This is a genomic window from Microbacterium sp. cx-59 (assembly GCF_020805625.1).
In the GTDB taxonomy this organism is placed as follows: domain Bacteria; phylum Actinomycetota; class Actinomycetes; order Actinomycetales; family Microbacteriaceae; genus Microbacterium.
This window is the reverse complement of sequence record NZ_JAJHGO010000007.1, coordinates 221,077-335,077: the sequence shown is the minus strand read 5'-3', so window position 1 is coordinate 335,077 and position 114,001 is coordinate 221,077. Positions and strand designations below refer to the sequence as shown.

103 protein-coding genes and 4 tRNA genes (2 of these 107 running past the window's edge) are annotated in these 114,001 nt (G+C 69.2%); 56 read left to right on the top strand and 51 right to left on the bottom strand.

The annotated features are described in order from the left end of the window. A protein-coding gene (locus tag LMI96_RS09080; RefSeq protein WP_228361254.1) for a site-specific integrase crosses the window boundary here: on the top strand, positions 1 to 507 show its 3' portion. It extends 459 nt beyond the left edge of the window; only the last 507 of its 966 coding nucleotides appear in the window; the start codon falls outside the window, past its left edge; the stop codon is at positions 505 to 507. 94 nt (positions 508 to 601) lie between these two features. Here LMI96_RS09080 and LMI96_RS09075 read toward each other — a convergent pair whose 3' ends face one another. Beyond that, complete coding sequence (locus LMI96_RS09075) at positions 602 to 1,099, bottom strand: hypothetical protein (RefSeq protein ID WP_228361253.1); 498 nt, start codon at positions 1,097 to 1,099, stop codon at positions 602 to 604. Positions 1,100 to 1,334: 235 nt separating this feature from the next. Between LMI96_RS09075 and LMI96_RS09070 the strand changes: the two genes are divergently transcribed. Next, positions 1,335 to 1,946 carry a hypothetical protein gene (locus LMI96_RS09070; RefSeq protein ID WP_228361252.1) on the top strand — a complete coding sequence of 204 codons (612 nt, stop codon included), beginning with the start codon at positions 1,335 to 1,337 and terminating at the stop codon, positions 1,944 to 1,946. A 453-nt stretch (positions 1,947 to 2,399) separates the two neighbouring features. On the opposite strand, the gene LMI96_RS09065 is transcribed toward LMI96_RS09070, so the two are convergent. From LMI96_RS09065 to LMI96_RS09030, 8 genes are all read right to left on the bottom strand, one after another. Next, positions 2,400 to 3,254: a DUF4062 domain-containing protein gene (locus LMI96_RS09065; RefSeq protein ID WP_228361251.1), complete on the bottom strand. Its 855-nt coding sequence runs from the start codon at positions 3,252 to 3,254 to the stop codon at positions 2,400 to 2,402. A gap of 141 nt (positions 3,255 to 3,395) precedes the next feature. Continuing rightward, positions 3,396 to 3,623 carry a hypothetical protein gene (locus tag LMI96_RS09060; RefSeq protein WP_228361250.1) on the bottom strand — a complete coding sequence of 76 codons (228 nt, stop codon included), beginning with the start codon at positions 3,621 to 3,623 and terminating at the stop codon, positions 3,396 to 3,398. Further along, the gene (locus tag LMI96_RS09055; RefSeq protein WP_228361249.1) at positions 3,620 to 4,144 is read right to left on the bottom strand and encodes a helix-turn-helix domain-containing protein; all 525 of its coding nucleotides are present in this window, start codon (positions 4,142 to 4,144) and stop codon (positions 3,620 to 3,622) included. The genes LMI96_RS09060 and LMI96_RS09055 overlap by 4 nt, the downstream gene beginning before the upstream one ends. A 188-nt stretch (positions 4,145 to 4,332) precedes the next feature. Beyond that, positions 4,333 to 4,941, bottom strand: a complete 609-nt coding sequence (locus tag LMI96_RS09050; protein ID WP_228361248.1) for a class I SAM-dependent methyltransferase — start codon at positions 4,939 to 4,941, stop codon at positions 4,333 to 4,335. 13 nt (positions 4,942 to 4,954) lie between these two features. Beyond that, the gene (locus LMI96_RS09045; RefSeq protein WP_228361247.1) at positions 4,955 to 5,515 is read right to left on the bottom strand and encodes a hypothetical protein; all 561 of its coding nucleotides are present in this window, start codon (positions 5,513 to 5,515) and stop codon (positions 4,955 to 4,957) included. Positions 5,516 to 5,840: 325 nt separating this feature from the next. Further along, positions 5,841 to 5,913 (bottom strand) — tRNA-Phe (locus LMI96_RS09040). A gap of 79 nt (positions 5,914 to 5,992) precedes the next feature. Continuing rightward, positions 5,993 to 6,066: transfer RNA gene (locus tag LMI96_RS09035), tRNA-Asp, on the bottom strand. A gap of 27 nt (positions 6,067 to 6,093) precedes the next feature. Continuing rightward, positions 6,094 to 6,166: transfer RNA gene (locus LMI96_RS09030), tRNA-Glu, on the bottom strand. Positions 6,167 to 6,467: 301 nt separating this feature from the next. On the opposite strand from LMI96_RS09030, the gene LMI96_RS09025 reads away from it, so the two are divergent. Further along, the gene (locus LMI96_RS09025; RefSeq protein WP_228361246.1) at positions 6,468 to 7,814 is read left to right on the top strand and encodes a peptidoglycan DD-metalloendopeptidase family protein; all 1,347 of its coding nucleotides are present in this window, start codon (positions 6,468 to 6,470) and stop codon (positions 7,812 to 7,814) included. A gap of 68 nt (positions 7,815 to 7,882) precedes the next feature. Here LMI96_RS09025 and LMI96_RS09020 read toward each other — a convergent pair whose 3' ends face one another. Continuing rightward, the gene (locus LMI96_RS09020) at positions 7,883 to 8,416 is read right to left on the bottom strand and encodes an inorganic diphosphatase (RefSeq protein WP_223722242.1); all 534 of its coding nucleotides are present in this window, start codon (positions 8,414 to 8,416) and stop codon (positions 7,883 to 7,885) included. A gap of 491 nt (positions 8,417 to 8,907) precedes the next feature. On the opposite strand from LMI96_RS09020, the gene tilS reads away from it, so the two are divergent. The 13 genes from tilS (at position 8,908) to lysS (ending at position 21,459) form a co-directional block, all read left to right on the top strand. Then, positions 8,908 to 9,894: a tRNA lysidine(34) synthetase TilS gene (gene tilS, locus LMI96_RS09015; RefSeq protein ID WP_228361245.1), complete on the top strand. Its 987-nt coding sequence runs from the start codon at positions 8,908 to 8,910 to the stop codon at positions 9,892 to 9,894. A 575-nt stretch (positions 9,895 to 10,469) separates the two neighbouring features. Continuing rightward, a complete protein-coding gene (gene hpt / locus LMI96_RS09010; protein WP_223722244.1) occupies positions 10,470 to 11,021 on the top strand; it encodes a hypoxanthine phosphoribosyltransferase in 552 nt (183 codons plus the stop codon). A 120-nt stretch (positions 11,022 to 11,141) separates the two neighbouring features. Beyond that, positions 11,142 to 13,151 (top strand): ATP-dependent zinc metalloprotease FtsH, encoded by a 2,010-nt coding sequence (ftsH, locus tag LMI96_RS09005; RefSeq protein WP_223722245.1) that lies wholly within the window; start codon positions 11,142 to 11,144, stop codon positions 13,149 to 13,151. A gap of 9 nt (positions 13,152 to 13,160) precedes the next feature. Next, positions 13,161 to 13,751, top strand: a complete 591-nt coding sequence (folE, locus tag LMI96_RS09000) for a GTP cyclohydrolase I (protein WP_228361244.1) — start codon at positions 13,161 to 13,163, stop codon at positions 13,749 to 13,751. Continuing rightward, complete coding sequence (gene folP / locus LMI96_RS08995; protein ID WP_228361243.1) at positions 13,748 to 14,548, top strand: dihydropteroate synthase; 801 nt, start codon at positions 13,748 to 13,750, stop codon at positions 14,546 to 14,548. The genes folE and folP overlap by 4 nt, the downstream gene beginning before the upstream one ends. Next, the gene (folB, locus tag LMI96_RS08990; protein WP_228361242.1) at positions 14,545 to 14,916 is read left to right on the top strand and encodes a dihydroneopterin aldolase; all 372 of its coding nucleotides are present in this window, start codon (positions 14,545 to 14,547) and stop codon (positions 14,914 to 14,916) included. Before folP ends, folB begins: the two co-directional genes overlap by 4 nt. Further along, on the top strand, positions 14,913 to 15,443 hold the full coding sequence (folK, locus tag LMI96_RS08985; RefSeq protein ID WP_228361241.1) for a 2-amino-4-hydroxy-6-hydroxymethyldihydropteridine diphosphokinase: 531 nt from the start codon (positions 14,913 to 14,915) through the stop codon (positions 15,441 to 15,443). Before folB ends, folK begins: the two co-directional genes overlap by 4 nt. Beyond that, the gene (locus LMI96_RS08980; protein ID WP_228361240.1) at positions 15,440 to 15,925 is read left to right on the top strand and encodes a DUF3180 family protein; all 486 of its coding nucleotides are present in this window, start codon (positions 15,440 to 15,442) and stop codon (positions 15,923 to 15,925) included. Before folK ends, LMI96_RS08980 begins: the two co-directional genes overlap by 4 nt. Continuing rightward, a complete protein-coding gene (locus LMI96_RS08975) occupies positions 15,879 to 16,457 on the top strand; it encodes a PH domain-containing protein (protein WP_228361239.1) in 579 nt (192 codons plus the stop codon). Before LMI96_RS08980 ends, LMI96_RS08975 begins: the two co-directional genes overlap by 47 nt. Next, on the top strand, positions 16,454 to 18,130 hold the full coding sequence (locus LMI96_RS08970; RefSeq protein WP_228361238.1) for a PH domain-containing protein: 1,677 nt from the start codon (positions 16,454 to 16,456) through the stop codon (positions 18,128 to 18,130). The genes LMI96_RS08975 and LMI96_RS08970 overlap by 4 nt, the downstream gene beginning before the upstream one ends. Beyond that, a complete protein-coding gene (locus tag LMI96_RS08965) occupies positions 18,127 to 18,855 on the top strand; it encodes a DUF2520 domain-containing protein (protein WP_228361237.1) in 729 nt (242 codons plus the stop codon). The genes LMI96_RS08970 and LMI96_RS08965 overlap by 4 nt, the downstream gene beginning before the upstream one ends. Beyond that, positions 18,852 to 19,697 (top strand): pantoate--beta-alanine ligase, encoded by an 846-nt coding sequence (gene panC, locus LMI96_RS08960; protein WP_223722254.1) that lies wholly within the window; start codon positions 18,852 to 18,854, stop codon positions 19,695 to 19,697. The genes LMI96_RS08965 and panC overlap by 4 nt, the downstream gene beginning before the upstream one ends. Positions 19,698 to 19,911: 214 nt before the next feature. Continuing rightward, positions 19,912 to 21,459, top strand: a complete 1,548-nt coding sequence (gene lysS, locus LMI96_RS08955; RefSeq protein WP_228361236.1) for a lysine--tRNA ligase — start codon at positions 19,912 to 19,914, stop codon at positions 21,457 to 21,459. A gap of 13 nt (positions 21,460 to 21,472) precedes the next feature. Here the strand turns inward: lysS and LMI96_RS08950 are convergent, their stop codons facing one another. Beyond that, positions 21,473 to 22,594: a DUF4192 family protein gene (locus LMI96_RS08950; RefSeq protein WP_228361235.1), complete on the bottom strand. Its 1,122-nt coding sequence runs from the start codon at positions 22,592 to 22,594 to the stop codon at positions 21,473 to 21,475. Positions 22,595 to 22,698: 104 nt separating this feature from the next. Between LMI96_RS08950 and LMI96_RS08945 the strand changes: the two genes are divergently transcribed. The 7 genes from LMI96_RS08945 to LMI96_RS08915 all read left to right on the top strand — a co-directional run bounded on the left by LMI96_RS08945 (position 22,699) and on the right by LMI96_RS08915 (position 31,380). Next, positions 22,699 to 22,887, top strand: a complete 189-nt coding sequence (locus tag LMI96_RS08945; RefSeq protein ID WP_223722257.1) for a hypothetical protein — start codon at positions 22,699 to 22,701, stop codon at positions 22,885 to 22,887. Positions 22,888 to 22,967: 80 nt separating this feature from the next. Continuing rightward, complete coding sequence (gene cls, locus LMI96_RS08940) at positions 22,968 to 24,431, top strand: cardiolipin synthase (RefSeq protein WP_263317615.1); 1,464 nt, start codon at positions 22,968 to 22,970, stop codon at positions 24,429 to 24,431. A gap of 149 nt (positions 24,432 to 24,580) precedes the next feature. Further along, positions 24,581 to 25,300 (top strand): hypothetical protein, encoded by a 720-nt coding sequence (locus tag LMI96_RS08935; protein WP_228361234.1) that lies wholly within the window; start codon positions 24,581 to 24,583, stop codon positions 25,298 to 25,300. A gap of 667 nt (positions 25,301 to 25,967) precedes the next feature. Beyond that, positions 25,968 to 26,915: an endonuclease domain-containing protein gene (locus LMI96_RS08930; protein WP_228361233.1), complete on the top strand. Its 948-nt coding sequence runs from the start codon at positions 25,968 to 25,970 to the stop codon at positions 26,913 to 26,915. Between the two features lie 614 nt (positions 26,916 to 27,529). Next, positions 27,530 to 30,052 carry an ATP-dependent Clp protease ATP-binding subunit gene (locus LMI96_RS08925; protein ID WP_223722261.1) on the top strand — a complete coding sequence of 841 codons (2,523 nt, stop codon included), beginning with the start codon at positions 27,530 to 27,532 and terminating at the stop codon, positions 30,050 to 30,052. Between the two features lie 88 nt (positions 30,053 to 30,140). Then, on the top strand, positions 30,141 to 30,644 hold the full coding sequence (locus LMI96_RS08920; RefSeq protein WP_228361232.1) for an amino-acid N-acetyltransferase: 504 nt from the start codon (positions 30,141 to 30,143) through the stop codon (positions 30,642 to 30,644). Between the two features lie 61 nt (positions 30,645 to 30,705). Continuing rightward, positions 30,706 to 31,380, top strand: a complete 675-nt coding sequence (locus LMI96_RS08915) for a hypothetical protein (protein WP_228361231.1) — start codon at positions 30,706 to 30,708, stop codon at positions 31,378 to 31,380. A gap of 40 nt (positions 31,381 to 31,420) precedes the next feature. Here the strand turns inward: LMI96_RS08915 and LMI96_RS08910 are convergent, their stop codons facing one another. Together LMI96_RS08910 and LMI96_RS08905 are read right to left on the bottom strand one after the other, a co-directional pair. Further along, positions 31,421 to 31,612 (bottom strand): hypothetical protein, encoded by a 192-nt coding sequence (locus LMI96_RS08910; protein WP_228361230.1) that lies wholly within the window; start codon positions 31,610 to 31,612, stop codon positions 31,421 to 31,423. A gap of 123 nt (positions 31,613 to 31,735) precedes the next feature. Continuing rightward, positions 31,736 to 33,268 (bottom strand): amino acid permease, encoded by a 1,533-nt coding sequence (locus LMI96_RS08905; RefSeq protein ID WP_228361229.1) that lies wholly within the window; start codon positions 33,266 to 33,268, stop codon positions 31,736 to 31,738. 200 nt (positions 33,269 to 33,468) lie between these two features. Here LMI96_RS08905 and LMI96_RS08900 point away from each other — a divergent pair, with 200 nt between their 5' ends. The 6 genes from LMI96_RS08900 (at position 33,469) to LMI96_RS08875 (ending at position 39,559) form a co-directional block, all read left to right on the top strand. Then, the gene (locus LMI96_RS08900; RefSeq protein WP_228361228.1) at positions 33,469 to 34,824 is read left to right on the top strand and encodes a glutamine synthetase family protein; all 1,356 of its coding nucleotides are present in this window, start codon (positions 33,469 to 33,471) and stop codon (positions 34,822 to 34,824) included. After that, a complete protein-coding gene (locus LMI96_RS08895) occupies positions 34,805 to 35,602 on the top strand; it encodes a gamma-glutamyl-gamma-aminobutyrate hydrolase family protein (RefSeq protein ID WP_228361227.1) in 798 nt (265 codons plus the stop codon). The genes LMI96_RS08900 and LMI96_RS08895 overlap by 20 nt, the downstream gene beginning before the upstream one ends. After that, positions 35,599 to 36,957: an aldehyde dehydrogenase gene (locus LMI96_RS08890; protein ID WP_228361226.1), complete on the top strand. Its 1,359-nt coding sequence runs from the start codon at positions 35,599 to 35,601 to the stop codon at positions 36,955 to 36,957. The genes LMI96_RS08895 and LMI96_RS08890 overlap by 4 nt, the downstream gene beginning before the upstream one ends. Before the next feature lie 82 nt (positions 36,958 to 37,039). Then, entirely contained in the window at positions 37,040 to 37,813 is a 774-nt protein-coding gene (locus LMI96_RS08885) for a 3-oxoacyl-ACP reductase (protein ID WP_228361225.1), read from the top strand. Between the two features lie 211 nt (positions 37,814 to 38,024). Next, positions 38,025 to 38,744, top strand: coding sequence for a FadR/GntR family transcriptional regulator (locus LMI96_RS08880; RefSeq protein ID WP_228361224.1), 720 nt, complete (start codon positions 38,025 to 38,027; stop codon positions 38,742 to 38,744). A 407-nt stretch (positions 38,745 to 39,151) separates the two neighbouring features. Next, on the top strand, positions 39,152 to 39,559 hold the full coding sequence (locus LMI96_RS08875) for a dehydrogenase (RefSeq protein WP_223722271.1): 408 nt from the start codon (positions 39,152 to 39,154) through the stop codon (positions 39,557 to 39,559). Between the two features lie 234 nt (positions 39,560 to 39,793). Here the strand turns inward: LMI96_RS08875 and radA are convergent, their stop codons facing one another. The 9 genes from radA to add all read right to left on the bottom strand — a co-directional run bounded on the left by radA (position 39,794) and on the right by add (position 51,213). After that, a complete protein-coding gene (gene radA / locus LMI96_RS08870; RefSeq protein WP_228361223.1) occupies positions 39,794 to 41,314 on the bottom strand; it encodes a DNA repair protein RadA in 1,521 nt (506 codons plus the stop codon). 311 nt (positions 41,315 to 41,625) lie between these two features. Further along, on the bottom strand, positions 41,626 to 42,738 hold the full coding sequence (locus LMI96_RS08865) for an acyl-CoA dehydrogenase family protein (protein WP_228361222.1): 1,113 nt from the start codon (positions 42,736 to 42,738) through the stop codon (positions 41,626 to 41,628). Between the two features lie 34 nt (positions 42,739 to 42,772). Continuing rightward, positions 42,773 to 43,687, bottom strand: coding sequence for an ABC transporter permease (locus LMI96_RS08860; RefSeq protein ID WP_228361221.1), 915 nt, complete (start codon positions 43,685 to 43,687; stop codon positions 42,773 to 42,775). Further along, a complete protein-coding gene (locus tag LMI96_RS08855) occupies positions 43,684 to 44,892 on the bottom strand; it encodes an ABC transporter permease (protein ID WP_223722275.1) in 1,209 nt (402 codons plus the stop codon). The genes LMI96_RS08860 and LMI96_RS08855 overlap by 4 nt, the downstream gene beginning before the upstream one ends. 83 nt (positions 44,893 to 44,975) lie before the next feature. Beyond that, complete coding sequence (locus LMI96_RS08850; protein WP_228361220.1) at positions 44,976 to 46,790, bottom strand: adenine deaminase C-terminal domain-containing protein; 1,815 nt, start codon at positions 46,788 to 46,790, stop codon at positions 44,976 to 44,978. Next, the gene (locus LMI96_RS08845; protein ID WP_228361219.1) at positions 46,787 to 48,379 is read right to left on the bottom strand and encodes an ATP-binding cassette domain-containing protein; all 1,593 of its coding nucleotides are present in this window, start codon (positions 48,377 to 48,379) and stop codon (positions 46,787 to 46,789) included. The genes LMI96_RS08850 and LMI96_RS08845 overlap by 4 nt, the downstream gene beginning before the upstream one ends. After that, entirely contained in the window at positions 48,379 to 49,392 is a 1,014-nt protein-coding gene (locus tag LMI96_RS08840) for a BMP family protein (RefSeq protein ID WP_228361218.1), read from the bottom strand. The genes LMI96_RS08845 and LMI96_RS08840 overlap by 1 nt, the downstream gene beginning before the upstream one ends. 97 nt (positions 49,393 to 49,489) lie before the next feature. After that, the gene (locus LMI96_RS08835) at positions 49,490 to 50,119 is read right to left on the bottom strand and encodes a hypothetical protein (RefSeq protein WP_228361217.1); all 630 of its coding nucleotides are present in this window, start codon (positions 50,117 to 50,119) and stop codon (positions 49,490 to 49,492) included. After that, positions 50,116 to 51,213: an adenosine deaminase gene (add, locus tag LMI96_RS08830; protein ID WP_228361216.1), complete on the bottom strand. Its 1,098-nt coding sequence runs from the start codon at positions 51,211 to 51,213 to the stop codon at positions 50,116 to 50,118. The genes LMI96_RS08835 and add overlap by 4 nt, the downstream gene beginning before the upstream one ends. Before the next feature lie 183 nt (positions 51,214 to 51,396). Here add and LMI96_RS08825 point away from each other — a divergent pair, with 183 nt between their 5' ends. Then, entirely contained in the window at positions 51,397 to 51,885 is a 489-nt protein-coding gene (locus LMI96_RS08825) for a nucleoside deaminase (RefSeq protein ID WP_228361215.1), read from the top strand. Positions 51,886 to 51,939: 54 nt separating this feature from the next. On the opposite strand, the gene LMI96_RS08820 is transcribed toward LMI96_RS08825, so the two are convergent. Beyond that, positions 51,940 to 52,692 carry a GntR family transcriptional regulator gene (locus tag LMI96_RS08820; protein WP_223722282.1) on the bottom strand — a complete coding sequence of 251 codons (753 nt, stop codon included), beginning with the start codon at positions 52,690 to 52,692 and terminating at the stop codon, positions 51,940 to 51,942. Between the two features lie 44 nt (positions 52,693 to 52,736). After that, complete coding sequence (locus LMI96_RS08815; protein WP_228361214.1) at positions 52,737 to 53,237, bottom strand: PPC domain-containing DNA-binding protein; 501 nt, start codon at positions 53,235 to 53,237, stop codon at positions 52,737 to 52,739. Between the two features lie 250 nt (positions 53,238 to 53,487). On the opposite strand from LMI96_RS08815, the gene LMI96_RS08810 reads away from it, so the two are divergent. From LMI96_RS08810 to LMI96_RS08790, 5 genes are all read left to right on the top strand, one after another. Beyond that, the gene (locus LMI96_RS08810) at positions 53,488 to 54,690 is read left to right on the top strand and encodes an amidohydrolase family protein (protein ID WP_223722284.1); all 1,203 of its coding nucleotides are present in this window, start codon (positions 53,488 to 53,490) and stop codon (positions 54,688 to 54,690) included. A 64-nt stretch (positions 54,691 to 54,754) separates the two neighbouring features. Beyond that, positions 54,755 to 56,365 (top strand): ABC transporter substrate-binding protein, encoded by a 1,611-nt coding sequence (locus tag LMI96_RS08805; protein ID WP_223722285.1) that lies wholly within the window; start codon positions 54,755 to 54,757, stop codon positions 56,363 to 56,365. Beyond that, complete coding sequence (locus tag LMI96_RS08800) at positions 56,365 to 57,387, top strand: ABC transporter permease (protein WP_223722286.1); 1,023 nt, start codon at positions 56,365 to 56,367, stop codon at positions 57,385 to 57,387. Before LMI96_RS08805 ends, LMI96_RS08800 begins: the two co-directional genes overlap by 1 nt. Continuing rightward, entirely contained in the window at positions 57,384 to 58,181 is a 798-nt protein-coding gene (locus LMI96_RS08795; protein ID WP_228361213.1) for an ABC transporter permease, read from the top strand. Before LMI96_RS08800 ends, LMI96_RS08795 begins: the two co-directional genes overlap by 4 nt. Further along, entirely contained in the window at positions 58,178 to 59,800 is a 1,623-nt protein-coding gene (locus tag LMI96_RS08790) for an ABC transporter ATP-binding protein (RefSeq protein ID WP_228361212.1), read from the top strand. The genes LMI96_RS08795 and LMI96_RS08790 overlap by 4 nt, the downstream gene beginning before the upstream one ends. Positions 59,801 to 59,890: 90 nt before the next feature. On the opposite strand, the gene LMI96_RS08785 is transcribed toward LMI96_RS08790, so the two are convergent. Together LMI96_RS08785 and LMI96_RS08780 are read right to left on the bottom strand one after the other, a co-directional pair. Then, entirely contained in the window at positions 59,891 to 60,631 is a 741-nt protein-coding gene (locus LMI96_RS08785; protein ID WP_223722289.1) for a creatininase family protein, read from the bottom strand. 5 nt (positions 60,632 to 60,636) lie between these two features. Beyond that, on the bottom strand, positions 60,637 to 61,587 hold the full coding sequence (locus LMI96_RS08780; protein WP_228361211.1) for an L-lactate dehydrogenase: 951 nt from the start codon (positions 61,585 to 61,587) through the stop codon (positions 60,637 to 60,639). Positions 61,588 to 61,825: 238 nt separating this feature from the next. Here LMI96_RS08780 and LMI96_RS08775 point away from each other — a divergent pair, with 238 nt between their 5' ends. Further along, positions 61,826 to 62,680 (top strand): LLM class F420-dependent oxidoreductase, encoded by an 855-nt coding sequence (locus LMI96_RS08775; protein WP_228361210.1) that lies wholly within the window; start codon positions 61,826 to 61,828, stop codon positions 62,678 to 62,680. 51 nt (positions 62,681 to 62,731) lie between these two features. Beyond that, positions 62,732 to 62,821: transfer RNA gene (locus tag LMI96_RS08770), tRNA-Ser, on the top strand. A 117-nt stretch (positions 62,822 to 62,938) separates the two neighbouring features. On the opposite strand, the gene LMI96_RS08765 is transcribed toward LMI96_RS08770, so the two are convergent. Together LMI96_RS08765 and LMI96_RS08760 are read right to left on the bottom strand one after the other, a co-directional pair. Next, positions 62,939 to 63,223: a hypothetical protein gene (locus LMI96_RS08765; protein ID WP_228361209.1), complete on the bottom strand. Its 285-nt coding sequence runs from the start codon at positions 63,221 to 63,223 to the stop codon at positions 62,939 to 62,941. Then, complete coding sequence (locus LMI96_RS08760; protein ID WP_228361208.1) at positions 63,220 to 63,357, bottom strand: hypothetical protein; 138 nt, start codon at positions 63,355 to 63,357, stop codon at positions 63,220 to 63,222. Before LMI96_RS08760 ends, LMI96_RS08765 begins: the two co-directional genes overlap by 4 nt. 1,518 nt (positions 63,358 to 64,875) lie before the next feature. On the opposite strand from LMI96_RS08760, the gene LMI96_RS08755 reads away from it, so the two are divergent. Further along, positions 64,876 to 65,454 carry a hypothetical protein gene (locus LMI96_RS08755; protein ID WP_228361207.1) on the top strand — a complete coding sequence of 193 codons (579 nt, stop codon included), beginning with the start codon at positions 64,876 to 64,878 and terminating at the stop codon, positions 65,452 to 65,454. Between the two features lie 232 nt (positions 65,455 to 65,686). Continuing rightward, on the top strand, positions 65,687 to 66,079 hold the full coding sequence (locus tag LMI96_RS08750; protein WP_228361206.1) for a hypothetical protein: 393 nt from the start codon (positions 65,687 to 65,689) through the stop codon (positions 66,077 to 66,079). Between the two features lie 133 nt (positions 66,080 to 66,212). Here LMI96_RS08750 and LMI96_RS08745 read toward each other — a convergent pair whose 3' ends face one another. Both LMI96_RS08745 and LMI96_RS08740 read right to left on the bottom strand, forming a co-directional pair. Further along, positions 66,213 to 67,508: a HipA domain-containing protein gene (locus LMI96_RS08745; RefSeq protein ID WP_228361205.1), complete on the bottom strand. Its 1,296-nt coding sequence runs from the start codon at positions 67,506 to 67,508 to the stop codon at positions 66,213 to 66,215. After that, positions 67,505 to 68,173 (bottom strand): helix-turn-helix transcriptional regulator, encoded by a 669-nt coding sequence (locus tag LMI96_RS08740; protein ID WP_228361204.1) that lies wholly within the window; start codon positions 68,171 to 68,173, stop codon positions 67,505 to 67,507. The genes LMI96_RS08745 and LMI96_RS08740 overlap by 4 nt, the downstream gene beginning before the upstream one ends. Positions 68,174 to 68,425: 252 nt before the next feature. On the opposite strand from LMI96_RS08740, the gene LMI96_RS08735 reads away from it, so the two are divergent. From LMI96_RS08735 to LMI96_RS08715, 5 genes are all read left to right on the top strand, one after another. Continuing rightward, positions 68,426 to 68,824, top strand: coding sequence for a hypothetical protein (locus LMI96_RS08735; RefSeq protein WP_228361203.1), 399 nt, complete (start codon positions 68,426 to 68,428; stop codon positions 68,822 to 68,824). After that, positions 68,821 to 69,066: a helix-turn-helix transcriptional regulator gene (locus LMI96_RS08730; protein WP_308015755.1), complete on the top strand. Its 246-nt coding sequence runs from the start codon at positions 68,821 to 68,823 to the stop codon at positions 69,064 to 69,066. Before LMI96_RS08735 ends, LMI96_RS08730 begins: the two co-directional genes overlap by 4 nt. Before the next feature lie 51 nt (positions 69,067 to 69,117). After that, positions 69,118 to 69,678, top strand: a complete 561-nt coding sequence (locus tag LMI96_RS08725) for a dihydrofolate reductase family protein (protein ID WP_228361202.1) — start codon at positions 69,118 to 69,120, stop codon at positions 69,676 to 69,678. Positions 69,679 to 69,771: 93 nt separating this feature from the next. Further along, the gene (locus LMI96_RS08720; protein ID WP_228361201.1) at positions 69,772 to 70,950 is read left to right on the top strand and encodes a sensor histidine kinase; all 1,179 of its coding nucleotides are present in this window, start codon (positions 69,772 to 69,774) and stop codon (positions 70,948 to 70,950) included. Beyond that, positions 70,947 to 71,612, top strand: coding sequence for a response regulator transcription factor (locus tag LMI96_RS08715; protein ID WP_228361200.1), 666 nt, complete (start codon positions 70,947 to 70,949; stop codon positions 71,610 to 71,612). The genes LMI96_RS08720 and LMI96_RS08715 overlap by 4 nt, the downstream gene beginning before the upstream one ends. Positions 71,613 to 71,693: 81 nt before the next feature. On the opposite strand, the gene LMI96_RS08710 is transcribed toward LMI96_RS08715, so the two are convergent. Next, positions 71,694 to 73,892, bottom strand: coding sequence for an MMPL family transporter (locus LMI96_RS08710; protein ID WP_228361199.1), 2,199 nt, complete (start codon positions 73,890 to 73,892; stop codon positions 71,694 to 71,696). A gap of 238 nt (positions 73,893 to 74,130) precedes the next feature. On the opposite strand from LMI96_RS08710, the gene LMI96_RS16335 reads away from it, so the two are divergent. Beyond that, entirely contained in the window at positions 74,131 to 75,735 is a 1,605-nt protein-coding gene (locus LMI96_RS16335) for a diacylglycerol kinase family protein (protein WP_228361198.1), read from the top strand. Here LMI96_RS16335 and LMI96_RS08700 read toward each other — a convergent pair. From LMI96_RS08700 to LMI96_RS08665, 8 genes are all read right to left on the bottom strand, one after another. Beyond that, positions 75,719 to 75,898 (bottom strand): hypothetical protein, encoded by a 180-nt coding sequence (locus tag LMI96_RS08700; RefSeq protein WP_228361197.1) that lies wholly within the window; start codon positions 75,896 to 75,898, stop codon positions 75,719 to 75,721. The two genes, LMI96_RS16335 and LMI96_RS08700, sit on opposite strands and share 17 nt — an antisense overlap. Beyond that, complete coding sequence (locus tag LMI96_RS08695) at positions 75,895 to 76,074, bottom strand: hypothetical protein (RefSeq protein ID WP_228361196.1); 180 nt, start codon at positions 76,072 to 76,074, stop codon at positions 75,895 to 75,897. The genes LMI96_RS08700 and LMI96_RS08695 overlap by 4 nt, the downstream gene beginning before the upstream one ends. Before the next feature lie 274 nt (positions 76,075 to 76,348). Next, positions 76,349 to 79,222, bottom strand: a complete 2,874-nt coding sequence (locus LMI96_RS08690) for a polysaccharide lyase family 8 super-sandwich domain-containing protein (protein ID WP_228361195.1) — start codon at positions 79,220 to 79,222, stop codon at positions 76,349 to 76,351. Positions 79,223 to 79,244: 22 nt separating this feature from the next. Continuing rightward, on the bottom strand, positions 79,245 to 82,262 hold the full coding sequence (locus LMI96_RS08685; RefSeq protein ID WP_228361194.1) for a glycoside hydrolase family 38 C-terminal domain-containing protein: 3,018 nt from the start codon (positions 82,260 to 82,262) through the stop codon (positions 79,245 to 79,247). Next, on the bottom strand, positions 82,259 to 84,037 hold the full coding sequence (locus tag LMI96_RS08680; RefSeq protein ID WP_228361193.1) for a glycoside hydrolase family 3 protein: 1,779 nt from the start codon (positions 84,035 to 84,037) through the stop codon (positions 82,259 to 82,261). The genes LMI96_RS08685 and LMI96_RS08680 overlap by 4 nt, the downstream gene beginning before the upstream one ends. A 3-nt stretch (positions 84,038 to 84,040) precedes the next feature. Continuing rightward, the gene (locus LMI96_RS08675) at positions 84,041 to 84,964 is read right to left on the bottom strand and encodes a carbohydrate ABC transporter permease (RefSeq protein WP_223722309.1); all 924 of its coding nucleotides are present in this window, start codon (positions 84,962 to 84,964) and stop codon (positions 84,041 to 84,043) included. Next, complete coding sequence (locus LMI96_RS08670) at positions 84,961 to 85,920, bottom strand: carbohydrate ABC transporter permease (RefSeq protein ID WP_228361192.1); 960 nt, start codon at positions 85,918 to 85,920, stop codon at positions 84,961 to 84,963. The genes LMI96_RS08675 and LMI96_RS08670 overlap by 4 nt, the downstream gene beginning before the upstream one ends. After that, positions 85,917 to 87,302, bottom strand: a complete 1,386-nt coding sequence (locus LMI96_RS08665; protein ID WP_228361191.1) for an ABC transporter substrate-binding protein — start codon at positions 87,300 to 87,302, stop codon at positions 85,917 to 85,919. The genes LMI96_RS08670 and LMI96_RS08665 overlap by 4 nt, the downstream gene beginning before the upstream one ends. Positions 87,303 to 87,503: 201 nt before the next feature. Here LMI96_RS08665 and LMI96_RS08660 point away from each other — a divergent pair, with 201 nt between their 5' ends. Next, positions 87,504 to 88,544, top strand: a complete 1,041-nt coding sequence (locus LMI96_RS08660; protein WP_228361190.1) for a hydroxyacid dehydrogenase — start codon at positions 87,504 to 87,506, stop codon at positions 88,542 to 88,544. A gap of 53 nt (positions 88,545 to 88,597) precedes the next feature. On the opposite strand, the gene LMI96_RS08655 is transcribed toward LMI96_RS08660, so the two are convergent. Then, a complete protein-coding gene (locus tag LMI96_RS08655) occupies positions 88,598 to 91,453 on the bottom strand; it encodes a glycoside hydrolase family 9 protein (protein ID WP_228361189.1) in 2,856 nt (951 codons plus the stop codon). A gap of 185 nt (positions 91,454 to 91,638) precedes the next feature. On the opposite strand from LMI96_RS08655, the gene LMI96_RS08650 reads away from it, so the two are divergent. The 8 genes from LMI96_RS08650 (at position 91,639) to LMI96_RS08615 (ending at position 99,995) form a co-directional block, all read left to right on the top strand. After that, positions 91,639 to 92,709, top strand: coding sequence for a substrate-binding domain-containing protein (locus LMI96_RS08650; RefSeq protein ID WP_228361188.1), 1,071 nt, complete (start codon positions 91,639 to 91,641; stop codon positions 92,707 to 92,709). Further along, positions 92,706 to 93,344, top strand: a complete 639-nt coding sequence (locus LMI96_RS08645; RefSeq protein ID WP_228361187.1) for a ThuA domain-containing protein — start codon at positions 92,706 to 92,708, stop codon at positions 93,342 to 93,344. The genes LMI96_RS08650 and LMI96_RS08645 overlap by 4 nt, the downstream gene beginning before the upstream one ends. A 267-nt stretch (positions 93,345 to 93,611) precedes the next feature. Continuing rightward, positions 93,612 to 94,826, top strand: a complete 1,215-nt coding sequence (locus LMI96_RS08640) for a Gfo/Idh/MocA family protein (RefSeq protein ID WP_228361186.1) — start codon at positions 93,612 to 93,614, stop codon at positions 94,824 to 94,826. Beyond that, complete coding sequence (locus tag LMI96_RS08635) at positions 94,823 to 96,022, top strand: DUF993 family protein (protein ID WP_228361185.1); 1,200 nt, start codon at positions 94,823 to 94,825, stop codon at positions 96,020 to 96,022. The genes LMI96_RS08640 and LMI96_RS08635 overlap by 4 nt, the downstream gene beginning before the upstream one ends. Next, a complete protein-coding gene (locus LMI96_RS08630; protein WP_228361184.1) occupies positions 96,019 to 96,903 on the top strand; it encodes a sugar phosphate isomerase/epimerase in 885 nt (294 codons plus the stop codon). The genes LMI96_RS08635 and LMI96_RS08630 overlap by 4 nt, the downstream gene beginning before the upstream one ends. After that, the gene (locus LMI96_RS08625; RefSeq protein WP_228361183.1) at positions 96,900 to 97,925 is read left to right on the top strand and encodes a LacI family DNA-binding transcriptional regulator; all 1,026 of its coding nucleotides are present in this window, start codon (positions 96,900 to 96,902) and stop codon (positions 97,923 to 97,925) included. The genes LMI96_RS08630 and LMI96_RS08625 overlap by 4 nt, the downstream gene beginning before the upstream one ends. Then, complete coding sequence (locus LMI96_RS08620) at positions 97,922 to 99,043, top strand: glycerate kinase (protein WP_228361182.1); 1,122 nt, start codon at positions 97,922 to 97,924, stop codon at positions 99,041 to 99,043. The genes LMI96_RS08625 and LMI96_RS08620 overlap by 4 nt, the downstream gene beginning before the upstream one ends. Positions 99,044 to 99,101: 58 nt before the next feature. Then, positions 99,102 to 99,995, top strand: a complete 894-nt coding sequence (locus tag LMI96_RS08615) for a DUF808 domain-containing protein (protein WP_228361181.1) — start codon at positions 99,102 to 99,104, stop codon at positions 99,993 to 99,995. Positions 99,996 to 100,011: 16 nt separating this feature from the next. On the opposite strand, the gene LMI96_RS08610 is transcribed toward LMI96_RS08615, so the two are convergent. Beyond that, positions 100,012 to 100,284 carry a hypothetical protein gene (locus LMI96_RS08610; protein ID WP_223722322.1) on the bottom strand — a complete coding sequence of 91 codons (273 nt, stop codon included), beginning with the start codon at positions 100,282 to 100,284 and terminating at the stop codon, positions 100,012 to 100,014. Positions 100,285 to 100,468: 184 nt separating this feature from the next. On the opposite strand from LMI96_RS08610, the gene LMI96_RS08605 reads away from it, so the two are divergent. Next, a complete protein-coding gene (locus LMI96_RS08605; RefSeq protein WP_228361180.1) occupies positions 100,469 to 101,842 on the top strand; it encodes a pyridoxal-dependent decarboxylase in 1,374 nt (457 codons plus the stop codon). Positions 101,843 to 101,891: 49 nt separating this feature from the next. Here LMI96_RS08605 and LMI96_RS08600 read toward each other — a convergent pair whose 3' ends face one another. Beyond that, positions 101,892 to 102,575: a response regulator gene (locus LMI96_RS08600; RefSeq protein WP_228361179.1), complete on the bottom strand. Its 684-nt coding sequence runs from the start codon at positions 102,573 to 102,575 to the stop codon at positions 101,892 to 101,894. Then, positions 102,572 to 103,846 (bottom strand): ATP-binding protein, encoded by a 1,275-nt coding sequence (locus tag LMI96_RS08595; protein WP_228361178.1) that lies wholly within the window; start codon positions 103,844 to 103,846, stop codon positions 102,572 to 102,574. The genes LMI96_RS08600 and LMI96_RS08595 overlap by 4 nt, the downstream gene beginning before the upstream one ends. Positions 103,847 to 103,982: 136 nt before the next feature. Between LMI96_RS08595 and LMI96_RS08590 the strand changes: the two genes are divergently transcribed. Then, complete coding sequence (locus LMI96_RS08590) at positions 103,983 to 105,428, top strand: cation:dicarboxylate symporter family transporter (RefSeq protein ID WP_228361177.1); 1,446 nt, start codon at positions 103,983 to 103,985, stop codon at positions 105,426 to 105,428. Positions 105,429 to 105,495: 67 nt separating this feature from the next. Here the strand turns inward: LMI96_RS08590 and LMI96_RS08585 are convergent, their stop codons facing one another. The 8 genes from LMI96_RS08585 to LMI96_RS16330 all read right to left on the bottom strand — a co-directional run. Continuing rightward, positions 105,496 to 106,509 (bottom strand): LacI family DNA-binding transcriptional regulator, encoded by a 1,014-nt coding sequence (locus LMI96_RS08585; RefSeq protein WP_228361176.1) that lies wholly within the window; start codon positions 106,507 to 106,509, stop codon positions 105,496 to 105,498. Further along, positions 106,502 to 108,031 carry a sugar ABC transporter ATP-binding protein gene (locus LMI96_RS08580; protein ID WP_228361175.1) on the bottom strand — a complete coding sequence of 510 codons (1,530 nt, stop codon included), beginning with the start codon at positions 108,029 to 108,031 and terminating at the stop codon, positions 106,502 to 106,504. The genes LMI96_RS08585 and LMI96_RS08580 overlap by 8 nt, the downstream gene beginning before the upstream one ends. Before the next feature lie 60 nt (positions 108,032 to 108,091). Then, positions 108,092 to 109,111, bottom strand: coding sequence for a sugar ABC transporter permease YjfF (locus LMI96_RS08575; RefSeq protein WP_228361174.1), 1,020 nt, complete (start codon positions 109,109 to 109,111; stop codon positions 108,092 to 108,094). Continuing rightward, a complete protein-coding gene (locus LMI96_RS08570) occupies positions 109,108 to 110,148 on the bottom strand; it encodes an ABC transporter permease (RefSeq protein ID WP_228361173.1) in 1,041 nt (346 codons plus the stop codon). The genes LMI96_RS08575 and LMI96_RS08570 overlap by 4 nt, the downstream gene beginning before the upstream one ends. Further along, positions 110,145 to 111,710: a sugar ABC transporter ATP-binding protein gene (locus LMI96_RS08565; protein WP_228361172.1), complete on the bottom strand. Its 1,566-nt coding sequence runs from the start codon at positions 111,708 to 111,710 to the stop codon at positions 110,145 to 110,147. Before LMI96_RS08565 ends, LMI96_RS08570 begins: the two co-directional genes overlap by 4 nt. Positions 111,711 to 111,791: 81 nt before the next feature. Continuing rightward, a complete protein-coding gene (locus tag LMI96_RS08560) occupies positions 111,792 to 112,775 on the bottom strand; it encodes an ABC transporter substrate-binding protein (RefSeq protein ID WP_228361171.1) in 984 nt (327 codons plus the stop codon). A 348-nt stretch (positions 112,776 to 113,123) separates the two neighbouring features. Then, positions 113,124 to 113,798: a response regulator transcription factor gene (locus LMI96_RS08555; protein WP_228361170.1), complete on the bottom strand. Its 675-nt coding sequence runs from the start codon at positions 113,796 to 113,798 to the stop codon at positions 113,124 to 113,126. Then, positions 113,795 to 114,001 carry the 3' end of a sensor histidine kinase gene (locus LMI96_RS16330; RefSeq protein ID WP_228361169.1) on the bottom strand. The gene runs 1,020 nt beyond the window's last position, so the window shows 207 of its 1,227 coding nt (coding positions 1,021–1,227); its start codon lies beyond the right edge, outside the window; the stop codon is at positions 113,795 to 113,797. Before LMI96_RS16330 ends, LMI96_RS08555 begins: the two co-directional genes overlap by 4 nt.

Genomic DNA, 114,001 nt, shown 5'->3' with positions numbered 1-114,001 from the left:
GTTTACACCGGTATGCGCGCCAACGAGGCGACAGCATTGCGCATCGAGGACGTCGACCTTGCGCATCGCACCATTCACGTCCGCCGCGCATTCAGCATCGGAGCTGACGGACGGGGGATCGAGCTGACGCCCAAGAGCCACAAGGAGCGGGAAGTTCCGATCCCGACGCCCCTCGTCGGGGCGCTGACCGAGGCGATGGCAGGCAAGCGGCGCGGAGATCTCGTCTTCACTGGTCCACGGGGTGGCCGGATCAACGCCTCGAACGTTCGTCGCGCGATCGACTGGAAGACCCTGCGGGCGCAGCTGAATCGCGACGACCTCCGCATCCACGACCTGCGGCACACGCTCGCGACGCTCCTGTTCGACGCGGGCGCCCCGGCGAACGACGTGCAGGCCATTCTCGGTCACTCGAGCATGCAGATGACGGAGCGCTATAGCCGCGCTCGATCCGACGTCGCCAAGCGCGCCGCCGCCGCCATCGACTCCCTCTTCGGCGACGGGGAGTGATGGGCGTGCAGGAGGAGGTCTACGCGTGATGGCGAAATCTGAGTGTGTACCGCGATCCTGGCCCACGACGCTCTGCGAGTACCGGCGATCGCGGCTACCCCGACGTGTCGTCTTCCGCGGCGGGGATGCGGTCAAGGAACCACGCCCACGCGTCATCGAGGGGGTTGTGGAGATAGCGCCACCTCACTCGCTCGTCGTACCAACACGCGCGGCGTGTGAACTTCTCGCTATTCCAGGTGTGCTCTTTCCAGATCCATCCGCCACCGTAGGGGCCCATACCGTAGGGAAGATCTCCGAAACCGCCAGTTCTCGCAACCGTCACGAGGTTGTGCGTGCGCGCTCCTCGAGCGAGTGCGAGTGCGCCAACCGACTGGCCGCCGGATGCCTCGAGGTGGTCGTCCTGGAGCGCGATTGTGGCGATGTTGTGATGCTTGAAGTAGGCCTCGTGGAGGTCATACACCGCGTGAAGACCAAAGTGAGTCTCGATGGCGGCCGCTTCGATTCGGTCGCCTTTGTACGCGGCTTGCACGCGCTCCGATGTCAGGTGCAGGGCCTCAAGGTTCAGCAGATACTCGTCGCGCAAGTCGCCCATGTTGCGAATGTACTCGCCGAGTCAACAGGACAGTCCGAACAGCCCGCGCCGACGAGGTTATCCATGCGCCCGTCGCGAGTAGTTACGTCGCCCGATCTCGCCGCTTCGCGATCTACGCGGTGCACGGCCGATGGCCGTGAATCTGAACCTCGCTTGTCCGCGAACACCCGCAGGGGCGGCCTATATGGATAGGGCGCAGTATCGAGCTGCGTGACGCAAGGTGGAAGGGAGCAGCATGAACAAGTCTCAGCAAACGCCGGAGCGAGGTCCCCAGTTCGCGCACGGTCTGGAGTTCGCAGCACGGGCATTGGTGTCCGTTACCCGACCTGAGGTGGCCGAGGGCGAAGATGAGATTGATTTGGACCATTCATCGGTCGTACTGACGATCATCGGTCCCGTCCGAGCGTTGCTTGACGTATCTGACGGGATCGCCGATTCGTACGCAGAGTACTCTCGTCTATCCCGGAGTCACCGGCGCTCGGATCCACACGCGGCTAGGCGGTTCGGCGACCTCGCCGCACGGATGCTCGAAGTATCCCAAGCGCTCGAGTCTGCTGTACTGAATCCGATCGAGACTCCAAGGGTGGAAGCCGGCCCCAAGGAGACGGCCATGGACATCGTCCGTCGGGCGCAACGCGGCGAGATATCGAAAGCCGAACTCGTCAGCGCTCTTCTGGATTGGGAGTTTGAACCGAGCTACCGGACGCGAGGCTTGGCTGACGACTGGGAAACGCGCACCAACAGTTTCGACGCAGTTGTCCATGCTTACACGATCGGATTGATCGATGAGGAGACCTACGGTCGCATCACTCGTCGGGCTGACGACCGAGAGTCTCGCTCTGAATGAGCCTGAGCGCTGGCGATCACTGCTCATTGTCTGTCAGCACTGTAGGGAGCTATCCTGGCCAGTTATGAAAAATGGGGAGTCGGATCGAGTGGTCGTGCTCGGCGGGATTGAGTACGACGTTGTCTTTGCGTCCGAAGTCAGCGACGACCGGCGCCTCGAGTTGGATCTCCCGGCACGCGGAACTCGGTGTTCCTGCAAGGAGTGCGTGTGCGAGAACGAAGCGGATGCTGGGACCGTCGATCACCCATTTTGCGGTTGCTGCCTCGCTGACTGCCCCGATGTCCACCCGGAACTCGAGGTGGTCGCTGGCGGTGGGGGAGAATAAGCGGGCTTCGGGCTGATCGTCACCAATCGCGACTGCTCGCAGGCGACATGCTCGGAACGAACCGACTCGCCGTTGCGGCGAAGCATCGGCAGCGCGACCTTGTGAACGCCTCTGCGCCGCGCGGCGCGTCAGCCCACGTGGTAGTCCTTCTCTCTGGGCTCTCCATCCTCAACCCAGCGCACCTTGATCACCGGATCCCCTCCCCCTCCGTAAAACTCCATCGCGAATCGGCGGGACTGGCCGCGATGAATCACGGTCGGTTTGCCGGTGGTAACAAGCATTACGCCCGCGTTTTGACCGACGGGTTCGAGAACGACTTGTTCCGCATCGACGTCACCTCGGTTCTCAATGTCGAGCCAGTGACGAGTCCGATATCGCGGCTTGCCCTTCGAGTCGAAACTATTTACTTCTCGCTCTCTGCCTGGCTGCACTATCAGATCCACACCTGTCGGAGCCGCCCGTTGCGGCGAGGCATCGAGACGTAGCTGCGTGAGATCGTGCTCGATCGCCTTCCATACCTCGTGATTCAACTGATCTACGTTGCTGAACTCGCCGAGCAGGCCGCGCTCTTCCATGGCCTGCCTAAACGCGCGGAGAGCATCGAGTTGCGCCGTGTCTATATCGCTGGGCAACGGCGCCGTCGAAAAGTACAGATGAACTGGTTTGCCCAATTCGACCGCTCGATCGATTTCTTCGGCCGTCCCGGAGACAGCATCCGGTGTCGGAGACCCCAGCCGACCACCGAACAATGCGAAGACGATGTCGGAGTCATCGACGCCTTGCGCGTTGATGAGCTTTTGTGGGTGTCCCCCAAGCATGGGAATCGAAGACGTCTCCCACCGCCACGGCACAAGGACGACTTGCTTGGCGCGAGAGTTCGCATCGTTCCAGCTATGGATCGCCCTCTCAACTGCATCGCGAGCCTCTGGGACATCAGACGGCGACGCGATCATTACGCGCAGAACATTGGCGTTGAATGACATGCCAGCACAGTACTCGCCCGCCGAGTTCCCAATCAGTTTGAGAGGAGCGTGTAGACGGATTCTCGCCCTGCGGCTACCACCTCTCGCCTTCACTACCGGTCCAGTCCCGCTATCGCCCAACTCGTGGAGACAGCGTGACCGTCACCCTGAGCCCCTGGCGCTCTCCGCCTCTTCTCGGAGGCGTTCATACGTGTCGCGATGCTCCAGGTCGTCCGTGACGTCCTCATCGACCGCCAATTCCCATGTGCTCTGTTCGTACGCGGTTTCGAGGAGCTGGAGGATGTCGCGATAGAGGGCGTCGAACGTCTCGGGTGAGGCGAATACATGAACCGAGAGGTCGGCGAGGGTGAACTTCTCGAGGTCGCTCACGGCACTTGCTCCGCATCCTCGGGCTCGGTTACTCGCCCTGCCGTGCTCTGCGCGCGGAGCTCTCGCTTGCTTCGCGACAGCGGATACCGTGTCGCGAGGTGTGGTTCGAGGTAGATCCTTCGCATCGCGACGAGGATCAGGTATCCACCCGTCCAATAAGAGAGGAACAGGACGAGGCCGTACGCGCCGAGGGTCAGGCTGAGGAGGCTCAACACAATGCCGACCCCGATGTAGAGCCACCGCCATGCTCCGGCGGTGCGATCACGCGCACTTTGTTGCTCGGCGGTTCGTCCATCGAGGGATTCCAAACGCGTGCTGAACTGCGCGTCATCGATCGTCGTGAACAGATCACGCACCGCGACGCGCAGTGCATCCGCGACGAGCGACAGGGTCTCGAGGCTGGCGTCCTGCCCTGCTTCCACGCGCTGGATGGTCCGCAGCCCTACGCCGCTCTCGGTGGCGAGCCGCTCCTGGGTCCAGCCGTTCTCCTGCCGGAGCTCCGCGATTCGTGTTGTGCTCATGAATTCATGGTGGCTCATGAGAGATTTCGCCACCACGCCATATGACCGCCAGTTGACCGCCAAAGGGCCGCCACCGAAGCGCCACGATCGAATAGTCCGCGTTTGGCCCGGTCCTGATGCCTAACTGACTTGGTCCTGCCGCGGAGTGGGAGTTTGGCTTCCTGCCCCGCCGAGCGCTCAGCGTGCCGTCAGATGGGTGCCGATGCAGATAGTTCGCAGATGATCGCTCCGACTGGCCGGTGGCCTCGTTCGACACGTCGGTGGGTCTCGATGATGTCGAAACCGGCCGCTTCGAGCCTTGCGTGCAGTTCATGTGCTGGCCATCGATAGGCGCGAGTCACTGCGTGGTGGAAAAGTTCGATCTCTTCGCCGTCGAAGTAGCCGAGCAAGAGCCGGCCACCTGGGCGGAGCGTCCGGGCGAACTCGGTGAGCGGTATCGAAATGCGTTCAGGCGCGTGGTGGATCGTCGAGAACCACGACAGTATGCCGGCCATTACGCCGTCTCCGAGGTCGAGGGCATCTATGGTTCCCAGTTCAAAGCGCGCGTCGGGGTAGGTGGCTTGAGCGTGGTCGATGAACGCTGTAACTATATCGATGCCGCGGACGTCGATGCCGAGGTTCGTGAGGTGGCTCGTCCAGTGCCCGGGGCCGCAACCCGCATCGAGGACACGGCCTGACGCCGCCTTTGCCCACGCTTCGACGAGGTGGCGATCGGCGGGGTGAACGGCATTCATCGAGCCGAGCACCTGCGTGTACTCCGCTGCGCGAGCCGAGTAAGCGCCGACTACGTCAGTCACCCGTGGCTCGCGATCATCCGGCGATCGTGGGCGCGGATGCGGACTCTTTTCGGTACGAAAGATAGAGCGGAACGGCGAACACCAGCAGCACTGATCCGCCAACCCAGCCGCTGACTTCGCGAAGCTCGGCTACCCAGAACAGGGAGACGGTGCCGATCATCACGAGTACTCCCGCGAGGGCGCCGAAGAGCCACATCCCGTACAGCGAGATGAAGGTCAGATAGTGCGCGCCCACAATGATGAGCGAGGCGGGGAAGAAAAGCGTCGGTTCCAAGACTCCGAGCGTGATCGCAACGATGAGGCCGATCGGGACGGTGAACGCGCTTTGCATGGCGAGGGAGATCGAGGGATGCCCTTTGGGGAGTGCCGCTTCGCCTCCCATGATCTTCAACACCAGAGAAGAGAGCGGGAAGATCAGCATCCCCCCAAAGAAGAGCACCGCCATCGCTGCGCCGGGGGAACCCACCTGGTAGACGGCGGCGGCCGCAAACCAGACGATCGCAGACACCAACGGCCCCGAGAAACCGCCGCGGTAGACCCGACGCACATCGGCCTGAGCCTGCCTCACATCCATTGCCCAATCCTGGCATGCATCTGGCCGCTCCGTGCGCGTGTCCGGAGTGGTCTGAAGGATGCCAGGTGGAGAGCTCGCAGGCGGCGGAAGCATCGCTGATGCGCGCGCTTTGAGTGCTTGACCGGCCCCATACCGGCCCAAACGCTGCTGATGGGAGCCTGGACGGCATCCGACTGGAGCTTTTCGCCCCGCGCCACTTGCTCAACAACCCGCGGACTTCGCTCGCTCGCGAACGTCCAGAAACTGCCTCTCACCAGGGCAAAGCAAAACCCCCGCGGATAGAAGCTCCGCGAGGGTTTCTAGGATGACGTAATGATCATCCGTGTGGCTCCGACGGGCGTCGATCCCGTGACCTCACGATTTTCAGTCGTGCGCTCTACCAACTGAGCTACAGAGCCGCGCGGTACTGCGGTGAAACCGATTGCCGCGTCTTAAACGAAAGGCCCTCTCTCAGAAGAAAGGGCCCGTCGCTCAGAGCGACCCTGACGGGACTTGAACCCGCGACCTCCGCCGTGACAGGGCGGCACGCTAACCAACTGCGCTACAGGGCCATGATGTATTCAATTATGAGCGGTGAGTGACCCCAACGGGATTCGAACCCGTGCTACCGCCGTGAAAGGGCGGCGTCCTAGGCCGCTAAACGATGGGGCCGAGCGAACCCGCTGGGCTCACGCTTACCGAAGAGCAAGCATACGCATTCCCCAGGGGATTCGCCAATCGAGATCGCGAACGCCCGCGCGCCATCGTTCCGGCGGCATCTGGCGGGGTGAGGATGACACCGGTGCTGTGCGTGCAGCATCCGGGATTCTGTTGCGGTTGTGACTGATGTTGTTAGTGTGGTCATCGTTGCGCCCGGTATGGAGAGGCTCTCGTGACGAACGAAGAACTGCCCCCGGCGGAGGACTGCGACTGCGCTCCTACCGCTGAAGAACGAGCGCGATTCTGGCCCGGCATGACCCGTCGCACGGCCATCGGTGTCGGAGCCCTCGGCGTCGCCGGCCTCGCCGCCGTCGGCAGCCCGTACATCCCCCGCGCGTTCGCGATCGAGGGTTACCCGTCGTGGGACGACGTGCAGCGGGCCAAGGCGAACGAGACGGCCAAGAACGGCGAGATCTCTCGCATCCAGGGCCTGATCTCGCAGCTGCAGGCCGATGTCGCCAACAAGCAGGCCATCGCCGACCAGAAGTCCCAAGAGTTCTACGCCGCAGAGCAGGCGTACTTCGACGCAGGAACCCGTGCCGACAGCCTGCAGGCGCAGGCCGATCAGGGCGCCGCCGCCGCCACCGAGGCCGCCAACAAGGCGGGCAAGGTCGCGAGTCAGCTGTACCGCTCCGGCGGCGACGACACGTCGATGCAGCTGTTCTTCGCGGGGTCCGCCGCCGGCGCCGACGACCTGCTCGACCGCCTCGGCACGATGGACAAGCTCCTCGAGCGCAATCAGACGGTGTACGCGGATGCTGTGCGCGCACGCAACGCCGCGCAGGCCGCGACCGCGACCGCGACGGCCGCGCGCGATGAGCGCGACCGACTGCAGCAGATCGCCAACGCGGCCATGGAAGAAGCGGTCGCCGCATCCGACGCCGCTCAGGCCGCCCTCGACGCGCAGAACGAGAACCTCGGCACGCTGCAGGCGCAGCTCGCCGCCCTCCAGGACACGACCGCCAAGACCGTCGCCGACTACCAGGCCGGCGTCGCCGAGCAGAAGCGTCGCGACGAAGAAGCCCGCAAGGCGCGCGAAGCAGCTGCTGCCGCGGCAGCCGCTGCAGCGGCGGCAGCTGCCGCGGCTGCGGCCGCCCAGCAGGGCAACAGCGGCGGCGGCGGCGGCGGAAGCAGCGGAGGTGGTGGCGGAGGCGGTGCTGCCCCCGGCGGCAGCGGCGGCGGCTCCGGATGGGTGCGGCCCAGCAGCGGACGCATCAGCTCCGGCTACGGCCCTCGCCAGTCGCAGTGCGGCCCGCAGGGCTGCTCGAGCAGCTTCCACCGCGGCCTCGACTTCGCGCCCGGATGCGGCGCGGCGATCTACGCGGCAGCATCCGGCACCGTCGAGATGTCGCAGGTATACAGCGGGTACGGAAACTACATCCGCATCAACCACGGCGGCGGCCTCGCTACCGGTTACGCGCACATCGTCAACGGCGGGCTGTACGTGCGCCGCGGACAGTACGTGAACGCCGGCCAGCTCATCGCCGCGGTCGGCAACACCGGCGGCTCGTTCGGCTGCCACCTGCACTTCGAGGTCTACACGTCGGGTGGCACGACCGACCCCGCGCCGTTCCTTCGGGCCCGCGGCGTCAGCGTCTGAACCCCCACGACCAACAGAAGAGCGGATGCCGATTCACCGGCATCCGCTCTTCGTTGTTCAGGTGAGAGTCAGAGCGTGTTGGGCGCTTCGCCCTCGCCCTGCGTCTTCGTCTGCTCGCCGTGGTCTTCGAAACGCGTGAACGCCTCGGCGACGAGGCGCTCGGCCTCGTCCACGCCCGCCCACTCGTCGACCTTGACCCACTTGTTCGGCTCGAGGTCCTTGTAGTGCTCGAAGAAGTGGCCGATCTCGTTCTTGGTCCACTCGTCGATGTCGCCCACGTCCTGAATGTGCGCCCAGCGCGGATCCTTCGCGAGCACGGCCACGACCTTGTCGTCGCCACCGGCCTCGTCGCTCATCTTCAGCACGGCCACGGGACGCACCTTCGCGAGAACGCCCGGGTAGATGTCGCGGTCGAGCAGCAGCAGCACGTCGAGCGGGTCGCCGTCTTCGCCGAGGGTGTTCTCGAAGAACCCGTAGTTGGCCGGGTACCCCATGGGGGTGAACAGCACGCGGTCGAGGAAGACCCGGCCAGTGCCGTGGTCGACCTCGTACTTCACGCGGCTGCCGCGGGGGATCTCGATGACGGCGTCGTATGCGCCCATACGTGTGGCTCCTTCGGAAGTTCAGTGGATGGCGGCACCAGCCTAGCCGCGCCACCCCGCGCGCACCGGCTGGGGTGTTGTGGGGGCGGGGGGTGCGCTCGGCGGGAGTGCACAGGTGGCGGAGGCGGAGGCGTGGCGGAGGCGCGCTCCGGCACGGCACGTCGGCCCGGAGCGAGGAGATCTGCCGAAGCGAGGACGGATGGGGGGAATGCGGCCCTCGCTTCGGCAGATCTCCTCGCTTCGGCCGTGCCGCGGGCAGAAGTAGGGCTCCTGGCTTCGGACGGTCTGCGGGCGGGGGTAGAGCTCTTGGCTTCGGCCGGGCTGTGGGCCAGGGCAGACCTCCTCGCTTCGGCCGGGCTGTGGGCCGGGGTATGGCTCCTGGCTTCTGCCGGTCTGCCGTCCGGGTCGGATCTCGTCGGTCTGGCGATCAGCTCGGTCGAGGGGCGGAGGCCCCGAGCGCGGATGCCGAGGCCGCGCGCTAGCGTGAACCCGTGACAGATCACCGCCCCGCGCTCGATCCCGCGGTTGCCGAGCTGCGCCGCGCAGTGCGCCCCGCACTCGCCTCGCACCGGACCGTGCTCGTCGCGCTCTCGGGCGGTGCCGACTCGCTCGCCCTCGCCGCCGCGGTCGCGTTCGAGGCCCCGCGGGCGGGAGTGCGCGCGATCGCCGTCACCGTCGACCACGACCTGCAGCCTGGGTCGGCCGCGATCGCTGCTGACGCCGCGAACTCGGCCCGTGGGCTGGGCCTCGAAGCCATCGTGGTGGGCGTCGAAGTGGGCGCGGATGGCGGCCCCGAAGCCGCCGCGCGCACCGCCCGGTACGCCGCGCTCCGCGACGCCGCGACCGACTACTCCGCGAGCGGCGTGCTGCTCGGCCATACCCTCGATGACCAGGCCGAGACCGTGCTGCTCGGACTCGCTCGGGGGTCGGGCGCGACGAGCCTCGCGGGCATGGCGGGTGAACTCGACGACGACGAGATCACCTGGATGCGGCCGCTGCTCGCCGTGCGCCGAGAGTCGACCCACGCAGCCTGCGCCGCGCAGGGGCTCATCCCGTGGGAAGACCCGCACAACTCGGACGACAGCTACGCCCGGGTGCGCGTCCGCCGCCGGGTGCTTCCGGTGCTCGAGGCGGAGCTCGGCCCGGGCATCGCCGACGCGCTCGCGCGAACCGCCGAGCAACTGCGCGAGGACGCGGAGGCCTTCGCCGACATGATCGAGGAGACGATCGAGGACATCGTCGAGCCCGCCGAAGCCGGCATCGCGATCTCGGTCGCCGCGCTCGCCGCCAACCCCGCCGCCCTCCGGAACCGCATCATCCGCCACGTCGCCGCGAGCGAGTTCCACGTCTCGTTGACCCGCGCGCAGACACTCGAGGTCGCGAGACTCGTCACCGACTGGCACGGGCAGGGCCCGATCGACCTGCCCGCATTCCGGGCGCACCGCGCGGACGGCCGCATCCTGTTCACCGCCCGCTGACGGAGCGCACCGGATGCTGAATCCTCGGCTCTGGCGAGGAGATATGCCGGAGCGAGGGCCGAGTCGCCCGCATCCGTCCTCGCTTCGGCAGATTCCCTCGCTTCGGTCCGTGCTGCCGCCCCTGACCCGTCACGTCGTCGGCCGTCGCGCCACCCCCGCGCCCGACACGTCGTCCGGCCGTCGCGCCCCGGATCCTGTTCACCGCCCGCTGACTGACCGCACCGGATGCTGAATCCTCGGCTCTGGCGAGGAGATCTGCCGGAGCGAGGGCCGAGTCGCCCGCATCCGTCCTCGCCTCGGCAGATCTCCTCGCTTCTGGCCGTGCTGCCGCCTGCCCCCCTGCGTGATCCCCACTCGTCGCGTCGCGCACCCGTCGCGCCCAGCATCCGGTTCGCTGCTTGCTAACTGACCGAACCCGGGCGCCGAAACCTCGGCCCTAGCGAGGAGATATCCCGTAGCGAGGGCCGAATTGCCCGCATCCGTCCTCGCTTCGGCAGATCTCCTCGCTTCGGGCCGTGCTGCCACCCCCCCGCCCCGGATGCGGCACCCCACGCCGCCCCGGGTACGCTCGGAGGATGCGTGCTGCCGACATCGCGGACGACCTGACCACGGTCCTCGCCACCGAGGAAGACATCCTCGCCAAACTGGAGGACATCGCCGCGCAGGTCGCGGCCGACTACGAGGGCAAGGACCTCGTGCTCGTGGGCGTGCTGAAGGGCGCGATCATGGTGATGGCCGACTTCTCGCGGGCGCTCCCGATGCTCGTGCCGATGGACTGGATGGCCGTCTCCTCGTACGGCACCGGCACACGGTCGAGCGGCGTCGTGCAGATCCGCAAAGACCTCGACACCGACATCCACGACAAGCACGTGCTGATCGTCGAGGACATCATCGACTCCGGCCTGACCCTCAGCTGGCTGCTGGAGAACTTCGCGGCGCGCGGGGCCGCATCCGTCGAGGTGTTCGCGTTGTTCCGCAAGCCCGAGGCGGCCAAGGTGCAGGTCGACTGCCGTTACGTCGGCTTCGACATCCCCAATGAGTTCGTCGTGGGCTACGGCCTCGACTACGCCGAGCGTTACCGCAACCTGCGCGACGTCGCGGTGCTCGCTCCCCACGTGTACTCGTAGCGCGCCCGCGGTGTACGCCGTGGGCGAATGCACAGACCCGGCATAGATCGCCCGCGCTACCCTGGAGCGACCGTCCGCAGGCGGCTCGTCGACGAAAGGGCCGGGGTCCGTCCCCGCACAATGGACTTCAAGAAGATCACGCGCAACCCGCTCCTGTACGTCTTGCTGATCGGGCTCTTCCTGATCGTGGGTTTCTCGTTGATCTCGAGTCTGGGCGCGGCCAAGCAGGTGACGACCCAGCAGGGTCTCGAACTGCTGCAGGGCAACACGGTCACCGAGGTGACCAACACCGACGGTGACCAGCGCGTCGACATGAAGCTCTCGAGCCCGTACGAGGGTGCGAACGAGGTGCAGTTCTACTACGTGAACGCCCGTGCGAGCGAGGTCGTCGACGCGATCGGTGCGTCGAACCCCTCCGACGGCTACAACGACATCGTTCCCCGCGCGACCTGGTTCGACGGCATCCTCTCGCTGCTTCTGCCGATCCTGCTGCTCGGTCTGATCTTCTGGTTCCTGATCTCGTCCGCCCAGGGCGGCGGCAACAAGGTCATGCAGTTCGGAAAGTCCCGCGCGAAGCTCGTCACGAAGGAGACGCCGACCGTCACGTTCGAAGACGTCGCCGGCTCCGACGAGGCGATCGAAGAGATGCAGGAGATCAAGGACTTCCTGAAGGACCCGACGAAGTTCCAGGCGCTCGGTGCCCGCATCCCGAAGGGCGTGCTGCTGTACGGCCCTCCCGGAACCGGTAAGACCCTTCTCGCCCGCGCGGTCGCGGGAGAGGCGGGCGTGCCGTTCTACTCGATCTCGGGCTCCGACTTCGTCGAGATGTTCGTCGGTGTCGGCGCGAGCCGCGTCCGCGACCTCTTCGGCCAGGCCAAAGAGAACTCGCCCGCCATCATCTTCATCGACGAGATCGACGCCGTCGGTCGCCACCGCGGCGCCGGCATGGGCGGCGGGCACGACGAGCGCGAGCAGACGCTGAACCAGATGCTGGTGGAGATGGATGGCTTCGACCCCAAGGTCAACGTCATCGTGATCGCGGCGACCAACCGCCCCGACATCCTCGACCCCGCACTGCTGCGCCCGGGCCGTTTCGACCGCCAGATCGGCGTCGACGCCCCCGACTTGCAGGGCCGCAAGCGCATCCTCGAGGTGCACGGCCGCGGCAAGCCGCTCGCCGACTCGGTCGACCTCGAGGTCGTGGCACGCAAGACCCCCGGGTTCACCGGTGCCGACCTCGCCAACGTTCTGAACGAAGCGGCGCTGCTCACGGCCCGCTCCGATGCCCAGCTGATCGACAACCGCGCGCTCGACGAGGCGATCGACCGCGTGATCGCCGGCCCGCAGCGTCGCACCCGTGTCATGCGCGACAAGGAGAAGTTGATCACCGCGTACCACGAGGGCGGCCACGCCCTCGCCGCGGCCTCGATGAACTTCACCGACCCGGTGACGAAGGTGACGATCCTGCCGCGCGGCAAGGCGCTGGGGTACACGATGGTGCTGCCGCTCGACGACAAGTACTCCGTCACCCGCAACGAACTGCAAGACCAGCTGACGTACGCCATGGGCGGTCGCGTGGCGGAGGAGATCGTCTTCCACGACCCCACGACCGGTGCCTCGAACGACATCGAGAAGGCGACCGACATCGCCCGCAAGATGGTCACCGAGTACGGCATGACGACGGATGTGGGGCCGGTCAAGCTCGGCTCGTCGTCGGGCGAGGTCTTCATGGGACGCGACATGGGGCACGGCCGCGACTTCAGCGAGCGCGTCGCCGAACGGGTCGACAGCCAGGTGCGTGCGCTCATCGAGCAGGCGCACAACGAGGCCTACCAGGTGCTCAACGACAACCGCGACATCCTCGACAAGCTCGCGCTCGAGCTGCTCGAGAAGGAGACGCTCGACCACAACCAGCTGGCCGAGATCTTCCGCGACATCAAGCGTCTGCCCGAGCGTCCGCAATGGCTCTCGAGCTCGGAGCGTCCGGTGTCGCAGCTGCCTCCGGTCGACGTGCCCCGTCGCACGCTGCCCGCCGGCGCTGTGGCGCAGGAGGAGGCGGCGGCGCCCGTCGCCGAGAAGGCCCCGCACCGTCGCCCGTCGACCGGTCAGGCCAGACCCGCGACCGCGTAGGCTCGGCGCGTGGCCGTCGACCGTGAACGCATCGCCGCGCTCGTGCGAGAACTCCTCGACGCGATCGGTGAAGACCCCGAACGTCCGGGGCTGAAATCGACCCCGCAACGGGTCGCCGACACCTACGCCGAGTTCTTCTCCGGAATCGGAGCGGATGCTGCCGCCCCCCTCGCGAACACCATTTCGGTGAGCCGCGGCCCGGCACCCGAAACCCTCCCGTCGGGGGCGGTCATGCTGCAGGGCATCCGCTTCCGCTCGGTGTGCGAACACCACCTGCTGCCGTTCCGCGGACGCGCTCACATCGCCTACCTCCCGGGGGAGCAGGTCGTCGGACTCGGCGCGCTGCCCCGAGTCGTCGACGTGCTGGCGGCACGCCCGCAGGTGCAGGAGCGTCTCGGCGAGCAGATCGCCGACACGATCGACGGCGCGCTCGACGCCCGCGGTGTGCTCGTCGTGCTGAGCGCGTCGCACGACTGCGTGACGACGCGCGGGGGCCGGCAGCCGGATGCGGAAACGGTCACGATCGCGGCACGCGGTGAGCTCGCCGAACCGGCCGCGCGGGCCGAGCTCATCGCTCTGCTCGCCGGAGCCGCCGCGTGACGTCGATCATGGGGATCGTCAATGTGACCCCCGACTCCTTCAGCGACGGCGGTCGCTACCTCGACCACGCAGCGGCGGTCGCCCACGGGCTGCGGCTGCGCGCCGACGGCGCCGACATCCTCGACGTCGGCGGCGAGTCCACGCGACCCGGCTCGGAACGGGTGTCGGCCGAGGTCGAACAGGAGCGGGTCGTGCCGGTCGTGCACGCGCTCACCGAAGCGGGTGCGGTCGTCAGCATCGACACGATGAACGCCAGTACGGCGGCCGCGGCCATCGCGGCGGGTGCCCGCATCGTGAACGACGTCTCCGGCGGTCTCGCCGACCCGGGCATGCTCACCGTGATCGCCGCGTCGCGCGCCGACGTGGTGCTCGGTCACTGGCGCGGGCACTCCGACCGCATGTACGCGGAGGCCGAGTATCGCGATGTCGCCCGCGACGTCGTCGTCGAGCTCCGCGAGCGCCTGGCCGCTGCGGCGGTCGCCGGAATCGCGCCGTCGCGGGTGATTCTCGACCCGGGCATCGGGTTCGCGAAGCGCGGCGAGCAGAACTGGGAGATGCTGCGCGGGCTTTCGCAGCTCGTCGGCGTCGGACCCCGGGTGCTGGTCGGAACCAGCCGCAAGCGCTTCCTCACCGATGCGCTCGACGGCGAGGTGACCGAGGAACGCCGCGACCTGGCGACCTCTGTGACGAGTGCGCTCGCCGCGCTCGCGGGCGCCTGGGGAGTGCGCGTGCACGATGTGCGCGCGACCCGCGACGCACTGCGCGTCGCGGACGCGTGGCGAGGAGGAACCTCATGACCGGTGACCGCATCACCCTCACCGGAGTGCGCGGCTTCGGCTACCACGGCGTGTTCCCGGACGAGCGGCGCGACGGCCAGGAGTTCGTCGTCGACGTCACGATCCGCATCGATCTGCGACCGGCCGCCGCGAGCGACGACGTCGCCGACACGGTCCACTACGGCGAACTCGCCGAGCAGATCGTCGCCGACATCGCCGGTCCTCCGGTCGACCTCATCGAAACGCTCGCCGCGCGGATCGCCGACGGCGTGCTCGATCGCCCGGGCGTCATCGCGGTCACCGTCACGGTCCACAAGCCGTCCGCGCCGATCACCGTGCCCTTCGGCGACGTCGCCGTGACCATCGAACGAGAGCGGAGCGCCTCATGAGTCGTCGCCTGGCCCAGGGGTTCGAGGGCGATGCGCCGCGGGAGTCCGCATCCGTCACCGCCGTCATCGCGTTCGGATCGAACCTCGGCGACCGCGCGACGATCTTCGCCGAAGCCGCCGACGATCTTCGCCGCATGCCGCTCACGAGCGACGTTCGCGTCGCGCCGGCGATCGAATCCGTCGCCATTCGCGTGGAGGGGCCGGATGCAGACGCCCCCGCCTACCTGAACACCGTCGCCCTCATCGCCACCCGGCTCGCGCCCTCGATCCTGATGTCGTACCTGCACGCGATCGAGGACCGGCACGGCCGCGAACGTCGCGAACAGTGGGGCGACCGGACGCTCGATCTCGACCTGATCGCCTACGGGAACCGGCAGATCCGGACGCGCCGGCTGACGGTGCCGCATCCGCGTGCCGCCGAACGTGCCTTCGTGCTCGACCCGTGGCTGGCGCTGGACCCGGATGCGGAGCTGCCCGGCCTCGGACGCGTCGCCGAGCTGCGCGCCGCGATCGAGGACCCCTCGTGAAGCGCACAAGCCCCGGCGTTCTGGCGATCGCCGCGATTCTCGGGATCGGCGTCGGCTTCCTGATCGACCAGGTGCTCACCTCGATGGGCAACGCCACGTTCACCCCGATGATCTCCCTCCCCGTGCTGCTCGCGCTGCTCGGGGCGCTCTGCCTCGCGCTCGCGATCCCGATCCGGCGGGCGACCCGCGGCCCGAACGCCGCCCCGATCGACCCGTTCCGCGCCGTCCGTGTCGCGATGCTCGCGAAGGCGTCGAGCATCGTCGGCGCCGCGATCGGTGGCATCGCCGGGGGACTGCTGCTGTTCCTCGTGACGCGCCCGGTGTCGCCCTCGCTAGGCTCGACGAGCACGATCATTGCGACGATCGTGGCCTGCGCCGCCCTGATCGCGGCGGCGCTCATCGCCGAGAACCTGTGCACCATCCGGAAGGACGACGATGACGAACAGCCCGGAGACGCCGGCGGAAGCACCATCGCCCGCTGAGAATGGGGCGCTCGACACGGCGACGTTCCAGGGGATTCCGCAGCCGCGCGGCGAGGGAATCGCCCCGGATGACGGCAGCTGGCACCAGCTCGCGAAGCGGTACCTGACCCTGCAGCTGATCTCGACCACGATGTGGATCGCCCTCATCGCGGTCGCGGCGGTCGTGATCACGGGGCTGACGCAGGTCGCCTGGGTGTGGATCCCCGCCGGCATCCTGCTGGTGATCCTGCTCATCACGCTGCCGATCATTCCGCGGCAGGTGCGCGCGTTCGGCTACCGGTTGCGCGAAGACGACCTCGTGCTGCGGCGCGGCATCCTGTTCCAGCGCGTCGTCGCCGTGCCATACGGGCGCATGCAGCTCATCGACATCACGCACGGTCCCCTCGACCGGGCGTTCGGTATCGCACAGTTGAAGCTCGTGACGGCCGCTGCGACCAGCGCGGTCGTGCTGCCCGGTCTCACCCAGGCAGCCGCGGAGCAGCTGCGCGACACGCTCATCGCGGTGGCCGAGACGCGCCGGACCGGACTGTGACCGACGCCGCGGCACCGGTCGTCCGCGCCCGGTCGGCCCTCAGTGACGGCGAATGGCACCGGATGCATCCGCTCTCGCCGTTGCTGCGTGGAGGCCTGTTCCTCATCGTGGTGCTCGGTTTCGTCGTCGCGAACCTGCGCGAGCGTCTCATCGAGATCTTCCTGCCGGGGCTCACACCCGGATTCCGCGGGGGGCCGCCGGAGGACCCGATCGACTACATCCTCGGCCACGACCTCGTGCTGCTGGCGCTGCTGGCAGTGCTCGGCATCGTCGTCGTGCTCGTCCTGCTCTTCTGGCTGTCGTGGCGGTTCCACTCGTTCCGCATCACGGGCGATGACGTCGAGGTGCGCAGCGGGGTGCTGTTCCGGTCGAACCGGCGTGCGCCCCTCGACCGCGTGCAGGGCGTGAACCTCACGCGCCCGCTCGTGGCGCGCCTCATCGGGCTCGCGAAACTCGAGATCGTCGGCGCCGGCCTCGACGCCAACGTGCGGCTCGAGTACCTCTCGACCGCGAACGCCGAGGCGGTGCGCCACGACATCCTGCGTCTCGCCTCCGGACGCACGCTCGGCGAGGCCGCGCCCGGCGGCACGCCCCGCTCCTGGCAGGGCGGCGCCGCGGCCTCCGTGATGACCGGGGTGACCGGCATCGTGGATGGCGCGGAAGAGCCCGTGAGCGAGCCCGCGTCGGTCGTCCGCATCCCCTTCGCCCGACTGGTCGGCTCGGTGTTGCTCAGCGACACGACCGTCGCCCTGATCCTCGTGGCGATCGGGGCGGTCGTCGCGATGCAGTTCTGGCCCCCGTGGCTGCTCTTCACCCTCCTTCCCCTCGTCCTCGGGTTCGGGGCGTACTACGTGCGGTCGATCACACGGTCGCTCCGCTACGCGATCGCCCCCACGCCGCACGGGGTGCGCATCGTCTTCGGGCTGTTCACGACCGTCACCGAGATCCTGCCGCCGGGCCGGGTGCACGCCGTGCAGGTGCGTCAGCCGCTGCTGTGGCGACCGGCCGGATGGTGGACCATCACGGTCAACCGCCTGTCGGGAACGAGCTCGGGGCAGGAGGCCGCGGCCGCTTTCACCCACGTGCTGCCGGTCGGAACCCGCGCCGACGCGGAACGGGTCGTGGCCCTGCTGCTGCCCTGGCTCGACGCCGACGAACGCGCGCTCATTTTCGACCGCGGGGTGCTCGCCGCATCCGCCGACGATCCGTACACCACGACGCCGCCGCGCGGCCGGGTGCTGCGGCCGATCTCGTGGCGTCGGAACGGCCTCACTCTCTCGCCGACCGCGCTGTTCCTCCGGCGGGGACGCATCGTGCGCTCGCTCGTGATCGTGCCGCTCGCTCGTGCGCAGAGCATCGCGGTGCATCAGGGGCCGATCTACCGGATGCTGCGGCTCGCCCGCATCCGCGCGCACACGGTCGCGGGCACCGTCGACACCGGCATCGGGGCCATCGACCGCGCCGACGCGCTCGCGCTGTTCGCCGGGGCGGAAGCGCGAGCGATCGCCAGCGCCGCGACCGACCGGTCGCACCGGTGGGATGCGGATGCGGATCTGGGCACTGACGCGGGTGCGGGCGCGGATCTCCGGCCGGACGCGGATGCGGGTGCGGATGCAGGAACCGATGCGGGCGCGAGCGCGTCCGTGCCGCCGAGTGAAAGGACACACGAGTGAACCGCGACGGGCGTCTGGGCGTCGGGATCATCGGCGCCGGTCGGGTCGGACCGATCGTCGGTGCGGCACTGGCGGGGGCGGGGCATGCGCTCGTCGGCATCACGTCGGGATCCGATGACGACCGGGTCGAGGCGATCCTGCCGGGGGTTCCCGTGCTCGACGTCGCCGAGGTCGTGCGGCGCAGCGAACTCGTCGTGATCGCGGTTCCGCACGATGAGCTGCCGGGTCTCGTGTCGGGGCTCGCCGAGCTCGGCTCGTGGCAGATCGGGCAGCTCGTGCTGCACGTCGACGCCGGGTACGGCACCGACGTGCTGGCGCCCGCGGCCGGGCGCGGCGCCATCCCGCTCGCCGTGCACCCGGCGATCTCGTTCACCGGCACGAGCATCGACCTCCGCCAGCTGCCGGCGTCGTATGCGGCGGTCACGGCGCCCGCGGCGGTGCTGCCGATCGCGCAGGCCCTCGCGGTCGAGATGGGCTGCGAGCCGGTCGTGGTGGCGGAAGCGGACCGGCCGGCGTACGCCGAAGCGATCGCGACGGCGACGCAGTTCGCGCGGTCGATCGTGCAGCAGGCCACCGGCATCCTGAGCGGGATCGGGGTCGAGAATCCCGGCGGATTCCTGTCGGCGCTCGTCCGCTCTACGGTCGACGATGCGCTCATCCGCGCCACACCGCCGAGCGCGCGGCTGGAGGGTCTCGACGGACTGGACGGTACGGTTAGCGGATGATCCGCTCCCTTCCGGAGCTGCGCACCCGACTGGCAGACGCCAGAGCCGCAGCTCCCGGGTCGCGTGTCGCCCTGGTCTCCACGATCGGTGCGCTTCACGACGGCCACATCGACCTCATCCGCGCCGCGCAAGAGAACGCCGACATCGTCGTCGTCTCGCTGTTCGTCAACCCGCTGCGTTTCCGGACGGTGGCGGAGTACGAGGCGTATCCGCGCACGCCCGAGGCGGATGCCGAACTGCTCGAGCGGCTGGGCGTCGACATCGCGTTCGCCCCGGATGCGGCGGAACTGCTGCCGACCCGCACGTCGGTGACGAAGGTGTCGGCCGGAGATCTCGGTCTGCGCTACGAGGGACGCACGCGACCGTTCTACTTCGACGGACTGCTCACGGTCGAGGCGATCCTCTTCCACCTCGTCGCGCCCGACGTCGCCGTCTACGGTCAGCGCGATCGTCAGCGTGCGTTCCTCGTGCGGCGGATGGCGCGGGACCTCTTCTTCGACGTCGACGTGATCGATGTGGAGACCGCTCGGAGTGCCGATGGCCTCCCGCTCTCGACGCGGCTCGACGTGCTCGAGCCGGCCGACCGCTCGGCGGCGACGCTGCTCGTGCGCGCGTTGGAAGCGGCCGCCTCGAACGCCGATCGCGACGTCGACGCGTGCATCGCGGCGGCGCAGTCCGCGCTGATGGGGGAGAACCGCATCCGTCTCGAGTACCTGAACGTGGTCGACCCGGCGACGTTCCTGCCCGTCGACGAGGGGCACCGCGGACCCGCGCTCGCCCTCATCGCCGCGACCGTCGGTACGCACCGCTTCATCGACAACGCCGAGATCTACATTCGCTGACGCGGCCCCTCCTCCGGTCCTCTTCGCCGACCGGCCCCTTTGTCGCCCAGCCACCCCCTTTCGAGCGGGTCGCACGGGGGTGGCTCGGGCGTAGGGGGGGGGGGGGGTGGGTCGCCGAAGGGTCCGGCGTCGGAGCGGCTCCGCAGTGCCCGGGCCGGAGGGGCCGCGCCGGGGGCGCGGATAGACTGGGCGGGACTTCCGAGGAGCCCCCACGATGACCGAATCGACCGATTCCGCCGCGCCCGCCGAGATGAGCGAAGACGACGTCTTCGAGCAGAAGGCGGTCCGCCTCGCGAAGCGCGAGCGCCTCATCGCGGAGCGGACGGATGCGGCCGGCGGCGCCTACCCCGTCTCGCTGCCGCTCACCCACACCATCCCGCAGCTGCGTGCCGAGTACGGCGAGCTGGAGGCGGGTGCCGAGACCGGCGTGACGGCCGCCGTCGCGGGCCGGATCGTCTTCAGCCGCAACACCGGCAAGCTCTGCTTCGCGAGCCTGCAGTCCGGTGACGGCAGCCGCATCCAGGCCATGGTCTCGCTCGCGTCGGTCGGTGAGGAGTCACTGCAGCGCTGGAAGGACCTCGTCGACCTCGGCGACCACGTCTACGTCTCCGGCGAAGTGATCTCGAGCCGGCGCGGCGAGCTGTCGATCATGGTCACCGACTGGGCGATCGCCTCGAAGGCCCTGCTGCCGCTGCCGAACCTGCACAGCGAACTCAACGAGGAGACGCGGGTGCGCTCGCGCTTCCTCGACCTCATCGTGCGCGACCAGGCGCGGGTGACGGTGCGCGCCCGCGCGGCCGTCAACGCGAGCCTTCGCCAGACCTTCACCGACCACGAGTTCATCGAGGTCGAGACCCCCATGCTGCAGGTTCAGCACGGGGGCGCCTCGGCCCGCCCGTTCGTCACGCACTCGAACGCGTTCGACACCGACCTGTACCTCCGGATCGCGCCCGAGCTGTACCTCAAGCGCGCGGTCGTCGGCGGACTCGACCGGGTCTACGAGATCAACCGCAACTTCCGCAACGAGGGCGCCGACTCCACGCACAGCCCGGAGTTCGCGATGCTCGAGGCGTATCAGGGGTACAGCGACTACAACGGGATCGCCGACCTCACGCAGGAGCTGATCCAGAACGCGGCGATCGCCGTCACGGGTTCGACGACGGTGACCTGGGCCGATGGCACCGAGTACGACCTCGGGGGCGAGTGGGACCGCATCTCGATGTACGACTCCCTGAACGCCGCCCTCGTGGCCGCGGGTGGCGACCTCGCGGTGCGCCGCGTGACCCCGCAGACTCCGGTGGACGAGTTGCGCGCGATCGCGGCGGCCGCCGGGGTCGACGAGCCGCAGCATCCGACCCACGGCAAGTTCGTCGAAGAGCTGTGGGAGCACTTCGTGAAGGGCGGCCTCGTGCGCCCGACCTTCGTCATGGACTTCCCGGTCGACACGAGCCCGCTCGTGCGCGAGCACCGTTCGATCCCCGGTGTCGTCGAGAAGTGGGACCTCTACATCCGCGGCTTCGAACTGGCCACCGGATACTCCGAACTCATCGACCCGGTGATCCAGCGCGAGCGGTTCGTCGAGCAGGCGAAGCTCGCCGCCCGCGGTGACGTCGAGGCCATGCGCATCGATGAAGAGTTCCTGCGCGCGATGGAGCACGGCATGCCCCCGATGGGCGGCATGGGCATGGGGATCGACCGGCTTCTCATGGCGATCACGGGCCTCGGCATCCGAGAGACGATCCTCTTCCCCCTCGTGAAGTAGCGCGGGCGGCCGGTCACCGGCGCGCGGGGCGGAACGCCCAATCCGGGAGGTGCCCGGCCTGCACCATCGACAGCACGATGCGGCTCAGCCCGTGCTCTGGATCGATCTCGCACGCGGCCAGGGCGTAGTGCTCGGCATGGCTCGACCGGCCGAGCGCCCACGACAGCCACCCGCACACCGACAGTGCTCCGGGGCGCACGTCGCGCGGCGCCACCGCGGCGGCCCACCGCGCGACCGCGAGGGCGTCCGCCAGGCGGTCGGCATCCGGGCGCTCCCCCTCGCCCATCATGCGTTCCGCCGGCCCGCTCGGATACTGCGCGCCGTTCTCCCACCGCAGCTGCGCCTCGAACGCGCGGTCACCGGCGTCGACGCCGTCGATCCAGGTGGTGATGCCGACGTCGCGAAGCGCCGGGCGGGACAGGCACCAGATGAGGGTCGCGATGCCGAAGACGTTCGTCTCGTCGGTTCCGTGCTCGAGCGCGAGCTCGAAGAAGACCGGCAGATCGTCGAGAGCGCTGACGGCCGAAAAGGCCAGCGGGTCGACGCGCTCGCCGCTGGCCGGAGCGGGCGCCCCCGCCACGACGCCCAGCGCGAACTCGAGCTGCCGGAGCGCCTGGCCCACGCGTTCGCGACTCGCCAGATCGACGGCCGGAAGCTCCGCGCCGGAGAGGTGATCCGGATGCGGCGTTCCGGTCGCCGCGGTCGCTGCCGCCGGTGGTGCGGGCAGCGCGGTCAGCGCGTGGCCGCCGGGCGGGTGCGCATCGCCCAGGTAGCGGGTCCAGGAGTCCGGGCCGACGTAGAGGAGGTCGATGACGTCGAGCCCCGAGCGATGCGCGGCGCGCTCGATCGCATCGGCGACGGCCCGCCGCGGCACGTCCGCGTCGATCGCCTCGTCGCCGTAGACGATCGCCACGATCGCATCGACGAGCGAGACACGGCAGGCGAGACCGAGGACGGTGGAGGCGAATGCGGCGGGGTCGGTGTCGCCCGGCGGAAGGTCGAAGCGCATGCCGCCGGCGCTTCGCCCGCCGCTGAACGGGATCAGCACGACGCTGCGGCTCGGCGCGAAGCCGAGGAGGTGAGGAACCATGGTCAGGAGGTCGGCCGCATCCGCAGCCTTGATGATCGTCGTCATGCGACGACCCTGCGGCCCGCGCGGACGATGAAACCGAGTCCCACAGCGCCAACCGGGCATTCGGGCACGGGGGAGGACAAGTGGGCGGCGGGTAGAATGGGCCGATGGAGAACTTCTGGGTCGCGGCATTGTGGGCAGTGGGGCCGACGATCCTCGTCACGGCGGCGTTCTTCTTCGTGATCCGGTCGATCATCCGGATGGACCGCACCGAGCGCCGCGTGCACGCTCGGATCGAAGCGGAAGAGCGGGCCAAACGGGGCCTTCCGCCCGTCGCCACCGCATCCGACAACTGACGGCACGACAGCCCGTCCGGGCGTTCACCGAGCGCTCCCGCCCGGTACGCTGAACGAAATTCAGCCGGGGAGGCCGTGTGCTGCAGATCGTCTTCGATCCGTCGTGGTGGCTGATCTTCGTCTTCGTCTTCGACATCGCGGTCCGCATCGCCGCGGTGATCATCGTGCCCCGCAACCGCCGCCCCACCGCCGCGATGGCGTGGCTGCTCGCGATCTACTTCATCCCGATCATCGGGGTGTTCCTCTTCCTCCTGATCGGTACGCCGCGACCGCCGCGGGTGCGCCGACGCCGGCAGCGGGCGATCAACGACTACCTGCAGAAGGCATCCGCCGGGCTCGACTTCGGCACACTCCGCCCCGACGCGCCGGAGTGGTTCACGTCGCTCGTCACGCTCAATCAGAATCTGGGCGCGCTGCCTCTGTCGGGTGACAACGACGCCCACCTGATCGCCGACTACCAGGAGAGCCTCGACGCGATGGCCGAGGGGATCCGGCGCGCGAAGGACTACGTCCACGTCGAGTTCTACATCCTCCAGTCCGATGCATCCACCGACAACTTCTTCCGGGCGCTCGAAGAGGTCGCCGCGCGCGGGGTGACCGTGCGTGTGCTGCTCGACCACTGGGCGAACCGCGGCAAGCCGTACTACCGCCGCACGCTCAAGCGCCTGACCGCCATGGGTGCGGAGTGGCATCTGATGCTGCCCGTGCAGCCGCTGCGCGGGAAGTATCAGCGGCCGGATCTTCGCAATCACCGCAAGCTCGTTGTGATCGACGGGCAGGTGGCCTTCATGGGGTCGCAGAACGTCACCGACTCGACCTACAACCTGCGCAAGAACATCCGCCGCGGGCTGCACTGGGTCGACCTGATGGCCCGGCTCGAGGGCCCGGTCGTCGGCAGTGTCGCGGCGGTCTTCCTCTCCGACTGGTACAGCGAGACCGACGAGATCCTCGGCGGCGACATCGACGACTTCGAGTTGAGCCGCGCGACCGGCGACCTGGACTGCCAGATCGTGCCATCCGGGCCGGGATTCGAGTTCGAGAACAATCTGCGCCTCTTCCTCGGCCTCATGTACGCGGCGCAGCGGCGCATCGTGCTGGTGAGCCCGTATTTCGTGCCGGATGAAGCCATGCTGCTCGCCATCACGACGGCCTGCCACCGCGGGGTCGAGGTGGAGCTCTTCGTCTCGGAGGAGGGCGACCAGGCGATGGTCTATCACGCCCAGCGCAGCTACTACGAGGCGCTGCTGCGCGCGGGCGTGCGGATCTGGCTCTACCGCCGGCCGTACATTCTGCACACGAAGGCGTTCACGATCGACGAAGAGGTCGCCGTCATCGGCTCGAGCAACATGGACATGCGCTCGTTCGGTCTGAACATGGAGATCTCCTTGCTCGTGCGGGGTGGAGAGTTCGTGCGCGAGATGCGATCTGTGGAAGACAAGTACCGCTCGCTCAGCCGGGAGTTGACGCTGGAGGAGTGGATGACGCAGCCGCTCCGCTCGACCGTGCTCGACAACCTCGCCCGGCTGACCTCCGCGCTCCAGTGAGCGCAGGTCCCCGGGGAGCGCGTGCTTGCGGATCGGCGGCCCCGGCGGGGGATCTCGGCGGGGGAGCTCGCGCGCTGCCGCCCGGGCGCGAGATGATGGGGGCGGCCGTGCGGATCCGCGCCGGTGCGGGTTCGCGAGAGGGGTCGCTCATGAAACGACGGGGATGGGCGGTGATCGCGACCGCTGTGCTCGGCGCGACGCTGCTGGCGGGATGCGCGAGTGAGCCGGGTGGGGGTTCGGCCTCGCAAGCGCCGGGAGAGCTCGAGCTCGGTGCCGCCTGGGTGGATGGCGGCCGCATGATCGCCCTCACCACCTGGGGCAGCTCGACCTGCGTGCCGTTCGCCGAGAGCGCGGAGCTCGACGGTTCGACGCTCGCCGTGACGCTGGCCGATCAGCAGACGGACGGAGCGCCGCCCGTCTGCACGAGTGACAACGTGCAGAGGGCGACTCTTGTGGGTGTCCCCGCGGGAACCGACCCGGCGCAAGACCTGACGCTCGCGGTGGAGTACGCATCCGGATCCGCATCCGCCGTCGGCGACGTGACCCTCGCGGGTGTCGCCGGACTCGCGGTGCCTGCCGCCGAGACGGACTACGCGCCGAGCGCCGGATGGGTCGGCGACGACGGCACGTTCGCGTTCGTCACGTGGGGCTCCTCGACCTGCGCGCCCGAGATCGAGGGCGTCGCGGAAACCAGCGCGACCGAGGTGACGGTGACGTTCGCCGCGCCGCCCGCCGACCGGGTGTGCACGATGGACATGGCCCCGCGCGTCGCGCTCGCCGTCGCCCCGGGCCTCACCGGCGCCGATGGCGCCGCGCTCGTGCTGCAGGGCGACTCGTTCGACGGCCTCCGCGCGCCGATCCTCGGCTGACCCCCGCGCGGTCGGGGGGCTGACCCCCGCGCGGTCGGGGGGCTGACCCCCGCGCGGGGTTGTGGGCTGACCCCGCGCGGGTCGTGGGCTGACCCCTGCGCACGTCGTGGTTGCGGAGGTCGCGTGCGTGCCGCGTGCCGCGTGCCTAGTGCTTGGCGCTCGAGTGCTTGGCGCTCGCGTGTCGCAATATGCCGCCGTCCCCTGCGCGTTGCGACACGTGAGCGCCTGATTGTTCGCTCACATGTCGCGATCTGCGGGTTGTGGCGACGGATTGCGCCACCTGAGCAGCTGATCGTTGGTGCTCACGTGTCGCGATCTGCCGCCGACCGCTGCCGATTGCGACACTTGAGCGGCTGAGCGCGTGCTTGGCGCTCGCGTGTCGCAATCTGCCGCCGTCCCCTGCGCATTGCGACACGTGAGCGCCTGATTGTTCGCTCACATGTCGCGATCTGCCGCCGACCGCTGCCGATTGCGACACTTGAGCGGCTGAGCGCATGGTTGTTCGCTCACGTGTCGCGATTTGTCGCCGACCGCTGCGAATTGCGCCACGTGAGCCGGTCGGTAGGGGATCCCGACTCCTCCTCCCCAGCGGGGGAAAGGGTGCCGATCGGCCCCAAAGCCGGTCCGCGGGCTGCACGACGAGGGCGGAATCTGCCAGCGTGCCGTCATGTCACTCGAACCCCTACCCGCGTTACTCGGCGACCGCTTCGGCGTCGGAACGGCCCTCGATGCCGGGGTGCCGGCCGGGCGCCTCCGTCGCTCAGATCTCGAGAGCCCGTTCCACGGTGTGCGGGTTCGGCCCGACGCGACGCTTCCGGAGGCGTATGCCGAGTCGGGTCCTGCGGAGCGGGACCACCTCATGCGGGCGCTCGCTTTCCTGCCCCGCCTGGGCGGGGAAGCATTCTTCAGCCACGTGACGGCGGCCGTGATCTTGCAGCTGCCTCTGCCGCCCTACGTCGTCGCCGACGCTCCCGTCCACGTGTCGGTGCTCCCGCCGCATCGGCCCCCGCGGGCGAAGGGCGTCAAGGGACACGTCGCGATGCCGCATCTCACGGCCACTCGGCGTGACGGGGTGATCGGCGCGCGCGTGACGAGTCCGGCGACGACGTGGGCGATGCTCGGCGGATCGCTGGTCGACGTTCGGGACGTGGTCGCCGCGGGGGATGCGTGCATCCGCACGTGGCGAGTGTCGGACCCGATCGCGAGCCTGGATGAGCTGAGCGCCGTCGTCTCGGCGGGCCGCCGGATCGGGATCGAGCGCCTGCGGACGGCACTTCCTCTGCTGCGGTCACGGAGCGCGTCCCGTCCGGAGACGTGGTGTCGGCTGACCCTGATGGATGCGGGGCTCGAAGAACCGGAGTCGAACTTCGACATATACGTCGACGGTGTGCGCGAGGCTTGCGTCGACCTTGCCTACCCGAAGTTGCGGATCGCGATCGAGTACGAGGGTGAGCACCACCTGCGTGACGCGACGCAATGGGCACGTGACATCGTTCGGTACGAGCGGCTCGCTGCCGCGGGATGGCACGTCATCCGGGTCACGCGAGCGGAACTCTTCGGGACGCCCGAGAAGTTCGTGCGCCGTGTGCGGGTCGCGATCTCCGCTCGGTCCTGATCCCGCCCGCCCGACTCACGTGGCGCAATCTGCCGCCGGATGTCGCCGATTGCGCCACGCGAACCGTCGCGCGGGAGGCTCACGTGGCGCAATCGGGCGTTGGGGGCGACGGTTTGCGACACGTGAGCGGAAGGAAGGGCGCGGATGCGGTCGGGGGGCGGGGGCGCGGATGCGGGAGGGCGGAAGCGGAGCCGCGGGAGGCTCACGTGACGCAATCTGCCGCCGGGTATTGCTGATTGCGCCACGCGAACCGTCGCGCGGGAGGCTCACGTGGCGCAATCGGGCGTTGGGGGCGACGGTTTGCGCCACGTGAGCAAAACGGAGAGCGGGGATGCGGACGACACGGGAGCGGATGCGGATGCGGGAGGGCGGGAGCAAAAGCACGTCCGCAGCCACGGCCGGGGATGCGGACGGCGCGGGAGCCGGTGCGGGAGGGCGGGAGCGGATGCGGACGGCGACGGGCAAGGCACGGGAGCGCACCCGGCGGAGGGCCGCTCGGCCGTGCGCCCCCAGCGAACACGGGCATGCCGCATCCGTGGGCTGGTTAGCCTCGTTGTACTGCGCCAGACTGCGCCAATTGTGAGGCGCCAGGAGTGCCCCCGGAGGAGTGGACGATGTTCGAGAGATTCACGGACCGAGCCCGTCGTGTGGTTGTTCTCGCCCAAGAAGAGGCGAAGATGCTCAACCACAACTACATCGGTACCGAGCACATTCTGCTCGGGCTGATCCACGAGGGCGAGGGTGTCGCTGCCAAGGCCCTCGAATCCCTCGGCATCTCGCTCGACGCCGTGCGCGAGCAGGTGCAAGACATCATCGGCCAGGGTCAGCAGCAGCCGACCGGCCACATCCCCTTCACGCCGCGTGCGAAGAAGGTGCTGGAGCTGTCGTTGCGCGAAGCGCTGCAGCTCGGCCACAACTACATCGGCACCGAGCACATCCTGCTCGGCCTCATCCGCGAGGGTGAGGGCGTTGCCGCTCAGGTGCTCGTGAAGCTCGGCGCCGACCTCAACAAGGTGCGCCAGCAGGTCATCCAGCTGCTCTCGGGCTACCAGGGCAAGGAGCCGGCTGCCGTCTCCGGTGCCGCGAACGAGTCGCCGCAGGCCGCGCAGGGCGGGTCCGCCGTGCTCGACCAGTTCGGTCGCAACCTCACGCAGGCCGCGCGCGACAACAAGCTCGACCCGGTGATCGGGCGCGAGAAGGAGATCGAGCGCGTGATGCAGATCCTGTCGCGCCGCTCGAAGAACAATCCCGTCCTCATCGGTGAGCCCGGCGTCGGCAAGACCGCCGTCGTCGAGGGTCTCGCCCAGGCCATCGTCAAGGGCGATGTGCCCGAGACGCTCAAGGACAAGCAGGTCTACTCGCTCGACCTCGGCTCGCTCATCGCGGGGTCCCGCTACCGCGGTGACTTCGAGGAGCGGCTGAAGAAGGTCACGAAGGAGATCCGCACGCGCGGCGACATCATCGTCTTCATCGACGAGATCCACACCCTGGTGGGTGCGGGTGCCGCAGAGGGTGCGATCGACGCGGCCAGCATCCTGAAGCCGCTGCTCGCCCGCGGTGAGCTCCAGACCATCGGTGCCACCACGCTCGACGAGTACCGCAAACACTTCGAGAAGGATGCGGCTCTCGAGCGCCGGTTCCAGCCCATCCAGGTGGCCGAGCCGAGCCTGCCCCACGCGATCAACATCCTCAAGGGGCTGCGCGACCGCTACGAGGCCCACCACAAGGTGCAGATCACGGATGGCGCGATCGTCGCGGCCGCGAACCTCGCCGACCGCTACATCTCCGACCGCTTCCTGCCCGACAAGGCCATCGACCTGATCGACGAGGCCGGCGCCCGCCTGCGTCTGTCGATCCTCTCGAGCCCGCCGGAGCTGCGCGAGTTCGACGAGAAGATCGCCAAGGTCCGCGAGCAGAAAGAGGTCGCCTCCGAGGAGCAGGACTTCGAGAAGGCCGCGTCGCTCCGCGATGAGGAGAAGTCGCTGCTCGCCGAGCGCCTGCGCCTCGAGAAGCAGTGGAAGAGCGGCGACGTCGCGACGACCGCTGTGGTCGACGAGGGTCTGATCGCCGAGGTGCTCGCACAGGCCACCGGCATCCCGGTCTTCAAGCTGACCGAGGAGGAGACCAGCCGTCTCGTCTTCATGGAGAAGGCGCTGCACCAGCGCGTCATCGGCCAGGAAGAGGCGATCGCGGCGCTGTCGCGCACCATCCGCCGTCAGCGTGCCGGTCTCAAGGACCCGAAGCGCCCCTCGGGCTCGTTCATCTTCGCCGGCCCCACGGGTGTCGGAAAGACCGAGCTCGCCAAGGCGCTCGCCGAGTTCCTGTTCGACGATGAGGGCGCGCTGATCTCGCTCGACATGTCGGAGTTCGGTGAGAAGCACACGGTCTCGAGGCTCTTCGGTGCCCCTCCCGGGTTTGTCGGCTTCGAAGAGGGGGGCCAGCTCACCGAGAAGGTGCGGCGCAAGCCGTTCTCGGTGGTGCTGTTCGACGAGATCGAGAAGGCCCACCCCGACATCTTCAACTCGCTGCTGCAGATCCTCGAAGAGGGTCGTCTGACCGACGGTCAGGGCCGCGTCATCGACTTCAAGAACACGGTCATCATCATGACCACCAACCTCGGTTCGACGGCGATCGCCGGCGGCCCGGTCGGGTTCCAGGTCGAAGGTAACGCCCAGACGACGTACGAGCGGATGAAGGGCAAGGTCGACGAGGAGCTGAAGCGTCACTTCAAGCCCGAGTTCCTCAACCGCGTCGACGACGTCATCGTCTTCCCGCAGCTGAACAAGGACGAGCTGCGCCAGATCGTCGGGCTCTTCACGAAGCGCCTCGCCGACCGGCTGCTCGACCGCGACCTCACCATCGAGGTGTCGGATGCGGCGAAGGACCGGCTCATCGAGATCGGGTTCGACCCGACCCTCGGTGCCCGTCCGCTTCGCCGGGCGATGCAGCGCGAGGTCGAAGACCAGCTGAGTGAAGAGATCCTGCACGGTCGCCTCAACGCGGGCGATCACGTGAAGGTCGATCTGCAGGACGGCAAGTTCGTGTTCGACACCGCTCCCCGCGGGGAGAAGGTCGCCGTCGGTGTCGCCACCGCCGGTGAGATCAGCGCGACCCCCGACATCGTCGCGGGCGCCTGACCTGACGCTCAAGAAGGGGGCGGATGCTGCGGCATCCGCCCCCTTCGTCGTTCCTCGCCGCGAGGGCGGGTCGGCGTAGGGTGGGGGCGTGAGCGAATTCACCGTGCGTGCGGCGCGGACCTCGGACGTCCGTGCCATCCACCGGATGCTGGAGCCGTACGTGCAGCGCCGCATCCTGCTCGGCAAAGACATCGTCGTGCTCTACGAGGCGGTGCAGCAGTTCATCGTCGCGGAGGACTCCGACGGCACCGTGATCGGCTGCGGCGCGCTGCACGTGATGTGGGACGACCTCGGCGAGATCCGCACCCTCATCGTGTCGGATGACTGGCTGCACCGCGGCGTCGGCCGTGGCATCGTCGAAGCCCTCGAGAACGCGGCCCGCACGCTCGGACTGTCGCGCCTGTTCTGCCTGACGTTCGAAGTCGAATTCTTCACGCGGCGCGGGTTCTCCGAGATCGGCGAACACGTCGTCGACCCCGACGTGTACTCGCAACTCGTGCGCAGCCCCGACGAGGGCATCGCGGAATTCCTCGACCTCGCGCATGTCAAGCCGAACACGCTCGGCAACACGCGGATGCTGAAGAACCTCTGACTCCGCGCCCGCCCGGGCGTGCCGCATCCGCTCCACGGCGGGCGGAGCTTAGCCTGGACGCGTGAGCACTCCCGTACGACGTCGACAGTCCCCGGCCGTCTATCGCCGTCGCCGCCTCGTGCTCCTCGTCGGGGTGCTGCTCGTGATCGGCCTGGTCTGGCTGCTCGTCGCGCAGCCGTGGCGAGGAAACGCGGCCCCGATGCCCGCGACGACGCCATCCGCGTCCGCCCCTGCATCCACCCCGGACTCCGCGACCGATTCCGCCACCGACGAGCCGAACGACGGCGCGAACTCGGATGCGGTCGACCCGGGCACGGTCGACGGCGTGCCGACCTGCACCGCCCAGGACGTCACGGTCGAAGCGTTGACGGATGCGACGAGTTACGCCGCCGACCAGAACCCGCAGCTGTCGATCCGTCTGACGAACTCGTCGGCCGCGGATTGCACGATCAACGTCGGCACCACCGGGCAGTCGTTCACCATCACGAGCGGCAACGACACGTGGTGGCGCTCGACGGACTGCCAGTCGGAGCCGAGCGACACGATCGTCACGTTGACGGCCGGCCAGACCGTCACGAGCGCCGCACCCATCACCTGGGATCGCACCCGCTCATCCGTCGACACCTGCCAGGACGCGAACCGGGTGAAGGCCCCCGGTGGCGGCGCCTCGTACCACCTCGCCGTCGCGATCGGCGGAATCGCGGCGACGTCGACGGCGCAGTTCATCCTGAACTAGCGGGGCGCCCGCAACGAGCAGCGCCCTCCGAGCAGCGCCCTCAACCCGCGCGGCGTCCCTTGCTGCCGGCGCCGAAGGCGAGCACCAGGCCGTAGCCGGAGACCGCCCCGCCGATCCAGCTGAAGAAGTGCAGCCAGGACGGCGCACCGTTCAGGTCCCAGATGACGAAGCCGACGCACGCGGCGAGACCGAGGAGAGCCATGATGAGCCCGGTGATGCGGTAGGTGTTCACGCACTCACCGTAGGGGGTCGGGGTTCGCCGTGACCAGTCGAGTCCGAGCCCGGACACACGAACACGCGATCGCGCGCGAGGGGGTGCGTGCGATCGCGTGCCCGTGGTGAGGCCTCGCAGAGACTACTTCGTGCCGTCGAAGACCTCTTTCTCCATCGCGTCGTAGCCCTCGGCCTGCGGGTCACCGTGCAGTCCTCCCGACAGGGCGTATTCCTCTTCCGGCGAGAGGATGAGCCGGTTCCGGCCGTAGAGCGCGAACCCGATGAAGATCACGGCGTAGACCACGATGATCGCGTAGATCGCGGGTCGATATGCCTCGTTGACCAGCAGCCCGACGAAGACGATCGCGGCGATGATCGCGGCCGAGTAGGCCCCGAACAGCCCCCACGGGCTCTTGTACGGACGATTGGCGTTCGGGAACTTCCGGCGCAGCACGATGAACGACACCATCTGCAGGAAGTAGGCGAGCACCGCGCCCCACACGGCGATGTTGAGCACGATCGCTCCCGCCGGGCTCGCGTCACCGCCGGCGGCCTGCACGATCACGAGGGCCAGGAAGCCGAGCACCGCGCCGAAGACGAGCGCGACCCACGGGGTCTGGCTCTTCTTGCCGGTGAGCGACAGCCAGCGCGGGTAGTACCCGGCCCGCGAGAGCGAGTACATGTTGCGGCCGTAGGCGAACATGATGCCCATGAGCGAAGCCAGCAGGCCGACCAGGGCGAGGAGGGCGAGGATCGCCGCCGCCTGATCGCCGACCATCGTGCGGAACCCGTCGAGGAGCGGCTCGAGTGAGGCGCCCGTGGCCTCGGCGCCGAGCACGCCGGTGTTCAGGAACAGCACGATGAGGCCGGTGACGATCAGGGTTCCGCGTGCCCAGAGACCGGCGCGCGGGATGTCGCGGGCCGGGTTGTGCGACTCTTCGGCCGCGAGCGGGAGCTCCTCGATACCGAGGAAGAACCACATCGCGAACGGGAGGGCGAGCAGGATCGACCAGATGCCGAACGGGAGGAACGCGCTCTCGCCCGCGGCGGGGGCGATATCCCACAGCGAGTCCCAGCTGAACTGCCCGGAGAAGACCGCCATCACGCCGAAGACGACGATGATCGCGATCGAGATGATCGACACGACGATCGCGAAGACGAACGAGATGTTGGCACCCGCCGCGTTCAGCGCGATGAAGACCGCGTACAGGATCAGCCACCACACGAACGATGGCAGGCTGACGCCGGTCAGGAGCGACAGCGCCGCATCCGCGTACTGACCCGAGAAGTAGACGACCACCGCCGTCGTGGCGACGTACTCGATGGTCTCCGCGAGGCCGGTCGCGAGACCACCCCATGGGCCGAGCGCGGATCGCGCGAACGAGTACGCGCCGCCCGTGTGCGGCATGGCCGCCGCCATCTCGCCGATCGAGAAGGTGAGGCCGTAGTACATGACGACGAGGATGACGAAGGCGATCAGCATGCCGCCGAAACCGGCGAAGCCGATGCCGAAGTTCCAGCCGGAGAAGTCGCCCGAGATCACCGCCGCGACGGCGAGACCCCAGAGGCCCCAGACGCCGGCCGATCTCTTCAGGGTGCGCTTTTCGAAATACCCGGTTTCAGCTCGGGTGTAGGTCGCTCCGGCGACCCGCCGTGAATCACTGCTCTGGGACATCCATCCTCCGTGAGGCTTCGGGTGCTGCACGTGATCAGGCGCGCCGGAACGCGCGCCGTTTCGGTTGATTGTGGAGGTTATTGGCATGCTGTGTCTACCTTTGAAGATCAAATCCTCGTTACAGTGAGGTCACCCGCGTGGCACCGCCGTGCGAAAAGGTAGGTTCGCCCGACGTCGTCGGGCCGATGAGAGGACGACGGATGCCGGGCAATCTCTCCGTGACCGAACTGGACGCCGCGATCACCGCGGGCGAGATCGACACCGTCATCGTCGCCGTGCCCGATGCGCAGGGCCGCCTCGTCGGCAAGCGCGTGTCGGCACGGATGTGGCGGGACGTCGTGCTGCCCGAGGGTGCCGAGGCCTGCAACTACCTGCTGTCGGTGGACGTCGACCTGAACACGGTCGACGGCTACGCCATGTCGAGCTGGGAGACCGGGTACGGCGACATGGTGCTCGCGCCCGACCTCGACACGCTCCGCCGCATTCCCTGGCAGCCGGGCACCGCCCTCGTGATGAGCGACCTGCGCGCCGCCGACGGTCGGGATGTCGCGCCCTCGCCGCGCAGCATCCTGAATCATCAACGCGCACGCCTGGCGGAGCGCGACCTCGTCGCGTTCGCGGCCACGGAGCTCGAGTTCATCGTCTTCGACGACACCTTCCGCGAAGCCTGGCGGAAGGGTTACCGGGATCTCGCCACCTCGACCGACTACAACGTCGACTACAACCTGCTCGCCACGACCCGCATGGAGCCGCTGCTGCGCGACATCCGCAACGGGATGGACGGCGCGGGGATGTACTGCGAGGGCGTGAAGGGCGAGTGCAACTTCGGCCAGCAGGAGATCGGATTCCGGTACAACGAGGCGCTCGATACCGCCGACGACCACACGATCTACAAGAACGGGGCGAAGGAGATCGCCGACGCGCACGGGAAGTCGTTGACCTTCATGGCCAAGTTCAACGAGCGCGAGGGCAACAGCTGCCACATCCACCTGTCGGTGCGCTCGAGCGACGGCGAACCGGTCATGTCGGGCGACGGTGAGCACGGCTTCAGCCCCCTCATGGAGCACTGGATCGCGGGCGTGCTCGCCACGCTCCGGGAGTTCACCCTGCTGTACGCGCCCACGATCAACTCCTACAAGCGGTACGCGAAAGGCTCGTTCGCTCCCACCGGGGTCGCGTGGGGCATCGACAACCGCACGTGCGCCCTGCGCGTGGTCGGCCACGGTCAGGGCCTCCGCGTCGAGAACCGCGTGCCCGGCGGCGACGTGAACCCATACCTGGCGATCTCCGCGATCATCGCCGGCGGGCTGTACGGGATCGAGAACGAACTCGCCCTGCCCGACCCGATGACGGGCAACGCCTACACCTCCGGCGTCGACACCCTGCCGACCACGCTCCGCGAGGCCGCCGCGCTGTTCTCCGCGTCGACGATCGCCCGTGCCGCCTTCGGCGACGACGTGGTCGAGCATTATCTGAACCAGGCGCGCATCGAGGTGGAAGCCTTCGACGCGGCCGTAACCGACTGGGAGCGCGTGCGTGGCTTCGAACGACTCTGACCGCGTGCCCGTCGTGGGCCTGAGTACCTATCTCGAGCGGGCGAAGCAGGGCGTGTGGGACGTGCGGGCGGCGTTCCTTCCGCAGCAGTACTTCGACGCGGTGACCGCCTCGGGCGGGGCGGCGGTCCTCCTTCCGCCGCAGCCCAACCCGGAACCCTCCGCCGAAACAGTGCTCGACGGTCTCGATGGGCTGATCCTCACGGGCGGTCTCGACGTGCAACCCGAGCTCTACGGCGCTGAGCGGCATCCGCTCACCGACCCCGCGCGCGCAGACCGCGACGCCTGGGAACTGGCGCTCCTGCGCGGCGCACGTCGACGCGGCATCCCCGTCTTCGGGATCTGCCGTGGCCTGCAGCTCATCAACGTGGCCTTCGGGGGCAGCCTGCACCAGCACCTGCCCGACGACCTCGGCACCGAGCGCTACCGGATCGGCGGCGGCGTGTTCGCCGACAACACGGTGATCGTCGAGGACGGCACCCGGCTGGCCGGGCTCGTCGGCGCCGGCGAGTACGGCGTGCACAGCTACCACCACCAGGGCGTCGACCGCGTCGGCGAAGGACTCACCGTGACGGCGCGCACGGACGACGGCCTCGTGCAGGCATTCGAGCTGCCCGGCGACGAATACCTCGTGGCCGTGCAGTGGCACCCGGAAGAGAACTCGGCCGACCGGCGCCTGTTCCTCGGCCTCGTGGCGGCCGCATCCGCCCACCGTGCGGCGCGCGATGCCGCACCTGCCGCGGGGGCCACGACATCTGTACCGCGAGGAGTGGACGCATGAGCACCATCACCCTGATCGACCCGTCGACCGGGCGGGCATTCCAGGAGCTGCCCCGCGCGACCGTCGAGGAGGCGGATGCGGCGATCGCTCTGGCCGTCACCGCGCAGCGTGCGTGGGCGGCGCTCGCCCCCGGCGCACGGGCCGACGCGCTGCGCGCCTTCGCCCGGGTCGTCGAGGAGCACGTCGAGGAGCTCGCACAGCTGGAGGTCCGCAACTCCGGCCACCCGATCGGGTCGGCGCGCTGGGAAGCGGGCCACGTCGCGCAGGTGCTGAACTACTACGCGGGTGCGCCGGAGCGGCTGCTCGGGGCGCAGATCCCCGTGCCCGGCGGCATCGACCTCACGTTCCACGAGCCGTACGGTGTCGTCGGCATCATCGTGCCGTGGAACTTCCCCATGACGATCGCGTCGTGGGGCTTCGCGCCGGCGCTCGCCGCCGGAAACGCGGTCGTGCTGAAACCCGCCGAGCTCACCCCGCTCACCGCGCTGCGCCTCGGCGAACTCGCCCTCGAGGCGGGCCTTCCCGAGGGGCTCTTCCAGGTCATCGCCGGATCCGGTTCGGTCGTCGGCCAGCGGTTCGTGACGCATCCGGACGTCCGCAAGGTCGTCTTCACCGGATCGACCGAGGTCGGCGTCGACGTCGCGGCCGGATGCGCCGGGATGCTGAAACCGGTCACGCTCGAACTCGGCGGCAAGAGCGCCAACATCGTGTTCGCGGATGCGGACCTCGAAAAGGCCGCCGCGGCGACCCCGGGCTCGGTCTTCGACAACGCGGGACAGGACTGCTGCGCGCGCAGCCGCATCCTGGTGCAGCGCTCGGTGTACGACCGGTTCCTGGAACTGCTCGAGCCGGCCGTCGCCGCGTGGCGGGTGGGCGACCCCTCCCGCGACGACGTCGACATGGGCCCGCTCATCTCCGCGCGCCACCGGGACGGCGTCGCATCGTTCCTCGACGGAGCCGACGTCGCCTTCCGCGGCAGCGCGCCCGAGGGCGAGGGTTTCTGGTTCGCCCCGGCCGTCGTGCTCGCCGACCCCGCGGACCGGGTCGCCCGCGACGAGATCTTCGGCCCGATCGTGGCGGTGCTGCCGTTCGACGACGAAGCCGACGGCATCCGTCTCGCGAACGACACGATCTACGGCCTCGCCGGATCGATCTGGACCGAGAACCTCGGCCGCGCCGTGCGGGTCTCGCGCGCCGTGAAGAGCGGCGTGCTCTCGGTCAACTCGCACTCGTCGGTGCGGTACTGGACGCCCTTCGGCGGAATGAAGGCCTCCGGGCTCGGCCGCGAACTCGGCCCCGACGCCGCAGAGCACTTCACCGAGACGAAGAACGTGTTCTTCGCCACCGACGCGTGAGGCCCGTCCGCATCCGGGATCAGCACCCGGACCACCTGTGCGCGCGGGACGCACCGGAGATGTCATCGAAAGGAAACACCACATGGATCTGACGCAGCGACTGAAGGATCGTGTCGCGATCATCACGGGCGGGGCCAGCGGCATCGGCTTCGCCACGGCGCGCCGATTCGCCGCCGAAGGTGCCCACGTCGTGATCGCCGACCTCGACCCGGTGTCGGGTGCGCGGGCGGCCGAAGCGGTCGGCGGCACCTCCCGCACCGTCAACGTCGCCGACGAGGAATCCGTGGACGCGCTGTTCGACGGGATCGCGGCGGAGTTCGGGCGGATCGACATCGCGTTCAACAACGCCGGGATTTCCCCGGCCGACGACGACTCGATCGAGACGACCGAGCTGCCCGCGTGGGAACGCGTGCAGGACGTCAACCTCAAGAGCGTCTACCTCTGCTCCCGGGCGGCCCTGCGGTACATGGTTCCGGCCGGCAGCGGGTCGATCATCAACACGGCGTCCTTCGTCGCGCTGCTCGGGTCGGCGACCTCGCAGATCTCGTACACCGCCTCGAAGGGTGGCGTGCTCGCGATGACCCGCGAGCTCGGCGTGCAGTTCGCGCGCCAGGGCATCCGGGTCAACGCCCTCTGCCCTGGACCGGTGAACACACCCCTGCTGCAGGAGCTGTTCGCCAAAGACCCGGAGCGTGCCCAGCGCCGACTCGTGCACGTGCCGATGGGGCGCTTCGCCGAGCCCGACGAACTCGCCGCCGCGGTCGCGTTCCTCGCCTCCGATGACGCATCGTTCATCACCGCGACTGCATTCGTGGTCGACGGTGGCATCACGAACGCCTACGTCACCCCGCTCTGATGCCGGGCCGCGCGTCGGGGCCGTGGGGACGGAGTCCGGCGCGCGGGTCGGGGTGTTGTGCGGCGCGGGCGTCGGGGTGTTGTGTGGCGCGGGCGGGCGTTTGTGTGGCGCGCAGGGGCGGTTTCGTCGCGGGGGGTGTGCTCACCGGCGGCGTTGTCGCCGCGTGGGGTCTGCGGGCGGGCGGCGTTGTGCACGTGAGAGGCTCGAACCGATGAGCGACGAGCAGGGGCTGGACCGGGTACGCCGCGCGGTGTACCGCCCCGTCGGGCGCGCGAACGCGCTCGAGAACACCGTCTCGCGCATCGTGCAGACCATCCGGATCGGGGTTGTCGCGCCCGGCGAGGCGCTCCCGCCCGAGCGCTCGCTCGCGGAGCTGTACGGAGTGAGCCGCGACACCGTGCGCGAAGCGATCCGGGAGCTGGCCGACACCGGCTGGCTCGTGCCGCGGCGCGGACGCTACGGCGGCACGTTCGTGGCCGACCCGCCGCCCCGGCCCGAGACGCCCGCATCCGTCGATCCGACAGAACTCGACGACACCCTCGGAATGCGGCAGCTGCTCGAGCCGGGTGCGGCCCGGGCGGCTGCGCTCCGCACGATGACGGCGGACGAGCGCGACGCTCTCTGGCAGCGGCACACCGCCGCATCCGACGCCTCGCTCGATCAGTACCGCCGGCTCGATTCGCTCTTCCACCTCGCGATCGCCGAGGCCGCCGGCATCCCCTCGCTCGTGCCGCTGGTCGCCGACTCGCGCGCGCGGGTGAACACGTGGCTCGACGCCTTTCCGCTGCTGCCGCGCGCGATCGAGCACTCGCAGGAACAGCACGAGCGGATCGTGAGCGCGATCCTGGCGGGGCGGGCGGATGAGGCCGACGCCGCGATGCGCGACCACTTGGCCGCATCCGAAGCGCTGATGCGCGGCTTCCTGTCCTGACCGCTGGCGGGCTCTCCTCACCGCTCACGTGTCGCGATCGGTCGCCCCGCGGCGCCGATTGCGACACGTGAGCGGGTGGGGTGCGCGTTCACGTGTCGTGATGTGCGGGTGGGTGCGGCGGGTTGCGACACGTGAGCCCGGGTGCGGATGCGACCCGGGGAAGGGGCGCGCTTACGTGTCGTGATGTGCTGGTGGGTGCGGCGGGTTGCGACACGTGAGCCCGGGGCTCGGCGCGACTCGGAGAAGGCGGTGCGCGCTTACGTGTCGTGATGTGCGGGTGGACGCGGCGGGTTGCGACACGTGAGCCCGGGGGCGTGTGCGGCCCGGAGAAGGCGGGGGCTCGGGTGCGGCCCGGAGGAGGCGGGGGCTCGGGCGCGAGCCGGATGGGTGGCGGATACGCTGAAGGGATGGCGAAGAAGGGCAAGAAGCGCGGGGCCCCCGAGGTCGAGTTCCGGAACACGGCGCTCGTCGACGCGCTGCAGACACAGGACATGGCCGCGATCGCGTTCGCGCTCCGGCACGGGCCGACGGTCGTTCCCCTGATGCGCGCGGCTCTGCGCGACAACCCGCTCGACCAGGGCGAGGTGTGGACGTATCGCGACCCCGAGACCGGCCAGGTCGCCCTCCTGCTCTTCAGCGACGCCGCCCACAAGCCGGAGACGCTGCCACCCGCCGTCGGACTGCAGTCGCCCGAGTGGCTGCACGCCTTCCTGACGGCGTACCGCGAGGAAATCACCACGGTCTTCCTCGACATCGCCGGCCCGCATCCGGTGCAGGCGAGCCCCGCGGATCTGCTCGCGGCACTCGACGCCTGACCCGCCGGCCCGAGGCGTACTGCCTAGGGCACTCCCGCGGGGGAAGAACGGCGTCGGGTGAGCCGAGTGGGCGGATTAGCGTCGACCGCCCGCCCGCCCGACCGACCGCCCGCCCGCCCGACCGGACCGACCGTCCGGCGCCCGACCGGCCGACCGGACCGACCGACCGGCGCCCGCCCGACTACGTCGCGAATCAGCGCACCCAGCATCCGGATGCTGCGCCTGCCCGCCGCGTCAGAAGCCGGGAAGCTCCGCGATCTCCGTGTCGTAGCGGCGTGCGGCCGCCGCCGCGGATTCGCCGTACGGATCGTCGTCGGCGTCCGGCCGCTGTCGCGCGGGGCGCCCCTCGCTGCTGGAGCCGGCATCCGACCGCCGTGGCCCGGTGCGACCCGAACCCGCACGCTCGTCGGCGGCTGCGGCGGCCCGCGGCTCGAGTCCGAGACGCTCGAGGGCCGAAGTGAGGTTCTTCACTCCCGCGTCGATCAGGCCGCTGTAGCCGAGGCGGCCGGCCTCGGTGCGGCGCTGCGAGAGCTGCGCGACGGGTCGGATCTCGCCGGTGAGGCTGAGTTCGCCGACGGCGGCGACCTCGTGCCGGATCGCGCGGTCCGTCGCGGCGCTCGCGATCGCCAAAGCGATGGCGAGGTCGGCCGCGGGCTCGGTGAGCTTCATGCCGCCGACGGTCGAGACGTAGACGTCTCGATCGGTGACGCGAAGGCCGGCGCGACGCTCGAGGACCGCGAGGATCATCGCGACGCGGGACGACTCGACGCCGTTCACGACGCGACGCGGATTCGGAGCCGAGGACGGGATGACGAGCGCCTGGATCTCGACCGGAAGAGCGCGACGGCCCTCGACGGCGACGGTGACGCAGGTGCCGCTGACCGGGTCGCCCTTGCTGAGAAAGAGTCCGGACGGGTCGGGGACCTCGCTGATGCCGTCGCCGGTCATCTCGAAACAGCCGACCTCGTCGGTCGGGCCGAAGCGGTTCTTCAGCGCGCGCACGAAGCGGAGCGAGGTCTGCCGGTCGCCCTCGAAATGGCAGACGACGTCGACGAGATGCTCGAGCAGACGCGGGCCCGCGATCGAGCCGTCTTTCGTGACGTGCCCGACGATCATGACCGGAAGATCGCGCTCCTTCGCGATGCGGATGAGCGTCGCGGCGACCTCGCGCACCTGGCTCGGGTGCCCCGCGAGTCCTTCGCTGAGCGACGATGACACGGTCTGCACGGAGTCGACGATGAGCAGCGACGGCTTCACCTCGTCGATGTGCCCGATCACCGTCGCGAGGTCGGTCTCGCTCGCGAGGTACAGCTCGTCGTGCATCGCCCCGGTGCGCTCGGCGCGCAGACGCACCTGCGCGGTCGACTCCTCGGCGCTGACGTAGAGCACGCGGTAGCCGTCGCGGGCCGCGCGCGCGGCGACCTCGAGCAGCAGGGTCGACTTGCCGACCCCGGGTTCGCCCGAGAGGAGGATCGCGGCGCCCGGAACAATGCCGCCCCCGAGCACGCGGTCGAACTCGGACACGCCGCTCGGGCGGCGCGGGGACTCCGCGGTCGTGAATTGCGTGATCGGTCGGGCGGCCCGCTCGGCGGTCGGCGCGACAGCGGAGAAGTTCCGCAGCACGCCGGTCTGCTGCGCGGCCTCGACGACCGTGCCCCACTGCTGGCATTCGGCGCACCGCCCGACCCACTTCGCGGTCGTCCAGCCGCACTCGGTGCAGCGGAACGGAGAAGGAGCGGGACGACGGGTGGCCATGGAATCAGGCTAGACGCCGCATCCGACACCCGATCCCGGATGCGGTCGCCTCCGGTGCGCCGCATCCGTCCCGCTCCGCGCTCACGACATCGCTCGACGCGCTACTTTGCTGCATACGCGCCACAGATCTGAGGCGCGTATGCAGGAAAGTAGCGCGCGTCGAACGATGTGTGCAGGAAAGTGGCGCGCGTCGAGCGGCGGATGCAGGAAAGTGGCGCGCGTCGAGAGCGAACCCGAAGCCCACGCGTGAGCTCCAGCGCGAGCGCGAACCCCACCCGCCGCCGAGCGCGAACCCCGCCGAGGCGCGGGGGTCAGGCGCCGAGGGCCCAACCGCCGACGACCTCGGAGCTGAAGGGCACCGAGTAGGCCATGAGGGCGCCGGCCTGGGCGTCGCGGAAGATCCGCTGGATCGGCGACGTCAGCAGGTACCCGCCGCCGCCCCCCACCCGCACCGCCAGCGCGGCGGCCTTCTTCGCGACCTCGTTCGCCAGCATCTTCGTCTCGGTCGCGGCGGGCATCGCCTCGACAGAACGCTGGTCGGCGAGCCACGCGGTGCGCTCGGCGAGGAGCGACGCCGCGGTGACCTCGACCCACGCCATCCCGGTCTCCTGCTTCACCCACGAGGCGTCGGCCAGGCTCGCGCCGCCGCGGGAACGGGTTGCCGTCGCGGTCAGCGCGTCGAGTGCGGACTCCGCGATACCGATCGAGAGGAACGCGAATCCGACGGTGATCAGGTTCGCATCACCGGATGCGGGCGGCCCGGTCAACCGGGAACGCAGCAGCGGGGTGCGCTCGAAGAGAATCGTGCGACTGCGGGTCGCCCGCATGCCCATCGTCTCCTCGATCGGGGGGAACGAGATCGTGTCGTCGATGCTCACCCCGAAGAACGCGGGAGCGCCGTCGATGCGGGCGTTCAAGAACAGGTGGTCGGCGGCTTCGGATCCCGAGACGAAGAGCTTCCGACCCGTCAGGGTCCACCCGTCGCCATCCGCATCCGCATCCTGCTGGGAGGCGAGGAAGTGGTTGCCGCCGGCGGGCTCCGACAGGGCATTGGAGAACCGCTTGCCCGCGCGCAGTTCGTCGGCGAAGAACGCGGCGGCGGCCTCGGGCGAGGTCGTCACGAGAGCGTGCGCGGCACCGATGTGCATGAGCCAGACGGTCGCGACCGCCGGGTGCGCGGCCGCGAGCGTGCGCACCACGGTTCCGAGCGTCGCGTACGAGAGCCCCTCGCCGCCGTGCGCCCGCGGGAGGAACGCGCTGTCGAGCCCGGTGGCGCTGAGCGCCCGGAGGTGATCGATCGGGAGTCGGGCGGCCGCATCGTCGGCGGCGACCGTCTCACGGAAGCCGGTCGCCAGGTCTCGAACGGTGTCGACCCAGTGCTGTTCGGATGCGGGAACGGAGACGGGCGAGGGACGGGTCAGCATGTCGAGGCTTTCTGGTCGGTGGAATCGGGGTCGGTCACGCGAACCGCAGCCGGCCGGCCTGACGGCGCAGCTGCGCACGCGAGGTCAGGACGAGAACGACGAGCGTCACGAGGTAGGGGAGGGTGGCGTACAGCTCGCTCGGCAGGTCGATGCCGGTCGACTGCGACAGGAGCGAGAAGCTCTGCAGGAACCCGAACAGGATGGCTCCGAGAGCGATGCCGACGGGCGTCATGCGGCCCATGATGACGATGGCCAGCACGATGTAGCCGCGCCCCGCCGTCATGCCGGGGGTGAACGAGCCGATCACGCCGAGCGAGATCGTCGCCCCCGCGAGTCCGGCGAGGGCACCGCCGATCAGGAGCGCCCGGGCGCCGACGGCGCGGGGGCGCACTCCGCGGAGCGCGGCGGATGCGGGATCCGCCCCGACGGCACGGATCTGCAGGCCGAAGCGGGTGAAACGCGAGATCGCCCAGGCCGCGACGATCAGGAACACCGTGCCGTAGACGAGCGGGCTCTGGCCGAAGATCATCTGCCCCACGAGCGGGATGTCAGTCAGCGGACCGAGGTCGATCCGGGCGATCGTCGGGACGCTGATGTTCGTCTGACCCGACGGGATCCACAGCTGGTACAGGTAGGTGGACAACCCGAGGCCGAGCATCGTGATCGCCAGGCCCACGACGATCTCGTTCGCGCGGAACGTGTAGACGAGCAGGTTCATCAGCAGCGCGAGGAGCGTGCCCGTGATCGCGGCGGCCAGGAGGCCCGCGGAGGGCCCGAACATGCTCGCGGCGAAGACTCCGGTGAACGCGCCGAGGATCATCATGCCCTCGATGCCGAGGTTCAACCGGCCCGCGCGTTCGACGAACCCTTCGCCGATTCCGGCGATCGCGAGCGGCGCCGCGAGAGCGAGCGCGCCGGCGAGAATCGAGGCCCACAGTTCGATGCTCATCGGGTGGCCCCTTCGGTCGTGCCGGATGCCGGACCCGGGCTCGGGCTCGGGTCGGCGCCGGGGCTCGAATCAGCGCTCGGGTCGGATGCCGCACCCGCGAACGCATCCGCATCCGGAGCCGCACCCGCATCCGCATCGTCATCCGGAGCCACGTCGTCCCCGCCCGAGGGCCTGCCCGTCGACGCGCGACCGGAGGCGAGCAGCCCGGGCCGGGAGGCGGCGATGACGGCGACGCCGAGCAGCAGCACGCCCTTGATGACGTCGGCGATGGATGCGGGGATCGTGCCGGTCGCGGACTGCATGCCGATCGCGCCGACCGTGAGCGCCGAGAAGAAGACGGCCGCCACGGCGATTCCCGCGGGCAGCAGGCCGCCGAGGAGCGCCACCGCGAGCCCGGAGAATCCGACACCGCCGGAGACCGAGCCGAGCAGTCGCTCGTTGACTCCGGCGATCTGCATCCATCCGACGATTCCGGCCCCGGCGCCCGACACGAGCATCGTGCCGTACAGGGTGCGGCTGCGGGTCGTGCCGAGCCGGCGGGCGAGGGCGGGGCGTGCGGCGAACACCGCGACGCGGGTGGCCTGCGGCGACCTCCGCCACCATTCGAAGACGATCACGGCGACGATCACCAGCAGGATGCCGACGTGCGCCCGGGTTCCGGGAATCAGATCGGGGAGTGCGGATGCCTCGGGGAGCTTCTCGCTCTGCGGCGTCGCGGTGGTGTCGGGGCTCGCGAGCCAGGTGCGGAGCGTCCAGCCGAGGAAGCCCGTCGCGACATAGTTGAGGAGCAGCGTGGAGAGGATGACGTTCACCCGCCAGCGCGCCGCGAGCCACGCGGGCAGCAGCGCGAACAGCGCCCCGCCGGCCGCGCCGGCCAGCATGCCGACCACCCAGTAGAGGGGCGCCGGGGCGGCGTCACCGGTGAGGGAGCGGACGCCGAGGATCGCGCCCGTCGCCGTGATCGCGCCGATCGTGATCTGGCCCTCGGCGCCGACGGAGAAGACCCCCGCGCGCAGGGCGGGGATCATGGTGATCGCGACCAGGGCGATCGGCGTCGCGCCCACGAGCAGCTCACCGATCCGGTACGGCGAGCTCGATACGCCCTCGACGAGCCCGCGCAGACCCACGAGCGGGTCGGCGCCGGCGAGAACGATGAGGGCGGTCGCGACGATCAGGATGACCGCGATCACGGCCCCGGTCAGCACGGTGCCCCTCAGCGAAGTGCCCGTCAGAGAAGTGCCTGTTAGAGAAGCGCTCGAGCGAGCGCCGGCGCGTGCGCGGATCGGCCTCATGAGTGCGACCCGTGGTTGTGGGGAATTCCGCACGCGTCGACCGGGCCGGGCAGCAGCACGTCGACGAACTGCTGGGTCGCCGCGTCGATCAGGCCGCGCTCGGTGAGCCCGAGGTCGGGAACGACGTAGAGACCCACGAACGACAGGATGATGTACGGCGAGGGGATGCGGCATCCGAGCGCGTGGGTGGCCGCGTGTCCGGCGGCCAGAGCCGCGGCGGTCTCTTCGAAGGGGGCGTCGCTCATCATGCCGCCGATCGGCAGCGGCACACGGGCGACGACCTCGCCGTCGGCGACCGTGACGAAACCGCCGTCCATGCGTCCGAGTTCTTCGACGGCGAGCCGCATCGATGCGTCGTCGGCACCGACGACGGAGATGTTCATGTTCGGGCAGTTCATCGTGATCGCGATCGCGCCGCGGCGCAGACCAAAGCCCTTCACAAAGCCGATGCCCGACAGGGCCTCCCCCTGATGGCGGTCGACGACGGCGATCTTCAACACGTCCTGCGTGGGATCCGAGACGACCTCGCCGCCCCGCACCGGCAGCGTCGCGGTGAACGCGCGCTTGAAGTAGCCGTTGTACATCTCCATCGCGCGGACGGATGCGGTGTCGGCATCCGCATCCGTGGGAACCGAGAAGAGGTCGCCGGGCAGATCGTCGGGCAACCGCACGGTGCCGCGCGTCCACGCGGGCAGTTCGTCGGTGTTCTCGAAGAGCGCCGCGCCGTCCTGCGCGACCACCTCGCCCGCCACGATGACCGTCCGCGGGCGGACGTCGGCGAGGTCGGGGATGATCTGCAGGTCGGCGAGACGCGAGGGAGCGAGGAGCCCCAGCACCTGGTCGAGGCGGTAGTACTGGGCGGGCTGGGTCGTCGCCATCCGGTACGCGAGCTGCGGGTCGACGCCGAAGCGGATCGCCTGGCGCACGTGGTGGTCGATGTGCCCCTCGGTGTGCAGGTCGTGCACGTGCTTGTCGTCGGCGCAGAAGCTCAGGTGACGCAGCGCCGGGGCGATGGCGTCGAGATCGGCGAACAGCGGCACGGTGTTGTCGGTGAGTGACGAGCCCATGACGGTGATCATCGCGCCCAGACGGGTGCGCTCGAGCACCTCGTCGACCGTGGCGGCGTTGTGATCGTCGCTGATGCCCGCGGCGAGATAGCCCCAGAGCGATTCGTGGGTCTGCGCGGCGGTGTGGCCGGTGAGCCGGCGCCCGGCGACGAGCGCCTCGCGGAAGCGGCCGGTCGAGACGTCGCCGTAGTCGAACGGGTTGCTCTCGCCGAGCGTGATCGTCACGTCGTCGTGCAGACGGCCGCGGACGACCTCCTCGGAGATGACGGCGCCGCCGAGCTCGAGGTCGGCGGAGGTCGGGGTCGTCGGCGACACCTGCTGGAAGACGTGCAGGGGAGTGCCGGTCTGCAGCAGCAGGTCCATCCCCGCGGCGCCCCAGACGTTCGCGGCGCCGTTCGGGTCGGTGAGGACCGTGGTCGTGCCGCGTGCGACCGAGAGCCGGGCGAGCTCGCCCGGCGTGAGGTTCGTGTACTCGATGTGCAGGTGCGCATCGATGAACCCGGGGACGACGTGCGCGCCGCGGGCATCGATCTCGGTAGTGGCCCCGGTCACGTGCCCCCACGGCGTGAGGGTGGCGATGTGGCGACCGGCGATCAGCACGTCGCGCTCGAGCCACTCCTCGGTGCCGGGGGACTGCACGAGTCCGCCGCGGACGATGACGTCAGGGGCCGTGTGGCCCGCGGCGACGGCGCGGAGCCGCACGAGCTCGTCGGTCGTGGGCAACAGGTCTGTCAGTTCGGTCATGAGGCATCCTGGGGGTCAGCGTGCGCAGCGGCGGCGCCTCGGTGCGCCGGGTCCGTCGGGGAAGTATCGGGAGTAGTGCCGTCGAGCCCGGCCATCGCCGCGCCGACGCGCGCGGTGGTCGCTTCGGCGGCCGGAAGATCGGCGACGATCCGCCCGGAGAAGAGCACGACGATCCGGTCGGCCAGTCCGCGGATCTCGTCCAGATCGTGGGAGGCGACGAGCACGGCGGCACCTGCCTCGGCGGCCGCGATCAGGCGCCCGCGGATCGCCTGCGCCGCGCGCAGATCGAGGCCCTGGGTGGGCCCGTACGCCAGCACGGCGCGGGGGGTGCCATCCGGGCGTCCGCGCCAGGCGCGCCCGAGTTCCCGGGCGACGAGGAGCTTCTGCTGGTTGCCGCCCGAGAGCGTCCCCGCGGCGAGTTCGGGCGAAGCGGGCCGCACGTCGAAGTCCGCGAGGTGACGAGCGGCGGCCTCCCGCGCGGGGGCTCGCCGGCGGCGCTCGCCGCGGGCGGAGTCGTAGAGCGAGAGGGTCGCCCCGAGCGGCACGGTCGGCACGATCGCGTCCGCGCGCTGCTCGGGGATCCACGCGACCCCGCCGCGAAGAAGATCGACGGCGTCCGGGTCGGTGCGCCCGTCGAACTCCACGGTGCCGGATGCGGGCGCCCGCAGGCCCGCGAGAACGTCCATGAGCGTGTTCTGACCGCTGCCGGCGACACCGGCGACACCGACGATCTCGCCCGAGCGGACGGTCAGGGAGAGATCGACGATCGCCGCATCCGTCTCCGAGGTCGCCGACACCCCGTGCGCGGACAGGACGGCGTCGCCGGGAGTGCGCGGGGCGCGGGGGGCGGGCTCGGGCAGGTCGCCGACCATCAGGCGGGCGACCTCGACGGCCGACAGGCCGCGCGCGTGTCCGTGGTGCACGAGACGGCCGTGCGAGAGCACCGTCACGTCGTCCGCGACGGCGCGGACCTCTTCGAGGCGGTGCGTGATGAGCACGACGGCGGTGCCGAGGTCGCAGAGGGCGCGCAGGTGGGCGAACAGTCCGCCGACCTCGACCGGTCCGAGGCTCGCCGTCGGCTCGTCGAGGATCAGTGTCGTGGCGCCCTCGGCGAGGGCGACGACGATCTCGCCGAGTTGCCGGTGCGCCTGGCTGAGCAGCGCGGTCGGCACATCGAGGTCGACGTCGACCCCGGCGCGAATGAGGGTGTCGGCGAGCAGTGCCCGGGCGGCACGGCGGCGGGCGATCCGCCCCGAGCCGACGAGCAGCAGGTTCTCCACGAGCGTGAGCTCGCCAACCAGGCTGAGCTGCTGGGGCACCATGTTGACGCCGCGGGCCTTGCCGTCGGCGCGGTCGCGGGGGGCGTAGAGCGATCCGTCCTGGGTCATGCGGCCCGCATCCGACGTTTCGATGCCGGCGAGGATCTTGGCGAGCGTGGACTTTCCGGCACCGTTCTCGCCCACGAGGGCGTGCACGGTGCCCGGGCGCACGACGAAATCGACGTCGTCGAGCGCCCGGACGGAGCCGAAGGTCTTGGCGACCGACCGGGCGACGAGCGCCCGGTCGGTCGCGGAGGGAGAAGCGGTCATCAGGAAATGGTGACACTTCCGTCGGCGAGGCCGGCGATCAGCTCTTCCACCTTCGAGGCGATGTCGGCGGGGATCGTGCCGTCGACGTCGTTGATGTCCTGGTAGACGATGCCGCCGTTTTCGAGCGTCGAGGTGACGCCCTTGCCGCCGAAGGTGTCGTCGCGGGCCTCTTCGACCCACGCCTTCACGATGGGGTACATGTCGAGATCGACGGTGGAGACGTTGGTCGCGAGTGCTTCCTCGCCCGCGGCCGGCGAGACGCCGAGCGAGAGGACGCCGGCTTCGGATGCGGCCGCACCGACGCCCGCGGCGATGCCGTCACCCGTGGTGTACACGAGCTTCGCGCCCTGGTCGATCAGTCCGGTGGTCGCCGATGCGGCGGCCTCGGCGTCATCGAAGCTTCCGGCGTAGACGACGGGGAGCAGGCTCGCTTCGGGGTTCGCCGCGGCGACGCCCTGCTGGAAGAACCGGTCGGTCGCGGTGACGAAGTCGAGTTCCATGCTCTCGACGCGGCCGATGGGGCTCGCCCCGGTGAGGCCCGCGATGTAGCCGGAGAGGTAGCCGACCTGCGAGGAGTCGTAGGTCCAGGTCTCGACGTTGTCGGTGTAGCGGTCGAGGATGTCGAGGCCTCCGGATGCGGTGAAGTCGACGTCGGGGTAGTCGCCGGCGACGGAGAAGATCGCGTCGCCGAGCTCGATTCCGTGGCCGATGATGAGGTCGAAGCCCTGGCTCGCGAAGTCGGCGACGACCGGCTCGCTCGTGGCCGGGTCGGCCATCTGCTCGCGGAGCTCGTACGTGATGAGCCCCTCGTCCTGCAGGCGGGCGAGGGCATCGGCGAGGGCCTGGTTGAAGGCGCCGTCGTTCGCGTTGCCCGGCGTGAGAGCGCCGACGCGGATGACGTCGTCGCCGGCGGACGATGCCGATTCGGAGGGAGAGGCGGCGCTCGAGCAGCCGGCGAGGGCCAGGACGGCCGTGGCCGCGGCGGCCAAGGCGAGGAGGGGTCGGGTACGCATGTGCGGGTCCTTTCGGGCAGGAGGTGCGGGGTAGGGAGGTGCGGGTAGTGCGACTGCGGGTCGTGCGAGTGCGGGTAGTGACGTGCGGGTCGTGCGGTCAGGGAAGCGTGCGGACGGTGGCGCCGGGAGCGAGGGTCGCGCCGACGAAAGCCGCGCTGTCGGGCGACCAGTGCGCGAGCACGGCTCCGGTGGCGCGGTCGAAACAGGGATCCAGGCGCACCTGGGCGGGGGCCGCATCCGGATGCAGCGCCGCGTCGTCGACGCAGACCACCGCGCGATCGTGCACCGTGCGCGCGGTGCCCGTCTCGGGCAGGCGACCGGCGCGCTCGAGGCCCACGAGCGCCGCCGTGGCGAGGAACCCGCGCAGCTCGGTGTCGCCGGCGCACAGCGCGGGGGACTTGACGCATCCGGTGTTCCAGACGACGGTGCCGTCGCCGTTCACCGTGACCGTGCTGTCTTGGGTACCGAGCGCGGCGTCGCCCTGGGCGCGCACGTCGATGCGCACCGAGAACACGTCGCCCGTGCGGGTCAGGTCGATGTGCTCGGTGTACAGCGGCTCTGACTTCTGCCCCTGCACGGCGTAGGCATCGGGCCACGCGGCGACGAGCGGCGCGAGGGGCACCTGGTCGGTCGCGGCGAGCGCCGCACCGGTGGCGACCGTCGCCACCGCGACCGCACCTGCGCCGCAGGCGGCGAGGGCGATCACGAGGCGACGGCGGCGGTTCATGCGGGCACGACCTCCGCGAGGGTCGACAGCTCGGCGTGCAGACCGGCCTTCGTGTCGGGGTCGGCGAACGACGCGTCGATCGACCGTGCCGCGAAGCCGACCAGGTCGGCGTAGTCGAAGCCGAACTGCTCGGCCGCGACCGCCCAGTCCGATTCCAGCGTCGTGCCGAGGGGTGCCGGGTCGTCGGTGTTGAGGGTGACCGTGACGCCCGCGTCGAGCAGCGCCGGGAGGGGGTGCTCGGCCCAGGACGGGAAGATCCCGAGCGTGATGTTCGACCTCGGGCAGACGCCGAGGCTGATGCCGTCGGTCACGAGCCGCTCGATCAGCGCCGGGTCTTCGATCGAGCGCACGCCGTGGTCGATCCGCTCGGCCTGCAGCAGGTCGATGGCGTCCCAGACGCCTTCGGGGCCGCTCGATTCTCCGGCGTGCACGGTGCGGTGCAGGCCGGCGCCGGCCGCCGTCGCGAACGCGCGCCGGAACTTCTCGCCGGTGCGGCCGGAGACCTTCTCATCGCCGTCGACGGACAGGGCGATCACGCGTCGCGGGCGGGCGGAGACGAGCGCGTCCACGGCGTCTTCGGCGCTCGCCGCCGACTGTGCGCGCAGCAGCGAGTAGGCCACGCCCACGCGGCAGAGGCCGTCCTGGTCGGCTTCATCGAACCCGGCCGCGAGCGCATCGAGCAGGGCGAGCTCGCGCCCGCGCCACGCGTTCCAGTGGGTCGGGTTCACGATGACGTCGCTGTACCGGATGCCCGAGGCGCTCTGACGGACGGCGAAGGCGTACGCGACGCGCGCCGCCTGGTCGGCGGTGCGGACGAGCCCGCACTGCCAGTCGAGGAACCGGAGGAACCCACTCAGCCCGGCAGATCCGGCGCCGGCGCCACCCCCGGTGGTCACCTCGGGGGCGCGGAAGGTGTCGTGCGTGGAGATGTCGAAGAGGGTCGCCGCGGGGCCCGGCAGGGCGACGCCGTTCTCCTTGGCGAGGGTGAGCATGTCGAGAAGCGAGAACGTGCCCTCGAGGTGCACGTGTACTTCGGCTTTCGGCAGCGCGCGGATCGTCTGTTCGTCGATCCGCGGTGCGGGGTGGTGCAGCATGGGGCCCTTTCGGCGGCGGAGATGAGTGCAGGAGCACGCTATCCGCATCCGACGACTTGTTGACAAGTAGGTGAAATGTCGTTCGCTGGTTGTAACACCGGCGTAACCGGATCCTCAGATTGTCGGGGGCAGCGGGCCTAGAGTGGAAATCGCTTCGTAGCACTTGTTCACAAGGAGGATGCCGTGGCCCAGGAGTTGTCGGAGACCGATCTCGGTTTCCTGCGCGAGAGCATCGCGGTGGCCGAGCGCGCCCGCGACGCGGGAACGCATCCGTTCGGATCCATCGTCGTGAGCGCGGCCGGCGAGATCGTCGCGTCGTTCGGCAATAACTCGCTCCCGCCCGAGGGCGACCCGACGCAGCACGCCGAACTGCAGGCGGTCGCCGCGGCGTTCCGCGTGCTGGGGGCCGAGGGGATGGCGGGCTCCACTCTCTTCACGAGCGCCGAGCCGTGCGCGATGTGCGCGGGTGCCGCCTACTGGACGGGCATCGACCGGGTCGTCTACGCGCTCTCCGAGCACCGTCTTCTCGAGCTGACCGGCGACCACCCCGAGAACCCGACGTTCTCGCTGCCGTGCCGGGAGGTCTTCGCCCGCGGTCAGCGGAAGATCGAGGTCGTCGGGCCGCTGCTGGAAGACGAAGCGGCCCGCGCCCACATCGGCTTCTGGGGCTGAGCACCCCACGCGGCCTCGCTCAGGCAGCGCCCCACGCCGCGTGACCGGCCTCGCTCAGGCGCCGCCCCAGGGCGGACGCACGGTGCGCACCAGCGAGTAGGCCACGATGTCGGGGTCGTGGTACTCCATGCTGTGCATGAGACGCCGTCCGCTCGCGCCGATCCCGACGATCTCGAACGTCATGACGGCCGTGCCGGCCGGGCGTTCGAACAGTTCGGCGAGCTCCGGCGGCAGCGTCGTCACACCGGGAGTCGACACCTCCCAGATGACGGGCTCGCCCCACGCCCGTGCGGCGGCGGTGAAAACCGACTCGGTCGGCGCCGGCGGCTCCACCCGATCCGGCAGCGGCAGCAGGTCATCGGCGATCATCGCGACCGCGCCGTCGGCGCGCCAGCGTTTGCGGATCGCGAAAGCGGGCATGTCGGCGGCGAGTTCCATGACCGCGCCCGCGTCGGCGCCGAGCACGGTGAGGGTCGACGACAGCGTCTCGACCTCGGCCTGATACCCGAGCCGGTCCAGGAGCTCGGCGTGCTCGAACTGCTCCTCGAGGCGCACGCTCAGTCGCAGCGCGATCGGATCGACCGTCGTCACCGACCCCTGCCGGCGCCGCACGATGCCCTGCGCCTCGAGGGTCGTCATGGCGTTCCGCAACTGCTGGCGGGTGCACTCGAGGCGCGCGGTCAGCTCGAATTCGCCTGGAAGGGGCGTGCGGCTCTCGGCCGCTTCGCGGACGTACCGCAGCAGCCCGTGCAGCACCCGGAGGTGCGGACCGTCACCGTTCGGGCGGGGGAGCGGGAGGTATGTCACGGGCGAACCTTCCGAGGTGCGGGCACGAGTGCAACCATCATGGCCTAGCGTGCCGAGTCGGACGGCGCGGCGGATGCGGTTGCCGCCGCATCCGCGATGTGCAGGATGGGGATGCCGCTCGACCCGGCGTGCACCCGCCGGGTCAGGTGCGGGGTGAGGATTTCGTCCAGCACGACCTCGATGACGTAGTGCGTCTCGCCCTCGAGGAGGTGGCCGGCGATCGCGCGTCCGGCGCGGTCCTTCTCGCCGAGCGCCACGTGGACGTGCACGACGGGCTCGCCGTCCACGCTTCGGGTCACGGTGCCCGAACCGGTGCCCTCCGTGTAGGCGACAGTGACGGCCGCGGGCATCGGAAGCTCGGGGTTTGCGGCCGGCACCTCGGACGCGATGATGCGGGCGGTGCGGAGCGCTCCGCTGAAGGTCGAGATCACCGCCTGTGCCACATCATGCCGACGGCACGCCTCGGCGAGCGACCCGATGACCTCGTCGCCCGGTTCCAACACGATCAGAATCCGTCTGCCGACGGTCGCCTGTGCGGTCTGCATGGGAATGCTCCGATCTCGGTGGGGAACCAGTTATCGACAAGTGTCTGCAAACTGTAGCGACACTCGGTTTCCGGTAGAGTTCGGGCTCAATGAATCAGCGGGTCGCAGTGTTTCGTTCGCGTAAATATTCGCGTCACGAAGCGCAACTTGTCGATCTGTGGGGCGACTCGGCGGGTATGGTGGCGGACCAGCAGGGCGATCCGAGCCCGGCCCCGCTGCCTCATCCAACCGTTGCTTCAAGGAGTTCCCCGTGCCCGCGAGCGAACAGCACGTCACCGGCCTTCCCGTTTGGGACGGCGACCGCGACCGCGGCACCGCGACGCTCTCGTGGCAGGGCGATCGCATCACGTCGGTGCAGCCGACGGCCGCCGCGCCGTCCGAGTTCAGCATCATCCCGGGTCTCATCGACACCCACGTGCACCTCGACGCCTCCGCGGGCGCGCCGGCCGGCGACTGGATGACGTGGCCGCTGATCACCCCCGCCTCGGAGCGTTCGCTGCACGTCGTGGCGCACGCGCGGAACGCCGCCGCCGCCGGGGTCACCACCCTCCGCGACCTGTCGGGCAGCGACGTGCAGTTCTCCGCCGCCCGCGCGCTCGCGGCCGGCCTCATCCCCGGCCCGCGACTGCTCGTGCACGGCGCCGTCGGCATGACGGCGGGGCACGGCGATCTCTTCGTCCCGCCGCACTACCCGCACCGCCCGCCCGTTGCCGACTCGCCCGATGAGTGCCGCAAGCTCGTGCGCCAGTGGGCGCGATCGGGAGCCGACGGCATCAAGATCTTCACGAGCGGCGGGGTGCTCTCGATCGGCGACAAGGTCGGCTGGCGCAACCAGACTCGCCAGGAGATCGCGGCGACCGTCGACGAGGCGCACGCGCTCGGCATGCTCGTGGCTGCCCATACGCACACGGCCGAGGGTGTCGACATCGCGCTCGAGTTCGAGGTCGACTCCATCGAGCACGGCACCGGCATCGAGGAACGGCACTGGGAGACGCTCCTGGAGCGCAACCTGCCGGTGGCCCCGACGCTGCTCATCAACGACGCGATCGCCGACCGTCGCATCGCCGTCAGCGAGGACGCCGCCGAGAAGGCTCGCGCCGTCGTGACCGAACGCGACCACAACTTCGTCGGCGCCGCAGCGGCCGGCATCCGGTTCGTGCTCGGCACCGACGCCAACGGCGTCATGGTGCGATTCGGCGACCAGCTCGAAGAGCTCCGCCTGATGAAGCGTGCGTTCGGGTGGACCTCCGAGCGAGCGCTGCAGGCAGGTACGTCGGATGCGGCGGACGCCATCCGCCTCACCGGCACCGTCGGCCGGCTGCAGCCCGGCCACGGCGCAGACTTCGTCGTCGTGCGCGGTACGCCGTGGCAGAACATCGACGACCTCAGAACCGAGAACATCGTGGCCGTCGTTGCCCGCGGCGAGCTCGTGGCCGGCGCCCTTCCGGCGTAGCGGTCGCATCCCCCTGCAACACAGCCCCGCCCCGAATCTGCCTCATCGGCATCAAGGAGACACAGTGACCCACTCTCGAACCCGCGGATTCCGGCGCCTCGCCGTCCCGCTCATCGCCGGCCTGTCGGTCGTCGCCCTCGCCGGTTGTTCCGCCGGAAGCGCCGATTCGTCCGCGACCCCCGGCGCCGACGTCGCCCAGGACATCTCCTTCGCGATCGCCGGTGATCCCACCTGCCTCGACCCGCAGCAGACGTCGCTCACCACGTCGTTGAACATCGGCCGTCAGCTGACGGACTCGCTGCTCGACCAGAACCCCGACACCGGCGAGATCGTGCCGTGGCTCGCGAGCGAATGGGACGTGAGCGATGACCTCACCTCCTACAGCTTCACGCTGCGCGACGGCGTGACCTTCAGCGACGGAACGGCGCTCACCTCCGACGTCGTGGCCGCGAACTTCGACGCGATCGTCGCGCTCGGCGCATCTGCGTCGCTCGCCAACGGCTACCTCGCGGGCTACGCCGGCACCGAGGTCACCGACGACACGCACTTCACCGTCGCCTTCTCGGCGCCGAACGTGCAGTTCCAGCAGGGCGCGACGACCATCTCGCTCGGCCTTCTCTCGGCCGACACGGTGGCCGCATCCTCCGAGGACCGCTGCCAGTCGGTCGTCGGAACCGGTCCGTTCGTGCTCGACTCCTACGTGCCGAACGACTCGGTCGAGATCGTCAAGCGCGCCGGCTACGACTGGGCGTCCGAGCTCCGCGGCCACCAGGGCGAGGCGTACCTCGACTCCGTGAGCTTCCCGATCATCGCCGAGCCGAGCGTTCGTACGGGCGGTCTCGAGTCGGGCGAGTACGACGTCATCCAGGACGTCCCCTACGTCGATGAGTCGCGGTTCTCCTCCGACGACTACCACCTCTACGCCAAGGCCAACCCGGGAGTTCCGAACTCGCTGGTCATCAACACGAGCCGCGGCGTGCTCGCCGATGAGGCCGTGCGCCAGGCGATCAGCAAGGGCCTGGACCGCGACCAGATCAACGTGCTGACCGGCTCGATCAGCGGCCAGGCGCCCACGAGCGTGCTGACGTCGTCGACCCCCGGCTACGTCGACCTCGGTGACACGCTCGCCTATGACGCCGACGGCGCGAAGGAGCTGCTCGAGGGCGATGGCTGGACGCTCGGTGCCGACGGGATCTACGAGAAGGACGGCCAGCCGCTGACCGTCACCGTCACCGCCTTCTACGCACAGGACGTGCTCGAGGCCGCGCAGATCCAGCTCCGCGAGGTCGGCATTGACCTGCAGCTCAACATGGTCTCCTCGGGTGACTTCTTCGGTGCGATCGCCTCCGGCGAGTACGACATGCTCGGCGCCGGCCTCACCCGCACCGACCCGGATGCGCTGCGCACCCTGCTGTCGACCTCGTCGGCATCCCGCTGGGGCATCGTCGACGACGCGGAGCTCGAGGGCCTCCTGCAGGAGCAGTCCCAGACGGCCGACGTCGACGCCCGCCAGGACATCGTCGCCGAGATCCAGCAGATCGTCGCGGAGCGCGCGTACGTGATCCCCACGCTCGAGACCGTGCAGCTGCACGGCTCGCGTGCCGGCGTCGAAGGAATCACCTTCGACTCGGCCGCGCGCCTGCACCTGTACGACACCGCGGTGGTCTCCGACTGATGACCGTGCCGGCGCAGCGCGTGCGAACAGCGAGCGGAGGAGGTCGTGCGGCAGCCGTCGCGCGCTTCCTGATCCCGAAGATCCTTCAGTGCCTCTTCGTGGTCTGGGCGACCTACACCGTCGCCTTCGTGCTGATCCACGCGCTGCCCGGCGACCCTGTCCTCGCCGCGCTCTCGTTGCGCGGCGGGGATGCCACCTCGACCGACCCCGTCGAGCTCGACGCGCTCCGTGCGCGATACGGGCTCGACGGGCCGGTCTGGCAGCAGTACCTGGTGAACTTCCTCGGCCTGTTCCGGGGCGACCTCGGGGTGTCGATCGCGACGGGTCAGCCCGTCGTCGACATGATCGGCCGCGCCTTCCCGAACACCGCGGCGGTCGCCGTCTTCGCGCTGGTCGTCGGCTTCCTGGTGGCACTCGCCTTCACGGTGTGGGCGTACGTCGCCCGCCCGGCGTGGATGCGGAACGTCGTGACCGGCATCCCTCCGCTCGGTATCGCGATCCCCGCGTTCCTCAGCGGCCTCGTCCTGATCAGCGTGTTCTCGTTCGGGCTCGGGTGGTTCCCCGCATCCGGCACGAACGGGTTCGTCTCGGTCGTGCTGCCCGGCATCACCCTCGCGCTGCCGACGGGCGCCATCTTCTTCCAGGTGTTCTCGGCCGCCGTCTTCGACGCCGGCGCGAGTCCCTTCGTCTTCACCGCGAACGCGAAGGGCCTCGCCCAGCGCACCGTGGTGGTGCGCCATGTGCTCCGGAACGCCCTGCTGCCCTCCATCACGATCATCGGGTTGCAGATCGGCTACCTCGCCGGGGGCACGGCGGTCGTGGAGACCGTCTTCTCTCGCGACGGAATCGGGCGTCTCACGGTGGACGCCGTGCTCGCCCGTGACGTCAACGTCGTGATGGGTGTCGTCGTGGTCGTCGCGATCGTCTACGCGGTGGTTACCCTCGTCGTCGACGGCCTCTACGGGGTCATCGACCCCCGCACCCGCACCCGCCTCGGCGGTCGGAAGGTGGTGACGCGATGAGCGTCCTCCGCAAGCCCGGTCTTCTGCTCTCGCTGCTCGTGCTACTCGTGACCGTCGTCGCGATGATCGCGCCGCAGCTGCTGGCGCCCTACGACCCCTACGACTCGGTCGGCACGGCGAGGCTCGGCGCTCCGAGCCTCGAGCACCTCTTCGGCACCGACCATCTCGCGCGCGATGTCTTCTCGCGCGTGATCTACGGTGCGCAGTTGTCGCTGACCTCCGCCGCCCTCGCCGTGATCGGCGGCGTGCTGGTCGGATCGATTATCGGTCTGGTGACCGGCTACGTCGGCGGCGCCGTCGACTTCGTGACGATGCGCTTCATCGACGTGCTCATCGCGATCCCCGGCATCCTGCTGGCCCTCATCGTCGTCGCCTCGCTCGGGTTCGGCCCGCTCTCGATCGCCCTCGGCGTCGGGCTCGGGACGGCCGGATCGTTCGCCCGCGTCATGCGCGCGCAGGTGCTGCGCGTGCGGGGTGAGGAGTACGTGGAGGCCGCGCGCACCCTCGGCGCACGGGGTCCGGCGGTGCTCGTGCGGCACGTGCTGCCGAACGCCGCCCGCCCGATCATCGCGATGGCCTCGCTCGAGCTCGCCCTCGCCATCCTCGCGGTCTCGGCGCTGAGCTTCCTCGGCTTCGGTGCCCAGCCGCCCGCCCCGGAGTGGGGTTCGCTCGTGTCGGCCGGACGCGACTTCGTCGCCACCGCGCCCTGGCTGAGCCTGCTGCCGGGTGCTGTCATCCTCGCCGTCGTGCTGTCGGTCAACCGTGTCGCCCGTTTCATCGGAGGAGATCGATGACCGCCCTGCTCCGCGTCTCCGGACTCCGCGTCGACTACGGCGCCGGCCGCCGGGCCCACGCGGCCCTCCGCGGCATCGATCTCGAGATCGACCGCGGCGAGATCGTCGCCGTGGTCGGCGAGTCGGGATCGGGCAAGAGCACGATCGCGCACGCCCTCGTGCGGCTGTTGCCGGTCGAGGCGCACGTGCGGGGAGGGGCGATCGTCTTCGACGGCACCGACCTGCAGAAGACCTCGACCGGTGCGCTCCGCCGCATCCGAGGCGGACGGATCGGCTTCGTGCCGCAGGACCCGTCGCACTCGCTCAACCCGCTGATGCGGGTCGGCGAGCAGATCGCGGAGACGCTGCGTCGACACCGCGATCTGTCCCGGGCGGATGCGGCCGCGCGCGCGATCGAGATCATCGGCGAGGTCGGCGTGCCCGACCCGGCGCTCCGCGCGCACCAGTACCCGCACGAACTGTCGGGGGGCCTGCGTCAACGCATCTTGATCGGAATCGCGTGGGCCTGCGAACCGGACCTCGTGATCGCCGACGAACCCACGAGCGCGCTCGACGCGACCGTGCAACGTCACGTGCTCGACCGGATGCAGGCGCTCGCGCTGGCGCACGGCACCGCCGTGCTGCTGGTCACCCACGATCTCGCGGTCGCGGCCGATCGCGCGCACCGGATCGTCGTGGTCGAGAAGGGCGTGATCGTCGAGAGCGGTCTCGCGTCGGACGTGCTCTCCTCTCCCTCGCATCCGTACACGCAGCGCCTCGTGGCCGCCGCGCCCGGGCTGAACAGCCGCCGGCTCCAGCCGTCCGCGGGGGTCGTGTCGGGAGCCGCATCCGCATCCGAGGGCGCCACCGCAGAGCCCCTCCTCCGGGTCACGGGTCTCGGCAAGACCTACGGCACGGGGGCGAAGGCCCTGCGCGCGGTCGACGCCGTCGAGTTCGACGTTCCCCGCGGCAGCACGTTCTCGCTCGTCGGCGAATCCGGGTCGGGTAAGAGCACGACGGCGCGGATGGTGGCGCGGATCATCGCGTCCGACACCGGCAGCATCGTCTTCGACGGCGCCGACATCACCGATCTGAACGGGGCGGCGCTCCGTCAGCTGCGCCGGCGCATCCAGGTGGTCTACCAGAACCCGTTCGGGTCGCTCGATCCGCGGATGACGGTCGCCCGGATCATCGCCGAACCGCTGCACGCGTTCGGGGTCGCCCGCGGTGAGCGCACCTCGATCGTGAAGGACCTTCTCGCGCAGGTGCGCCTCGCCCCCGAGCTGCTCTCGCGGCGGCCGGCGCAGTTGTCGGGCGGGCAACGGCAGCGTGTCGCGATCGCGCGGGCGCTGGCGCTCCGTCCCGAGCTCGTCGTGCTCGACGAGCCGGTGTCGGCCCTCGACGTGTCGGTGCAGGAGCAGGTGCTGCAGCTGCTCGTCGACCTGCAGGCGGAGTACGCGCTCACGTACCTGTTCATCTCCCACGACCTGGGCGTGATCCGGCAGATCTCCGATCGCGTGGCGGTGATGCGCGGGGGTCGCATCCTCGAACAGGCGACCGCCGAGCGGATCTTCTCCGAACCCGGCGACCCCTACACGCGCGAACTCATCGGGGCGATCCCCGGCGCGCAGGCCGTCTGATTCGCTTCAGGCGCGCTCGCCGTCTGACTCGCGGTCAGGCGCGCTCGCCGTCTGACACGATCCCCGGCGCGCAGGCCGTCTGACTCGCGGTCAGGCGCGCTCGAGGGCGGCCTGCACGCGGCGCACGATCCGCTCGCTCTCGTCGACGACGTGGGCGAAGATCCGCTCGCCCTTCTCCGCCGTGGCCGGGCGCGGGTCGCCGAACACGCCGGTGCGCGACAGGGGAGCGAGCGCCATCTGGCGCAGCCCGAAGTCGGCGGGCAGTTCCGGGTACTCCGGCGCCATCCGCTCCCGCTGAACGAGCGCGGGGGCGGCGGCGAGCACCATCGACGTCTCGAGCTCGTCGGCGTGGCAGAGCCCGGGCGCCGCCCAGGGCGACTCCTTCACGGCGTCGCCGATCTCGACGAGACCCGGGTAGTCGAGCACGATCACCGGCATTGCGTCACGTGCCGCGAAGGATTCCGCGGCGCGCTGCAGCGGCACCCGGTTACCGAAGTCGCCGTTCACGACGACCAGCATCGCGAACCCCGCGCGCTCGACGGCGGCGGCCACATCCGCGCAGATCGCCGTCACGGTATCGGCGCTGAGCGACACGGTGCCCGGGAGGGCATCGTTGCTCCACGTGTTGCCGAGCGGGATGGCCGGAAGGAGCGCCGCGTCGAGACGTTCCGCGAGGCGCCGGGCGACCGCATCCGCCTGGATCGTGTCGGTCGACAGCGGAAGGTGCGGGCCGTGCTGCTCGAGCGCGCCGAACGGCAGAACCGCGACCCGGGATCCCGTTCCGAGGAACTCTGCGACGTCGGTCCAGGATGCGTGGGCGAGCTCGATCACACGCCTCAGCGTAGCGAGTCGGCGACCGTCCGCAGCTCCTGAGCCGAGTGGCGGAGCAGCTCCAGCTCGCGCTCGCTGTAGGCCGTCTCGGGGATCGGGAACGCGCCGGACGCGCTGACGATCGAGGGCACCGAGAGGGCGACACCGCTGATGCCGTGGTAGTCGTTCAGCACGGTCGACACCGGCATGACCGCGTGCTCGTCGTGCAGGATCGCCTCGACGATGCGGGCGCTCGAGAGGCCGATCGCGTAGTTCGTGGCGCCCTTTCCGAGGATGACCTTGTAGGCGGCGTCGCGGACGTCGACGGCGATCTCGTCGAGCTCGTCGGGGGTCATCCGCGGGTGCTCGGCGGTCTGCCAGTCGAGCACGGGGACGGTGCCGATGCTGGCGGCCGACCACAGTGGGAACTCGGTGTCGCCGTGCTCACCGACGATGTGCGCGTGCACGCTCGAGGGCGAGACGCCGGCGCGCTGCGCAAGCTTCCACCGCAGCCGGGAAGTGTCCAGTACCGTGCCCGAGGCGAAGATGCGCTCGGGCGGCAGGCCGGTGGACTCCTGTGCGAGGACGGTCAGCACGTCGCAGGGGTTCGTGACGATGACGTAGATGGCGTTCGGGGCGACCTCGAGCAGCTGCGGCAGCATCGTCTTCAGGATGCGGGCGTTGGTGCCGGCGAGTTCGATGCGGGTCTGGCCCGGGTTCTGCTTCGCGCCGGCGGTGATGACGACGACGTGCGAGCCTTCGACCACCGACAGGTCGCTGCCGCCGGTGATGTCGCTCGAGCCGGTGAACTGGGTGCCGTGGGCGAGGTCGAGCACTTCGGCTTCGACCTTCGCGGTGGCGATGTCGTAGAGCGCGATGTGACGGGCGGAACCGCGGATGAGGGCGGCATAGGCGACGCTGGAGCCGACGCTTCCGGCGCCGACAACGGTGAGCTTGGAGTTCTCGATCGCAGACATGGCTTCAGTCTGTCAGCGCCCGGACATCGGGGCGAGCGCCGGAGCCGTGAGTAATCCCGGCTAACTCCTCCAATACGCCGCGCACACGCGATGGCAGGCGCCGCACGCGCGGAATTGGAGGAGTTAGCGAACCTGGGGACCGGTGATGACCCTCGCGAAATCGCCGCCGCGGCGGCCGTCGCGGTCGTAGCCTGATCTGCGGAGGGCGGATGCGGCATCCGCCCGGGACGGACTTCGCATGGAATTCGGTATCCACATCGCGGACTTCACCTGGAAGAGCGGCCCCGCTCAGCTGGGTCCGGCGCTCGCGGCGCATGTGCGGAACGCCGAGGCGGCGGGCATCCAGCGCATCACGGTCATGGACCATTTCTGGCAGCTGCCGGGCATCGGGCCGGTCGAGCACGAGATGCTCGAGGCGTACGCCACGCTCGGCTTCATCGCGGCGCACACCGAGAAGGCGCTGCTGCACACGCTCGTCACGGGCGTGATCTATCGGCATCCGTCGCTGCTGGCGAAGCAGATCTCGACGCTCAACGTGTTGTCGGGCGGGCGCGTGGGTCTCGGGATCGGGGCGGCGTGGAATGAAGAGGAGTGCAAGGGTCTCGGGTTCCCGTTCCCGCCGGTCGCGCAGCGCTTCCGCGAGCTCGAGGAGACCCTGCAGATCTGTCTGCAGATGTGGTCGGCCTCGGAAGAGCCCTACGAGGGGGCGATCTGGCAGCTCGAGCGCACGTTGAACTCTCCGCAGAACGTCACGAAGCCGTACCTGATGATCGGCGGCGGGGGAGAGAAGAAGACCCTCAAGCTGGTGGCCCAGTACGCCGACGCGTGCAACCTGAGCGCGATGGAGGGTGTGCCGACGCACAAGCTCGATGTGCTCCGCGAGCACTGCGCGACGGTCGGCCGCGACTACGACGAGATCGAGAAGACCGCGATGATCGCGATCAACCCCGGATCGACGCCGGATGCGGTCGCTTCCCGCGTCGATGATCTCGCTGCGGCGGGGTTCACGGCGACGTACGTCTTCGCCGCCGGCATCGATGAGCCGTCCCGTGCGGTCGACGTGATCGCGCAGACCGCGGCCCTCGTGAAGTAGCGGATCGCCGCCGATTGGCGGCACCCCGGAACCTGACGTAAGCTTTCCGGCGGTGACGTGTCCGAGCGGCCGAAGGTGCAACACTCGAAATGTTGTGTAGGTTCACCCCTACCGTGGGTTCAAATCCCACCGTCACCGCCATTGAGAAGGCCCCGAGATCCGCGTAACCACGCGGGATTCGGGGCCTTCTCGCTGACGGTCAGGGGTGGGTCCGCGGCCCCGCTGTGTGCTGCCTGCAGACCACGTAGTGAGGCTTCGTCAGTCTGCACTGTCATCACGTCGACGGTGCAGCGGGCCGACGAATGCTTCCAGTATCAGAAGAGTCACGATCACGAGAGACCCACCGGCTGTCAGTGCGGTGCCAACAGGCACGAGGCTCAGCGGGTGCGCCTCGTAGGTATCCGGGGCACCGGTCGGTACCCACTCGACTGTGCTGCCGGCTGACAGGAGAATGATGCCGACTATGATTCCGATCACGCCTGTGACCCAGAGAGCCCAGTAGCTGATTCGTGGCCATGCGCTGGCAAGCGTGGATGTTTTCATTTTGTGCAGTAGATCATGTTGATCGGGTTGAAGGCCACCTGGTTATAGGCGGTCGAATCGAGTTTGCGTGCAGTGACGCCTCCGTTCTTCGAGACCTTCCACTTCTGCAGCGTGAAGTACCGATATGTACCCATGACGTACGCCTTGTATGACGTACCTGCCGAAAGCTTCGGAGAGGTGCACTCCATAGAGCCTGTCACGCTCGCGGTAGCCGAGATCCCCAGAGTCGATGCGACCTGTTGTGCTGAAATACCCAGGGAGGCGTTTACGGTTGCGCCTGTAATTGTGCATGTTGAGTTTGCGGCCCCGATTCGACACCCGCAGATCAGCTTGTTGTAGTTCGGCTGCTGCGTCTTTGTAGTTACGTTGACTGCGACGTACTCGTAACCGCTCACCGAAAGGGCCGGGTCCGCTACCACCGGGTACTGGTCGGCCGACAGGCCGCTCGGGTCTACGACTCGGGTTACGGTGTTACCCGAGACAATGTAGTGGGTGGGTACCGCGCTCCCGTGGCATCCTTTGCCCATGGAGCCGTGGCGGTCGCCAGCTCGCCCCCCGCCGCGTCAAGCACGGTGAAGCCACCATCATCGGTGGGAGAAAGCGATCCTCCAGATTCGGCGCGGATCACATAGGAGAACTCCGACGGCGCACTTGGGTCAGAGAGAACCGACAGAATCTGCACAGTACCGTTTTCCGCAACCAACGGAACGGTGGATGCGGAATCGCCTCCATACGTCACCACGGCGTTACTGATCTGAGCAGTGTCGCTCGCAGCCGCAAGTGGGAGCGTGATGGAGATCGGCTCGCTGGCATCTCCCGTGACCACGATTCCGTCGTGCGGATCTTCGGGGAGTGAGACTGAGACCCCCGCGACATCTCCTTCCGCTGCGACACCTGGCGTCGAGCTAGCAGGAAGGAGGACGCTGGCAGCTCAGCAGCGTCGAGGGCCTGTTGGCTAACTGCTGCGACATCGTCGCCCTCATCCGCTTGTGCGACAGACGCCGCGCTCAGCGAGCCGACGGCAAACACCACCGCGAAAACCACAATTGGAACGCCCCTTCCGAACGCGACGGAAGGACTGCTGCACGGATAGGTGACAGGTCACTCGACCAAGCGCGATGGGTCTGTAGCTCGAGTAACAGTGCCGAGCGTCGAGCACGCGTCTGTCGAACCCTCAATCGCCACCCCCGGCGTCGCTTCCCAATTACGTTTCGTGACGGATCAGCGCCGGTTTGCATAGACGCGCCGGCTCGGCGGCCATACTTTCCCATCAGCGGGGTAGGCGCGCTTACAACTGTTTTACGCGGTCTTTCCGACATTCGAATTGAGGGATTCATGGGTACGAAGAGTCGTACGCGCTGGAGGGTGAGCGCAGCCGGCGTTGCTGTCCTTACCGTGATCAGCGCGCTATTTGCGAGCGTTCCTGCTCATGCGGCATGGGCGGCGGTCTACACGAACAATTCTGCGAAGCAGCTCACGTGGTACGGGCCCACGGCCTCGGCAAGCATCAGCGGAACGCGTACCTCGTACACAGGGTGGGTGCCCGGGAAAAACGCGGTGACGTTCGCCCGAAGTGGCTCCATTCAATCCTCGTCAAATGGAACGACGGTGGCCGTTATTCACGGCCTGGGCTCATACAGGAGTTACGGGCGTTGGATTACGTACTCGACCCGAGCGACCCGGGAACCGTCTCGCTAAAGGTCGATCGCTGGGGAGGAACCGGCGCGATGCGAATTGCGGGACCGGCTCATACACAAAACGAAACCGCGATCGATGACGCAGTCGCAGCGCTACCCGTGCTCGGCGAGATTGCCGACTCCGGTGACGACCTCAGCAAGGACCTCGAAGCGGCCATCACGGACGACGTGGATGTCAGCACGGTGCGCAGTCTTGGAACTGTAGGGCCGGCCGACTACTGGATCGGTTTGTCGGAAGGCGGTGAGATCGCACTGATTGCGTCGGGGCTCGATGGGGTTACGGCCGTTGCCCGGGCAAGCGTCGAGCAGTTTGCGACCGAGGGCCTCTCCCTAGCTATATCTAGCCCGGACGGGTACACCGAGCCGGTGTACCTGCTGCCCGAAGAGACCGCGATCGACGGAGCCGGTCTGGAAGAGGTTCAGGAGAACCTCTATCGCGAGCACGCCCTGACCAGCAAGCGTGCGGCAACCACGATCGAACTTCCGACGGGCGTCAGTCTCACTCGACTGAGCGCATTCAGCGACGAGGAATGAGCCAGTTCGCTACGCGATAAAGCACGTTTGCTGCACCATCTCCGGCTGGCGATGGTGCAGCAAACGGCGTGGGCTCATCACCGCGGCCGTTTTCTTGGGACTGATCGGAGTTGTGGCGGGGTGTACATCCGACCCGACCGAAAACCCGCCGAGGACGTCTGCGACGCTTAGACCTCCCTCAGAGGCCCCTAGCGCGTCTCATTCCGCGGCAGACCTGATCGTCGAATTCGCGGTGTTCGCGGACGAGCAAACTGCCGAGGACCTGCTCACCGGAGCCAACGGCGGTATCAGTCTGGACAGGGACAGCAGTCGACGGCTGGCCAACGACGGAGACTTCGGCGTTTGGATCGCGAAATCGCCGTCGACAGGAGAAGGCCCGGCGTCAATCTGTCTCGCGATACGGGTCTTGAGCGACCCACAACTGGGCGCCACAGGATGTGCCACCAAGCAAGAAATCGCCAACAACGGCTACCTCTGGGTCGGCGTACAGCTGGACGGCCAGACCGGCGCCTACTTCTATCTCGAGCCCGATGCAGTGACCGGCGCAATCCCGGACTCCGATGCGCGGCAAGTATCCACTCGGGCGCGGCTGTTCACAGGATCGTCGCCGCCAGGATCGTCCTGACCGCGTTCGAGTCCCGCCGTGCGCGGTAGCTCTACTGGCTAACGGGCGTGAGGAACGAATCGGTGTCAACTTGACCTGTCACCAGTTCGTTCCTCACGCCGGCGCTACGAGGCCGGGCGCGGTGGTTGGCTCTTCAGGAGAGGGTGTCGATGACTCTCCGCGCCCGCGTGTAAGTGGCGTGCGGGTAGAGCATGACGGCTTGAAGTTGCTTTAGGTGGTCGGGGAGCTGTTCGATGACGGCGGCAACGACGGGTTGGAGGGTCGCGGCTACCCGGAGTGCGAAATCGCGCAGGTGTCCTTCGGGCAGCTGCGCGTCGACTTCGAGGCGCAGCACGCTGCTGGCGCCGAATGTGCCGAGCGTGTTCACCGCGTCGACGGTGAAGGCGAGTTCAATGTTGTCGAAAACTGCGGGGTCGTGGGCGAGGACCTGCTCGGGCAGCGTGAACGGGAGCGAGCTGTTGAGGTCGTAGAACGGAGCGAGCACGCTACGGCCGGCTACGTGGGTGAGGGAGTAGTTCTTGGAATGGCCGTCGTTGTGTCCGATGATCCAGGAAAAGACGAACAGTTTCACGAACCGCTCCTTGGCTGCCTTAGCGTCGGTGGCGCTGAGGTTGCGGTCGAGGACGGCGAAGATGTCGCGATAGCCGGGGCCTCCGTCGGCCTCGTACTTCTGGACGTGCGAGGTTCCGGTGGCTTGTGCGAGGTCTTCCTGGTGGATTCGGTTGATGGCACCGTCCACGTCGAAACGGTCGAAGCGTTCCACGATGAGGACGTGATCGCCGTCGAACTCACCGATGGTGGAGGCGGCCGCCTCAATCCCGAGCAAGCGCGCGACCTGCAGTGTGATGTGCTCGGTGACATCAGAGCCGGGCAGGGGGTGGATGCCCGGCTTGAAGATGTGCGTCGACGGCTGCCGACCGGAGGGCTCGTACCACTGGCCGTCGCGAAGGGTGAGTGCAAACTTCCCCTGTGCGCCACCGAGTGAAAAGCCTTCTTCGGCGGCGCGGTGCTGCAGCCAGTCGGAGTCGTCGCGACGGATCTGCCGGATGCGGTCGCCGATCTCCTTCTCGGTCACCGGCGTCAGGTTCTCTTCCTGCCGGGGAGCTGTGCCCGCAGGGTAGAACTCAAGCGCGCCGGCGACGTCGGCGCCGTAGGCGGTGAGCAGATCGAAGGTGCTGTCGCTGGTCAGCTTCGCTTCCCGCGCCCAGCGAGTGCGAACATCGGCGCGATCGGGGAGGAGGTTATCGAGGAACCGCGTGGTGTCGCCGTTCCCAAACGTGGTCGCGACGACGGGGAGCGTCACAGAAATGGGGACAGGGTTCTCCGACTCGACGTACTCGGGCAGATAGCGCAGTTGCAGATTCGCGCCCCGTCGGCTGATTATGGCGACGCGGACGTCGTAGAGGTACACGTCAAGGGTGCGGATCATTCGGTATGCCCTGCGGTATTCGATTCAGCATCCGGTTCAATCTTCTTGGCGGGTTCGGCGCCGACTTCCACCGCTCGCGGCGCGCTGTAGAGGACGGACCCGGGGAGGGTAAGGCTCTCGGTGAGGCCTCGGGTGGCTTTGAGGATGGATGCGAGTGCGGCCGAGTCGAGGTGAGCTTCGATCTGCTTCATGATGCTCGATGTGTCGAACTTGGGAAGGAGCGCAGGGCCGATCTGGGGCAGGATCTGCTTGTTGAGTGCATCGAGGGCACCGGAGGAGATCGACGGGTTGATGCGCTTGACCAGTGCGGCTGCCGCGGCCTGGGCGGCGTTCGTTGTGGTGGCCGCAGCGGGGGTAAGAATGCGACGTTTCGGGGTGGCTTCCAGGTGGATGTCGAGCTGGTCGAGGATGAGCAACACGGTGTCGAAGGAGACGCCGCCGTGGCCGCGTTCGACGCGGGCAAGCGACTGGCGAGTGATGCCGACGGCGTCGGCGACCTCCTGCTGGGTGAGGCTCCGTTGCGCGCGCGCGTTCTTCACTAGTCGGGCGAGATCCGATGGGGACTGCAGCTTCACGTCGACCGCCCGATTCGTGTCAAGAAAATATAACAGTGTCACTGTGTTAGAAAAACATACCATCTTCTGGATGTGAAGTAAATCAACCATCACGCGGGTGTGCGAAAAATGCAACACGTATCTCGCTTGCCCGTTCAGTGATGGGCAGGCGCATGGTGACGACGGCGTCCCGCGCGGCGGCCTCGGCGTGGGCGACCGGGTTGTGCCGACGACGTCACGAATGTCGCAGGCGTTACGTCCTCCCACTGGAAGTTCGTCGCGGGGACTAGAGGCCGTCGGCTACGGTGCGGTTCTATGACAAGTTTACTTGCCATAAAGACAAGGAAGCTTTACTTTTGAGTCATGACAGATTTCAGTAAACGGGAGCGGGCCGCGGTCGTCACGGGGACGGTCGTGTTCTTCGCCGGCGCGGTTGCCGCAGGTGTGTTGCACGCGCAGGGGGTTCTGCCGGCGTGGGCGGGATGGGCGCTTGCTGTGATCGCGATCGCGGGCCTGGTGCTTCTCGTGGCGACGACGCTGCGTGCATTGCTTCGCGGCGATACCGAGGGCGTGGAGCGTCAGGACGCGGCGCGTGCCTCGATGGTCACGGTCGTGATCATCGTGGTTGCGGGGTTCGCGTACTCGCTGCTGGAGGCCGCGGTCGGGCTCCCGCGGGTGACCGCAGCCGTGCCCGCGGCGGCGGCGGGTGCGGTGTGGATGGTCGCGTTCGCCTGGGGTCGTTGGGGCGAGGGCGAGGCGTGATTGCCAACCGCCTGCCCGCGCTGCGCGCCGAGCGCCGCTGGAGTCAGGCCGAGCTCGCGCACCGGATCAACGTGTCACGCCAGACCGTGGTGTCATTGGAGAACGGCCGGTACGAGCCGACGTTGAAGATCGCGTTGCGTCTGTCGGCGGTGTTCGGGCAGGCGGTCGAAGACATCTTCACGGCCGATCCGGAGGACCTCGCCCTCGTCCGGACAGAACCGCGGCCGGCGACACTGCCGTGATCAGTCGGCGGCGGCCGATTACCCATTCCCCGACGCCTGAGAGGATCGAACATGACAGAGGAACGCACCTGGCGCGGATGCGTCTTCATCGGAACGAGCCTGGACGGCTACATCGCGGGCCCCGACGGGGACCTCGCCTGGCTGACCGACCCGGAGCCGCGGGAACACAGGACCGAAGAGGGGACGCATCCGGCACTGGTCTGGGAGACGTTCTTCCCCTCGGTCGACGCCCTCGTCATCGGACGGGCGACGTACGACACGGTGTCGGGCTTCGATGAATGGCCGTTCGAGGGGAAGAACGTCATCGTGCTCAGCACGACCCTCGACGCCAGCGACCACGCCCAGATCGTGCGGTCCGTCGACGAGGCGAGCGCCGCGCTCTCGAGGATCGACGCCGAGCGCGTCTATGTCGACGGCGGTCGAACCATCCAGTCGTTCCTCTCGGCGGGCCTCGTCGATGAGATCACCGTGTCGATCGCCCCGGTGCTGCTCGGCCGCGGAACTCGCCTCTTTGGAGAGCTTGACCGCGACGTTCTGCTCACCCTCCGCGGCCACCACTCAACAGCCGGCGACGGACTCGTGCGAGTGACATACGACGTCGCGCGCCGCTGACGTGGAGGCGGAGGTCGCCGCGACGACCGGCCTCGCGTACACGCCACGGCTAGGGAAGCCCCCGCACACACCCGGATGCCGGATGATGGGGCGATGCACGCCGAAGCTCATCCCCCGGATGTCGAGTGGCCCCGGCAGCCGTGGTTCCTGCGCGGTCCGCTGCTGAACATCATCCTGATGGGTGCGGCGATCGCAGCCCTCGTCACCGAGTTCTCGATCATGCTGATCAGTCGGGAGTGGTCGTTCGGATACGTCGGGCTTCTGCTGTCGGGCATGGGCCTGTTGGTCTTGTTCCGGGCACGGTGGGTGGGGCTCGCACTGACGACCGCCGGAAGCGCCGTCTGCGCATTGCTCGCCGTGGAGTTCGTCGGGGTGTGGACGGTCACCGTCTTCGCGATGTTCTTGTTCGCGAAGCAGGCCGGTCGGGTTCTGCTCGCGGCCGGGATGAGCGCAGCCGTGCTGTACATCGTGCTGGTCATCCGCGACGGGGGGGACTTCGAGTCGCCCCCGGCTCTCGTGGCCGCGACGTTCTGTGTGGCCGCCGCGGCGGCGGGCAGCGTCATCCGGCTGCAGTCGGAGTCGTGGGATGCGGCGCGCCAGCGGGCCGCGGACCTGGCGGCGACCCAGGCGGGGGAGCTGCGCCGAGCCGTGACGGACGAGCGGATGCGGATCGCCCGCGATCTGCACGACATCATCGGCCACGAGCTCGCGGTCGTGAACATCAACGTCGGGGTCGCGGAGATCTCGCTCCCCGCGGAGGCGGACGGCGCGCGCGCCGCGCTCACGTCGGCGCGGGAGGGGCTGCAGCGCACGCTCCAGGAGACGCAGCAGATCCTCGACCTCCTTCGGGACGCCGGCGGTGACACCGATCGCCGCTCCGAGTTGGCGCTCGTCGAGTACATCCCGGCCCTGGTCGAGCGGATGGCGAACGCGGGCGCGCCGATCGACGCGCACGTCGCGGGGGATCTCCCAGAGCTCGACGCGGACGTGTCCTCGGCGGCCTACCGGATCGTCCAGGAAGCGCTCACCAACGCCGGCAAGTACGGGACCGGTGCGGCTCGTGTGGCCGTCACGAGCCAGGGCGATCGGGTGATCATCGACGTCGAGAACAGTCGCGCCGCGGTCGCATTCGCCGCCGACGCGCGCACGGGTTACGGGCTCGTCGGTATGCGCGAGCGCGCGCACTCCGCCGGCGGCACGATCGAGATCACACAGACGGGGATGCGCTTCCGCGTGCACGTCGAACTACCGACCACGGGGAGCGCGGAATGATCCGGGTGCTGATCGTCGACGACCAGGAGATGATCCGCGCGGGCCTGCGCACGATCATCTCCTCGAGCCCCGAGATCGAGGTCGTGGCGGATGCGGCGGACGCCTTCGTCGCCCTCGATCTGCTCGCGAAGACGCCCATCGACGTCGTGCTCATGGACATCCGTATGCCGGGGATCGACGGGGTCGAGGCGACGGCCCGCATCCGCCGGACCCACGGGCCGGATGCGGTTCGCATCATCATCCTCACGACCTTCGAGCACGACGAGAACGTCTACGCCGCGCTCAGCGCGGGCGCCAACGGCTTCCTCGGCAAGGGCGTCGGACCGGTCGAGCTCATCGCCGCCATCACCGACGTGATGTCGGGCGGCGGCGCGCTCTCGGCCTCCGCTGCCGCTGCCGCGATCAGCCGGGTGGCCGAGGCGCCCGTGCAGCGCGTGGACGAGGCGCTCGCGCAGAAGTTCGAGACGCTCACCCCTCGCGAGCGCGCGGTGGTGGTCGCGGCGACCCGGGGATCGTCGAACGATGAGATCGCGGCGGAGATGTTCGTGTCGCCCTTCACCGTGAAGACGCACGCCAACCGGGCGATGACCAAGGTCGGCGCACGTGACCGGGCGCAACTCGTGGCCTTCGCGTACCGCGCGGGACTCGCCGCCGACCAGTAGACGCGGGGCGCGGGTGCACCATCCGCATACCGAGAACGGGGCCGTCGCCCGAATGGCAACGGCCCCGTTCTTCGGAGGGTGTCAGCCGACGAGGATCGGCTCCTTCTCCTCCTTCTTCTCCTTCGCGTCGAGGGAATGCCCCTCGACGTCGACGTCCGGGAGGATCCGGTCGAGCCACTTCGGGAGGTACCAGGCGGCCTTGCCGAGCAGCGAGAGAAGCGCCGGCATCAGCACGAGTCGCACGATGAACGCATCGGCGGCGACACCGACCATCAGCCCGAAGGCGATGGATGCGCCGATCGCGAACGTGCTGGTGGCGAACCCGGCGAACACCACGATCATGATCGTCGCGGCAGCCACGAGGACGGGGCCGGAGCGGGCGAATCCTTCGCGGATCGCGGCCTTCGGGTCCATGCCCTTGCGGTGCATCTCCTGGATCCTCGAGACGAGGAAGACCTGGTAATCCATCGCGAGGCCGAACAGCACTCCCACCAGCAGGAGCGGCAGCAGGCTCAGCATCGGATCGCCCTGCGGGGCGGCGATGAGCGGGTCCAGCCATCCCCACTGGAACACGGCCACCGAAGCGCCGAACGACGCGCCGACCGAGAGGAGGAACCCGAGGGTCGCGATCACCGGGATGAGGAGCGACCGGAACAGCACGATCAGCAGGATGATCGAGATGACGACGATCACGATGATGTATTTGATCAGCGCCTCCATCAACTGCGCGTCCTGATCGATGCCGATCGCCGTCTCGCCGGTGACCTCCAGGTGGACGCCGGGTTGGGCGTCGGCGTTGTCGCGCACGCTGTGCACGATGTCTTTCGTGGAGTCGTCGATCGGGCCGCCCGCGGGGATCACGATGATCCGAGCGAAGGTGCCGTCAGCGCTGAGCTCCGCCGGGATGACCCGCTGCACACCGTCGAGGGCGGCGAGATCCGCCTCGACGGTCGCCGTCGACGACGCGACATCGTCGCCCTCGGCCAGCACGATGAGCGGGCTCTGCACGCCGCCGAACTCGTCGAGCACCAGGTTGTATGCCGCGCGTTCGGTCGACGACGGGTCAGCGCCGCCGGGGACGTTGAAGGCCGTCTTCATGCTCAGCAGTGGCAGCGCGACCACGACGAGCACCAGCACGCCGGTGAGCAACGAGATGAACGGGCGGTTCACGACGACACTGCCCCATCCGCGCATGATGCCGCGCTTCTGCTGCTGCCCTTCGGTCCACAGCTCGCCCCGTTCTAGGGCCTTCCGCTGCTTCCGCGACAGCGCGCGGACGCCGAGGAATCGCATGATCGCCGGCAGCAGGGTGAGGGCGAGCAGCACCGCGATCAGCACTCCGAAGGCGGCGGCCATTCCCATTTCGGTGATGAAGCTGAGGTTCGCGACGAGGAGCGCCACGAGGGCGACGATCACGGTGAGACCCGCGAAGACCACGGCGGTGCCGGCGGTTCCGGTTGCCCGGGCGATCGCGTCATCCACGCTCCGCCCACCGCGGAGTTCGTTTCGGAACCTCGACAGGATGAACAGGCTGTAGTCGATGCCGACGGCGAGCCCGAGCATGGCGGCGAGGATGATGCTGTTGTCGCTGATCGGCACGATGGAGCCGAAGGCGAGGATGCCCATGAGCCCGACGCCGACACCGAAGGCGGCGATCAGGAGATTGGCGCCGGCGGCGAGCAGGGAACCGAAGGTGAGCGCGAGGACGAGGAACGCGACGAGCACGCCGACGCCTTCCCCGATTCCCGGTTCGGGTGCGCCGAGGGGAACGAGGTTGCCGCCGAGTTCGACACCCAGGGCCGGCGGAGCGTTCTCCTGCAGCGCGAGCGCAGCGTCGTAGTACTCGATCTGCTGGTCGGCGCTGAGGTCGCCGTACGTGATCGTCGACACCGCGAGGGTCAGGTCTTCGGAGATGTAGGGCTGCGCCGCATCCAGCGGATCGGTCACCGCCTGCACACCGGGGAGGTTCGCTGCATCCGCGAGGAACGCCTCGATCTCGGCGGCGGTCGCCGCGTCGGTGACATCGCCGTTCTCGGGGGCGAAGACCAGCTGAAGGCTCGCGCCGGTCGACGCCGCGGCGGGGAACTCCTCGTTCATCCGCTCGAGCGCGAGCGACGCCGCGGAATCCGGGACCGAGGTCTCGGCGGTATCACCGGAACCCGAGCTGCTGCCGATCGCGAAGACACCGATGAGTGCGGCGAACACCACCAGCCAGGCGATCACCACCACCCATCGGAACCGAGCGCTGAAGCGCCCGACGTGAGACAAGAACGTAGACATGAGGGTCCTTCGAGGTCGAGAAATGAGGTCGAGCTCCAGAATCCCCGGGATGGCGCTCGGGGCAATCGTGCGGACGGACCGGCCCGCCTACTGCAAATGAAGTAGCCGTACTGCGGATGCAGCAGACCGATCGATCCGTCAGGTGCACGCCCGCGTGACGGTCGCAAGGAAATCTGGAACAGCTCGAGATCCCCGGCGCAGATCGCGCCACGGCGAGCTCCACAGAAGGCAGCGCATCGTGACCGGAAGCCCCTCCGCCCTCCGCCCCGCGGAGTTCACCGAAGTGACGACGTCGAGATCGCGGCGCAAGACGGAGCTGGTGTGGTTCCTCTGCGCCTTCGCCGTGTACACCGTGTGGACGGGCGCCGTCGTGACCGGGATGACGGCTCCCATCGACGCCCTGATCCAGACGCCGCCGCTCGGGCCTCGCACCGCACCCGGGCAGGCGGTCGAGGCGTTCGCCCTGGTGACGCATCCGTACGTCGTCCTTCTCGTCACTGCGGTCGCGGCGCTGAACGCGCTTCGCCAGCGGCAGCGGCGGCTCGCACTCGCCCTGACGATCGCCGCGGTGGGGCTGGTGCTCTGGGACGTGCAGCGCGCCATGATCGGCCGGCCGCATCCGGTGTCGGACTTCGCCGACTCCGTATCGGCGTGGGGGTCGGCGTACCCCTCCGGGCACATCGTCGGCGCGACCGTGCTGACGTGGGTGGCGGTGACCCTCGCGAACGCGGAACGCCGGTCGCCGCGCTCGCAGCGTCGCCGTCGAGCGCTCGGGATGCTGTTCGTCGCGCTCGTGGGAACGAGCATGTGGGCGATGGGCACCGACCGCCTCACGGACCTGATCGGCGGCGTGCTGCTCGGCACCAGCATCGCCACCGGCGCGCTGTGGGTCAGCGGGGTCGAGGCGATCGGTCGCGCCTGGCGTCTTCGCGAGCTTCCCGCGGAGTCGGGCGGCAAAGCGGCCGTGATCTACAACCCGACGAAGATCCTCGACCTGGACCTCTTCCGCCGGCGCGTTCAGTTCGCGCTGGCGCGCAGCGGGTGGGAGCCGCCGCTGTGGATCGAGACGCGGCAGGACGACCCCGGGAACGCGATGGCGCAGTACGCGCTCGCGCAGGGGGTGGACCGCGTGCTCGTGGCCGGCGGCGATGGGACGGCGCGCACCGTCTGCGCCGAGCTGGCCGGCTCCGGTGTGCCCGTTGCCCTCATTCCTGCCGGCACCGGAAACCTTCTCGGCCGCAACCTCGGAATCTCGCTCGACGAGGATGAGGCGCTCGACCTCGCGCTGCACGGGCGAGCGCGGTCGATCGACCTGGTGCATTGGAGCGTCGACGGTGTCGACACGCCGTTTGCGGTCATGGCGGGGGTCGGGCTGGATGCGCAGATCATGCGCGACACGAGCGCTCGACTGAAGAAGTTCATCAAGGGCGGCGCGTACGTCGTCGCGGCGGTCCAGCAGATGCGGATGCGGCCCTTCCGGGCGACCGTGACGATCGACGGGAAACGTGTCCACGACGGCGACTCCGTCATGGTGCTAGTGGGGAACGTGGGTCGTTTACAGGGCGGGTTGGCGCTCATTCCGGCGGCGGAGCCGGATGATGGCGCGCTTCACGTTCTGATCGCCGCGGGCGGAGGCGGGGCGAGGGGGCTGCTGCGTCTCGTGCTCGGTGTGCGTCGAAAGGACTCTCCCGACGCACCGCTCCGGCGCCTCAGCGGCGAGCGGGTGGAAGTGGTGCTCGATCGCCCGGTCGCTTACCAGCTCGACGGCGACACGGCCGGTCTGGCGCAGACCTTCCGGGCGCAGGTGCAGCCGGCGGCGCTTCAGGTCATGAGCCCGCACTGACGGCACGGACTCGGTGGCGTTCGGCGGAGTCGGCGACCTCGCGGACGACCTGCGAGGCGAGGAAGATCCCGACCATCACGACCCCGCTCACGACCATCGCGCCGATGTCGACGACATTCGACAGCGCGGTCCGGGTGCGGCCCGCGAGTGCGGCGACGCTCACGCGACACCGCCGAGGGCGTCGCTGCGCGAGGTGAGGGTGAAGGTGCTCACGTACGCGGTGGCCAGCGTTCCCACCTGCAGCAGCGTGCCCGCGGCGAGCCCGAGCAGGCTGTAGGCGGGGTCGCCCAGGCGAGGTGCGTCGGCGGAGGGGGTCGAGGGGCGGGCGGCTTTCGGCATGAGGACTCCTTGATCGGGTGGCCGATGATGGTTTCCAGCCTCCTCGCGCCGCCCGCTCCTGTCGTCGTGCCGGGGGATGAAGCGATGTCATCCAGATGGAGTAGATGCGGAGCTCGCCCGGCCCTCGGCCCTCGGCCCGGGCGAGGAGATCTGCCGGAGCGAGGACCGCATCCCTCGTTTCCCTCCTCGCTTCGGCAGATATCCTCGCTTCGGGCCGGGTTCCCGCCGCTCGCGACCGCCCGACCCGCCGACCCGCCGGCCCGCCGCCCGAGCCTCAGCTCCCCGGCGCCGGGACCAGCGTCAGGTAGTCCAGCATCAACTTGTACCCCGAGGCGCTGCTGTTCTTGCCGGTCGTCGTCAGTCTCACCAGATAGCTCCCGGGCGCGGGGAAGGTGTACGCACCGAAGGTCAGGTCCTTCTGGGCGGCGGTCGTGTTCCAGAAGAAGTCCTGCGGGCTTCCGGTGTTCGTTCCGTTGACGGACAGCTGGGAGATGCCCGTTCCTCCCGACTTGAAGGCGCGGGCCCCGATGTCGTACGTGCCGGCCTGCGGCACATCGACGCTGAACTCGATGTAGTCGCCGACCGCGTTGTTGTTGACGCCCAGCTTCTTTCCGCCGCTCGCGTTCGTGTCGTTGTAGAGCGAGACGGAATCGCTGAGGGAGCTGACGGGCAGCGTCTCGGCCTCGTAGACGCTCGGCACCGCGATCGGCGCGGGGTTGGGTTGCTGAGCGCCCCCGAGCGAGAACTTCACGTTGAAGTCTTTGCCCCGCGCGTTGTTCACGTTGATCTTCAGCTCGATCGTCGGTGTGTACTGCAGCACCGTGACCTCGGGGTCCTTCGAGATGAGCCCCGTCGCCGCCGAGTCCAGGCTGAGGTAGATGTGCCCGGCGTTCTTCTGCGTGGGATCGGCGACGGACAGTTCCACGCTATCGGCAGTGGAGCTCAGCATGACCGACGCCTTCTTGTCGGATGTGACACCGCCGGCGGATGTCGACTCGTCCTTCCAGAAGTTGATCCCGGTGACGTTCAGGTCGTTCTCGCGCACCGCCTGCACGGACGCGGAGTTCTCGAGGATGCTGATGTCGGGGGCCGCGGCGTAGCCGCTCACCTGTGCATTCGTCTTGCCGGGGAGCAGGACGTAGGAGTACGCCGCGTTGGTCGGGTTCGTGCCCTGGTCCACCGCGAGCGAGAGGAAGTTCCGAGTGATCGGCGTGGTGTTCGCCCACTCCGACGAGGAGTTGAGCTGCTTCCAGTTTCCGGTGCGCTGCTCGCGCAGCCCCTTCACCGTCGCGCCGCCCGGGAAGTAGTAGCCGATGTCGGAGCCGGGAACGCTGCCCGCGAGATGCGCGGTGTTCACCCCGGCCGCGGTCTCCGTCCAGCCGAGCGTGGACGGCCTTGCGGCGCCGTTGATCGACAGCGCATTGTCGCCCGCGGTGTTCAGCTTGCGGTTCTCGACGATCGTCTCGGTACCGATCCCGTCGGTACTCGTGATCCCCGCGCCCAGCGCGACGATCTCATCGTCGAACATGAACCACGACTTCTTGCCCTCCAGCGTGCGTCCGACCGGGTGCAAATCCATGCCGGTGACGCCGTATCGGTCAAGGATGCTCGCGCCGCCGACCCAGGACTTGTCGGTGCGGCTGTTCGCGGGCTGGGTCGTGTTCTTCAGAACCGTCGTTCCCGGGAGACGGTAGCTGTCGACGGTCGGCCAGAAGCCGTCGTGGAACTGGCTGAGATCGTTGTTGTAGAGGAAGGTCATCCCGTTGCCGGTGTGCCAGCCCTTCGCGTTCTCCGAGTTGATGGCTTCGTAGCCGCCGATCCTGCTCGAGGCCATGCTGATGCCGAACCCGTACCCCGGTCGCAGATGAACCGTGCGATCCATACCGGTGAACTGGCGATTCGTCACGAGCTCATCGCGCACCGGCACGGAAGCATCGCCCAGAAGGCCCTTGGCGAACACGATGAGGTCCACCGGCACCGTCGAGAGGAACGTCTTGTCCGCATCCACCGACAGCCACGCCTTGACCATGCTCCGGAACGCTGCGGCGTCCGCGGCGGGAGCGATCTCGGACAGTCGCGTGATGGAGGCCAGCACCGACACCGCTGCCGCGTCGTCCTGCGCGCCGAAGCGGCTCACCTCGCGGCCGCGCACCATGTCCATCAGGTTGCCGTTGTAGATGAACGGTTCGTAGGCGTCGTACACCCACTCGATCACATGGGCGCTGTTCGGGTCGACCACATCCCACGTGGAGCCGTCGAGCAGGTACATGAGGTCGGCGATCCCGGAGAGGAGGGAGGCGCCGTATCCGCCGTTGTAGGCGTAGAAGTTGTGCTGGACGAAGGATCCATCCGCGTAGAAGCCGTCACCCGTCGTGACGTACGGGAAGAGAGCGCTCAGGCCGTCCCGGCCCGCGGCGACGCGTGCGGCATCCTGTGCGTTGATTCCGGAGATCGCGATCACCTGGCTCTCCCACAGCCGATTGGCGCCGGTCATGGCGACCGTCGGCTGGGCGTAGGAGATGGCGGCCATGTAGTTCGACACCTGGGTGCTGGTCAGGTCGCTGTAGATCAGCGCGACGATGTCGTTCAGCGCCAGTGGCGCTCCGATCTGCCAGTGCCACCAGTTCTGGTACAGGGTGGCGCCGTTGTAGTAGACGTTCGCATTCATCCAGTCCAGCGCGCCGATGAGGTCGGCCCGCAGCTGAGCGTTCCCCTGCAGGGCGGAGCCCTGGGTTGCATACGCGAGGGCCATGTCGCGAAGGTGCTGGTAGGTGCGCGTCGCGCTCGCCGAATCGTTCCCGAAGGGCGAGTCGTCCCAGAGCCGGTTCCGGTCGGCGTTCTTCTTCATCGAATCCCAGTACTGCTGACCGGATGCCGTGATGCTCGCGACGCGGGCGGCGATATCCGGGTCGGACCCGTCGAACGTCTGGCCGCCCGACAGCATGGTGGCGTACTTCTGCCGCAGGCCGTCGAACTCGGTCGCCGTCGTCACGGTGCGCGGCGCGGTCTCGAGCGCCGCGACCGGTGCGGATTCTGCGCGTGCGTCGGAGGAGTGGAGCACGAGGCCTCCCGTGATCATCGCGAGCGCGACGGTCCAGCCCGTCGCCCGCCGCATCGAAGTACCGAACACCATCGAAGTACCGAACATCGTTGTCCTTAATCGCTGAGGGTCAGGGGGAGGGAAGGTGCGTTGCGCGCCGTGCGCAGCGCAGGGTGAGAATCTCGAAGGGACGCAGGGTGAGGATGATGCCGTCGCCCGACGCGAACTGGCGGCCGCCGACGATCGTGCGCTCGAGCAGGTCCACTTCGTACACGCGCGCCCCAGGAACATCGATGTGCAGCGCCGTGGTGCGGCGGCCCCCGGATGCCTCGTACAGGCGCACGATCACGTCGCCCGAGCCGTCCTCGGCGAGCTTCACCGTCTCGACCCGCACGTCGGGATCGGTCGAGCGGATCAGCGGCGCGACCGCCTGCGCGCCGCGCACCCGGCGCACGCCGCCGTCCAGACGATGCCCCTCCTCGGCCGCCTCGCGGAGGCCCGCACCCGGTCGGATGGCGAAGGCGATGTCGTGCGCACCGCGGTCGGCGTCCGGGTCGGGGAATGTCGGAGCGCGCAGCACCGACAGGCCGACGGTCGTCGTCGTGCCGCCGTCGGGGCGCGTCTCGCGTTCAACGGAGTGCCCGTAGGTCGAGTCGTTCGCGATCGCGACGCCGTATCCCGGCTCGCCGACGTGGATCCACCGTTGCGCCACGATCTCGAACCGCGCCGCGTCCCACGAGGTGTTGCTGTGGGTGGGTCGCTCGAGATGACCGAACTGGATCTCGGCGCTCGAGCGGTCCGCGTGCACGTCGAGGGGCACGTACATCCGGAGCAGGCGATGCCGCTCCTGCCAGTCCACGTGCAGCGTCACGTCGACGGCGCCACTGCCGGGCCGGAGGCTCACGGTCTGCACGATGGTCGAGGCCCCGGTCGACCGGCTTGCCCGGATCTGCGCGACCTCACCGACCACCTCCGCGGTGACCTCGTCGGCGTGCCCGAGATCGACCGCCCGCGCGCGATAGTGGCGGTCGATGTCCCAGGCATCCCACTTGTCGGGGTGATCGGGGTGCACCAGCAGGCGACCCGCGCGTGCCCCGGGGGCGATCGCCTCGCGGCCCGAGGCGTCGCGCAAAGACCGCAGCAGGCCGTCGCCGTCCACCTCGGCCCGCACGAGCCCGTTGTCGAGGATCCATCCGTCGTCGCCCGCGGGCACGAGGGTGACCGGCGCCCCGATCGCGGCCGGCGCATCGATCGCTCCCGCGGGCACTCCCGCGATCCCGAGCGGGGCCGAGTTTGCGGTCAGCGCGAGGTCGCCGTCGCCGGTGAGCGCGGCGATGCTCGTGCGGATGATCTCGTCCAGCTCGCCCAGCAACCGCGCGTGGTCTGCCTCGGCCTCCCGGTGCACCCACGCGATCGAACTGCCGGGGAGGATGTCGTGGAACTGCAGCAGCAGCGTCCGCTGCCACGCGCGCTGCAGCGCCTCGAGCGGATACGGCAGCTCGGCGCGGACCGCGGCGGTGGTGGCCCACAGCTCGGCCTCGTGCAGCATCCGCTCCACACGCCGGTTGCCCTGCTTGGTGCGCAGTTGGCTGGTCAACGTGCCGCGATGCAGCTCGAGGTACATCTCGCCCGACCACACCGGCAGTGCGGGGTTCTCGCCGGCGGCGCGCTCGTAGAAGTCCCGCGGTGTCCCCAGGACCACGCGCGGCGAGCCCTCGAGGTCGGCCTGCCGGTGGGCGGATGCCACCATCTCGCGGGTCGGCCCGCCGCCGCCGTCGCCCCAACCGAACGGTGCGAGCGAGACCGTTCCCGTGCCGTGATTGAGGAACGTCCGCTCGGCGTGTGCGAGTTCGGCGGGAGAGAGCTCCGCGTTGTAGGTCTCGATCGGGGGGAAGTGGGTGAACACGCGAGTGCCGTCGATGCCCTCCCACCAGAAGGAGTGATGCGGCATCCGGTTGGTCTGATTCCACGAGATCTTCTGCGTCATGAACCAGTCGGAGCCCGACAGCCGCACGATCTGGGGCAGCGCCGCGCTGTAACCGAACGTGTCGGGCAGCCACACCTCGGTGGTCTCGACGCCGAACTTCTCCAGGAACCAGAGCTTGCCGACGATCAGCTGACGTGCGGTCGCCTCACCACCGGGCAGGTTCGTGTCGGGTTCGACCCACTGCCCGCCGACGAGCACGAAGCGTCCGGCGCGCACCTGGTCCCGGATGCGGGCGAAGAGGTCGGGATAGTGCTCCTCGACCCACGCGAGCTGCTGCGCCGAGGAGCAGGAGAAGCGGAGGTCGGGGTGCCGCTCGAGCAGGTCGAGCACGTTCGAGAACGTCCGCGCGCACTTGCGGACGGTCTCGCGCACCGGCCACAGCCACGCGGAGTCGATGTGCGCGTGGCCGGTGGCGACGATCGTGTGGGCGCTCGCCGCCGCTGGGGCGGCCAGAGCGGGGGCGAGCACCGCGCGCGCGGACTCGATCGACCCGAAAAGGTCGTCCGGGTCGATGGCGTCCAGCATCCGGTCCAGCGCCTGCCAGATCCGGGCGGCGCGGGGTGTGCCCGGGGGGAGCTGCTCGGCGAGACCGGCGATCACGTCGATGTCGCGGAGCAGATCCTCCGCGCGCGCGTCGATCAGCGCGAGTTCCATCCGCTCGAGCCGGTAGAGCGGCGGAGCATCCGGTGCGGAGGGCGCGCCGAGCGCCGTCGGGCGCCAGTGCGACTCCGGGGGGATGGTGGGGTTGGCGGCGAGCTCCAGGTACGCGTCGAGATGGTCACCGTCGACCGGCAACCACGCGTTCCGCGGCGAGATGCCCTTGATCACGGTGCCGTCGGGGCGGAAGGCGAGGGCCTCCGCCTGGAACCCGGGGGCGAGATCGTGGAACCCGAGGTCGACCACCAGCTCGACCCGGCGGTGCGCATCGCGCACCCAGTCCGGCGGAACGTCACCGTGCACCTGCACCCAGAGCGTGCTCCACGCGCGCCCCCAGTGGTCGCCGACCGAGAACGCGGCGAAGTCCTGGGCGCGTGCGACCGCGAAGGGCACCGGCTCTCCGGGCACGGACCAGGCCGTCATCGCCACGGGCGCCGTGTGCACGATCGCGGCCCCGCGAAGGGTCTCCGCCACGAACCGGGTCAGCCGGTCGCGGACGCTCACTCCGACGCTCCGCTCCACCGGAAGCCGGCGGGAAACAGCGGGTCGGCGGTGTCGTTCGGAATGTCTTCGTGCGAGACCCGCACCGCATCCATGCTCCGCGGGATCTCGAAGGGCAGGCGACCGCGCGGACGGATGCGGCCCGTCAGCGCCGCGACGAGGGCCGCGTCGCTCGTGCCGTAGGTGCCGACGAGCACCGTCGCGAGCGGCAGGATCGGCGTGAGAATGGCGGGCCGTTCGAGTCCCGCATCCACGATGAGCGTGGTGACGGCAGCGATCCCCCGCAGCCGCGCCACGAGACCCGGCCGGTACTCCAGCGACCCCTGATGGAAGAGCGACTCGAAGAGCAGATCGTCGCGCGGCTCGAACGGCGCGGGCAGGCGGACGATCGCGAGGTCGGCGTCTTCGGCCCGGCCGACGACCGTGCCGAGCTCCGCCGCCGCCGCGGCCGACATCCCTTCGACGTACACGCGTCTCCCCTCGTTTGGACGCAGGGGGAGCAGCGGGCCTTCGTCTCGCAGGACGGTCACGGATGCGGCCTGGGCACGGAAACCCGCGTCGCTGTGCGCGGGCGAGCCGACGATCCGCTCCGCGGCATCCTCATCGACGTACGGATCGTCGAAGAGTCCGAGGCGGAACTTCAGCTCGAGCAGGCGCCGCGCGGAGACGTCGATCCGCCCCTCGGTGATGTGTCCGGTGCGCACGAGGTCGACGAGCAGGTCGGTGCATTCTTCGCCGCCGAACTGATCGCACCCGGCGTCGATGACCGTGATCAGACGCTCGGCGGGCGAAAGATGCTCGACCCCCCACGCCTTCGCCGGCAGCACCTGGCCCTGGGCGACGTTGTCGTGGATCAGCTCCCAGTCGGTGACGACGACGCCGTCGAAGCCGAGCCGCTCTCGCAGCAGTCCCGTGATGATCGCCCGGTTGTAGCCGAAGCCCACTTCCTCGACGGGCTCGCCGTCGAGTTCGAGACCGATCGGCATTCCGTAGTAGGGCATCATGCCGGCCGTGCCCGCGGCGATCGCCGCCCGGAACGGGGCGAGATGCAGCGCGAACCCGCCGCCGGGGTACACCTGCTCCCGGCCGTACGGGAAATGCGCGTCCTCGCCGTCTTGCTGCGGGCCGCCGCCGGGGAAATGCTTCGTGACGCACGCGACCGAATCGGGGCCGAGCTCGGGGCCCTGGAACCCTTCGAGGTACGCGACGAGAGCGCGGGTCGTGCGCTCGGCATCCGCGCCGAACGTCTGGAACTGCCGCCCCCAGCGCGGTTCGCTCGCGAGATCGACCTGCGGGTGCAGCGCCATCCGGATGCCGACGGCGAGGTACTCGCGGCGCGCGATCTGCGCATACTCGCGGATGTCGGCGTCATCGAGCGCGGCGAGTCCGAGCGGCTCCGGCCACTGCGAGAACCCCCGGGCCGCGAAGGACGCGCCGGCGTTCTCGGTGAAGGCGTGGCGCGGATCTGTGCTGATCGTGACCGGGATGCCGTGCTCGGTCTCGGCGGCCAGCCGCTGCAGCGCATTGGCCCAGCGCGCGGCCTCGCGGGGGGTGCCGAGCCCGTGCACGTTGAAGTGGTTCATGTGCTTGTCGCGCACGACGGTGCGCGTCGGCGACTTGCTGAGCGATCCGGTCGTCTCCACGAGCGATCCACCGGGACCGGACTCGATCACGGTGTGGAACATCAGCCCGACCTTCTCCTCCAGGCTGAGGCGACCGAGCAGGTCGGTCGTGCGCTCGGCGGGCGTCTGCCGCGGGTCGCGGTACGAATCGCGCACGCCTCAGCCCTTCAGCCCGGTGAAGCCGATCCCGCGAACGATCGAGCGCTGGAAGATCACGAAGATGAGGATGGGCGGGATGCTCGCGATCAGAAGCCCGGAGATGAGGTAGGCCGGATCCGTCGCCTGCGCGAGTCGGGGCAGGGCCACCGCCAACGGCTGGGTCATGGGATCGGTCAGCACGATGAGCGGCCAGAGGAACTCCTTCCACGCCGTCATGATCGACAGCAGCGACACGACGGCGAGGATGGGGCGCGACATCGGGAGCACGATGCGCCAGAAGATCGTGAACCATCCGGCGCCGTCGAGCTGCGCCGCTTCGAACAGGTCGCGGGGGATCTCTTCGAAGAACTGCTTGACCAGCAGGATGGTGAAGGCGTTCGCGCCGGCCGGAAGCCACACGGCCCAGGGCGTATCGGTGATGCCGATGCCGAGCAGGGGCAGATCGAGCACCGTGAGATAGAGCGCGATCAGGGTGACGGTTCCCGGCACGAACAGCGTGAGCAGGATCGCGCCGTAGACGAACCGGCCGTACCAGGGGCGGATGACCGCGAGTGCGAAGCCCGCGGTCGCCGACACGATCAGCTGGACAATCCAGGAGCCGCCGACGAGCACGACGGTGTTGCCGAGGTAATGACCGATGTCGAGCAGGGTCCACGCGGTGGGGATGTTCTCCCATTTCGCGGGATCGGGGATGAGGCTCAGCGGATGCTGCACCAGGTCGGTCGTCGTGGAGATCGCGGCGCGCAGCATCCAGATCAGCGGAACCGCACCGAGAGCGATGAGCGCGGCGAACAGGGCGATGTGCATCGCCCGCCAGCCGACGAAGATGCGCGGGCGACGCCAATCGAAGCCGGACAGGATGGCGCGTTCGCGCGGCGTGGCGGCCGGGCGCGTGCGCCGGGGGGTCGGTGTCGTGACGGTCATCGGGTGCTCCAGGAGCGGGTGAGCCGCAGGTAGATCGCGGACACGAGGACGAGGACGAGGGCGAGGAGGACGCTGAGAGCGGTTGCCACTCCGTAGTTTCCGAAGAGGAACGCGTAGCGGTAGATCATCAGCAGGATCGTGACGGTCGCGTTCGCGGGCCCGCCGTCGGTCATCACGTAAGGCTCGGTGAACACCTGGATGGCGCCGATGATCTGCAGCAGGAGCAGCACCAGGATGATGCCGCGCATCTGGGGCAGGGTGATGTGCACGATGCGCTGCCAGACGGACGCGCCGTCGAGTTCTGCCGCTTCGTAGAGCTCGGTGCTGACGCCGGTGAGCGCCGCCAGGTAGATGAGGATCGCGGTGCCGGCGCCCGACCAGGTCGCCACGATCACGAGGCTCGGCATCGCCAGCTCGGGGGACTGCAGCCAGGGGAGCGGGCCGAGCCCGACGAGGGCGAGCAGGCTGTTGATGACCCCGGATTCGCCGGGGCTGAAGAACACCTTCCACAGCAAGACCGAGACCACGGGCGGGATGACCACGGGCAGGTACGCGAGCACGCGAGCGAGGGTGCCGCCGCGGCGGAGCTCCGACATCAGCACGGCGCAGAACAGCGGCACCGGGAGGCCGATCGCGAGCGAGAGCGCGGTGAACCAGAGCGTGTTCAGCGCGGCGCGGCTGAGCAGCGGGTCGGCGAACAGGATCTCGAAGTTGCGGAAGCCGACCCATTCGGCGGGATCCACGAGGTTCGTCTGCTGGAAGGCGAGCACCACGCTCTGCGCGATGGGCCACCATGCGAAGTACCCGAAGATGATCAGGGTCGGGGCGAGGAAGATCAGCCCCGCCCACGCGGCCTGGCGGCGGGTGCCGCCGCGGCGCGTCCGCGCGGGCGGGACGGGTGCCTGCGCGGCACGACCGGAGGTCGCACCGCGCAGGCGTTCGGGCGTCATCGTCATGACGCGTTCTGAGCCAGGATCTGGTTGACCCGCGTCTCGGCGTCATCGAGCAGTGCATCGATATCGGCGTTCGGATCGGTGAGCACCGCCTGCACCACCGGGTCGAGCGCGGCGTAGATCTCCTGCGAGGCGACCGCGGGCTCCGGCACGTACTCGAACGCGTCGAGCGAACCGACGTAGGGCGCGAAGTTCTCGACCGGCACGTTGACGTACTCGGCGATCGCGTCACGGTAGGCCTCATATGCCTCTTCGCTGAAGATCGGCGCGACCGGAACCCCGACCGGCAGGCCGTCGGCGGCCGACGCTTCGGCGGTCTCCGCCGCGACCTCGAGGTCGTAGTTCGGCCGCAGCGCACGCCAGTCGATCCACTTGACGGCGGCCTCCTTCTCGGCCTGAGTGGCGGTGGCGCTCACCATGAGCACGGTCGCGCCGGCGAGTGTGGCGTCGGCACCGCCCTGCGGCATGGGGCCGGCACCAAAGACATCCGGGTCGCCGCCCGCGGCGATGTAGTTCGGGTAGACGTCCGGCGGGGCGGTGACCCACATGCCGACGTTGCCGGCGGTGAACTCGGCGACCAGGTCTTCCTGCTTGCCGAGCACGTTGTCGCCCAGGGAGTCGTCCTCCCAGCGCATCGCCTTCCACATCTCGAGCACGTCGCGTGCGGAGCCGTCGTTGAACGCGGCCGTCCAGGTTCCGTCGGAGGCCTGCTCGATCATGCGTCCGCCGAAGCTGTAGTCGTAGCCGGTGAGGTGCCATCCGCCGCTGTTGTTCGTGCTGATCTCACCGAATCCGGTCTTGCCGGTCGTGTCGGAGATCTTCTTGGCGTACTCCCGCACCTCGTCCCAGGTCTCCGGGGGGCTGTCCGGGTCGAGCCCGGCCTGCTCGAAGAGGTCGCGGTTGTAGACCAGCCCGAACGCGTAGCTCTTCTCCGGGATGCCGTACACGGCGCCGTCGCTCTCCAGGAACTGCATGACGCGAGGATTCAGGTCGTCGAAGCTGTCGAGTTCGGAGGCGACGTCGGAGATGTCGGCGACCTGGCCGCGCTCGATGAGTGCGGGTGGTTCGGTGAGCGGCACCCGCAGGAGCGTGGGTGCGCTTCCGCCGGCCAGGCGCGTCGCGAAGGTCTTCGCGTCCCACGGCACGTCGGATGCCTCGATGGTGATGTGGGGGTTGGCCTCCTCGAAGGCGGCGACCTGCCGCTCGAAGAGCGCGACGGCCGCCGTGTTCGTGGCCGCCGGCTTGCCCATGATGGTGATGGTGACCGTTCCATCGCCGTCACCGCTCGCTTCGCCTCCGCCTCCGCCGCTGCTGCAGGCGGCAGTGCCTGCGAGCACGGGGACGAGGACGAGTGCCGCGAGGGCGCATCGGGTGCGCTGATGCATGATTCCTCCGTTCGGTTGCGACCGCGGATGGCGGTCGCGGGGGTGGCCGACGGATGCGGGAATCGGAAACCCGCGGTCACTCCGTCGTGCGCTGCGCCCAGTATGCGGACGCCTTGCACAAAACACAAGCGAATGAATCAGAAGAGAAATTGTGACTTTAAAACTTGTAAACAAATACCGATGTGTGGTTCGCTCATCGGCATGGCCGAATCCGTCACCGAAGACACCGCCGCCCGCCGGCCGTCGGCGATGCTGCTCATGGGAGCGCGCGCTTTCGACGATCTCTTCGACGACGCTCGGCTGCGAAGACTCCACAAACTCGTGCGCGTCGATGACCCGGTTCGCCTGGACTCCCTCGACGGCCTCGCCGCGCGTCGGCGGCTGGCCGATGTCGACTACCTGCTCACCGGATGGGGTGGGCCGGTGCTCGGGGCGGACGTCCTGGCGGCGGCGCCGAAGCTCCGCGGGGTGATCCACACCGGCGGTTCGGTGAAGCACCTTCTCGCTCCGGCGTTCTGGGGTTCCGGGGTCGTGGTCACGAGCGCCGCAGACGCGAATGCCATCCCGGTGGCCGAATTCACGCTCGCCACGATCCTGCTCGAGGCCAAGCGGGTTCCCGCCTACATCGACGGATATGCGCGTTCGAGGGAGGTCGGCGGCGCGTGGCGAGACGCCATCCCGCCGGCCGTCACGTTCGGGGGAACGGTGGGAATCATCGGTCTGTCGCGGGTTGGGCGGCGGGTCGCCGAGCTTCTCCGCCCCTTCGGGATGAGGGTTCTGGCGGCCGATCCCCATGCGGATGCGGCGGCCGCCGCATCCGTCGGCGCACGGTTGATGGGGCTCGACGATCTTCTGCGCGAGAGCGATGTCGTGACGATCCATGCGCCCGAACTGCCCGAGACACGTCACCTTCTCGATGCGCGACGGCTCGGGATGCTGCGGCCCCACGCCGTGCTCATCAACACGGCGCGCGGCTCGCTCATCGACACCGCGGCCCTGATCGCCCGGTGCCGAGCGGGGATGCTGCGCGCGGTGCTGGATGTCACCGAGCCCGAGCCGCTTCCGGCCGACTCCCCGCTCTTCGACACCCCCGGGATCGTGCTCAGCCCGCACGTCGCCGGTGCGATGCACGCCGAGACGATGCGTCTGGCGGATTCGGCGCTCGACGACCTCGCATCCCTCGTGCAGGGCGTGCCCGCCCGGCACCGGGTGGACGGTGCGTCGCTCGGCATCATCGCCTGAGAAGGGAACGCGCGGGGGCGAGCCGCCAAAGCGGCCCGCCCCCGCGCGCGCGGTCATCCGACCACGACCCCGGTGACGAGGGGCGTGGTGACCACACCCGACGTGGTGTCGGTCGTTCGCACGTCGTAACTGTGCACGCCCTTCACCCAGCGGCGCGTGACGGCGTACACGGCGCCGTCGGTCACGTCGGTGTCGGCGGGATCGACCGCGCTCATGCGGTGGATCACCCCGTCGAGCACCAATTCGACCGCATGCGGCGCCTCACCGTCGGGGTCTGTATAGGTCGCCTGCACGGTGACATCGGTGCCGGTCGTCAGCGTGCCCGACGTGTGGGAGACGCCCGACAGAGCGGGGGCGGTGCCGCTCGGCTGGTTGGTGAAGCTGACCTCGTCGACGAACAGCTCGCCGTCCGTGTCGGCGGTCTGCTGCAGCCAGAACACCAGTTTCGCCTGGGAGGGATCCAGCCCGGGGAACGCGTCGAGGTCGAACGAGTAGGTCGTCCAGCCCGTCGCGATCGGAATGGGCGTCGTGCCCGTCACCCGATGGTTCGAGTCCGCGTCGGACACTTCGATCCGCAGCCTCAGGTTGGGGGAGGGGGAGCGCATCGTCACCGTCAGGTAGCGGTACCCGGCGGCATCCACGGAATGGTGCCAGGGCTGGAACTTGGCCTGCGACATCGCCGAGGCCGGATTCTGGAACAGCCGTGCGGCCGTCCTCCCATCGACCGTGGTGTTGCTCGCCGTCCCGACACCGGCGTGGTTGTTGTACCAGTTGACCCAGGTGTAGCCCTGCATCCCGAAGACGCCGTCCCTCCCGAATCCGTCGTACAACAGCGGGCTCTCCGGGTTCGGCAGCGGGGGCGCCACGGTGTAATGCGTCGACGAGTACGAGTTCGCGCCGCTAGCCTGGGTGCCCCGCACGTCGACCCTCGTCGTGGTGAAGGGGGCGAGCGCGTCCACGTTGACGGTGCCGGTAGAGACGCCACCCGCCGCGGTCATGGGCGTCCAGTTCGGGCCGAGGGCGTGCTGGGTGAGCGATGATCCGCTCTGCGCGAAGACGGTGACGTCTCCGGTCACCGCGTCGCCGATCTGCGGCGAGGTGACGTTCAGGGCCGTCGGCGGGGTACCTGCAGACCACGCGGCGTCGCCGATCGCGGTCATCCCGAACAGGGTCGAGAACAATCCGCTCTGGATGCTGACGCTGTACTCGTTGTACCGCCACTGCTGGCCGCTGTCCTGCCACACCGGGCGATCGGCGTACCAGGGGCTCGCGCTCCGCACATCGAGCGGGTCCTTGGCGTTGGGCCCGCTGACGAGCGCCCCGGGAAGCACGACGCCGGTTCCGCTCTGGCTCTGCGCTTCTTCGTCGAGGCGGGTGTGCAGGTACTTCACCGAGTTCTCACCCACGCCCGAAACCCAGCTCGTGCCCCAGGGGTTGTTTCCGAAGACCCAGTAGAGACCCCTTTGGACGGCTTTCAGCGCGCGCTGATCGCCGAACAGCTCGTAGTAGCGCATCGCGTCGGCCACGTAGCCGATGTGCGGTTCGTTGACGCCGAAGTTCTTGAACTGGTTGACGACCCCGTACGGGGTGTCGTCGGTCGTGGACAGGAAGTAGTCCAGTTGCTTCTTCAGATAGCGCTGGATGGCGGTCTTTCCCGTTGCGGTCGCCGCGGGATAGAGCTCGGCCATCGACAGCGGCCCCATGTCCCAATAGTTCGTGCTCGACAGGATCGAGTACTCGGTCGCCGCGATGGTCGCTTCCGCCGAGGCGCGATAGGCGGTGTCGCCGGTGAGCAGGTGCAGCTGGACCTCCGCGAACAGGAGCGAGTTGGCGATCCCGCCGCGCGTCGTGGAGTAGCCGCCGATCGGATCGGATCGGTGCGAATCGGCGTACTCGTAGAACGCGACTGCTCCCTCTTCTGCCTCCGCCGCGAAGGTCTGCCACTCGGCGACGTCGGCCGTGGGCACTTCTCCGTCGGCGATGGCCTTCTCGATCGCGCGTGCCGTCGCCGCGAGCGAGCCCGCGGCCTTCGCGGATCCGCCGACGCCATAGCCGGAGATGCGCCGATCATCGGCCGTTCCGACGATGCCGTCGGTGTGCGCGTCCGGATGCTGGAAACCGCCGCTGCCCTTGATGTCCCAGAACGCCCCGTCGAAGGCGTTCCGCATCCGCAGCAGGTATTCGCTCCCGAACCGGGCTTCGTCGACGAGGTCGGGGACGCCGTTGTCGTCGTTGTCGAAGGCCACTTCGGCGGTGTCGCCGTAGCGGAGGTAGGTGATGGCGATGTTGCCGCCCACCCACTGGTTGCCGCCGTAGATCCCGTAATCGCCGGCGTCGTACCATCCGCCGGTCAGGTCGTAGTGGATCGTGCCGTCGGCGGATGCGGCGTCGTCGAGGTGGCCCGGCCCGTGGAAGATCTTCTCGGACGGGGCGATGCTGCTGTATCCCGCGGGGTAGGCGTCCGCCGTGGCGACACCGGAGCGCTGCAGGCGGTAGAACGCCGTCATCTCGTCGAGATAACCGGCCCACACGTTCTCGGTCACGGAGAACCGGGGCGAGAGCACGCCGCTCACCTCGAGGGCGTAGTCGTCGCCGACCGCGGTCAGCGTGCTGAAGTCGACCACGTAGACGCGATCGCCCCACACCGTGCCGCGGTCGAGCAGGGTGCAGCTCGGCACCACGACGGTGGACCCCTGCAGGATGCGGCACGTCGTCGACCCGGGAAGAGCGCCGTCGGTGATGACCGAGCCGACCTTGTGCCCGGATGCGTCGTACCCGGCCTGACTGATGGCCACCCGTTCGACGGTGGCGGCTGCGGCCGGGGGCGCGGCGATCACCGCCCCGCCGACGGCGACCGCGGTCGCGATGGCTGCTCCTCGCCAGATGGATGTCACTCGTCGTCGAGCCATGGCTCCTCCTCAGGGGATGTCGCGGCGTCATCGCCGGCGACGCGAGCCAGTATCGACGCCAATGTCACAGATTCGCAAGTAAACGAACGAAACCGAAATACACATCTCATTTTCGAGTCCTGATGATCAGGAACGAGCGTCGACGTTAGGCTGAGGGCCGTAGTCCGCTGTGGAGGGAGACCGCGATGCTCGCTGCCGAACGTCGCGCGCGCATTCTGAGTCGCGCGCAGCAAGACGGAGCCGTGCGCATCACTGCGCTCGTCGACGACCTCGGCGTCTCGCACGTCACGATCCGGCGCGATCTCGATTCGCTCGTCGCCGACCAGATCCTGGAGAAGGTGCGCGGCGGGGCCATGCTGCGCGCCGATCGGCCCCTTCCTGGGCAGGCGTCGACGCTGCCGTTCACGGGAGCGATCGGTGTCGTGATGCCGACCTCGTACTACTACCGCTACGTGGTGGAGGGGATCGACGATGTTCTCTCCAGCGGCGGCGAGATGAAGCTCGTGATCTCCGAGTACGACCTCGAGGAGGAGTACCGCCTGATCGACGAGCTGGTCGCGAGCGGCGTCGCGGGTCTCCTGTGGGTGCCGACCGTGTCCGAACGAGTGTCGCCCCCGGGGTTCCTCGACATGCTCGCCCGGCTTCCGGTTCCCGTGGTCTTCGTCGAGCGGGAGACGCCGGGAGGCGGCCTCGGTTCTGCTCCGTCGGTGCGCTCGGCGCACGAACGCGGTGTCTTCGCCGCCCTCCAGCATCTGGCGAACCTCGGCCACCGACGTCTCCTCATGGTGAGTCGCGGCAGTTCGCAGAGCTCGGAGTTCGCGCGCAGCGGGTGGCGGGATGCGCTCGAGCGGCTCGGCCTGGACCCCGGCAGCAGCATCCTCGGCCCTGATGAGCTCGGCGCCGGGCCGCGCTGGGACCGTGGCGCGGCGGATGTCGTCCTCGACGCGGTCGAGCGGACCGGGGCGACGGCCCTGTTCTGCCACGGCGATGAGAACTCGCTGTTCGGGCTGCTGCAGAACGCGCGCTCGCGGGGGCTCGCGGTGCCCGAGAAGCTGTCGATCGTCGCCTACGACGACGACGTCTCGGCGCACGCCGACCCGCCGATCTCGGCGGTCGCGCCCGACCGGCGGCGGGTGGGCGCCCTCGCGACGCGCATGCTGCTGGACCTCATTCGAGAGCCGAGCGCGGAGCCTCCGCTTCATCTGCATGTCGAGCCTCGCCTGGTTCTGCGGGCATCGACGGCGCCGCCCGCATGACGCGTGCGGTCGTCTTCTCGGGGGGCGGCGACTACGTCGACCCCTGGCATCCGTTCGCCGAGACGAGCGCGATTGCGGCCGATGTGCTGCGGGCGGACGGGTTCGACGTCGACATCGTCGACCGGGTCGACGCGCTCGCACGGGTGCTGCCGGGTGCGGATCTGCTCGTCGTGAACGCCGGTGGCGGCCCGGAGCCGCATCCGCTCGATCCGCTCCTGGCCTCCGCCCTCGACGGGCTGCGGGGCGGACTGCTCGTGCTGCACGTCGCGGCCACGCTCCTGCCCGAAGACGACGGCTGGGAGGCGCGGCTCGGCGGTCGGTGGGTGCGCGGCACCACGATGCATCCGGAGCGCGGTCCGATGGAGCTCCGCGCCGTCGTTGCCGATTCGATGACGGAGGGAATCGATCCGCTGCGCACGAGCGACGAGGCCTACTCGTGGCTGCGGGTGGGCGACGGGGTGCGCGTGCTGTACGTGCAGGAACACGGCGGGCAGCCGCATCCGGTCGTCTGGACGATCGACCGCGACGGAGTGCGGGCGGCCTACGATGCGCTGGGGCACGACGCCGAGGCGTACGACGCGCCCGCCGTGCGTGAGTTGCTGCGCCGGCTCGCCCGCTGGGCCGCCGTGCGCTGAGGCAGGCACACACGCCGCGGCGGCCACGGCGGCGGAAGGGTGTGTCGTCACGTCGTTGTGCCTTTCCGAAGGGAGCGCGAGTCGACGGTGAGCCGCGCATCCGGATGATAATACGCATTATCATCCGGATGACACGAGCCTACGCCGAACGACCCCGTTCTCGCCACCGGAGATTTTCGTCACGAGCGCGACGTCGTGGTGGCGGAAAGCGCACTCCCGTGCCAGGGTGGAAAGCGCTTACCCGCCCTGATCTCCGAAGGAAACGCCATGTCATCGTCGACACTCGCTCCCGCCGTCGCGTCCCGCTCCGTCCCGGTGCGGGAGATCGGCATCATCATGAACGGCGTCTCCGGGCGCATGGGGTACCGCCAGCACCTCGTGCGATCGATCCTGGCGATCCGAGATCAGGGCGGCATCGAGCTCGCCGACGGCACGCGGGTGACGGTCGTGCCTCTCCTGGTCGGGCGCAGCGAGGCGAAGCTCGCCGAGCTCGCCGCACGCCACGGAATCGCCGACTACACCACCGACCTCGACGCCGCACTCGCCGACCCGCGGTGGGAGATCTACGCCGACTTCCTCGTCACGAAGGCGCGCTCCGCGGCGCTCCGGAAGGCGATCGCCGCCGGTAAGACCATCTACACCGAGAAGCCGACCGCAGAGTCGGTCGATGACGCTCTCGACCTGGCGCGACTCGCGGCGGATGCCGGGATCCGAACCGGCGTCGTGCACGACAAGCTCTACCTCCCCGGGCTGCAGAAGCTCAAGCGACTCATCGACTCCGGCTTCTTCGGCCGTATCCTTTCCGTCCGCGGCGAGTTCGGGTACTGGGTGTTCGAGGGGGACTGGCAGCGCGCGCAGCGGCCGAGCTGGAACTACCGCGCCGAGGACGGCGGCGGCATCATCGTCGACATGTTCCCGCACTGGAACTACGTGCTGGAGAACCTCTTCGGTCGGGTGACCTCGGTCTACGCGCAGGCCGCCGTGCACATCGGCGAGCGGTGGGATGAGAACGGGAGTCCGTACGCCGCGACGGCCGAGGACGCCGCCTACGGCATCTTCGAACTCGAAGGAGGCGTCCTCGCGCAGATCAACTCGTCGTGGACGGTGCGGGTGAACCGCGACGAGCTGGTCGAGTTCCACGTCGACGGAACGCACGGCTCGGCGGTGGTCGGGTTGTTCGGCGCGAAGATCCAGCACCGCACCGCCACCCCCAAGCCGGTGTGGAACCCCGACCTCGAAGACGATCACGACTACGACGCCGACTGGCAGAACGTTCCCGTGAACGACGTGTTCCAGAACGGCTTCCGGCAGCAGTGGGAGGAGTTCCTCGCGTCGTACGTGTCGAACACCCCCTACGCGTTCGACCTGCTGGCCGGAGCGCGGGGCGTACAGCTCGCCGAAGCGGGTCTGCGCTCGAGTCGCGAGGGTCGGCGGATCGAGCTGCCGACGCTCGCCCTCGACAGGCAGCGCGGCGAGCGATGACGCTCACGCTCCTCGGTGCCGACGGCGCCCTCGTGCGGCAGAACCTCAACGAACCGCCGCCGTACACCCGCCCCTCCGGCGTGCTCCGAAGTCGCGTCGTGTACGCCGCCGCGCACGTCGTACCGCTCCGCCACGGCGACAACACGCCCGGTCGGCCGGCGCAGATCGACTGGGACGCGACCCTCGGGTTCCGGCGGATGATCTACTCCTGGGGCCTCGGGGTCGCGGACGCGATGGACACCGCACAGCGCAACATGGGCCTCGACGCGGTCGCGACGCGCGAGCTGATCGCCCGCTCGGCGCAGGTGGCGCGTGAAGAGGGCGGCTCGGTCGTGGTCGGGGTGAACACCGACCACGTCGAGAGCGAGCACATTCCGTTGCGCGAGGTCGCAGACGCCTACCGGTACCAGCTCCACTTCGCCGAAGAGCAGGGCGCAGCCCCGGTGCTGATGGCCTCACGGCATCTGGCGCGTGCCGCGGAATCACCCGACGACTACCGCCGGGTGTACCGCGACGTCCTGCGCGCGGCGTCCGGCCCGGTCGTGCTGCACTGGCTCGGGACCGCCTTCGACCCGTCGCTGGCGGGCTACTTCGGCGCGGACGACTGGCGGTCCGCATCCGACGTCCTGCGGCAGGTCATCGAGGAGAACGCCGATCGCATCGCGGGGGTGAAGATGAGTCTGCTGGATGCTGCCGCCGAGGTCTCCGTGCGGGAGCGGCTGCCCGACGGCGTGCGCATGTTCACCGGCGACGACTTCCACTACGTCGGGCTGATCGGCGGCGCCGACGTGCCGGGCGCCCCGCAGCCGGCGCGCGACCCGGGCGCATCGCGCCAGCATTCCGATGCCCTGCTGGGAGCCTTCGCGGCCATCACGCCCATCGCTTCGGCCGCGATCCAGGCGTTGGATGCGGGCGACCCCGACCGGTACCTCGCGCTGCTCGCCCCGACGGAGCAGCTCAGCCGTCAGGTGTTCGCCGCACCGACCGCGTTCTACAAGACGGGCGTCGCGTTCCTCGCCTGGCTCAACGGTCACCAGCCCGCGTTCCAGATGGTCGCCGGGCTGCACTCGGCACGGAGCCTTCCGCACCTGTCGCGCATCGTGGAGCTCGCGAACGCCGCGCACGCGCTCGAACAGCCCGAGCTCGCGGTGAGTCGCTGGCACGGCCTGCTCGCGCTGAACGGAGTGGACGCATGACCGTCGACCCGCGACTGTCGATCAACCAGGCGACGATCCGTCACGCCGACCTCGCCACGGCGCTCCGCGTGACGACCGACGCCGGGATCGGCGCCATCGGGCTCTGGCGCGAGCCCGTGCAGGAGGTGGGTCTCCGGACCGCCGCCGCCATGCTGGCCGACTCCGGACTCCGATTCAGCACGCACTGCCGTGCCGGCTTCTTCACGATGCCGGAGGGCCGGGAGCGGCGCGCGTCGCTCGCCGACAACCTCGTCGCGATCGAGGAGGCCGCGACCCTGGCGGCGGCCGGGGCCGCCGGGTCGACGCCGATCCTGGTGCTCGTCGCGGGCGGGATCCCGGCGGGGTCCCGGGATCTCGCGGGGGCGCGCGAACGCGTTCGCGATGCGGTCGGTGAGCTCGCGCCGCACGCCGAGGCCGCCGGGGTGACCCTCGCGCTCGAGCCGCTGCATCCGATGTTCGCCTCCGACCGCTGCGTCGTGTCGACGCTCGGGCAGGCGCTCGACATCGCGGCCGACTTCGCCCCCGAGGTCGTCGGCGTCACCGTCGACACGTTCCACATCTTCTGGGACCCGGACGTGCTCGCCTCGATCGCCCGCGCCGGTCGCGAGCGGCGCATCGCGACCTTCCAGGTCTGCGATTGGAAGACGCCGCTGCCCGCCGATGTGCTGCTCAGCCGCCACTATCCGGGTGACGGCGTGATCGACTTCGCCGCACTCACCCGTGCCGTGGCGGCGACGGGATACGACCGCGACATCGAGGTCGAGCTCTTCCACGCCGACATCTGGGCGGATGCGCCCGCCACAGTGGCCCGGCGCGTGGCCGAGAGCTTCGGCGCCGTGATCTCACCGAACCTGCGCCCGCCCGTAGACTCGCGGGCGTGAACGGCCCGCATCCGGCTCGACGAGCTCCGACGCTCGACGATGTCGCCCGCCGGGCGGGCGTATCGCTGGCGACCGCCTCGCGCGCGCTGAACGGTTCGACGCGGATCGTCGCGGACTCGTACCGGGACCGCGTGCTGGCCGCCGCGCACGAGTTAGGCTACGCGCCCAATCTTCTGGCCCAGGCGACCGCGCGGGGTTCTGCCCGCATCGTCTCGCTCGTCGTGGCCGACATCGCCGACCCGTACTTCGGTCAGATCGCCGCCGGGGTGACCGCGGCGGCCGCAGCCGAGGGGCTGCACGTCATGGTGGCCGTCGCCGGGCGAGACCCGCGGCAGGAGGAGGACCTTCTGCACGTGCTCCGCGGTCAGCGCCCTCGCGCCGTCATCCTCGCGGGGTCGCGGTTCGGATCGGAACCCGCACCGGGCCTGCGGCGCGAGGTCGAGGCGCTCACGGACGCCGGGTGCACGGTCGTGGCACTCGGGTCGGGCGATGTCGGGATGCGGGCGCTGCCCGTCGCGAACGAGGAGGGCGCGCGGCTGCTCGCGCGTGCGCTGCGTGCGCGGGGCTACGACCGCGCCGTCGTTCTCGGCGCCGCCGAGGGCCTGCGCACCTCCGATGACCGGGTGCGCGGCTTCGCGGCGGGATTCGTGCCGGGCGGCGGCGAGATCGACCTGCACCGCGGCGGGTTCACCCGTGACGACGGCGAGCGGATGATGCGCGCCGTGCTGGAGAGCGATCCGGCGCGCGGCACCGTCGTGTTCGGCGCCAACGACGTCGTCGCGATCGGGGCTGCGGCGGCCATCCGGGCGGCGGCCCGCGAGGTGGGGGCCGACCTGGGCGTCGCGGGTTTCGATGACATCCCAATGGCTCGCGACGTCACGCCGGGACTGACCACCGTCCGCATCCCGCTCGAAGACATCGGCGCGGCCGCGCTGCGCCTCGCCCTCGCGGAGGATTCGGCGCCGCCGTCGGCGGCTCCCGCCGAGGTCGTCCTGCGGGGCAGCACTCCGGACCGGCGATGATGCGGGTCGTCTTCGCCCCCGACAGCTTCAAGGGCTCGGTCTCGGCGGCGGCCGCCGCTCGGGCGCTCGCCGCCGGATGGCGGCAGGTCGATCCGGATGTCGACGCGGTGCTCCGGCCGATGGCGGATGGCGGCGAGGGCACCGCCGCGGCGTTCCTCGACGCGGTTCCCGGTGCGCGGCGCATCCCCGTCGTCGTACCGGCTCCGGCTCCCGGTCTGCGGCCGGTGTCGACCTCGTGGGTGCTTCTGCCGCCGGACCCCGCGGCGCCCGGGGGGACGGCCGTCGTCGATCTCGCATCGACGGCGGGGATCGAGCTCTTCGGTCGCGATCTCGACCCCTGGTCGGCCTCGTCGTTCGGGTTCGGGGTCGCGATCGCCGCGGCCCTCGATCACGGGGTGTCCCGGCTCGTGCTCGGCATCGGGTCGAGCGCGTCGACGGATGGCGGCGCCGGGGTGCTGGCCGCGCTCGGCGCGCGGATCGACGTGGGAACGGCCGACGCGGACTCTCCCGGCACCCGCGGCGCCGCGGGCCTGGGCGCGATCCGGGCGATCGACCTGACACCGGTGCGTGCCGCGCCGCCCGGTGGCGTCGTTGTGCTGACGGACGTGACGCATCCGCTGCTCGGCGAACGCGGTGCCGCGCACGTCTTCGGGCCGCAGAAGGGGTTCGCGCCTCAGGACCTGCCGGCCGTCGACGATGCGCTGCGGCGGTACGCGGCCCTGTTCGACCTCGATCCGCGGGCCCCGGGTGCGGGCGCCGCCGGGGGAGTGGGATTCGCTCTCGCGGCGTGGGGCGCCGAACTCGTGCCGGGGGCGGCGGCGGTCGCCGACCTGATCGGCGTGGACGCGGCCGCTGCCTCTGCCGCATGGGTCGTCACCGGCGAGGGATCGTTCGATGCGCAGTCGGCCGCGGGGAAGGTGCCCGCGCTCATCGCCGCCCGGTCGGCGTCACCGGTCGCGCTCGTCGCCGGCCGGATCACTGCGGATGCCGACACATCGGCGTTCGCGGCGACGCTCTCGCTGAGCGCGATCGCGGGAAGCGCGGAGGAGGCCATGCGTCGCCCGGAGCACTGGCTGGCAGAGGCCGGGCGTCGTCTCGCATGCGCTGCGGTTCGGTAGCCTTCGGTGTGGGGACGCGTCGGTGCGGCGGCCCCTCACCCACCCCGAGGAGAAGTACATGTCGGTCGGATTGCTCGCCGTTGTCGATGACATCCTGACCGCCGCCCTCAAGGCGAGTGCGAAGACCGCGGGTGTCGTGATCGACGATGCCGCGGTGACGCCCCAGTACGTGCAGGGCATCACACCCGCGCGCGAACTGCCGGTCGTCTGGAAGATCGCGCTGGGCAGCCTGGTCAACAAGTTCATCATCATCATCCCGATCGCCCTGCTGCTCACGGCATTCGCGCCGTGGGTGCTGCCGTTCCTGCTCATCATCGGCGGTGGGTTCCTCTGCTTCGAGGGCGCCGAGAAGGTGCTCGAGTGGTTCGGGGTGCACCATGCGAAAGAGGACGACGGCCCGCGGGACGAGAACAAGCTCGTGTTCGGCGCCATCCGGACCGACCTGATTCTCAGCACCGAGATCATGCTGATCGCCCTCGCGAGCCTCGACGCGGACTTCGGCATCTGGATGACGCTCGGCGCGCTCCTCGTGATCGGTCTCGCGATGACGACCCTCGTCTACGGCGCGGTGGCGCTGCTCGTGAAGATCGACGACATCGGCCTCCGGTTCATGAAGAGCCCGTCCCGCCGCGTGCGCCGCGCCGGTGTGCGCGTGGTCGCGTCCATGCCGACCGTTTTCCGCGTGATCAGCATCATCGGCACCGTGGCGATGCTCTGGGTCGGCGGGCACCTCGTGATCGAGAACCTCTCCGAGACGTTCTGGCACGGTCCGCACGACGTCGTCCACGCCGTGACGCACGCGATCGAGGTGGCCGGCCCGGTCATCGTCTGGATCGTGGAGACCGCGCTCTCGGCCGTCTTCGGTCTCGCGCTCGGTCTGGTGATCGTCGGGATCATCACCGGCATCACGCGCCTGGTGTCACGACCGAAGTCGGACGCCGCCGCGCACTGACCGGGCCGGCATCCGCTCATTTCTCCGCGGCGGAATACCCCGCATCCCGGAGCGCCCGCCGGATCTTCAGCACCAGGTCTTCGTCGATGTCCTTGTGGCGCGGAGGCGACAGATGCAGAACCTGATCGCCGATCGTGACCTTCACCGTGCCGTTGTGCTCGTCGGTGACGTCGCCGACCTCGCGGAGGAGGGCGACGACGTCGTGCCACTCCAGGTTGTGCGAGGTCGGATGCTGCTCCAGGTGATAGAGCGTGTTGCGGTGGTTCTCGGTGAGTTCCTCGGCGGACATGATGCTCCTTTTTCGGGGGTCGTCGGTGTCTCCGGCACCCCTCGGCGTGCAGCCGAAGCTACCCAGCGAACGCGACTGCGCTCTTCGACGTGCGTCGAGAGATGCGGGCCGGCGCCCGGACTCCAGGCCACGGACGCGTGATTGGTCTGGGCCCCGCGCGCGAGCGGCACGGCAGACTGCCGGGATGAGCACCCCGGATGACGCCACCGACCGCGCCCACGAACTGGCGGTCCTTCGCGACGCGGACGAACGCGCACGCCGCTACATCGCGGGCATCGGCACGCGCCCGGTGTACCCGGATGCGACCGCGATCGCCGGGCTCGACGCGTTCCGCGAGCAGCTCCCGGAAGAGGGCCACGGTGCGGAGTCCACGATCGACCTGCTCGATCGGGTGGGGTCGGCGGCCGCGGTCGAGACGAACGGTCATCGCTACTACGGCTTCGTGATCGGCGCGACGCTGCCGGTCGCGGCCGCCGCAGACCGGCTCGCGCTCGCCTGGGACAACAGCGCCTCCTCGGCGACCGGCAGTCCCGCGCTCGCGGCCATCGAGGCCGTCGCGGGCGAGTGGCTGCTCGACATCCTCGATCTTCCGCGGGAGAGCGCCGTCGGGTTCTCGACCAGCGCGGCGTCCGGAACCGTCGTGGCGCTCGCCGCCGCGCGGCGAACGGTCCTCGCCCGAGCGGGGTGGGACCTCGATCAGCGCGGACTCCATCGGGCGCCGGGGGTGCGCGTCGTCGCGAGCGAACTAACCCACGTCGTGGTGAAGAAGGCGCTTCGCGTGCTCGGATTCGGACTCGACTCCGTCACGTTCGCCCCGACCGACGACCTCGGGCGGATCGACCCGGAGCGGCTGCCGGAGATCGATGCCCGCACCATCCTGATCCTGCAGGCGGGCGAGGTGAACACGGGGGAGTTCGATCCCTTCGACCGGATCATGGATGCGGGCGGGGATGCGGCGGGCTGGGTGCATGTCGATGGCGCGTTCGGTCTCTGGGCACGCGCGACGGCGCACCGCGAACTGACCGCCGGTGTCGACCGCGCGGACTCGTGGACGGTCGATGGCCACAAGTGGTTGAACACGCCGTACGACTCGGCCGCGGTCATCGTGCGCGATCGTGAGGCGCTCGTGCACGCGATGCACGCGGGCGCGGAGTACTCCGCGGCGACCGCCGACGACCAGATGAACCGCACGCTCGAGTTCTCGCGGCGGGCGCGCGGGGTGACGATCTGGGCGGCGCTGCGCGGTCTCGGCCGGCGTGGTGTGGCCGCCCAGATCGAGCGGTCGGTGGCGCTGGCGCGGCAGGCGGCCGACGGTCTCCGGGCGAGCGGATACACGGCCCTGAACCGTCCCGTGCTGAACCAGGTGCTGGTGCGGGCGGAGAGCCCGGCCGCGACCGCCCGCATCCTCGCGGCCGCTCAGGCCAGCGGACGCACCTGGTTCGGCGGCACCGTCTGGCGGGGCGAACCCGCGTTCCGTATCTCGGTGTCGTCGTGGCGCACCGGCCCCGAAGACATCGCCGACCTCGTCGCGCTCCTCCGGGAGCTCCGCGAGGAGTGAGCGAGCGGATGCGGCGCGGTCATCGCGCGCGCATCACCGCATCACCGCATCACCGCATCCAGCGGTACTCGGTCTCGGGTCGTCCGGGGGTGCCGTGGCGGGCGTCGCGTTCGGCGCGGCCGATGCCGACCAGATGCTCGAGGTATCGGCGCACCGAGACGCGCGACATCCCGAGCCGTTCGGCCGCCTCCCGCGACGAGAACGGCCCGCCGTCGCGGAGCGCGGCGGCGACCCGGTCGAGGGTGGGGGCGGAGAGCCCCTTGGGGAGCGCCTCGGCCACGGTCGGCCGGAGCGCGCCGAAGAGCGCGTCGATCTCGGCCTGCGTGGCCGGCCCGGCGGCATCCGCCATCTTCTGCCGGTAGGCCGCGTACTGCACCATGCGGTCCTGGAATGTCGCGAAGGTGAACGGCTTGATGAGGTACTGGGCGACCCCGAGCGCCGCCGCCTGCCGCACGACCTCGGCGTCGCGCACCCCCGTGATCGCGATGATGTCGACGGTGACTCCGCGGGCCCGGATGTGGCGGGCGACGTCGAGGCCGTGCCCGTCGGGCATCGTCATGTCGAGCAGGATGAGGTCAATCGCCTCGGGCCCGCGCGCGTCGAGCACCGCGGAGACCGCGGCCCGCGCGCCCGCGCATTCGGCGACGACCGCGAAACCGTCGATGCGGGCCACGAAGTTCGCGTGCAGTTCGCGGGTGAGTCGTTCGTCGTCGACGATCAGTACCCCGATCACGCGGACTCCTCGGCCGGCAGGATGATCCGGAACGTCGTCGGGTGCGCGCTCAGTTCGAGCGAGCCACCGGCTGCGTCGACGATCGCCCGCACGAGAGCGAGACCGACGCCGCGACCGTCGGCACCGGCGGGTTTCGTGCTGAACCCGTGCTCGAAGATGCGCTCGCGGAGCGCGGGCGGCACACCCTCGCCGCTGTCGATGAACGTGAGGGCGATGCGCCCGTCCGGCGTCTGCGCCATCTCCACCCGCACCCACCGGGGTTCGGATCCGGATGCGGCCGCGTCGATCGCGTTGTCGACGAGGTTGCCCACGAGCGAGACCGCGTCCACCGCGCCGAGCGCCGTCCGCGGGATCGCCGGCTGCATCTCGACCGTCCAGTCGATGCCCCGCTCGGCGGCCTGCGCGGACTTGCCGAGCAGCAGCGCCGCCACCGTCGGGTCGCCCTCGCGCGCGACGACGTGATCGGCGAGGGCCTGGCTCGTCCGTGCGGTCTCGGTGAGCAGGTCGATCGCGTCGTCCCCTCGGCCGAGCTCGATCAACGCGACCGCCGTATGCATCCGGTTGGCGTGCTCGTGGCGTTGCGCGTGCAGCGCCTCGCCGAGGGTGCGCACCGATTCGTACGACGACACGGCGTCGCGCACGGCGCTCGCGGGCAGGTCGCCGGCGATGCGCCGGGTGAAGCGGCCCGCGATCCATGCGGCGCAGAGTCCCACGGCGGCCAGCGCGATGGCGATGACCACGACGAACGGCACCTGGCGGAGCACGCCCGCCCCCACGCTCCCGAGCGTGATGCCCGCCGAGACCAGGGCGACGACCCGGCCGTCCTGCTCGATCGGGACGACCGACCGGAGCGACGGACCGAGCGTGCCCTCCGCCTCCTCGGTGAGGGTCCGCCCTTCCCGGCCCGGTCCGATCGTGCCGATGTACGGCTTACCGATCTCGGCCGGATCGCGGTGCGTGAGTCGGATGCCCTCTGTCGTCATGATCGTCACGAAGTCGATCGGCGTCTCGGCCATGATGCGCTCCGCGATCGGTTGCAGCGACGCGGTGGCGTCGGCATCCGTGCCCGTCGTGACCGCCGACGCGACCTCGGGCATCTCCGCGATCGTGCGCGCGACGGCGAGGGTCAGCTGCTCGGCGGTGGAGCGCTCGGTCGTCTGCACCTGGAACGCGAGCACCGCGACGAGCAGCGCGGTGATCGCGAGCACCGACCCGACGAACGCGAAGAACACGCGGGATGCGGCGCTCTTCTGCCGCGGTGATACCGCCATGGGCGTCCTCACCTCGCTGTGACCAATACGACCGCAACCGGGGGGCAGCGGTATTCGTGGCCCACAGTACCGGGTGAGAGGTCACCCCGATGGTGCCCACGAGAACAACGAAGTTTCGACTCACCTGGAGGCAACCATGGCCCCGCGCCTGCCCAAGACCACCACGATCCCGCTCCCCAGCTTCTCGCTGCGCGGACGGATCGGCCGCTGGGAGAAGCACACCTGGTTGTACGTCGCCGTGATCGTCGCGGTCGTGCTCGGTGTGACCGTCGGCCTGATCTGGCCCGACTTCGCGAAGGGCCTCGAACCGGTCGGGAAGGGCTTCGTCTCGCTCATCAAGATGATGATCGCCCCCATCATCTTCTGCACGATCGTCGTCGGTGTCGGCTCGATCGCGAAGGCCGCGACGGTCGGCAAGATCGGTGGCCTCGCGCTCCTATACTTCATGGTCATGACGACGTTCGCGCTCGCCATCGGGCTCGTCGTCGGCAACCTCATCCACCCGGGTGAGGGGCTGAACATGGCGAACTCGACGTACGACGCGACCACCACCGAGGCGAAGACGACGGAGGAGTTCATCCTCGGCATCATCCCGACGACGCTTTTCTCCGCCTTCACCGGCGAGAGCGTGCTGCAGGTGCTGCTCGTGGCCCTGCTCGTCGGTTTCGCGCTGCAGCAGATGGGTACGAAGGCCGAGCCCATCATGAACGCGGTGAAGAACCTGCAGGCGCTCGTGTTCCGCATCCTCGGCATGATCCTGTGGCTCGCCCCGATCGGTGCGTTCGGCGCCATCGCGGCTGTCGTCGGCAAGACCGGGTTCGCCGCGGTCGTGAGCCTCGGCGTGCTGATGATCGCGTTCTACATCACCTGCGCCGTGTTCATCTTCGGCATCCTCGGCACGATGCTCTACGCCGTCGCCCGCATCAACATCTTCCGCCTGATGAAGTACCTGGCCCGCGAGTACCTGCTGATCGTCGGCACGTCGTCGTCGGAGTCCGCGCTGCCGCGGCTCATCGCGAAGATGGAGCACCTCGGCGTCTCGAAGCCGGTCGTGGGCATCACGGTGCCCACCGGGTACTCGTTCAACCTCGACGGCACGGCGATCTACCTGACGATGGCGTCGCTGTTCATCGCGTCGGGAATGGGGATGCCGATGTCGATCCCCGAGCAGATCGGTCTGCTGCTGTTCATGGTGATCGCCTCGAAGGGCGCGGCCGGTGTCACCGGTGCGGGCCTTGCGACCCTCGCTGGCGGACTGCAGGCCTACCGCCCCGACTTGGTCGACGGCGTGGGCGTGATCGTCGGTATCGATCGCTTCATGTCGGAGGGGCGCGCGATCACGAACTTCACCGGCAACGCCGTCGCCACCGTTCTGATCGGCACCTGGACGAAGGAGTTCGACGCGGCGCAGGCCCGCCGGGTGTTCCGCGGCGAGTCGCCGTTCGACGAGGCCACGCTCAACGGCGACAGCCACGGCGGCGGGTCTGCGGTCGCTGCGCCGGAGGCCCCCGCATCCGCGACGCCCGCGCCGGAGGCCCCCGCGCCGGAGGCCCCCGCCCCGGTGCCCGTGTCTGTGCGCTGACCCCGCCCTGACCAGAGCCCCGGATGCGTCCCCCACCGCATCCGGGGCTCTCCCCCTGCTCTTGTATTCAGGGGCGCGGGCGGGCGGACTCTCGCACGATCAGGCGGGTCTGCAGCGGGGTGTCCTCGGTGACCGTGTCGGGCTGCTCCACCAGCAGCAGCACCTTCTGCATCATGAGCGCACCGAGGGCGGCGAAGTCCTGCTCGACGGTCGTGAGCGGCGGGTACACGTATGGGGCTTCCGAGAGATTGTCGAACCCCACCACTCCGATGTCCTCCGGGACGCGCAGGTTTCGTTCGCGCAGCGCCGAGAGCGCTCCGATCGCCATCAGGTCGTTTCCGACGAACAGGGCGTCGCCGACGACGAGCGGCAGATCGCGGACGAGCCGGTATCCGCTCTCGGCCGACCAGTCCCCGGGCAGCGGCGTCGACAGCTCCAGTCGGTGCGTCGCGAGTTCATCGCGCCATCCGCGGATCCGTTCCGACGCGTCCGGCGAACGCGCCGGCCCGGCCACATGGAACACACGTTGATAGCCGCACTCGACGAGATGCCGTACGGCCGAACGCGCACCGTGATACTGATCGATCGAGACGAATAGCGGATGCGGTCGCCCGGTCGCGGCGGCGGCGACGATCGGGATGTTCACCTCGAGCAGCTGCACCGCCTGCAGCACGTCGGTGTCGACGACGATCAGCACGATCGCGTCGACACGCTGCCGGAGGAGGCCCTCGACGGCCTCTTTCACGGCCGCCACATCGTTGTCCGGGGAGCTGATCGCGTCGACGTTGTAGCGTGCCGCCCGCGCGGCGAAGTTGAAGTGCGTCGCGATGGACGTCGGACCGTAGTCCGCCGTTCCGGGAGTAACGAGACCGATCGTGCGGGTGCGGCGGGTCACGAGCGCCCGGGCTGCCGGCGACGGGCTGTACCGCAGCTGCGCGATCGCCTGTTCGACCCGCAGCCGCGTCGCCGGCCGCACATTCGGCATGTCGTTCAGCACCCGGGAGACGGTCTGGTGCGAAACGCCGGCGAGACGCGCAACGTCGAAGATCGTGGCGGTGCGCGTCGACTTCTCCTCAGCCACGCTCCTCCTCGCCGCTCTCCGACCGGGAGACGAGCGCGAGGAGCGTCTCGGAATCCAGGTCGAGGCTCGGAAGCGTATGCGCGATGCGACCCTCGCGCACCACGATCACCGTGTGAGAAACGCGCAGCACCTCGTCGAGCTCCGCGGAGATGTAGATGACCGACAGGCCGTTGTCGGCGAGTTCGCCGACGAGTCGTTGCAGCTCGGCCTTCGAACCCACATCGATGCCGCGGGTCGGTTCGTCGAGCACGAGGATGCGGGGCGCCGCCGCGAGCAGGCGCGCGAGCAGGACCTTCTGCTGGTTACCGCCGGAGAGTTCGCCGGCGGGCTTGTCGACGTCGGTGGGGCGGATGCGGAGCGCCTCGATCCAGCTCTGTGCGAGCTCGCGACGTCGCGCCGGACCCATCGGATGCAGGATGCCGCGCTGCGCTTGAACGGCCAGCGAGATGTTCTCGAGCACGCTGAGCTCGGCGATGATGCCCTCGGTGCGACGGTTCTCGGACGAGTAGACGACGCCGTGCGAGATGGCGTCGCGCGGTGAGCGGAAACGGCGGGACACCCCGTGGACGATCACCTCACCGGTCTCGAAACCGTCGACCCCGGTCAGGGCGCGGGCGAGCTCGCTGCGGCCGGAGCCGAGCAGCCCGGCGACACCGACCACCTCGCCCTCGGCGACGTCCAGATCGATGTCGCGGATGCCCGTCGGTGAGCGGAGTCCGCGTACGCGGAGGGCCGGGGTCGCTGCATCGGAGTCGTGCGACGTCTCGGCGGAGGGGATGAGGGCGACGCCCGCCTCGCCCAGCATCTTCTCCACGAGGTCGACGCGGAGCAGCTCGCTCGTCGCATACTCGCCGACGCCGCGGCCGCCGCGGAGCACGGTCACTCGGTCGCAGATCTCGTACACCTGATCGAGGAAGTGCGAGACGAACAGGATGGCGACACCGCGGGTGCTGAGCTCACGCATGACGCGGAAGAGTTCTTCGACCTCGTCCGCGTCGAGGCTGGAAGTCGGCTCGTCGAGCACGAGCACGCGCACCTCGGAGGAGATCGCGCGAGCGATCGCGACCAGCTGCTGCACGGCGAGCGAGTGGGTGCGCAGGATCGAGGCGGGGTCGATGTGTACGCCCAGCGAATCGAGGACGTCGTCCGCGCGGGTGAGCATGGTGGCGCGGTCGATGACTCCGAATCGACGGGGCTCGCGCCCGAGGCACACGTTCTCCGCGACCGTCAGGTTCGGAAGCAGATCGATCTCCTGGTAGACGCTGGAGATCCCGGCGACGATCGCCTGGTGCGGTGTGCGGAACGATACGGGATCGCCATCGAGTCGGATCTCGCCCGCATCCAGCCGCAGTGCGCCTGTGATGGCCTTGATCAGTGTGGACTTGCCCGCACCGTTCTCGCCCATGAGGGAATGGATCTCGCCGGCCCGCAAGCGGAAGTCCACCGCGTCGAGCACGGTCTCGGAGCCGTACCGTTTGGTCGCGCCGCGCACCTCGAGCAGGGGCGCTCCGACGGGATCCATCCCCCTATGATGCCGTGGCTGCGGGTCTGCGCCGTGACGCGCCGCGGCGACGATGGTCGATCATGCCCGGCGGCGTGCGGAGCGCCCGACGATCACGCGCTGCACGACGACGAAGACGAGCAGCAACGCCCCCACCGTGATGCGGGTCCAGGACTGCTCGGCACCGAGGAAGGAGATGATGGTCTTGATCGTTCCGTAGACGAAGACGCCGATCATCGATCCGACCACGAATCCACTGCCACCGGTGAGCAGCGTGCCGCCGATGACGACGGCGGCGATCGTGTCGAGCTCGGTGCCGATTCCGTTCAACGGGTAACCCGCGCCCGAGTAGGCCGTCAGCACGATGCCGCCGAGGCCGGCGCAGAGACCGCTGATCACATAGGCGAGCAGCGTCGTGCGGACGACCGGCAGACCCATCAGCCGGGCGGACTGCTCGTTGCCGCCGATCGCGTAGATCGTGCGGCCGAAGCGGGTGAGGCGCAGCACGACGGCGGCGATCGCGACGGTCAGGAGGGCGATGATGCCCGTCGGAGTGATGTACCACCCGGCGAACGCGAAGCGGGTGGACTGCAGCCACAGCAGCCCCTCGTTCTCGACCTTGATCGACTCGAGGCTCACGACGTATGCCAGCCCGCGGCCAAGGAACATTCCGATGAGCGACGCGATGAACGGTTGCACGTCGAAGAACTGCACGAGCACACCGATCAGCAGCCCGATTGCGGCACCGATCAGGATCATGCCCGGGACGGCGATCGCCACGGGTACGCCGTCGCCGAGAAGCTTCGCGCAGAGGATGCCGGTGAATGCCATGACTGCGCCGACCGACAAATCGATCCCGCCGGTCAAGATCACGAAGGTCATCCCCACGGCGAGGATCAGCAGGTACGCGTTGTCGAGCAGGATCGACGACAGGATCCGCGGCGCCTGGAAGTTCGGGAAGTACAGCATCGCCCCGATCAGCATCACGAGCAGGATCGCGACAGCGGCGAAGACCGGGATCCACGCGCTGTGCCTCGCGAGGAAGCGCTGTCCGAACGCCGGGCGTGCGGGTGCGGGTCGGGTGGCGAGCAGAGACGTCATGACAGCACCTTTGCTTCGGGACGGATCGTGGAACGACGAGCGAAGGACCCGGCTCCGCGGAGCCACCCGCGGACTCGGCGGGACTGGGCGAGGACGACGATCATGACCGCGGCCGCCATGAACACGGGGCTCACGGCGGGCGGAACCCCGAGGAAGGTGATCGTGCTCTTGAGCGTCTGGATGGTGAACACGCCGACCACGGTGCCCGCGATGCTGAACTTTCCGCCGGCGAGCGACGTACCGCCGAGCACGACCGCGAGGATCGCGTCGAGCTCGATGTAGAGGCCTGCGGCGTTCGCATCCGCCGCCATGATGTTCGAGCTGTAGAGGATGCCGGCCATACCTGCGAGCGCGCCGCTCGCGATGTACGCGCCCCAGACGATCCCCCGCGAGCGGACGCCCGCCAGGCGGCTGGCTTCGGGGTTTATGCCGACGGCCTCGGTCAGCATGCCGAGCGCCGTTCGTCGTTCGACGACCGCGACGAGAACGATCGCGATGACCGAGACGTAGAACGCGAAGGGCAGCCCGACCAGATAGCCCTGCGCCATGAACTGGTACGGCGCGCTGTTGATGGTCGTGATGAACCCGCCGGTGATCAGGAGTGCGACGCCGCGACCGGCCAGCATGAGCACGAGAGTCGCGATGATCGGTTGGATGCCGAGCGCCGAGACCAGAAACCCGTTCCAGACGCCGAGGATCAGCGCCACACCGACTCCGGCCGCGATGGCGGTGGCGACGGTGCCGAATCCGCCCGGGTCGGCGGATCCTTCGATCACCGTGAGTGCGACGGCGCCCGAGACCGCCATGATCGCCCCGACCGAGAGGTCGATGCCGCGGGTCGCGATGACGATCGTCATGCCGAGCGCCACGAGCATGAGCGGTGCGCTATTGCGGAGGATGTCGATCAGCGAGCCGTAGAGCTGACCGTTCTGCACCGTAACGCGCAGGAACGATGGACGAGAGATCGTATTGACGGCGATCAGCGCGAGCAGCGCGATGATCGGCCACGCGAGCCGATGGGTGAGCACCTTCTTCATGCGATGTTCTCCTGACTGCGCGGGGCGGATCCGGCCGCGAGCGCATCGGCCGCGTCTTCGCGGGCGATGTAGGCGACGAGATCGTCGACGTCGATGTCCTGTGTCGCCAGTTCGCCGATCTTAGAACGATCGCGCAGCACCGCGACGCGCTGGGCGATGCGCAGCACCTCTTCGAGTTCCGACGAGATGAAGACGACCGAGAGACCGCGCTCGGCGAGCTCCGCGACCTTGCGTTGGATGTCGGCCTTGGCGCCGACGTCGATGCCTCGCGTCGGCTCGTCGAGGACGAGCAGTTCGGGCGCCGTGGCGAGCCAGCGGGCGAGCAGCACCTTCTGCTGGTTACCGCCGGAGAGGTTGCGGATGAGGGCGTGCGGGTCGGCGGGGCGCACGCCGAGCGCCGTCATGTACTCCGACACGATCGCATTCTGCTCGGCGCGACCCACGCGGCGGAGGGCCCCGCGCCGGGCCTGCACGCCGAGGAGGATGTTCTCGGCGACCGTCAGATCGCCGACGATCCCCTCGCCCCGGCGGTCTTCCGACGACAGGGCGATGCGTCGATCGAGCGCGTGGCGTGGCGTGGTCACGCGGACGGCCTTGCCGTGAACCTCGAGTGAGCCACGGTCGGCGCGATCGGCGCCCGTGAGCAGGCGGGCCAGTTCGGTGCGGCCCGAGCCGAGCAGCCCCGCGAGACCGAGGATCTCGCCGTCGTACACGTCGACGTCGACGGCGTTGAGGGTTCCCTTGCGGCCGATGCCGGTGGCGCGCAGTACCGGTGTGCCCGTGCGGTCGATGGGCCGGGCAGAGCTCGCCGAGATGGCGTCCAACTCGCCGAGCTCACGGCCGATCATGTGGGCGACGAGGTCACCGCGGCCGAGTTCGTCGATCGCGTATTCGCCGATGAGGCGTCCATTGCGCAGCACGGTGAGTCGATCGGAGATCTCGTAGATCTGATCGAGGAAGTGCGAGACGAAGAGGATGGCGACGCCGCGGTCGCGGAGGCGCCGGACGACGGCGAAGAGCTGCTCGACCTCACCACGGTCGAGGCTCGACGTCGGTTCGTCGAGGACGAGCACCTTCGTGTCGACGACCATGGCACGGCTGATGGCGACGAGTTGTTGCACGGCGATCGAGTGGGCCGAGAGCATGGAGTGGGAGTCGATGTGCAGGCCGAGTTCGGCGAGGTGGCCCGCGGCCTGAGAGTGGAGGGTGCGCCAGTCGATTCCGCCGATACGTCGCGGCTCGTTGCCGAGCATCACGTTCTCGCCGACCGACAGGTTCTGGCAGAGGTTGACCTCTTGGTAGACCGTGGAGATCCCGGCCTGCTGCGCGTCTGCCGTCGAGCGGAACGTGCGCTCGATGCCGGCGACAGTGATCTCACCCGAATCGATGCCGTACACCCCGGTCAGCGCTTTGATGAGGGTGGACTTGCCGGCGCCGTTCTCGCCCATCAGGGCGTGCACCTCGCCGGGGCGGAGGAAGAAGTCGACGCTGTCCAGCGCTTTGACGCCGGGAAACTGGATGGTGATGCCGCGCATCGTGACGACGGCGTTCTGGGAGGACATGAGCATCGCTTTCTGAGAGCGGGTCGGCGGAGAGCCCTTCCTCGGCGTCGCGGTGTGCGGCGCCGAGGAAGGGACCGGCAATCAGTAGGGGCGGCTATCCAGGACTTCCTTCGCCTGTTCGGGAGTGAAGCTCTGGTCCTCGACGATGTACTGCTTGTCGACGCTTTCGCCGGCAACGACCGACTTGACGACCTCGGCGGTCTTCTCGCCGAGAAGCGGGTTGCACTCCACGATGAAGTTGAACTCGCCGTCGGCCAGCGCCGTCATGCCGTCCTTGACCGCGTCGATCGTGACGATCGAGATGTCCTTACCGGGGGTGAGTCCCGCGGCCTTGATCGCGTCGAGGGCGCCGAGGCCCATGTCGTCGTTGTGCGCGAAGAGCACATTGATCTCCGAGCCGAACTTCTGGAGGAAGCCCTCCATCACGGTCTTCCCCTCGGCGCGGGTGAAGTTGCCCGTCTGCGAGTCGAGGACGCTGATGTCGGTGCCCTCGATCGCCGCATCGAAGCCGGTCTGGCGGTCGGTAGCGGCGGAGGAGCCCGTCGTGCCCTCCAGGACCACGAGGTTGGTCGGCGTCGAACCGAAGTTCTCGGCGACCCACGCTCCGGCGGTCTGGCCCTCCTTCTCGAAGTCGAGCCCGATCCAGCTCGCGTAGAGGTCATCGGATGCCGAGACCGTGCGGTCTTCGAGGATGACCGGGATGCCGGCATCCTTGGCCTCCTGTAGCACGTCGTCCCAGCCGTCGCTCACGATCGGTGCGAGCACGATCGCGTCGACGCCCTGGTTGATGAAGCTGCGGACGGCGGCGATCTGCGCCTCCGGCTTGTTGTCTGCCGCGTTGAAGATGAGGTCGAAGCCGTTCTCAGCGGAGAAGGCCTCCTTCATCGACTCGGTGTTGGCGCTGCGCCATCCGCTCTCGGAGCCGGTCTGCGCGAACCCGACCGTGATGACATCGTCGCCCCCGCCGGTGCCCCCGGTGTTCCCCCCGCCACCCGCACAGGCCGTCGCGGTCAGCGCCACGGCGCTCACGAGTGCAAAGCTCGCCACCAGTTTGTTCATTCTCATTCGAAAACCTCCTCGTCTTCGATCCGGCAGCGATGCCGGGCCATGTGATTGCCGCCCCATCGCGGGGATGCCCTCGAATGTTAGCGCTCACACTGGGTGCTACGTCAAGCAAAATCTCGTCAGATTCATCACTCACGCTCAGAGTGTTACCGCTCACAAGGGTGGAGCTCCTGCTCCTCGGGTCATGCGCCGCGCCACGCGCCGCTGCGGACGACGACGGCCGCTCCGCCGCACCGCATCCGGGGCTCTCCTTTCGTCCGCGCGCTACTTTCCTGCTCGCGCGCCACAGATCGGAAGCGCGTCAGCAGGAAAATGGCGCGCGCCGAAGAGAGGAGGAGGGACCCGCGGTCAGGGCTCGCCGGGGGCGAGGAGTCCGCTCTCGTAGGCGGCGATGACGAGCTGGGCGCGATCGTGCGCGTACAGCTTCGCCATGATGCGGCTCACGTGCGTCTTGGCCGTGTGGGGCGAGATCACGAGTTCCGCGGCGATGTCCTGGTTCGAGCGTCCGCGGGCGACGAGCAGGAGCACCTCGCGCTCGCGCGCGGTGAGGCTCTCGATCTCGGGCGGAAGCGCCCGGCCGGCGCGCTCGGCCGCGGCGGGCAGGACGTAACGCGTGATCAGGCTCCGCGTCGCGGTCGGCGACAGCAGGGCATCGCCGGCGTGCACGGCACGCACGGCGCGAACGATCTCTTCGGGTTCGGCGCCCTTCCCGATGAATCCGCTCGCGCCGGCGCGAAGGGCGGCGACGAGGTACTCGTCCTCCTCGAACGTGGTGAGGATGAGGACGCGGGTCTCGGCGAGGTCCGGGTTGGCGCAGATGGCGGATGTGGCCCCGATGCCGTCGAGTCCCGGCATCCGGATGTCCATGAGGACGACGTCGGGGCGCAGGCGCTGCGCGATCGTCACGGCCGCGTTGCCGTCGACCGCCTCGCCGAGCACCTCGAGATCGGGCTCGGACGAGAGGATGTCGGTCACCGCCTGCCGGATGAGCGACTGGTCGTCGACGACGAGCACGGTGGTCACGGTGTCTCCTCGGGGGTCTCCGGCTCGGGGGCGATCGGCAGCGTCGCGTGCACGCGCCAGCCGCCGGGCCCGGGGCCGATCTGCACGTCGCCGCGCACGGATGCGACGCGTTCACGGATGCCGAGGAGCCCGTGCCCGCGCGATCCCGGCCGGTCGCGATCGTCGGGCAGGGTGGCGCGGCTCGGGCCGGTCGGGTTCGTCAC

Bases quoted from the DNA above. Each gene is read 5' to 3' on its own strand.
- LMI96_RS08845 (WP_228361219.1), bottom strand. From the start codon at position 48,379: ATGACCGCTTCTCCCTCCGCGACCGACCGGGCGCTCGTCGCCCGGTCG.
- LMI96_RS08815 (WP_228361214.1), bottom strand. From the start codon at position 53,237: ATGCAGACCGCACAGGCGACCGTCGGCAGACGGATTCTGATCGTGTTG.
- LMI96_RS08605 (WP_228361180.1), top strand. From the start codon at position 100,469: ATGAGCACCCCGGATGACGCCACCGACCGCGCCCACGAACTGGCGGTC.
- LMI96_RS08780 (WP_228361211.1), bottom strand. From the start codon at position 61,587: ATGTCTGCGATCGAGAACTCCAAGCTCACCGTTGTCGGCGCCGGAAGC.
- LMI96_RS08630 (WP_228361184.1), top strand. From the start codon at position 96,019: ATGACCGTCGACCCGCGACTGTCGATCAACCAGGCGACGATCCGTCAC.
- LMI96_RS08945 (WP_223722257.1), top strand. From the start codon at position 22,699: ATGGAGAACTTCTGGGTCGCGGCATTGTGGGCAGTGGGGCCGACGATC.
- LMI96_RS09055 (WP_228361249.1), bottom strand. From the start codon at position 4,144: ATGAGCACAACACGAATCGCGGAGCTCCGGCAGGAGAACGGCTGGACC.
- radA (WP_228361223.1), bottom strand. From the start codon at position 41,314: ATGGCCACCCGTCGTCCCGCTCCTTCTCCGTTCCGCTGCACCGAGTGC.
- LMI96_RS08570 (WP_228361173.1), bottom strand. From the start codon at position 110,148: ATGAAGAAGGTGCTCACCCATCGGCTCGCGTGGCCGATCATCGCGCTG.
- LMI96_RS08645 (WP_228361187.1), top strand. From the start codon at position 92,706: ATGACGCGTGCGGTCGTCTTCTCGGGGGGCGGCGACTACGTCGACCCC.
- LMI96_RS08930 (WP_228361233.1), top strand. From the start codon at position 25,968: ATGTCACTCGAACCCCTACCCGCGTTACTCGGCGACCGCTTCGGCGTC.
- LMI96_RS08590 (WP_228361177.1), top strand. From the start codon at position 103,983: ATGGCCCCGCGCCTGCCCAAGACCACCACGATCCCGCTCCCCAGCTTC.
- LMI96_RS08690 (WP_228361195.1), bottom strand. From the start codon at position 79,222: ATGTTCGGTACTTCGATGGTGTTCGGTACTTCGATGCGGCGGGCGACG.
- folB (WP_228361242.1), top strand. From the start codon at position 14,545: ATGACCGGTGACCGCATCACCCTCACCGGAGTGCGCGGCTTCGGCTAC.
- LMI96_RS09020 (WP_223722242.1), bottom strand. From the start codon at position 8,416: ATGGGCGCATACGACGCCGTCATCGAGATCCCCCGCGGCAGCCGCGTG.
- hpt (WP_223722244.1), top strand. From the start codon at position 10,470: ATGCGTGCTGCCGACATCGCGGACGACCTGACCACGGTCCTCGCCACC.
- LMI96_RS08715 (WP_228361200.1), top strand. From the start codon at position 70,947: ATGATCCGGGTGCTGATCGTCGACGACCAGGAGATGATCCGCGCGGGC.
- LMI96_RS08900 (WP_228361228.1), top strand. From the start codon at position 33,469: ATGCCGGGCAATCTCTCCGTGACCGAACTGGACGCCGCGATCACCGCG.
- LMI96_RS08880 (WP_228361224.1), top strand. From the start codon at position 38,025: ATGAGCGACGAGCAGGGGCTGGACCGGGTACGCCGCGCGGTGTACCGC.
- LMI96_RS08735 (WP_228361203.1), top strand. From the start codon at position 68,426: ATGACAGATTTCAGTAAACGGGAGCGGGCCGCGGTCGTCACGGGGACG.
- LMI96_RS08950 (WP_228361235.1), bottom strand. From the start codon at position 22,594: ATGACGACGATCATCAAGGCTGCGGATGCGGCCGACCTCCTGACCATG.
- LMI96_RS09065 (WP_228361251.1), bottom strand. From the start codon at position 3,254: ATGTCATTCAACGCCAATGTTCTGCGCGTAATGATCGCGTCGCCGTCT.
- LMI96_RS08795 (WP_228361213.1), top strand. From the start codon at position 57,384: ATGAGCGTCCTCCGCAAGCCCGGTCTTCTGCTCTCGCTGCTCGTGCTA.
- lysS (WP_228361236.1), top strand. From the start codon at position 19,912: ATGACCGAATCGACCGATTCCGCCGCGCCCGCCGAGATGAGCGAAGAC.
- LMI96_RS08765 (WP_228361209.1), bottom strand. From the start codon at position 63,223: ATGAAAACATCCACGCTTGCCAGCGCATGGCCACGAATCAGCTACTGG.
- LMI96_RS08560 (WP_228361171.1), bottom strand. From the start codon at position 112,775: ATGAGAATGAACAAACTGGTGGCGAGCTTTGCACTCGTGAGCGCCGTG.
- LMI96_RS08615 (WP_228361181.1), top strand. From the start codon at position 99,102: ATGTCGGTCGGATTGCTCGCCGTTGTCGATGACATCCTGACCGCCGCC.
- LMI96_RS08695 (WP_228361196.1), bottom strand. From the start codon at position 76,074: ATGCCGAAAGCCGCCCGCCCCTCGACCCCCTCCGCCGACGCACCTCGC.
- folK (WP_228361241.1), top strand. From the start codon at position 14,913: ATGAGTCGTCGCCTGGCCCAGGGGTTCGAGGGCGATGCGCCGCGGGAG.
- LMI96_RS08905 (WP_228361229.1), bottom strand. From the start codon at position 33,268: ATGTCCCAGAGCAGTGATTCACGGCGGGTCGCCGGAGCGACCTACACC.
- LMI96_RS08840 (WP_228361218.1), bottom strand. From the start codon at position 49,392: ATGCGTACCCGACCCCTCCTCGCCTTGGCCGCCGCGGCCACGGCCGTC.
- LMI96_RS08580 (WP_228361175.1), bottom strand. From the start codon at position 108,031: ATGGATCCCGTCGGAGCGCCCCTGCTCGAGGTGCGCGGCGCGACCAAA.
- LMI96_RS08740 (WP_228361204.1), bottom strand. From the start codon at position 68,173: ATGGTTGATTTACTTCACATCCAGAAGATGGTATGTTTTTCTAACACA.
- LMI96_RS08885 (WP_228361225.1), top strand. From the start codon at position 37,040: ATGGATCTGACGCAGCGACTGAAGGATCGTGTCGCGATCATCACGGGC.
- LMI96_RS08635 (WP_228361185.1), top strand. From the start codon at position 94,823: ATGACGCTCACGCTCCTCGGTGCCGACGGCGCCCTCGTGCGGCAGAAC.
- LMI96_RS08745 (WP_228361205.1), bottom strand. From the start codon at position 67,508: ATGATCCGCACCCTTGACGTGTACCTCTACGACGTCCGCGTCGCCATA.
- LMI96_RS08890 (WP_228361226.1), top strand. From the start codon at position 35,599: ATGAGCACCATCACCCTGATCGACCCGTCGACCGGGCGGGCATTCCAG.
- add (WP_228361216.1), bottom strand. From the start codon at position 51,213: ATGCTGCACCACCCCGCACCGCGGATCGACGAACAGACGATCCGCGCG.
- LMI96_RS08675 (WP_223722309.1), bottom strand. From the start codon at position 84,964: ATGACCGTCACGACACCGACCCCCCGGCGCACGCGCCCGGCCGCCACG.
- LMI96_RS08875 (WP_223722271.1), top strand. From the start codon at position 39,152: ATGGCGAAGAAGGGCAAGAAGCGCGGGGCCCCCGAGGTCGAGTTCCGG.
- LMI96_RS08725 (WP_228361202.1), top strand. From the start codon at position 69,118: ATGACAGAGGAACGCACCTGGCGCGGATGCGTCTTCATCGGAACGAGC.
- LMI96_RS08670 (WP_228361192.1), bottom strand. From the start codon at position 85,920: ATGACGATGACGCCCGAACGCCTGCGCGGTGCGACCTCCGGTCGTGCC.
- LMI96_RS08665 (WP_228361191.1), bottom strand. From the start codon at position 87,302: ATGCATCAGCGCACCCGATGCGCCCTCGCGGCACTCGTCCTCGTCCCC.
- LMI96_RS08850 (WP_228361220.1), bottom strand. From the start codon at position 46,790: ATGACCGAACTGACAGACCTGTTGCCCACGACCGACGAGCTCGTGCGG.
- LMI96_RS08565 (WP_228361172.1), bottom strand. From the start codon at position 111,710: ATGTCCTCCCAGAACGCCGTCGTCACGATGCGCGGCATCACCATCCAG.
- LMI96_RS09045 (WP_228361247.1), bottom strand. From the start codon at position 5,515: ATGGATGTGAGGCAGGCTCAGGCCGATGTGCGTCGGGTCTACCGCGGC.
- LMI96_RS08835 (WP_228361217.1), bottom strand. From the start codon at position 50,119: ATGAACCGCCGCCGTCGCCTCGTGATCGCCCTCGCCGCCTGCGGCGCA.
- LMI96_RS08620 (WP_228361182.1), top strand. From the start codon at position 97,922: ATGATGCGGGTCGTCTTCGCCCCCGACAGCTTCAAGGGCTCGGTCTCG.
- LMI96_RS08660 (WP_228361190.1), top strand. From the start codon at position 87,504: ATGGCCGAATCCGTCACCGAAGACACCGCCGCCCGCCGGCCGTCGGCG.
- LMI96_RS08860 (WP_228361221.1), bottom strand. From the start codon at position 43,687: ATGAGCATCGAACTGTGGGCCTCGATTCTCGCCGGCGCGCTCGCTCTC.
- LMI96_RS08790 (WP_228361212.1), top strand. From the start codon at position 58,178: ATGACCGCCCTGCTCCGCGTCTCCGGACTCCGCGTCGACTACGGCGCC.
- LMI96_RS08800 (WP_223722286.1), top strand. From the start codon at position 56,365: ATGACCGTGCCGGCGCAGCGCGTGCGAACAGCGAGCGGAGGAGGTCGT.
- LMI96_RS08640 (WP_228361186.1), top strand. From the start codon at position 93,612: ATGTCATCGTCGACACTCGCTCCCGCCGTCGCGTCCCGCTCCGTCCCG.
- LMI96_RS08710 (WP_228361199.1), bottom strand. From the start codon at position 73,892: ATGTCTACGTTCTTGTCTCACGTCGGGCGCTTCAGCGCTCGGTTCCGA.
- LMI96_RS08935 (WP_228361234.1), top strand. From the start codon at position 24,581: ATGAAACGACGGGGATGGGCGGTGATCGCGACCGCTGTGCTCGGCGCG.
- panC (WP_223722254.1), top strand. From the start codon at position 18,852: ATGATCCGCTCCCTTCCGGAGCTGCGCACCCGACTGGCAGACGCCAGA.
- LMI96_RS09075 (WP_228361253.1), bottom strand. From the start codon at position 1,099: ATGGGCGACTTGCGCGACGAGTATCTGCTGAACCTTGAGGCCCTGCAC.
- LMI96_RS08975 (WP_228361239.1), top strand. From the start codon at position 15,879: ATGACGAACAGCCCGGAGACGCCGGCGGAAGCACCATCGCCCGCTGAG.
- LMI96_RS08865 (WP_228361222.1), bottom strand. From the start codon at position 42,738: ATGCTGACCCGTCCCTCGCCCGTCTCCGTTCCCGCATCCGAACAGCAC.
- ftsH (WP_223722245.1), top strand. From the start codon at position 11,142: ATGGACTTCAAGAAGATCACGCGCAACCCGCTCCTGTACGTCTTGCTG.
- LMI96_RS09070 (WP_228361252.1), top strand. From the start codon at position 1,335: ATGAACAAGTCTCAGCAAACGCCGGAGCGAGGTCCCCAGTTCGCGCAC.
- LMI96_RS08650 (WP_228361188.1), top strand. From the start codon at position 91,639: ATGCTCGCTGCCGAACGTCGCGCGCGCATTCTGAGTCGCGCGCAGCAA.
- LMI96_RS08775 (WP_228361210.1), top strand. From the start codon at position 61,826: ATGGAATTCGGTATCCACATCGCGGACTTCACCTGGAAGAGCGGCCCC.
- LMI96_RS08720 (WP_228361201.1), top strand. From the start codon at position 69,772: ATGCACGCCGAAGCTCATCCCCCGGATGTCGAGTGGCCCCGGCAGCCG.
- LMI96_RS08655 (WP_228361189.1), bottom strand. From the start codon at position 91,453: ATGGCTCGACGACGAGTGACATCCATCTGGCGAGGAGCAGCCATCGCG.
- LMI96_RS08575 (WP_228361174.1), bottom strand. From the start codon at position 109,111: ATGACGTCTCTGCTCGCCACCCGACCCGCACCCGCACGCCCGGCGTTC.
- LMI96_RS08760 (WP_228361208.1), bottom strand. From the start codon at position 63,357: ATGGGTACATATCGGTACTTCACGCTGCAGAAGTGGAAGGTCTCGAAG.
- LMI96_RS09025 (WP_228361246.1), top strand. From the start codon at position 6,468: ATGACCCGTCGCACGGCCATCGGTGTCGGAGCCCTCGGCGTCGCCGGC.
- LMI96_RS08925 (WP_223722261.1), top strand. From the start codon at position 27,530: ATGTTCGAGAGATTCACGGACCGAGCCCGTCGTGTGGTTGTTCTCGCC.
- LMI96_RS08595 (WP_228361178.1), bottom strand. From the start codon at position 103,846: ATGGCGGTATCACCGCGGCAGAAGAGCGCCGCATCCCGCGTGTTCTTC.
- LMI96_RS08610 (WP_223722322.1), bottom strand. From the start codon at position 100,284: ATGTCCGCCGAGGAACTCACCGAGAACCACCGCAACACGCTCTATCAC.